The sequence below is a fragment of the Cellulosimicrobium sp. 22598 genome (assembly GCF_052044445.1).
Classification (GTDB): Bacteria; Actinomycetota; Actinomycetes; order Actinomycetales; family Cellulomonadaceae; genus Cellulosimicrobium; species Cellulosimicrobium cellulans_G.
In genome coordinates, this window is the sequence record NZ_JBQEMZ010000012.1 from 2,950 (window position 1) to 116,967 (window position 114,018).

A 114,018-nucleotide genomic window follows, 5' to 3' on the forward strand; every position below is an offset into this window, starting at 1 on the left:
CCCTCCCCCCCCCCCCCCCCCCCCCGCCCCGGTCGCCGCGCGGCGCCCCCCGCGCGGCGGCCGTTGGGCCCAGCGAGCCGAGATCGCGGTGCTCGCCGGGCCCGCGCTCGTCGTCTTCCTGACCTTCGTCATCGTCCCCGTGGTGATGGCGGCGTACTACGGGTTCTTCAAGTGGAAGGGCTTCGGCCCGCCGACGGACTTCGTCGGGCTGGAGAACTACCTCATCATCTTCCGCGACCCCGAGTTCCTCGCGGCGCTGCGGCACAACGCGTTCATCGTCGTGATGTCGCTCGTGCTGCAGGGCCCGGTCGCCGTGGTCGTGGCGCTCATGCTCAACCGGCGCATCCGCGGCCGCTCGGTGATCCGGGTGCTCGTGTTCGTGCCGTACGTGGTGTCCGAGGTGATCGTCGGGACGGGCTTCAGCCTCATGCTCGCGACCACGGGCGCCGTGAACGACCTGCTCGACAAGATCGGACTCGGGTTCCTCTCGGTCGACTGGCTCGCCGACCCCGACGTCGCGATCTGGACCCTCCTGCTCATCATCACGTGGAAGTACATCGGCTTCGCCGTGATCCTCTTCCTCGCGGGCCTGCAGGGCATCCCCGACGAGCTGGGCGAGGCCGCGGCGATCGACGGCGCGTCGTACTGGAAGACGCAGCGCTACGTCACCCTCCCGCTGCTCGGCCCGACCGTCCGCATCTGGGCGTTCCTGTCGATCATCGGCTCGCTCCAGCTCTTCGACCTCGTCTACATCATCTGGGGCCAGTACGTGGCCTCGACGGCGGGGACGTCGACCATGGCGACCTACATGGTGGCGAACGGCCGCAACGCGGGGAACTACGGGTTCGGCAGCGCGGTCGCCGTGGTGCTGTTCCTCATCTCCCTCGCGGTGGCGCTCGTCTACCAGCGGTACGTCCTGCGCCGTGACACCGCGGGCGCGATCACGGAAGGGAAGAAGTGATGGCCACCGTCACCGCCGCACCCGCGCCCGAGCGTGCCGCCGGCGTCCAGACCCCGAAGGAGCCGCGCGGCTCCGGCATCGGCCGGGGCGGCCCCCTGACCTACGTGGTGGCGTGGCTGCTCGTGGGCGTCTGCCTCGCCCCGATCGCGTACATCGTGGTGGGCGGGTTCCGCACGAACGCGCAGATCACGGCCGACCCGTCGGGCCTGCCCGACCCGTGGCAGATCGAGAACTACGTCGGGGTCCTGACGAGCTCGCTGTTCTGGCAGCAGCTCGGGAACTCGCTCGTGGCCGGGCTCCTCACGACCCTCGGGGTCGTCGTCCTCGGTCTCATGGCGAGCTACGTCATCGCGCGCTACTCGTTCGTGGGGCGCGGGGCGCTGTACGCGCTGTTCGCGGCGGGGCTCATGTTCCCCATGACCGTCGCGATCACCCCGCTGTACATCATGATCCGCTCGCTCGGGCTGATGAACTCCGTGGGCGGGCTCGTGCTCCCGCAGATCGCGTTCGCGCTCCCGACGACCGTCATCATCCTCGTCCCGTTCCTGCGCGCGATCCCGCGCGAGATCGAGGAGGCGGCGTCGATCGACGGGGCGAGCCGGCTGGGCTTCTTCTTCCGCATGGTCGTGCCGCTGTCGCTGCCGGGCGTCATCACCGTGGGGATCCTCGCGTTCGTCGCGAGCTGGAACAGCTACATGCTCCCGCTCTTCATCCTCAACGACGAGACGTCGTACACGCTCCCGCTGGGCGTGCAGGCGTTCGCGTCGCAGTACTCCGTGGACACCGCCCGTGTGCTCGCCTTCACCTCCCTGTCGATGATCCCCGCGCTCGTCTTCTTCTCGCTGTTCGAGCGGCGCATCGTCGGGGGCCTCACCGGCGCCGTGAAGGGCTGACCACCGCCCGTCCGCACCCCGCCCCGTCCCGCGCCGCGCGCGGGACGGGGCCACCACCGAAGGAGAACGGTCCCGTGACCGACGTCGTCCCTGCCGTCCCGACGGCACCCCTCGGCAGCCCGGACCCGGGCGCCGCCGCCGCGCCGACCCCACGCCCGGCACCCCCGCAGATGCCTACCGTCTCCGAGCGCGTGCGTGCGCTCCACGCGCGCATGACCCTCGACGAGAAGCTCGCCCAGCTCGTGGGCTACTGGCTCGACCAGAACGGCACCGTCGCCCCGATGCAGTCGGAGATGACGGCGGGCCAGGCGGACGGCGGCCGGCTCGCGGAGATCACGCGGCACGGCATGGGGCACTACACGCGCGTCTACGGCACGCGGCCCGTCGAGCCCGCGGAGCGCGCGGCGTGGCTGTGGGCGGAGCAGCGCCGCCTCAAGGAGGAGACCCGGCTGGGCATCCCCGCGATCGTGCACGAGGAGTGCCTCACGGGCCTCGCCGCGTGGCGGGCCGCGACGTACCCGACGCCCCTCGCGTGGGGAGCGTCGTTCGACCCGGCGCTGGTCGAGGAGATGGCGCGCGAGGTCGGGGAGTCGATGCGCGCGCTCGGCGTGCACCAGGGCCTCGCGCCCGTGCTCGACGTCGTGCGCGACCCGCGCTGGGGCCGCGTCGACGAGTGCGTGGGCGAGGACCCGTACCTCGTGGGCACCGTCGGCACGGCGTACGTGCGCGGCCTCCAGGACGCAGGCGTGCACGCGACGCTCAAGCACTTCGTCGGGTACTCGGGCTCGCGCGCCGGGCGCAACCACGCGCCGGTGAGCGCGGGACCGCGCGAGCTCGCCGACGTCTACCTCCCGCCGTTCGAGATGGCCGTGCGCGACGGCGGCGCCCGGTCGGTCATGGCGTCCTACGTCGACGTCGACGGCGTGCCGCTGCACGGCAGCTCGGAGTACCTCACCGAGATCCTGCGCGAGCGCTGGGGGTTCGACGGCGTCGTCGTCGCCGACTACTTCGGCGTCGCGTTCCTGGAGGTCATGCACCGCGTCGCGGCGGACCGCGGCGAGGCCGCCGCGCAGGCGCTCGAGGCGGGCCTCGACGTCGAGCTCCCCACGGGCGACGCCTACCTCGCCCCGCTCGCCGAGCGCGTGCGGTCCGGCGCGCTCGACGAGGCGTGGGTCGACCGCGCGGTGCTGCGTGTGCTCGACCAGAAGGAGGAGCTGGGTCTCCTGGACCCGGCCGCCTACGCCGACGAGCCGCCGACGACCGTCGACCTCGACACCCCGCGGCAGCGCGCGACCGCACGCCGCCTCGCGCAGGAGTCGCTCGTGCTGCTCGCGAACGACGGCGTGCTGCCGCTCGCGCGCCGCGACAGCGCTGACGGTGCGACGACCGCCCCGGGGCGCGTCGCCGTCGTCGGGCCGAACGCGGACTCGTCCGAGGCGCTCATGGGCTGCTACTCGTTCGTCAACCACGTGCTCGCGCACCACCCCGGCACCCCGGCGGGCATCGCGCTGCCGACGGTCCTGGAGTCGCTGCGCGACGCCCTCCCCGGCACCGACGTGACGCACGCCGTCGGCTGCACGGTGGACGGTCTCGACACCTCGGGGATCGCGGAGGCGGTCGCCGTCGCGCGGGACGCGGACGTCGCGGTCGTCGTCGTGGGCGACGAGGCCGGACTGTTCGGGCGCGGCACGGTCGGCGAGGGCAACGACGTCGAGTCGCTCGAGCTCCCGGGCGTGCAGCGGCGGCTCGTCGAGGAGGTCGTCGCGACGGGCATCCCCGTCGTGCTCGTGCTGCTCACGGGCCGCCCGTACGCGATCGGCTGGGCGTTCGGGGACCACGCGGGGACGGACGGTGCGGCGTCCGGCCACCCGGCCGCCGTCGTGCAGGGCTTCTTCCCGGGCGAGGAGGGCGGCCGCGCCGTGGCCGACGTGCTCGTGGGCGCCGTGAACCCCTCGGGCCGCCTGCCCGTGTCGCTGCCGCGTGCGGGCGGCGCGGAGCCGTTCTCCTACCTGCACCCCGTGCTCGGCGGGCCGTCGGACGTGACGTCCGCGGACCCGACGCCCGTGCGGCCGTTCGGGTTCGGGCTGTCGTACACGCAGTTCGCGTACGCGGACCTGGCCGTCGACACGAGCGTCGCCGCGGGCGGGACGTTCGCGGCCTCGGTGACCGTGACGAACGCCGGCGCCGTCGCGGGGACGGACGTCGTGCAGCTCTACGCGCGCGACGTCGTCGGGTCGGTCCCGCGGCCCGTCGCGCAGCTCCTCGGGTACGCGCGCGTCGACCTCGCCGCGGGCGAGTCGCGCCGCGTGACGTTCCGCGTCCCGACGACGCGGCTCGCGTTCTCCGACCGCCGCCTCGTGCGCGTGGTCGAGCCGGGCGACGTCGAGGTGTGGGTCGGCGCGCACGCCGGCGCGGTCGACGCCGCCCCCGGCACCGGGGACCTCGGCTCGACGACCGGGGGCGCGATCGTCAACGAGTCCGCGCCGGCCGAGCGTCGGGTCGTGCCCGGCGCGGCGACGCCGCGCGCGACGCTCGCCGTGACCGGGACCGTGCACGAGGTCACGGCCGCGGACGAGCGGCTCGTCGCCGTCGAGGTCTCCGGACCGGTCGAGGCGGGGGAGGGCGCATGACGCGCGTCCCGAACCCGATCCTGCCCGGGTGCTTCCCCGACCCGTCGGTCTGCCGCGTCGGCGACGACTTCTACCTCGTCACGTCCACGTTCGAGTACCTGCCCGGCCTGCCGGTGCTGCGCAGCCGCGACCTCGCGACGTGGGAGCACGTGGGGGACGTCGTCGACCGGTCGGGTCAGCTCGACTACGACGGCATCCGGTCGTCGGGCGGCCTGTTCGCCCCGACACTGCGTCACCACGACGGCACGTTCTGGCTCGTGTGCACGCTCGTGGACCCGGACGACGACTCCCGTGGCGGCAACTTCGTCATGACGGCGACCGACCCGGCCGGGCCGTGGTCCGACCCGGTGTGGCTGCGCGACGAGGACGGCGAGCGGGTCGCGGGGATCGACCCGTCGATCTTCTTCGACGACGACGGCCGCGTCTGGCTGCACGGCACGCGGCTCGCGCCCGAGCCGGAGTGGTTCCACCAGACCGAGGTCTGGGTGCGCGAGCTCGACCCCGCGACGTGCACGCTCGTGGGTCCCGAGCACGTCGTGTGGACGGGGGCCGTGCGCGGCGCCGTGTGGGCCGAGGGCCCGCACCTGTACAAGGTCGACGGCACCTACTACCTGCTCGCGGCCGAGGGCGGGACGGACTTCCACCACGCGGTGTCCGTCGCACGGGCGTCGTCGGTCACCGGGCCGTACGAGGGCAACAAGGCCAACCCCGTGCTCACGCACAGGCACCTCGGGCGCGGCGTGGACGTCGTCGGAGTGGGCCACGCCGACCTCGTCGAGGCGCCCGACGGCTCGTGGTGGGCCGTGCTGCTCGCCATGCGCGTCGACGGCGGCTACCACTACCCGCTCGGCCGCGAGACGTTCCTCGTCCCCGTCGTGTGGGAGGACGGCTGGCCCGTCCTCGCGCCCGGCGAGGGCCGCGTGCCAGACGCCGTCGAGGTCCCGTTCGCGAGCCCGGCGCCCCGGACGGCGGTCCAGGGCGGGGCGAGCGGCGTCGTCCGCCCCGACGACCCGCGCTGGACGGCGGTGCGCGCCCTGCCGCGCGACGTCGCGACCCCGGCGGGCGAGGGCTGGGACCTCCCCGTGCGCCCGACGACGCTCGCCGAGCCGGGCGCGCCCGCGTTCCTCGGCGTGCGCCAGCAGCACCGCGACGTCGACGTGACGGTCACCGTGCAGGTCCCGGCCGTGGCGGGGGAGCGCGCGGGCGTCGTCGTGCGCCAGTCCGAGGACGACCACGTGCGGCTCCTCGTCGACGGCGGTCCGGGGGACGAGCGGCGCGTCGTCGCGGTGCACCGGCGCGGCGGCGCGGACGCGGTGGTCGGGGAGACGACGGTGGCCGCCGCCCCCGGGGAGCCGGTCGTCGTCGGGCTGCGCGTGCGCGGGCAGGACTACGGGCTCGTCGTCGGCCCGGCGGGTGCACCCGAGCCGCTCGCGACCGTGGACGGCCGCACCCTCGACAGCGCCGCGACCGGAGGGTTCCTCGGGCTGTGGCTGGGCGTGCACGCGACGAGCGAGGGACGGCCCTCGACCTCCGTCGTCCGGGTCGAGCGGTTCGTCTACGCACCGGTCGGCTGAGGGGTCCGCTCCGCGCGCGGCGTCCCGGCGGGCGATACCGTCGGGGCATGTCGAGCGCACGGACACGGGTCGAGGAGGACCTGCTGGGACCCCTCGAGGTCCCGGCGGACGCGTACTACGGGGTCCACACCGTCCGGGCCGTGGAGAACTTCCGCATCTCGGGGACGACCGTCAGCGACGTCCCCGAGATGGTCCGCGGCATGGTGATGGTCAAGAAGGCGTCGGCGCTCGCGAACCGCGAGCTGCGCACGATCCAGCGCGACGTCGCGGACGCGATCGTCGCCGCGTGCGACGCGATCCTCGACGACGGGCGGTGCCTCGACCAGTTCCCGGTGGACGTGTTCCAGGGCGGCGCGGGCACGAGCGTCAACATGAACACCAACGAGGTCGTGGCCAACCTCGCGCTCGAGCTCTCCGGGTTCGAGAAGGGCCGCTACGACGTCATCAACCCGAACGACCACGTGAACCGCTCGCAGTCGACCAACGACGCGTACCCCACGGGGTTCCGCCTCGCCGTGCACCAGCTGGTCCGGCGGCTGCAGGACGAGGTGCTGCTGCTCGAGCGCGCGTTCGACGAGAAGGCGTCCGAGTTCGCCGACGTCCTCAAGATGGGCCGCACGCAGCTCCAGGACGCGGTGCCCATGAGCCTCGGCCAGGAGTTCGCGGGGTTCGCCGTGAACGTGGGCGAGGAGGTCCGGCGTCTCGAGGTCGCGGGCGAGCTGCTGCTCGAGGTCAACCTCGGCGCGACCGCGATCGGGACCGGGCTCAACACCCCGCCCGGATACCCCAAGGTCGCGACGCGCCGCCTCGCCGAGGTGAGCGGGCTGCCCACGGTGCCGGCCGAGAACCTCGTGGAGGCGACGTACGACAACGGCGCCTACCTCGCCGTGCACTCCGCGCTCAAGCGGCTCGCGGCCAAGCTCTCGAAGATCTGCAACGACCTCCGCCTGCTGTCGTCCGGGCCGCGCGCCGGCCTCGGGGAGATCAACCTGCCCGAGCTCCAGGCCGGGTCGTCGATCATGCCCGCCAAGGTGAACCCGGTGATCCCCGAGGTCGTCAACCAGGTGTGCTTCAAGGTCATGGGCAACGACGTGACGATCACCCACGCGGCCGAGGCCGGGCAGCTCCAGCTCAACGTCATGGAGCCCGGGCTCGCGCAGTCGATGTTCGAGTCGCTGCACCTGCTGACCAACGCGTGCGTCGCGCTGCGCACCAAGTGCGTCACGGGCATCACGGCGAACGTCGAGGTGTGCCGTCGCCACGTGCTGGACTCGATCGGGATCGTCACCTACCTCAACGAGATCATCGGGCACCGCAACGGCGACCTCGTGGGTGCCGAGGCCGCCCGGACCGGCGCCTCGGTGCGCGACGTCGTCGTGGCGCGCGGCCTGCTCACGCCGGAGGAGGTGGACGCGGTGCTCACGACCGAGAACTTCCTCCGCCCGCGCTACACCGGCCGCTACTACGCCCCCGACGAGCGCGGCCTGCCGGCCGTGGGCGAGGAGGGCGAGTCGTCGCGCGTCGTGGAATCGGACGACGCACTGGGCGCCCCGTCCGACCCGGAACCCGAAGACTGACGCCGAGGTCGACCCGTCCGGCGCCAGGTCGACCTCCTGAGGGTCGATCTCGGACGCTCGGGTCGATCTCGGGGCGGAGCGGCCTCATCCCCGGACGAGACGGGCGATCTCCGCGCCGTCCGGGCCGACGAGCACCAGCCGGCCGCCGTCCAGGGCGGCACGGGCGGCCGCGGCGACGTAGCCCGGGACGCTCTCTCCCTCGCACCACATCAGGGTCTGGAGGCCGGAGGTGGCGAGCAGCCGACCGCCGTCGTCCAGGGCCCACGCGCCCCCGCTGCCGTTGCACCCGTCGGAGCCCGACCACGTCCCGTCCTCGTGGAAGACGACGTGGGGGTCGGTGGCGGCGCGTGCGACCGGCTCCCAGCGCCCGACGACGTCCCGGACGGAGGCGGGTTCGAGGGCGTCGGGCAGCGGTGCGGGCGGCTCGAACGCCGCGCGCACGTCGTCGGTCACGTCCGGCGCCTGCGCGAGCTGCTCCGCGGCGTCGGGGATCGGCGCCGGGGCGCCGTCGACCCGCAGGCCGGCGACGACGTCGCCGTCCGCGTCGAGGAGCCGCCAGCCCTCGCCGTCGGGCTCGTACGCGACCACCGAGCGGAGCCACGGCGCCTCGGGGATCCCGCCCGTGCCGCACGCCCCGGCGGCGGCGTACGGGTCGGAGGCGACGAAGGTCCGGCCGGCCGCGTCCCAGTCGCCCTCCACGTACGCACCGCAGTCGCCCCACAGCGTGTACCGCCCGGCATCGAGCCGCAGCCACGTGTCGGGGCCCTCGCCGTCCGCCCCCGAGACCCGCCACATCCCGACGAGCCCGACCGGGTCCGGACCGACCTCGCCGTCACCCGGGCTGCCGACGGTCCCGTCGTCGGGGACGGTGCAGGCCGCGGCGAGGACGGACACCAGGAACGTCAGGACGACGGCGCGCGGCACCCGTGGGCGCCCGGGCTCGTGTCCGTCCATGCCCCGATCCTGTCTCCGGCGCCGGGTTTCTTGCAGCCGGTGCGGCATCCCCGGGCCGGCGCCGTCACGACGCCGCGAGCGCGCGCACCGTGCGCTCGATCGCGGGGCGCAGGTCGAGGCCGGGGTCGACGGTGAGGCGGTGCAGGAGCAGCCCGTCGCCGAGGGCCATGAGCGCCCGGGTCGCCGGGACGGGGTCGGCGATGCCGACGGCGGCCACGATCCGCTCGGTCCACCGCTCGAACGTGCGGCGCTGGCGTCGGAGGGGCTCACCGAGCTCGGGGTCGTCGGCGAGCTCGAGGAAGAGGGCGTAGCGCGCCCGGGTGCGCGACGCGAACGGACCGGACTGTGCCTCGGTCATGGCGCACAGACCGTCGACCAGGTCGTCGACGCTCGTGATCTGCGGCATCGCGGTCACGTCGAGGTCGGCGCGCTCCTGCTCGGCGATCCGGTCGACCACGCCGGCGAGGAGCGCGCGCCGGGTGCGGAACCAGTTCGACGTCGACCCCGGCGGGAGACCGGCCCGCTGGTCGACCCGCGCGTGGCTCAGCGCGCGCACGCCGTCCGCACCGAGCACCTCCACGGCCGCGTCGAGCGCTCGTTCCCGGGTGGCTGCGGCCATGGACTCCCTCTCTCGACCGATCTACTATGAACATAGTAGTCGCTCGCCCGAAGGAGCTCGCCATGACTACGCCTCAGCCCCGCACCACCCGCCCCGCCGACGTCCGGGCATGGTCCCCGCCGCTCCCGGAGGCGCCGGGCTTCGACCACCTCGTCGTGGAGACGCCCGGCCTGCGCACCCACGTCGCGACCGTCGGCACCGGCGACCCGGTCGTGCTGCTGCACGGCTTCCCCGAGCACTGGTGGCAGTGGCGCGACGTCGCGCCCGTCCTCGCCGCCGCGGGCTACCGCGTCCTGTGTCCCGACCTGCGCGGCGCGGGCTGGACCACGGCCGACGACGCGCACGTCGAGCGCCAGACCCGGCTCCGCGACCTGCTCGCCCTCCTCGACGCGCTCGACGTCGACCGAGCCCACCTCGTCTCGCACGACATGGGCGCGATCACGGCGATGCAGCTCTGCTACGAGCACCCCGACCGGGTCCGCGCGGCCGTCGAGCTCTCGGTGCCACCGGGCTTCATGCGTCCCAGCCCTCGACTGCTCCCCGGGTTCCGGCACCTGCCCGCCCTGGTCTGGCACCGTCGGGGCGCGTCGCTGCGGGGGATCTTCTCCAGCGCGTACGTCGCCCACCCGTTGTCGGAGGACGACGTCGACGCCCACCTCGCCCCGATGGGTCGGACGGAGGTCGACGCCGCCGTGCGTCCGCTCGTGCGGCACATGGTGCTGCCCGAGGCCACGCGCATGATGCGGGGCGTCTACCGTCGCCGTCGGCTCACGGTGCCGACCCTCTTCGTCTTCGGCCGCCGCGACCGGCCGTGGACCGAGGAGCTCATGGGACAGGTCTGCCGCGCGCCGGAGCGGCACGCGGACCGGGCCGAGCTCGCCTACGTCGACGACGCCGCGCACTTCATCACCGACGACGCGCCCGCCGCCGTGGCCGCCCTCTCGCGCGACTGGTTCGACCGCGCGGCGTGACGTCGACGCCGTCGGTCTCGCCAGATCGACCTGTGCGTCCGAGATCGACCCTCGGGAGGTCGATCTCGCGACGGGCGGGCCGATCTCGCGGTCATGAGCGGACGCGTACCGCGCGGAGGGTGATGCCTGTCGCCAGCACCAGCGCTCCCGCGGCGACGCTCGGGAGGGGGAGCGTGGCGACCAGCGCGACGCAGCCGAGCGCGCCGAGCACCTGGAGCGCGCGCGGGTACAGCCGGTGCGGGGCGGTCTGGCGCAGCGCCGAGAGGTTCGCCACGAGGTAGTAGACGAGCACCCCGAACGACGAGAACCCGATCGCGCCCCGCAGGTCCGTCGTCAGCACGAGCACCACGACGACCGCTCCGACCGCGAGCTCGGCCCGGTGCGGCACCCGGTGCACGGGGTGCACGGCCGCGAACCACCCGGGCAGGTCGCCCGTGCGCGCCATCGCGAGGCCCGTCCGGCTCACGCCGGCGAGCAGGGCGAGGAGGGCGCCGGCGCTCGCGGCGACGGCGCCGACGCTCACGACCGGGCCCGCCCACGTCCACGACCCGGCGGCGACCGCGTCGGCGAGCGGCGCCGCGGAGGCCGCGAGCCCGTCCGGGCCGAGCACCGCGAGCAGGACCACCGCGACGACCGCGTAGAGCACGACGACGGCCCCGAGCGACACGAGGACCGCGCGCGGGATCGTGCGGCGCGGGTCGCGCACCTCCTCGCCGAGGGTCGCGACGCGCGCGTACCCCGCGAACGCGAAGAACAGCAGGCCCGCGGACTGGAGGACGCCGTACCAGCCGCCGTGCGCGCCGTCGGGGTCGAGCACGGCCGACCAGCGCGGCGCGGTGCCCGCGAGGCTCGCGACGACGGCCGTCGCGATCGCGAGGAGCGCCACCGCGACGATCGCCCGGGCGAGGCGCGCCGTCCGCGTCACGCCCCGGTAGCCTACGGCCGTGAGCAGCACGACGGCCGCGGCGGCGACGGGCCGCTCCCACCCGGGAGGGGCCGCGTAGGCGGCGAGCACGAGCGCCATGGCCGCGCAGCTCGCCGTCTTCCCGACGACGAACCCCCACCCGGCGAGGTAGCCCCACCACGGGCCGAGGTGCTCGCGCCCGTACACGTACGTGCCGCCCGACGTGGGGTGCTGCGCCGCGAGCTGCGCGGACGACGTCGCGTTCGCGTACGCGACGACCGCCGCCAGCGCCAGCCCGACGAGCAGCCCCGTCCCCGCGGCGGCGGCCGCGGGGGCGAACGCGGAGAACACGCCCGCCCCCACCATGGACGCGAGCCCGACGACGACGGCGTCCGTCGTGCCGAGGCGGCGCGCGAGCGAGGGCTGGCCGGGTGCGGTGGTCACCCGGACAGCGTGCCAGGGCAAGGTGTCCGGCAGGTGTCGGAGCCGGCCCCGGGGAGTGGTCGGAGCGGCGTCCGCGAGCGGGTACAGTTCCCGCCGGTGTCCCGTTCCCGGTCGTCGTCGACCGGCCCCGTCGCACGGGGAGACGGGCTGTCCGCTACGGCGAGGACGGCGGTGCAGGGGTGGTCGCAGGGCGGGTGCGTCGCGCGCGGTGGACGGCGCGCGCGGGGTCGGGGGTCGCGCTCGTGTGCGCGGTCCTCCTCGGCGTTCCGACGGTCGCGACCGCGGACCCGGGCGACGGGCTGTCGGAGACGTCCCGCACGCGGTACGAGGTCGACGGGTCGGGCCCGGTCCGCGTGACGGTCACGACGACGATCCGCAACGAGCAGCCCGCCAGCGGGATGTACGTCTACTACTGGGACGCGTACGGGATCCCCGTGCCGGCGAGCGCGACCGACGTCACCGCCACGAGCGGCGGGACCACGCTCCCGGTCACCTTCGAGCCGACCGAGGACCCGTCGACCCGCATCGCCGGGGTGTCGTTCTCCCCGCTGAACTACGGTCGCGAGCGGACCGTCGAGTGGTCCTACACGATCCCAGGCGAGCCGATCCGCTCGGAGGGGTACACGCGCGTCGGGCCCGGCTACGCGACGTTCGCCGTGAACGCGGCCGGCGACCCGGGGCAGGTCACGGTCGAGATCGCCACGCCGACGTCGATGGACTTCGACAGCACGTGGGACGGGTTCACGCCGATCCTCGACGGGGAGACCCGCACCCACCGCGCGACCGAGAGCACGGACGACTACGGCACCTGGGCCTTCGTCTCGCTGCGCGACCCCGAGCAGGCGGACGAGACCAGCGTCGACGTCGGCGGGAACGAGCTCGTGCTGGAGAGCTTCCCGGGCGACACCGAGTGGAGCGGCTTCGTCGAGGAGCAGGTGGTGGCCGGCATGCCCGTGCTGGAGCGCGCGGTGGGCATGCCGTGGCCGGGCAGCCTGGAGCGGATCCGCGAGGACGTGTCGCCCGGCGTGCTCGGGTACGCGTGGTTCGACTCGGCCTCCTGGGAGATCGTCATCCCCGAGGACCTGGACGCGGGGCTCCTGTTCCACGAGCTCTCGCACGCGTGGCTCGCGGGGGACCGGTTCGCGGACCGGTGGGTGTACGAGGGCCTGGCCGAGGTCGTCGGGCAGCGCGTCGCCGCCGAGACCGGCGGCCCCGCGGAGCAGCGCCCCGCGCCCGCGCGCGACGCGGCGGACGCCCTGCCGCTCGCCGCGTGGCAGGAGGTCGACCTCGACGACGGCGGGGGTGCCGCCGAGGAGTACGCCTACGCCGCCGCGTGGACCGCGATGTCGGAGCTCGTCGGCGGCCTGGACGAGGACGCCCTCGGCGGGCTCGTCGCGGCGGCGTACGCGGGCGAGAGCGCCTACGACGAGCCCGGCGCCCTCGACCACCCGGGCGTGACCGACGGCCGTCGTCTCCTCGACCTCGTCGAGGTGCGCGGCGGCGTGACGGGCGCCGAGGCGACGTACCGGACGTGGGTCGCCGACGACGCCGAGGCCGCCCTGCTCGACGCGCGGGCCCCCGCCCGCGAGGCGTACGCCGTCCTCGACGAGGCGGACGGCGCGTGGTCGCCGCCCTCCGGCCTGCGCGCGGCGATGACCGACTGGGCCTTCGACGACGCCGAGGCGGCTCGCGCCGCGATCGGCACCGACGCGGCGGCGGCCGCCGGGCAGGTGCAGGAGGCCGCCCGCGCCGCGGGCCTGCCCGACCCGGCCGCCGTGCGCGAGCAGTACGAGGGCGCGGCGTCCGCCGAGGAGTACGCGGTGCTCGCGACCGTGCTGCCGCGCACGGTCGAGGTCGTGGGGTCCGTCGGCGACGCGGTCGCCGCCGCCTCGGGCGGTGGCCCGCTCGCGGACCTCGGGCGCCTGCTCCTGGACGTCGACGGCTCCGTCGCCGACGCCCGCGCCGCCCTCGACGCCGGTCGGCTGGACGACGCCGCGACCGCGGCCGACGACGCGTCGTCCCGGGCGGCCGCCGCGCCCTGGCTCGGGACCGGCAGCGTGCTCCTCGTCCTCGTGGCGCTCGCCGGCGTGGTCGTCCTGCTCGTCCGGCGCCGCGCGCGACGTCGCACGCAGCCCGAGGGCGTGCCCGCCGTCGACGGCGCCCGGCCGGACGACGGGACGCCCGCCGTCGACGGCGCCCGGCCGGACGGCGGGACGCCCGCCGCTGACGGGTCGCCCGTCGCCGACGTGACGCCTGCCGAGGGCGCGCCGACCGGGGGCGACGAGCCGACGTCGGGCGAGGAGGGGTCGCCGGGTCAGCGGCCGAGCGCGCCGTCGGAGCGCGCGACGAGCGTGCCGTCCACGTAGGCCAGGACGGGCTGGGGGCGGAACCCCGCGAAGAGCACCTCGCGGTGCTTCTCGATGTGCACGTGGTGGCGTTCGTGCGTGCCGACCCAGAACTCGTAGACCTTGACGCGCGAGACGGAGAACATCCGCACCTGGTCCACGACGCTCCATCCGTCGACCGTGATCGTCAGGCGACCCCAGAACTGGTCCCACGAGAAGACGACGAGATGGCGCTCGTGCTGTCCGACGGCGAACGTCATCTGCATGCCTGGATGCTAGCGACTCGCCGCATCGTGCCGGTGACGGGCCGAGGCGTGAGAAGTGGCCCCCCGGGTCGCGCTCCGAGGGGCCACGTCTCACGTCTCGTCCGAGGACGGTGCGGCTACGGCATGCTCGCCAGGTGGGCGTCCACCGAGGTCGCGAAGGCGTACCCGTTGCTCGCGTCCCAGTTGATCGACCAGGTCATCGCCCCACGGATGTCCGGCCAGCGCGCGGGCGGCACGAAGCTCCCGCAGCGGGTGCCCGCGGCGAGGCAGCTCAGCGCGTCGTTCACGACCGACGGGTTCACGTACCCGCCGCCCGCCGCCTGGGTGGTGGCCGGCAGGCCGAGCGCGACCTGGTCGGGCCGCAGCGCGCTCTGGAGCTGGATGCACGACAGCGCGGTGAGGAAGTTCACCGTGCCCTGCCCGTACGCCTGCATCTGGTCGCAGCCGAGCATGGTGCCCGAGTTGTAGTACTGCGTGTGGACGATCGTGAGGATGTCCTTGATGTCGAGCGCGAGCCGGAAGTAGGAGCTGCCCGTCGACTGCATGTCGATGGTCTGCGGCGCCATCGTGATGATGAGGTCCGGCCCGACGGCCGCCCGGACCTGGCGCAGCGCCTGCCCCATGTACGTCGGGTCGACCCCGTTCTCGAGGTCGATGTCGACGCCGTCGAACCCGTAGGCGTCGATGAGCCCGATCACGCTGGTCGCGAAGGCCGACGCCGCGGCCGCGCTGCCGACCGACACCGTGCCCTTCTCGCCGCCCACGGACAGGATCACGTGCTGGCCGCGGGAGTGCAGCGTCGCGACGTCGGCCTTGAGCTGGTCGTTCGTGTAGCCGCCCAGCGCGGCGGACAGGCCGGGGTCGACGCCGAACGTGACGGCGCCGGGCGTGCTCGGGACGGCGTCCGCGAACGCGACCGCGACGAGGTCGTAGGACGTCGGGACCGCCGACAGCCGCAGCGGCGTGGCCCCGTTGACGAAGTTCTGCCAGTAGCCCGTGAGCAGGTGCTTCGGCAGGGCGCCGGTCTGGCAGCCGCTCGTCGAGCCCGTCACGGTGGCGGCCGGGGACTCGCCCGTCGCGTTGTAGGCGCGGACCGTGTAGGTGTGGCTCGAGCAGGCCGCGAGGCCGGTCAGCGTCGCGCTCGTCCCGGTGACGGTCGCCCGCAGGGCCGTCCCCTCGTAGACGCGGTACCCCGTGACGCTCCCGGTCGAGGCCGTCCAGGCGAGGCCGAGCGAGGTGTCGGCGGTCGTCGCGACGCGCAGCCCGGTGGGCGCGCCGGGGACGCCGGTCCCGCACCCGGCGGTCGTGACCGTGACGCTCCCGGAGCGGGGCGACTCGCCCGCCGTGTTGTAGGCCGCGACCGAGTACGTGTGCGGGGTGCACGCGGCGAGCCCGGACACGGTGGCCGACGTGCCCGTGGCCGTCGCCACGACCGTGCTGCCCTCGTAGACGCGGTAGCCCGTCACGGTGCCGGACGACGCGCCCCACGAGAGGGCGGCCGACGTCGAGGTGACCGTCCCGGCGACGGGGGTGCCCGGCGTGCCCGGGACGACGGGCGGCGGGCCGCCCGCGCCCTGGAGCGAGACGTCGTCCGCCTGGTAGGCGCCCGTGCCGTACCAGCCGTGCAGGTAGACCTGCGTCGTGCTGCCCGCGGCGGTGAACGTGACCGTGAGGCGGGTCCAGTCGGTCGCGCTCGGGGTCCAGGTCGAGGTGCCGCCGTCGACCCCGAGGTAGACGTAGCTGCCGCGCACCCAGGCGGAGAGGGTGTACTGGGTGCCGGCGACGGTCGGCACGGACTGCGTGCAGCGCGCGTTGTCGAGACCCGAGGGGGTCCCCTGCAGCGCCCTGGTCCCCGTGCGCACGGGGGTGGAGACGACGGCCCCGGACGAACCCGAGCAGGTCCAGGGGCTGAGCGTGCCCGACTCGAAGCCCCCGTTGACCAGCACCTCCTCGGCGGAGGCGGGGGCGGCGGTCAGGGCGACGCTGGTGACGAGGGCCACGGCCAGTGCCGCGGCGGCGGTGCGAAGTCTGTTCATGTCTGCTCCGTTGCAGGTCGAATCAAACTCTCAGGGAACTTAACGATGCACTCCTTATGAACCCGCACCGGGCGGCGGTTCGTCAAGGGCGGCGCGCGGTGGGGCGCCGAGACCTGGGGGACAATGGGTGGCAGCACTGCCTGCCAAGACGAGGAGTACTCCGTGCCCCAGGGAACTGTCCGATGGTTCGACGCCGACCGAGGGTTCGGCTTCATCGACCTCGGGAACGAGGCGGAGGACCTGTTCGTCCACGCGTCCGAGATCGTCGGCGACGACGGACCGAAGCAGCTCCGCGAGGGGCAGGCCGTCGAGTTCGAGGTGGGCGAGGGCGACCGCGGCCCGCAGGCGCGCCGCGTCCGTGTCACGGGTGACCGGGCTGTCGACGCACCCCTGGGCGTGCTCGGCACCGTCGCGTGGTACGAGCCGAGCAAGGGGTACGGCTTCGTGACGCCCGACGGCGGCAGCGCCGAGATCTTCCTCCACAGCTCCGCGATCGTCGGGGGCGGCGTGGTCTCGGAGGGGCAGCGGGTCGCGTTCCTCGTCGTCGAGGGGGAGAAGGGTCCGCAGGCCGACCACCTGCTGCCGCTCGGGGCGGAGGCCGCGCGTCCGGCGTCCGACGGCGCGGACGGCACCGTGTCCTGGTACGACGACGTCAAGGGCTTCGGATTCGTCGTCCCCGACGGCGGTGGCGACGACGTCTTCGTCCACGTCAGCGCGCTCGGCCACGGCCTGTCCGAGCTCGCCGAGGGCGCGCGCGTGACGTACGACGTCGTCGCGGGGGACAAGGGGCCCAACGCCCGCAACGTGCAGCTCGTGCGCGGCTCCGGCGGCGCGCGCCCGTCCGCCGACCGCGGTCGACCCGGCCGCGTGGACCGCTCCGGTCGCCCGAGCGGGTCCGGCAGGCCGGTGCGCGGGGGCGAGGGCACCGTCGCGCGCTACGACGCGGACCGTGGCTTCGGGTTCATCACGCCCGACGCCGGGGGCGAGGACCTGTTCGTGCACGTGTCGGTCGTCCGGGGCGACGAGGTCCTGGAGGAGGGCGACCGCGTCCGGTTCGCGGTGCGCCAGAGCGACCGGGGCCCGCAGGCCGACCGCGTCGAGCTGCTGTGAGCGCGGGTGGGGTCGGTGCCCGCGCGCCGACCCCACCCCGTCCGGCGGCCGGCGTCGGGCCTGACCGGCCCGAGCGGCCTCGTCGCGCGAGAGCCGTCGCCCGTCGTCGACGATATGCCCTGGAAGACCGCGGACGCCGTCCCTAGGGTCGTCGGATGAACGCCCAGGAGATCCGCGCGGCCTATCTCGAGTTCTTCGCCTCCCGGGGGCACGCCGTGATCGAGCGAGCGCCCCTGGTGCTCCGCGACGACCCGACGACGCTGTTCACGGGCGCCGGGATGCAGCCGCTGATGCCCTACCTGCTGGGCGTGCGGGAGCACGACGCGGGGCGTCTCCTGGTCGACTCGCAGCCGTGCGTGCGGGCGCAGGACATCGACGAGGTCGGGGACCGGCGGCACACGACGTTCTTCGAGATGCTGGGCAACTGGAGCCTGGGGTCTGCCGACGTGGAGCAGCAGATCCGGTGGTTCGCCGACTTCCTCGCGCAGGTCGGCGTCGACCTCGAGCGGCTGTACGTCACGTGCTTCCGAGGGGCGCCGGAGCACGGGATCCCGCGTGACGACGCGGCGGCTCGCGCCTGGGTCACGGTGTTCGCCGAGCACGGGATCGAGGCGCCGCTCGTGGACGTGGGTTCCCGCGCGGACGGCGACCGCGACGGGACGCGCGGCGGTCGCGTCTTCTTCTACGACGCCGAGGAGAACTGGTGGAGCCGGGGAGGCGGCCTGGAGGGCACGCCGGTGGGAGACCCGTGCGGGCCCGACTCGGAGGTCTTCTACGACCTCGGCCCCGAGCACCACGACCCGGCGGCCGGTGAGCCCCATCCCGCGAGCGACGGGGGCCGGTTCGTCGAGATCGGCAACCAGGTGTTCATGCGCTACCGCCGGACCACCGAGGGCTTCGTCCCCCTCGACGACCCGAGCATCGACTTCGGGGGCGGGCTCGAGCGCATCGCCGCGGCCGCCCTGGCGACCGCCGACGTGTTCGACGTGAGCCTCCTGCGCCCGCTGGTGGACCGGCTCGAGTCGCTCAGCGGTCGCGCGTACGAGGACGACCCGCGCCCGTTCCGCGTGATCGCCGACCACGTCCGGGCCGCGACGTTCCTCGCCGCCGACGGGGTGCGCCCGAGCAACAAGGCGCACGGGTACGTCCTGCGGCGGCTCGTCCGCCGGGCGGTCGTGCACGCCCTCCACCTCGGCCTGGACGAGCGGTTCGCCGACGACCTCGTCGCCGTCGTGGCCGAGACGTACGGCGACGGCTACCCGGGCCTGGTCGCGCAGCGCGAGGAGCTGAGCACGGTCCTGCGCGACGAGGAGTCGCGCTTCCGTCGCACGGTGCACCGCGGGCTCCGGGAGCTCGAGAAGCTCGGGGGCGCGACGGTCACCGGGGACGACCTGTTCGTGCTGGCGGACACCTGGGGCTTCCCCGTCGAGCTGTCGGTCGACGAGGTCCGGCGCCGTGGCATGGCCCTCGCCCCGGACTGGCGGGAGGGCTACGCGCTGCAGCGGGAGCGCCAGCGGGCGCGCTCGCGGGCGGCCGCGACGAGCGGGGAATAGTTCGCCCTGGGTGAAGGTTGAGCCTGATGGACTCAAGTTCTGGTGATCGGGCTTGCGCGCGAGTGCACCCGGTGCCTACCTTGAGTGAAGCAGACTCAACCCGGTGTGCCCGGGCGCGCGTGCGCCGTCGGGCACCCCATCCACAACGGAGGCAGCACACATGGCACGAGCAGTCGGGATCGACCTCGGCACCACCAACTCGGTGGTGGCCGTCCTCGAGGGCGGAGAGCCCACCGTCATCGCGAACGCCGAGGGGTCGCGCACGACGCCGTCGGTGGTCGCCTTCTCCAAGACCGGCGAGGTCCTCGTCGGCGAGGTCGCCAAGCGTCAGGCGGTCACGAACGTCGACCGCACCATCAGCTCGGTGAAGCGCCACATGGGCACCGACTGGTCGGTGGAGATCGACGACAAGAAGTACACCGCGCAGGAGATCTCCGCGCGCATCCTGGGCAAGCTCAAGCGCGACGCCGAGGAGTACCTGGGCGAGCCCGTCACGGACGCGGTCGTCACCGTCCCGGCGTACTTCAACGACGCCGAGCGCCAGGCGACCAAGGACGCCGGGCAGATCGCAGGCCTCAACGTGACCCGCATCGTCAACGAGCCCACCGCGGCCGCGCTCGCGTACGGGCTGGAGAAGGGCAAGGAGGACGAGCTCATCCTCGTCTTCGACCTGGGCGGCGGCACGTTCGACGTCTCGCTCCTCGAGGTCGGCAAGGACGAGGACGACTTCTCCACGATCCAGGTCCGCGCGACCTCGGGCGACAACCGCCTGGGTGGCGACGACTGGGACAACCGCATCGTCGAGCACCTCATCAAGCAGGTGAAGAACAGCTCGGGCGTCGACCTGTCCAAGGACAAGATCGCGCTCCAGCGTCTGCGCGAGGCCGCCGAGCAGGCGAAGAAGGAGCTCTCGTCCGCGACGAGCACCACCATCTCGATGCAGTACCTCTCGATGAGCGAGAACGGCCCCATCCACCTGGACGAGAAGCTCACGCGCGCCCAGTTCCAGCAGATGACGCAGGACCTCCTCGACCGGACGAAGGCCCCGTTCCACAAGGTCATCTCCGACGCGGGCGTCTCCGTCTCCGACATCGACCACGTCGTGCTCGTGGGTGGCTCCACCCGCATGCCCGCCGTGACGGACGTCGTCAAGGAGCTCACGGGCGGCAAGGAGCCCAACAAGGGCGTCAACCCGGACGAGGTCGTCGCCGTGGGCGCGGCCCTGCAGGCCGGCGTCATCTCCGGCGACCGCAAGGACGTCCTGCTCATCGACGTCACCCCGCTGTCCCTCGGCATCGAGACCAAGGGCGGCGTGATGACCAAGCTCATCGAGCGCAACACGGCCATCCCGACCAAGCGCAGCGAGATCTTCTCGACGGCCGAGGACAACCAGCCGTCGGTGCTCATCCAGGTGTTCCAGGGCGAGCGCGAGTTCGCGCGCGACAACAAGCCGCTCGGCACGTTCGAGCTGACCGGCATCGCGCCGGCCCCGCGCGGCGTGCCGCAGATCGAGGTCACCTTCGACATCGACGCGAACGGCATCGTCCACGTCGGCGCCAAGGACCGCGGCACCGGCAAGGAGCAGAAGATGACCATCACGGGCGGCTCGGCGCTGCCCAAGGAGGACATCGACCGCATGGTCAAGGAGGCCGAGGAGCACGCGGCCGAGGACAAGAAGCGTCGCGAGGAGGCGGAGACCCGCAACCAGGCCGAGGCGTTCGTCTACTCGACCGAGAAGCTCGTCTCCGAGAACAAGGAGAAGCTCCCGGCCGACGTCGTCACCGAGGTCGAGGCCGACATCGCGTCGGTGAAGTCCGCGCTCGAGGGCGAGGACGCCGACGCCGTGAAGACCGCGCACGAGAAGCTCGTCGCGTCCTCGCAGAAGATCGGCCAGGCGCTCTACGCCTCGGCCGAGCAGGAGCAGGCCGCCGGCAACCCCGGCGCCGCGCAGGACGACGCCACCGCGGCCGCGGGTGCGACGTCCGCTCCGGACGAGGACGTCGTCGACGCCGAGATCGTGGACGACGAGGACGACAAGAAGTGACGTCCCCCGAGGACCGGGGCCCCGAGGAGCAGGCCGGGCGCGAGCCCGGTCAGGGCCCCGAGGACAAGCCGTTCCAGTTCACCGACAAGCGCAAGGTCGACCCGGAGACCGGCCGCCCGCGCGCGGGCGCCGGCTCCGCCGGTGGCTCGGCCGGGGACGACGCGGAGACGGACCCGCTCGCGGGCCTCGACTTCGAGCCGTCCGACGAGGCCGAGGTCGACGCGGCCGTCCTGGCCGCCAAGGCCGAGGCCGCGGAGCACCTCGACGCGCTCCAGCGCGAGCGGGCGAGCTTCACGAACTACCGCAACCGGTCGCTGCGCGACCAGGAGGCCGCGCGCACGAAGGGGATCGAGGACGTGCTCACCGCCCTCCTCCCGGTCCTCGACGACATCGACCGCGCGCGGCAGCACGGCGAGCTGACGGGGCCGTTCGCGGCCATCTCCGACAAGCTCGACGCGTCGCTCGAGAAGTTCGGGATCGAGCGCTACGGCGCGGTCGGGGACGAGTTCGACCCCACCGTCCACGAGGCGCTCATGCACCAGCCCGACCCCGATGCCACCGCCACCACGGTGAACCTCGTCATCGAGCCGGGCTACCGGATCGGGGACCGTGTCGTGCGCGCCGCGCGCGTCTCGGTCGTCGGCCCCCAGTAGGCGGGACCACCGGCGTCCCCCGCGTGCCCGACGGCGCGGGCGCACCTCCCGCGCGGAGGTGCGCCCCGCCGTCGGGCACGCGAGGATCACGAGCAGCAGCATCGACAGCAGGCACGACACGAAGGACCAGGACCACGACCACCGACAGGAGGGAGGCGCCGTGACCGGACAGGACTGGATGGAGAAGGACTTCTACGCCGCGCTCGGCGTCCCCAAGGACGCCGACGACGCCACGATCAAGAAGGCCTACCGCAAGCTCGCGCGCAAGTACCACCCCGACCAGAACCAGGGTGACGCGGGCGCCGAGGCGAAGTTCAAGGAGATCGGCGAGGCGTACGCCGTGCTGTCGGACGCCAAGGAGCGCGAGCAGTACGACGCGATCCGGGCGATGGCCGGCGGCGGTGCCCGCTTCTCCGCGGGCCCCGGCGGCGCCGGGGGCGCCGGGTTCGAGGACGTGTTCGGCGGCATGTTCGGCGGCGGCGGCCCGGGCGGCACCCGGGTCCGCTACTCGACCGGCGGCCAGGGCGCGGGCGGCTTCGAGGACATCCTCGGCTCGATGTTCGGTGGCGCGGGAGCGCAGCAGTTCGGCGGCGGGCCCCGCCCGCGGGCCGGGGCGGACGTGGCCGCGGCCACGACCCTCCCGTTCCGCCAGGCGGTCGAGGGGTCCACCGTCACCTTCACGGTCGACGGTCGTAACGTCACCACCCGCATCCCGCCGGGCGTGCGCGACGGCCAGAAGATCCGGCTGCGCGGCAAGGGCCGCCCGGGCATGGCCGGCGGTCCCGACGGCGACCTCGTCGTCACCGTCCACGTCACCCCGCACCCGGTGTTCTCGCTCGACGGGAACAACCTGCGGGCGACCGTCCCGGTGACGTTCGCCGAGGCCGCGCTCGGGGCGACGATCAGCGTGCCCACGCTCGACGGCGCGTCGGTCAAGGTCAAGGTCCCGGCCGGGACGCCGTCCGGTCGCACGCTGCGCGTCAAGGGCCGCGGCGTGAAGACGGCGAAGGCGACCGGCGACCTGCTCGTCACCGTGCAGGTCGCGGTGCCGCAGAAGCTCTCGAAGGCGGCGCGCGAGGCGGTCGAGACGTTCGCGGCCGAGACGGACGGCCAGGACGTGCGGGCCGACCTGGTCCGCCAGGCCGCGGAGTAGGAGGGCCGTGATGGCCCACCGGAAGACTCAGAGCTTCTCGGTCGGCGAGGACTCACCACGGGGCGTCGGACGGGCTCCGGCGAGCGACGTCGACCAGGACGCGCCCGTCCTCGTCATCTCCCAGGCTGCGACGCTCGCGGGGATGCACCCGCAGACGCTGCGCCAGTACGACCGCCTCGGCCTCGTCGTGCCGCGCCGGACCGCGGGCCGCGGCCGGCGCTACTCGCTGCGCGACGTCGCGAAGCTGCTCGAGGTACAGCGGCTCAGCCACGACGAGGGCATCAACCTCGCGGGCATCCAGCGCATCCTCGCGCTCGAGTCGCAGGTCGAGCGGCTGGAGCGCCGCATCGAGGCGCTCTCCGCGCGGGTCGAGCCCGGCGGCCGGGTGTTCGCGGCGGCGGCGAGCGGCGACGTCGTCGTGGTGCCGCGCGGGCGCAGCGTGCGCCGCGGGGTCGAGGAGGCGCTGCGCGAGACGCTCGTCGAGCACGGCGAGGCACGCGCGCTCGTCATCTGGCGGCCCCGGCCCGACGACGCGGGGTCCTGACCTCGGCCGTTCCGCCCAGGTCTCAGCTCCGGCGCGCCTCGCGCGCGACGAGCGCCGCGGCGGCCGGGACGAGCGCGGCCTCCGAGGGGTCGAGGCCGGGGTCCGCGGCGCGGGTCCGCGCGGCGGCGTCGAGGTGCCGCAGGAGCGCCGGGTCGGCCAGGTGGAGGAACGCGTCCAGCAGGACCCGTGCGCCGGGCGCGAGCTCGTCGTCCTCGTCGGCGGCGACCTCCGCGAGGACGACGGCGGTCACGGCGAGGTCGAGTCCGGGCGGTCCGAGCCGGGCGTTCGTCCAGTGCAGGACGGCGGGGCCGTCGGCGGTGAGCACGACGTGCGCCGGGTGCAGGTCGAGGTGCACGACGCACGACCGCCCGGCGGCGGGCTCGTCGAGGGCCGCGGGCGACGGCGCGGTGAGCGCGGCGTACGCGGGTCCGCCCCGCGCCGGGGGCGGGACGGCGTGCAGCGCGTCGTGCAGCGCGACGAGGGTCCGGGCCGCCGCGGCGAGCGACGTCCGGCCGCCGAGGATCGACTGCAGGAGCGTCGGGCCCCGCAGGAGCTCCATGGTGAGGTCGCCGTCCGACGCGGCGTCGACGCGCGGGGCCGGGAAGCCCGCGGCGCGCACGTGCCGCATCACCTCCGCGGTGCCGACCGAGTCGGCCCCCGAGCGCGAGCGTCGCAGGACGCGGTCGGCGCCGACCGCGTACAGGTCGGCGTCGGCGCCCGAGAACAGCGGCGCGCCGAGCGAGGGGGCCATGAGAACGACGCTACGCCTCTCCTGCCCTCCTGACGAGGGCCGCGGCATCAGCCCTGGTCAGGCATTTCCGCAAGAATGCCGTGCGCTAATTGATGGATATTTCTGCATTTCTTAGCAAGGCCTTCCTTGCTATACACCGCAGAATTCCGGGAATACCGTGGACGTGGAAGCCCGGCCCGCCACGGGTCCTCGGAGAACAGGAGATCGCGATGAGCAGCCTCACGGAGATGCCCCAGGTCGTCGAGTGTTCCATCGACGGCTGCGGCTACAACCACGACCACGGGTGCCACGCCGGCGCGGTGACCATCGCCGGTCACGCGGGCGACGCCGAGTGCGCGACCTTCATCCCGCTGGGGACCAAGGGCGGCCTCGAGAAGGTGCTCGCGCACGTCGGGGCGTGCCAGCGCACCGAGTGCGTCCACAACTCCTCGCTCGAGTGCTCGGCCCCGTCGATCCGCGTGGGCGCCGGCGCGTCCGGCGAGGACAAGGCCGACTGCCTCACCTTCACCCCGCGCTGACGCGCGACCTCGACCTCCTCGGAGGCGGCCGGTCACCCACCGGCCGCAGACGCCCCCGGACGCCCCGTCCGCGCGCTCGCCCGCGCGGCCGGGGCGTCGTCGTGCCTCAGCGCTGGAGCGCGTCGAGCAGCTGGACGGCAGCGGCGTGGGTGCGGGGGAGCGGCTCGGCCCAGACGCGCGGCGGTCGCCGCAGGATCGCCGTGACGCCCAGCGCGAGCCCCGTGCGCTCGATGTTGTGGCGGAGCACGGTGCGCAGCGCGTCGTCGTCGGCGCCGCGCTCCCCGAGCACGACGAAGAGCCCGTTGCCGAGCGAGGCCATGGGGTGGCCGTCGCCGAACGTGTGGGTGAGCGCGCGACCCATCGCCGCCGACCGCGCGAAGCGCTGCCACCCGGTCAGGTGGTCGAGCGCGACGTCCACGACGAGCAGGCCGTGCGTCGCGGCGGCGTCGACCCCGGCGCGCTGGGCGACGCCGTACGTCTCCCGGAGCCGCTGGACCAGGTACTGGGACGTCGCGAGGCCGGACTCGGGGTCCATGACCTCGGGCGTCACGGGGGTCGCCTCGTAGCCGTCGGACCACCCGACCGCGACCGCGCGGAGCAGGTCGGTCCCCGGCTCGCGGTCGTGCGCCCGGTACAGGCACACCACGTCGTCGATGGCCTCGCCGATCCCGACCCCCGCCTCGGCCCGCACCCGGCCGAGCCGTTCGGCGGCCGGCGTCCCGTCCCGCTCCTCGCACAGCGCCTCGGCGAGGGCGTCGACGGCAGGGTGGTACCAGTCGCCCGGTCGCAGCCAGACGCTCTCGGCGCTCGCGCGACGCCAGCGCTCGCGTACCGCGTCGGGAGCGGGCACGGTGTACCCGTGGAGGTGGTCCATGTCGATGAGACGGACGAGCGGCCGATCCATGACGCGAGTCGGCGAAGAAGTTTCCGGGACGCGGGGTCCGAGGTGAAATCGGGCGAACGGGGAGGACTCCGGCCGTTACCGTTCCGTCGCCGGACGCCCTCTGCCCCGAAGTTGGACGGGCGTCTACTATGGCCACCGTACGCCTCGGATCGGGGCGGTCTCCGGGGCGGGTGACATGACGCAGGCGCAGGAACGGGTGTGGAGCGAGGCCTTCAGCGACGCCGAGCTCATCTCCGCCGTGCGCGAGGGCGACACCAGCGCCTACGGCGCGCTGTACGAGCGCCACGCCGCCGCGGCCCGGACGGTCGCGCGCCAGTACGTCCGCTCGACCGCCGACGCCGACGACGTCGTCTCCGACGCGTTCGCCCGCACGCTCTCCGTCCTGCAGGGCGGGGGCGGGCCCGACGTCACCTTCCGCGCCTACCTCTTCACCGTCGTCCGACGCCTCTCCTACGACCTCGTCAACGGCGCGCGGCGCACCCAGCCGACGGACGACGAGCGCACGTTCGAGACGGCGTTCGGTCCCATGGCGTCCACCGAGGACCCGACCCTCGAGGGGTTCGAGCGCTCGACGGTCACGCGCGCCTACCAGGACCTCCCCGAGCGGTGGCGCGCCGTGCTCTGGTACACGGAGGTCGAGAACCTCTCCCCGGCCGAGATCGCGCCGATCCTGGGTCTCACCGCGAACGGCGTCTCCGCGCTCGCCTACCGCGCGCGCGAGGGGCTGCGGCAGGCGTACCTCCAGCAGCACCTGACGTCCGTGCCCGCCGAGGAGTGCCGCACGGTCAACGCGCTCCTCGGGTCGTACGTGCGCGGCGGGCTCGCCAAGCGCGAGACGGCGCGCGTGGAGTCGCACCTCGACGGCTGCGGCGAGTGCCGCGCGCTCGTGCTGGAGCTGGGCGACGTGTCGCACGGCATGCGCGCCGTCATCGCCCCCCTGGTCCTCGGCGTCGGCGCGCTCGGCCTCGTCGGGACGGCGCTCCCGACGGTCGGCGGCGCGGCCGTCGCCGGCGGTGTCGGTGCCGCCCTGCAGGGCTCGTCGAGCGGTGGCGCGGGATCGGCCGGCGGGTCCGGTGCGGCCGGCGGGTCCGGCGGTGCGGGCGCGGGCGCCGGTGGTGGCGCGGCGGGCACCGGTGCCGTCGGGGGCGCGGGAGCGGCCGCGAGCGCGGCCGGTGGTTCCGGCGCCGCGGTCGGGGCCGGCGCGGCGTCCGTCGGCGGGGCGGCAGCGGCGGCCGGAGGCGCCGCCGCGGGCAGCGGCGCGCTCGCCGCCGCGGGTGCCGGTGGGCTCGTCGCGCTCGTCACGTCCGCGCCGCTCGCCGCGGCCGCCGTCACGGTCGGCGTGCTCACGGTCGCCGGGCTCGGCGTCGCGGGCGCGCTCGGCGCGTTCTCGTCGGACCCGGCCCCCACCCCGACCTCGCAGTCCTCCCCGTCCCCGTCCGCGTCACCGACCACGGGGACCACGACGACGCCGGACCCCACCACCGACCCGACGTCGCCCACGAACATCCCGCCCGCCCCGACCGACCAGACCACCGCCGGGTCGGGCGACACGACCGGGACCGGTAGCGGGTCCACCGACGGCTCCACGCCCGTCGGGTCGACGCCGGGCACGACGACGCCGGGCGGGTCCACCGGCCCCGGCACGCCTGCGCCCACCGATCCCGGGACGGGCACGCCCGGGCCGACCGACCCGGGCACGGGAACGCCCGAGCCCGCGCCGGCGGCCCTCGAGCTGTCGCTCGCCCCGGTCACGCTCGCGGCGCGCGTCCCCGCGGACCTCGTCATCACCGCCTCGAACACCGGCGGTCGAGCGGCGGAGGAGGTCTTCGTCGACCTCACGCTCCCGGCGGGCGTGACGACCCCGGGCTCGTCGCTCGTCGCGCGCGGGACCGTCGTCGGCAGCCCCCTGTCCGCGGCCTCGCTCCCGTGCGGCAGCGCGGTGCCCCAGCCGGACGGGACGAGCCTGGTCACGTGCTCGGTCGGCATCCTCGACCCCGGAGAGAGCCAGGAGCTCGTCGTCCGCGTCGAGGCCGAGTCCGGGGGCGACTACCCGCCCTTCGCCGCGTCCGTGCGCGCCACCGGCATCCCGGCGAAGCCGTGGACCTTCCCGTCGGCGCCCGTCCGGTACTACGGGCCCGAGGTCCGCGTCGTGGCGCCGTCCGACGGACTGCGCCTGGACAACCCGGGAGAGGGAGTCCTGCGCGTCGTGGTGCGCAACAGCGGTGACCAGCCGCTCGTCGAGCCGCGCCTCGCCGTCGACCTCCCGTCCGGCGTCACCCTCGCCGGCGGGTCCGCCGGGGTCTGGACGTGCGCCACGGACGAGGGTCGGAGCGTGACGTGTGCCGCCCCCTCCGGCACGAGCCTCGCACCCGGCGCCGCGTCCACGGTCCCGCTGACGCTCGTCGCGGACCGTGACCGGGCGGTCGAGAAGGCCGTGGTCCGCCTGCGCGGGACGGCCCCGGACGCGCGAGCCGGGAGCGCGGACGCCTCGGTCGACGTGGCCCGGCCGTGGGACGGCGCGGCGTCGGGGGTCGACGGGGACGGCCTGCGCGTGCAGTGCAGCGCCCGTGGTGAGGCCGGTGCCGCATCGGTGACGGTCCCCTTCACGAATCGCACGGCCTACGGCGATCTCCGGGCAGCCCTCGTGGTCGCCGGCACCGCCCAGGACGCCGTTCCGGTCGCCCCGGGACGGAGCGTCGACCTGCGCGGCGGGACCGGGGGCTGGCTGCCCGCCGGGGACGCCCGGGTCGTCCTCTCGACCACGGTGGCGGGGCAGCAGTTCACCCACGAGATCGTCGCCGGCGAGCACCCGGCGATCGACTGCTTCGACTGGAAGCCGGTCACGGGCGCGGCGCGCGCGACGGCGGCCTGGGCGGTGCCGTCCGGTGCCGGGGTCGGGACATCCGTCGTGACGGGCACGTTCCACAACCCGTACTCGACGACCACTCTCCGCGTCGGGATGTCGACGCCGCACGGTGACGCCGCACCGGTCGACGTGGCCCCGGGCGCGGACGCGACGTTCACCGTGGACGCGAAGGCGCTGTCCGTCCCGGCCGGGACGGCGACGTTCACGGTCGAGCGCGCGGCGCCTGCGGGCCCGGCGCCGACGACGGTCGAGGCCCGCTACGCCGCCGTGACGTACGACCCGCGGTGGGCGACCTCGGCGACGGTCGACGCCGGCTGGCAGGACGGGTCGGTGAAGATCGTCGGCACGCTGACCAACGACTCGCCCGAGACGATCGACGTCGTCATGTCGGCCGCGGGCTACGGGGACTCGGCTCCCGCGCAGCAGGTCGCGCCCGGCGCGACCGTGACCCTCACCGTGGACACGCGAGCGCTCGACGTGAAGGCCGGCGCCGTCACGTTCCGCCAGTCGCGCACCGTGCTCGGCACGCCCTTCGCGGACGCGCGCCTCACCGCGCGGTACCAGGGTGCCGGCTACCAGCCTGACTGGTCGGCCACCCCGACGGTGTCCGCGCAGTGCGCCCCGGGGGCGGGCGGGGTCGTGCTCTCCGTCGGGCTGCGCAACGACTCGACCGAGGCGATGCACGTCGTCGCGCGCACGCCGTTCGGCGACCGTGACCTGGGCGACGTCGCCCCCGGGGCGAGCACGGGCGCCGACCTCGCGACGGGCGCGCTCGCGGTCAAGGCCGGCAAGGTCGAGCTCGTGCTGTCGCGCACGGTCCTCGGGGTGCCCTTCACCGAGACGCTCCCGGTGCGCTTCGACGCGGTCGACTGCGCCGTCGAGCAGCCGGCGGCGAGCCTCGTCCTCGGCGACCCGTACTACGACGCGAGGCGCGGCCACTCGTACCGCGCGGTGTCGGTGCTGCTCGACAACTCCGGGTCGAACGTCCCGGTGACGTTCCGGGTGACGGGGCACGCCAAGGGCGAGTGGACCGTCGGAGCCGGGGAGCGGCGCACCGAGAGCCTGGGCGAGGCGCCCTGGTCCGGCGCGACGTACGTCGTCCACACGCGCTCGTGGACCGAGCAGCTCAAGGTCGAGGGCTTCACCGCCGTGGCCGAGTGCGCCCCGGAGTGGCAGGCGGGCGTCTGGTACGACCACGACGCCGAGGTCTCCTACGACGGCTGGAACTACACGGCGCGCAACGGCAGCGCCTTCGTGCGACCGGACCGCGACCTGATCGGGCTCTTCTGGGAGCGCGGGGAGCGCTGCGGCGAGGGCTGACGAGCGTCGGTCGCCCCGAGCGGCGACGCGACGGGTGAGCGGGTCCGCCCTACGGCAGGACGCCTTCGAGGGCGTCGTCGACGGGCGTGTCGCCGCCGACGAGGTCGAGGACGAGCCCGGCGGACCGCGGCTCGTGGAGCACCGCGGCGAGGACGAGCGCGACGTCGTCGCGCGTCACGTCCGAGCGCTCCCCGACGGCTGCGCCGGGCTTGCGGCGCTTGCCGCGCGGCTTGTCCGTGTCCCCGACGGGCGCGAGCGCGACGAGGCCGACTCCCGGGTCGTCGGTGAGGTGGCCGGGCCGCACGATGGTCCAGGCGAGGCCGTCGCGGGCGCGCAGGTCGTCCTCGGCCGCCGCCTTGGCGCGCAGGTAGGCCCAGAACACGTCGTCGACGTCGTCGGGACGCTCGTCGGCATGCGCCGCCTCGACGCCGCGGGAGGAGACGAGGACGTAGCGCCCGACGCCCGCGCGCTCGGCGGCGTCGGCGAGCAGGGCCGCGCCCGCCCGGTCGACCGCGTCCTTGCGCGGTGCTCCGCTCCCGGGACCGGCGCCGGCCGCGAACACGACCGCGTCCACGCCCTCCAGCTCGAACGACACCGCGACGGCGTCGTCCTTCTCGAGGTCGATGAGCGCGACGTGCGCGCCCAGCTCGGTGAGGTCCGTGATCTGCGCGGCTGACCGCACGAAGGCGACGACGTCGTCGCCCCGCTCCACGAGGGTCCGGGCCAGGCGACGGCCGACCTGGCCGTGACCTCCCGCGATGACTGTGCGCATGGGCCGAACGTATCGCCGTGCGGGCGTCCGCGCCCGGTGAAGCGACGTCGTCCCGGGGCATCTGGGCAGGGACGCCGGGCGCTCCCAGGGCGGGGGTTGCGCTGCCGGGCGCGCGGTCCCCCACGTACCCCCACGTCGACCGTGGCCCGGCAGCGCGGGTCCTCAGGCGGCGTCCCCCGTGCCGCCGAGGACGACGGGGGTCTGCGGGTCGAACCGGTAGCCGAGCCCGCGGACCGTGGTGATGACGTGCTCCAGCCCGAGCTTCTCGCGCAGGCGTCGCACGTGGACGTCGATGGTGCGGCTGCCCGCGGCGACCTCGTGGTCGGCCCACACGGTCTCGAGCAGCTCGGCCCGCGTCACGACGCGGTGCGCCGTGCGGGCGAGGTACGACAGGAGCTCGAGCTCCCGGAACGTCAGGCGCGCCGACCTGCCCTCGACCGTGACCGTGCGGCCCGCGGGGTCGATGACGACGCGCGGCACGGGCGACAGGGTCGCGAGCCGCTCGCGGAACGCCGCGATGTCCTGCACGGGCGACGACGTCGTGGTCGTGGGCTCGGCGAGCGCGAGGGCCGTGTACGTCTCGGCGCTCGGCAGCCAGTCGCGGGCGAGCTCGCCGAGCGCCTCGGCGAGCTCGACGAGCTGGGCCTGCGGCTGCTCGCCCGGCGCCGCGTCGACGCCGACGTAGAGGACGAATCCCGGGTTGCGGCGCGGCGTGGCCGGGTCGGTGGCGGCCGGGCGGGCCGGCGCGAGCGCGGTGCGCGGCGCGGCGGGGTGCTGCGGACCGAGGGCCCGGGGCGCGGCGGCGCGGGACGAGGTGCGGCGGGCGGGACGGGTAGCGGTGAGCGTCATGGGTGGCTCCGGGTGCGTCGGGCCGACGGCATCGCCGGGAGACCGGCGGGTCGGCAGGGGTCGAGGGCTGAACCGAGGTGCGGGAGAGGGTTCAGGCCTGACAACAGACGCACATGACCGCGCCCGGGAGCGCGCCGGACGGCGCGCTGGCGGGACGGGTCGAGGTGCTCACGGGAGCGAGCATGGCAGTGCACCGCGCGGTACGCCAAGAGGAGCCCGGCAACTTCTCATCATGCGGACGGGCGGAGTCTCGCGTTCCGGGCGCGGGCGGTGGCGGGGCCGTCGCGACCGGGGGCTCGGTCGCGCGCGTCCGCCCAGGTGGGAGGGGTCAGACGACGCCGTAGAGGCGGTCCCCGGCGTCGCCGAGGCCCGGGACGATGTACGCCTTCTCGTTGAGGCGCTCGTCGACCGCGGCGACCACGAGCTGGACGTCCACGCGGTCGCCGACCGCGTTCTCCAGCACCTGGATCCCCTCGGGCGCCGCGAGCAGGCAGACCGCCGTGACGTCCCGCGCACCGCGCGCGAACACGTAGTCGATCGCGGCCACGAGCGTGCCGCCCGTCGCGAGCATCGGGTCCAGGAGGAACACGTGCCGACCCGTCAGGTCGTCGGGCAGGCGGTTCGCGTACGTGACCGCCTCGAGCGTCTCCTCGTCGCGCTGCATGCCGAGGAACCCGACCTCGGCCGTCGGCAGGAGGCGCGTCATGCCCTCGAGCATCCCCAGGCCCGCCCGCAGGATGGGGACGACCAGGGGACGCGGCTCCGCGAGGCGCACGCCGATCGTCGTCGTCACCGGCGTCTCGATCTCGTGCGGCTCGACCCGCACGTCGCGCGTGGCCTCGTAGGCGAGCAGCGTGACCAGCTCGTCGACGAGGAGCCGGAACGTCGGGGACGCCGTCTCCTTGTTCCGCAGGACGGTCAGCTTGTGGGCCACGAGCGGGTGGTCGGCGACGTGCAGGCGCATGGCGACAACGGTATCCGACCGCGAGCCCTCCCGTACCGCCCGGTAACCACCCGCCGTGCGCGAGTTGTCAGCGCCACACCGGTCTATAGCCTGGTGAGACGCTGACAGCTCTCCGTGCCACCGAGGTGTCAGCCTCTCGTCGCAGCACGCCGCGACGTGCCGCTGACACACCGGAGGTCCCGTGCCCGACGACGTCGCTCGCCCCGGCGACCCCGCCCACCCGGGCGCGGGGACGGCGTCGGGCACCGAAGGGCCGACGGGCACGACGGCGGTCGGCGGCACGCCGGAGCCGCGCGGGCTCGACCTGCCGTGGGCGGACGGGACGTTCCCGCCCGGGACCGTCGCGGGGCGCCGCCAGGTCTGGGACGCGCTCATGGGGCTCGCGCTGCACGAGGCGACCCACGCGCTCGCCAGCGACGACGTGCCCGTGGGGGCGCTCGTCGTCGGGCCGGACGGGCGGCTGCTGGGCGTGGGGCGCAACCGGCGCGAGGAGACCGGCGACCCGACCGCGCACGCCGAGGTGCTCGCGCTGCGGCAGGCCGCCGCGACGCACGGGGAGTGGCGGCTCGAGGGCTGCACGCTCGTCGTCACGCTCGAGCCGTGCGTCATGTGCGCCGGGGCGCTCGTCCTCGCGCGCGTCGAACGGCTCGTGCTCGGCGCGTGGGACCCCAAGGCCGGCGCGACCGGCTCCGTCTGGGACCTCGTGCGCGACCAGCGCGCCAACCACGCCGTCGAGGTGGTCGGCGGCGTCCGCGAGGACGAGTGCGCCCGCCTCCTGCGCGCCTTCTTCGCGACCCAGCGCTGACGCTGACCCCCGCCGAACACGACATGAGGGTCGTGATCGAGCGGATGACGACCCTCATGTCGTGCTCGACGCGGGCTCGTGTCGTGCTCGGCGTCAGCGGGGGAGGGCCGCGGCGAGCGTCGTGAGGGTCTCGGTGGTGCCGGCGTCGACCTTGAGCGTCGCGAGCGGGTCGCCGCGCGTCCAGCCGCGGTTGACGATCACGACCGGCTTGCCCGCCTTCGCCGCGTGCCGCACGAACCGCAGCCCGCTCATCACCGTCAGCGACGACCCCGCCACGAGCAGCGCGTCCCCCTCGTCGACCATCGCGTACGCCCGCTCCACCCGCTCGCGCGGGACGTTCTCCCCGAAGTACACGATCTCCGGCTTGAGCACCCCGCCGCAGAACTCGCACGGCGCGGGCCGGAAGTGCGACGTCTGCTCGATCACCGCGTCCGCGTCCGGCGCGATCTCCACGTCCGCGACGTCGCCGATGCTCTCGATGAACCCCGGGTTGAGCGCCGTCAGCCGGTCCGCGAGGTGCTCGCGCGAGATGACGCGCCCGCACTGGAGGCAGATCACGCGGTCGTACCGGCCGTGCAGGTCGATGACGTTCCGGCTGCCCGCGTCCTCGTGCAGCAGGTCCACGTTCTGCGTGATCAGCCCCACGAGCACGCCCGCGTCCTCCAGCCGGGCCAGCGCACGGTGGCCCGCGTTCGGCTGCGTGCGGTGCACGTGCTGCCAGCCCACGTGGTTGCGCGCCCAGTAGTGGCGCCGGAACGCCTCGTCCTGCACGAACTGCTGGTACGTCATCGGGTTGCGCGGCGGCGAGTCCGGACCGCGGTAGTCCGGGATGCCCGAGTCCGTGGACAGGCCCGCGCCCGTCAGCGCCGTCACCCGCAGCCCGCGCAGGAGCCGCACCGCGTCCTCCGCCGTCCCCAGCGGCGGCTCCGGCTCCGTGCCCGACGGCGGCGGCTGGCTCGGGCGCCACGCGAGCCGCGGCGTCAGGGTCGGGACGGTCGACCGCGGCAGGTCCGCCGACGACGTCGCCACGTGCGCGGGGGAGGTGGGGGAGGGGTCGGTCGAGCGCGGGGGAGTCGGGTCGGTGGGCACGCCTCCCACGGTACGACGGCCCGCGATGTAGAGCCGTGGTTCTTGTGTTCGACGGCGGTCTGGTCACCTTGGGTGGCGGGGTGGGTGGTGGTGCCGCGTCTACCCTCCGCCGCTCGTTCCTCGCGGCTCCCGCCAGGCCCGCCACGACGCGGCACCACCACCCACCCCGCCCGGCGTCATCTCGCCCTGGTCTTCGATCACCATTGGCGACCGCCCGCGGTGCGAGGCTTGTCCTCGCCTCGCCTCGCCTCGCCTCCGCCGAAGGCTGCCGCAGTTCTGGCCGCGCCCGTCGGTCACGCCGTCGTGCGAGACGACGAGCTGACCGTGGTGGGCGATTGACCGTCGTCGTGCACGCGCCTGGCTGCGCTGGACCCAAGCACGGCACGACTGCTCGACCAGGGGTCTACCTCACGCAACCGAGGCTCTATCTCGCGCAACCAGGGTTCTACCGCGCATCCGGGGCTCTACCTCGCGCGACCAGGGCTCTACCTCGGCGGGCGGTGTGCTGCCCGGTGGCCGTGGTGGCCACCGGGCATGGCGGTCGGGTCCGGACGGCGTCGGGTCAGGACTCGGTGGTGCTGTCCTGGGTCGTGGCGCCGTCCTGGGTTCCCGGGCGGCCACCGGGGCGCCCGGCCATGCCGCTGCCTGTCCACTCGCCTGCGACGGCGGTCGTCGAGCCTGCAGGAGTCGTCACCGTGTAGGTCTCGCCGGTCGTCACGTCGGGCGAGGAGACGACGACGTTCGCGGTGTCCTTGGTGACCGCGTACTCCGTGAGGACGGTTCCGTCGGCGGCCGTGACGGTGACGGTGTCGCCGGCGCTCGCGGACACGTCCGCCGCGATCCAGCCCTGCTCCGAGTCGGTCGACGGCACGACGACCATGCCCGCGCTGCCCGCCGCGACGAGCGAGCCGCCGCTGATCGTGAACGTGCCGTTGACGTCCAGCGCGCCGTTGCCGTCGTTCGTCGGTCCCTGGACGACGATCTCGCCGCCCGTGACGGTGAGCGACCCGTTCGAGTCGATCCCGTCGCCGCCGGCGTCGACGGTGAGGGTGCCGCCGGAGATGGTGAGCGTCGAGCCGTCGTCGGCGTCCATCCCGCCACCCATGCCGCCGCCCGCGCCTCCGGGGCCGCCCTGGGGCATCTCGGCGCCGTCGGGGAGCTCGCCGCCCTGCGGGGGCTCCGGCATCTGGCCGTCTGCCGGCATCTCCGGCGGGGTGCCGGCGGCCGCGGCGCCGTCCGCAGGTTCGGGCATCGTGCCGTCCGCGGACGATCCGGGCGCGGTCCCGTCGGGCACCGAGCCGGCCGCGGGCTCGCCACCTGTCGCGCTGTCGGGACTCGTCGCGTCGTCGGTCCCGGTCGCCGTGTCGTCGGCGGTCGAGCCGACGGTCGCGTTGAGGCCGTCGTCGCTCGCCGTCACGTCGACGTCGCCGCCCGAGATCGTGATGGCCGCGCCCTCGATCCCCTCGACGGACGTCGTGACGGCGAGGTCGCCGCCCGAGACGGTGACGTCGCCGTCGGCGTGGACGCCGTCGTCGCCGGACGACAGCTCGACCGTCCCGCCCGAGACGGACACGGAGCCGTTCGAGTGCAGCGCGTCGTCGGCGGAGTCGACCGTGACCGTCGCGTCGTCGCCGAGCACGACGCCGACGTCCCCCTTGAGGCCCTTCGCGGAGGCGTCCTCGGCGACGGCCGCGCCCGCACCGCCCGCGGCGGTCACGGACAGCGTCCCGCCGGAGACGACGACGTCGGTGACGGCCTGCACGCCGTCGTCGCCCGACGCGATGGTGATCGACCCGCCGCGCACGTCGACGAACCCGAGGGTCTCGTCGCCGTCCTCGGTCGACTTGAGCCCGTCCTTCGCGGCGGTGACGTCGAGCGTGCCGCCCGTGACGACCAGGTAGTCCTTGCCGCGGAGCCCGTCGTCGCCTGCGTCGACCGTCAGCTCGCCGCCTGCGACGACGAGGCCGTCCTTGGAGACGATGCCGTCGTTCGCGTGCGACGTCACGGTGAGCGCCCCGTCGCCGCCGATCACGAGGTCGGCCGTCGAGAACAGCGCGCCGTCGGGCTCGCCGTCGGCGTCCTGGGCGGAGTACGTCTCGGCGTCGGTGAGGCTGCTGGTGGAGCCGTCGGCGAGGATCACGGCGACCTTCTCCGCGTCCTGCACGGTCACGGCGGCGTTCGTCGTCGCGGTGATGTCCGCGCCGTCGAGGACGAGCTGGACGAGCCCGTCCTCCGCGGTGTCCACGACGACCTGCCCCTCCAGCGTGCCGCTGAGCACGTACGTGCCGGGGGCGGTGATCGTGACTGTCGAGCCGTCGACGGTCACGCCGTCGCCGTCCGCCGTGGCGGTGTCGCCGTCCAGCGCGACGGTCACCGCGGAGGACTCGTCGTACGCGAGGTCGGCGTCGTCCACCGTCACCTCGGCGTTGTCGGCGCGGGCCTCGTCGGGGGTCAGCCCGGCGACGGCGTCCGAGACGACGCTCGCGGTGGTCGTCGCGTTCGTGTCGGTCGAGGCGGTGTCGGTGGTCGCGCCGCTCCCCAGCACGGAGCAGCTCGCGAGGACGGCGGCCGCCGCGGCGGCGGCCAGGGTGGTCAGGGGTCGGCGGATGCGCATCAGAGGCTCCTGTCGTCGTGCCCGGGGGTGCGGGCGGGAGGGGTCGTGGTCCCCGCGGGCGCGGTCGCGTCGGGGGAGGGGGTGAGGTGGCGGCGGATCACGCGGCGCCACGGGCCGTCGGGAAGGTCGGGGCGCAGGAGCGCCAGACCGGTGCCGTACTTGGAGATCCGCTCGGGCCGGTGGCCGTGCCGCCACAGCAGGCGGTCGAGGTCGGACGGCGTGGAGCCGCCCTTGGTCTCGACGACCACCAGGTGCGGGACCGTCCACGTGAGCGGCGCGTGCGCGCCCGGCTGGTCGAGCTCCCACGTGAGGGCCGTGTCGACGGTGGCGCGCGCGGCGCCGTCGGCCCGGGGGAGCAGGAGCGTCGTGCGGCGGTACCGCGACACGAGGCCGGGCGCGAGCGCGTGCTCCGGCACGCCCTCGATGCCCTCGGCCGCGAGCGTCCGGCCCACGAACGTGCGGTCGGCGCCGAGCGCCGTCGGGCACCCGTCGTGCGCGACGCGCTGCTTGAGCGTCGTGCCGCGCGCGGCGCGGGTCTTGACCTCGAGGAAGCTCGCGCCCGAGTCCAGGTAGGTGCGGGTGCGGACCTTGAACCGCCGACGGCGGCGCGTCGCGGTGAGCCGGAACGACGCGAGGTCGGGGGTGTCGAAGTACACCGACTCGTACGCCGAGCTGCGCGCGCCGTCGATCTCGAGGACGCGAGCGGGGGTGGTCCGGGCGAGCGCGTCGAGCACCGTCACCGCGTCGTCGACCGGCAGGACGTACTTGCGGTCGACCCGGGTGAGCAGCGCGGCCGCGTCGACGAGCTCGTCCAGGCCGACGCCGTCGAGCGGGTAGAGGACGGCGCGGACGCGGTCGTCGGCCGTCACGGTCCGGGGGCTCACGCGCGCGCCTCGGTCCGCTCGGGCCGGGCTGCCGGGCCGGGCGTCGTGGCCCCTGCCGGGGTCGGAGGCGTCGGCGCGATCGCCTGGGCGACCGGCGCGAAGGGCGCGGCCTCGCGCGGGGCCGGGAGCACGGCGTCGGGCACGAGGAGGGGCGCGGCGGCCGCCGGGGCAGGAGCCGGCGTCGCACGACGGCCGGCGCGCGGCTCGGTGTAGCGGACGTCCACCCAGGTGGTGTCGTTGACGAGGTCGAGGCGCTGGACGCTCACCCCGCGGACCTCGGCGCCGAGCAGCTCCTCCAGGTGGCGGGTGAGCTCGGCGCGGTCGGTGAGGGCGCGGTCGACGACGACGCTCTGGCTCTGCGCGCGGCGCAGGACCCGCGGGTGGTCGACGACGGCCATCACGCCGACGACGAGCGCCGTGCCCGCGAGGGACAGCCAACCGGTCGTCGCGCCGAGGCCGCCGAGGAGGCCCAGCGCGAGAGCAGCGAAGTAGTAGGCGACCTCGGTCTGGGACAGCTCGGTCGAGCGGAGCCGGATGATCGACAGGACCCCGAAGAGCCCGAGCCCCAGCCCGGCGCCCACGCTGCTCGTCGCGAGAGTCGCCGCGACCGCGAGCACCCCCACGTTGACGCCGAGGTACGCGACCACGAGGTCGCGTCGCCGGTGACGCGGGAAGTAGAGGCCGAACGCGAGGACGGTGACCGCGACGAGGTCGACGAGGTACAGGACGGGCTGGGACACGAGGCCTCCGGGTGCCGGGGCGCTGGGCGCCGTGGTCGAGGACGTTCCCATTCCGCCGGAGGAGCCTGTGCGGTCGCTGTGGAGGGCACAGGCCGCGTGTATGAGTCCCGTTCCGCGGGGCATCGCGTCGAGGTCACGCGGGCCGCCGCGGCGCTCGCGGCCTCGTGACCGGGGTCACGGCGAGGGCACGAGCCGTGATGTTAGCCTCACCTAAGTCACCGACGAGAGGTTGTCATGTCGACCACCACCGCGCCCGCGCCGCGGCGCGCCCGCCCCCAGACCGTCCTCGAGGTCCTCGAGACCGCGTGGCTCTCCCCGCACCTCGTGCGGGTCGTGGCAGGGGGCGAGGGGTTCGCCGCGTTCACCACGAACGAGCACACCGACAAGTACGTCAAGATCATCCTCGCCAAGCCCGAGCTCGGGCTGGAGCCGCCCTACGACGTCGCGGCGCTGCGCGAGACGCTCGCGCCCGAGGACCTGCCCGTGACCCGCACATACACGGTGCGCTGGGTCGACGAGGCGGCGCAGCGCCTCGCGATCGACTTCGTCGTGCACGGCGACGAGGGCCTCGCCGGGCCGTGGGCCGCGCGCGCGAAGCCCGGCGACCGCATCGTCCTCTCCGGCCCCGGCGGCGGGTACGCGCCCGACCCCGACGCCGACTGGCACCTGCTCGCGGGCGACGACTCCGCGCTCCCCGCGATCGCCGCCGCGCTCGAGGCCATGCCGCGCGACGCCGTCGGGCACGCCGTGCTGGAGGTCGGCACCGAGGCGGACCGGCTCCCGCTCGAGGCGCCCGACGGCGTCGAGGTCACCTGGGTGCTGCGCGGCGACGCGCCCGCCGGGACGACGACGCTCCTGCCCGACGCCGTCGCCGACCTCGCGTGGCGCGAGGGCCGCGTGCACGTCTTCGCGCACGGCGAGCGCGAGGCCATGAAGGCCCTGCGCCGCGTGTTCGCCGAGCGCGGCGTCCCCCGCGCCGACCTGTCGCTCTCCGGCTACTGGGCCTACGGCCGCGCGGAGGACCGCTTCCAGGCGGAGAAGCGCGAGCCCGTCGGCCAGATCTTCGAGGACTGAGGAGTCCCATGCACCGCACCACCCTGCGCCGCGCGCTCGCGGCGACGTCCGCGCTCGCCGTCCTCGCGCTCGCCGCGTGCTCGTCCGGGGACGACTCGGGCGACGCCGCGCCGTCGGGCAGCCCGAGCGCCGACGGCGCCGCGGACGCCTTCCCCGTGACGATCCCCACCGCGTTCGGGGACGTCGAGGTCCCCGAGGAGCCGGAGCGCGTCGTCGCCCTCGGCTGGGGCGACGCCGAGACGGCGCTCGCGCTCGGCGTCCAGCCCGTCGGGGCGAGCGACTGGCTCGCGTTCGGCGGCGACGGCGTCGGCCCGTGGCTCGACGGCGCGTACGACGAGTCGCCCGAGATCATCGGGACGCTCGAACCCTCGTACGAGCAGATCGCCGTGCTCGACCCCGACGTCATCCTCGACGTGAAGTCGTCGGGCGACCCCGAGCGGTACCAGCGGCTCTCCGAGATCGCCCCGACCGTCGCGATCCCCGAGGGCGGCGAGGCGTACCTCACGCCCATGGAGGACCAGGTCGGCATGATCGCCGCCGCGCTCGGGCGCAGCGAGGCCGGCGACGAGCTGCTCGCCGAGGTCGACGACGCGTTCGCCGCCGCGCGCGACGAGCACCCCGAGTTCGCGGGCAAGACCGCCGTCATCGGGTCGTACTGGGCCGAGGGCTTCGGCGCCTACGTCTCGACGTCCAGCCGCGGCGAGTTCATGCAGGGCCTCGGGTTCGAGACCAAGCCCGAGATCGACGAGGCCGCCGGCGAGGAGTTCTCCGCGAACCTCGGTACCGAGAACGTCGACCTGCTCGACGCCGACCTCACCGTCATCCAGCCCATCGGCTTCACCGCCGCCGATGTCGAGGCCCTGCCGATCTTCCAGACCGTGCCCTCCGTCGCCGACGGTCGCTACGTCGTGTTCGACGACAAGGACCTCTCCAACGCCTTCTCGCTCGGCACGCCCACGGCCGTGATCTACGCGATCGACAACGTCACGCCGCTGTTCGCGGACGCGCTCGGCGGGTCGTGATGGTGGGCTCCCGGGCGTCAGATCGGGCGGCGTGACCGGCCGATTCGGTGTCCGGGGGTCTGACCAGGTATCCTTCCTGGGCCGGGTTTCCCGGCGAAGGTAGCGTGTCCGAGCGGCCTAAGGAGCACGCCTCGAAAGCGTGTGTGGGTGAAAGTCCACCGTGGGTTCAAATCCCACCGCTACCGCCACCCGAAGAGCCTCATCCGCGGAATTTTGCGGCTGGGGCTCTTCGTTCGTCCCGGCCTCGCGTGAACGGTGAGGACTTCCCCGCCGGAGCCGGTGAGTGTCCTCAGAGCCCGACCTGCCTCGCTGCGGCGCGCAGCGCGTCGGCGGACTGGTGCAGCGCGGTGAGCTCGGCGTCGGACAAGGGTGTCGGCAGCAGGGTCCCGGCGCCGTCGTGGCTGACCATGGTCGGGACGGAGAGGCACACGTCGTCGAGGCCTCGGTAACCGTTCAGGAGCGAGGAGACCGGCATGACGCGGTGCTCGTCGTTGGTGATCGCCTCGACGACGCGGGAGGCGGCGAGGCCGATCGCGTAGGCGGTGGCGCCCTTGCCGGCGATGATGTCGTAGGCGGAGTGGACGACGTCGTGCGCGATGGCCCGGCGCACCTCCTCGGTCAGCGGCTCCCGGCCGTCGAACGGGTCGAGGTCCAGGAGCGGCACGCCGCCGATCGTCGCGGACGACCACAGGGGCACGGCGGTGTCACCGTGCTCGCCGGCGACGTAGGCGTGCACGTTCTGCACGGCCACGCCGACGTGGTCGGCGACGAGATACCGGAACCGTGACGAGTCCAGCACCGCGCCGGAGCCGAGGACCTGCGCGCGCGGCAGTCCGGAGTACTTCAGGGCGGCGTAGGTGACGACGTCCACGGGGTTGGTGACCATGAGGTAGACGGCGTGGGGAGCTACCTCGACGAGCTGGGGCATGAGCGTGCGCGCCAGGCCGACGGTCCGGGCGGCGAGGTCGATGCGCGTCTGCCCGGGTTGCTGCTTGGCCCCCGCGGTGACGACGACGACGTCCGCGTCCGCGCAGACCGCGACGTCGTCGGAGCCCTCGACGCGCGCCATGGGCATGAACTGGATGCCGTGGGCGAGGTCGAGCGCCTGGGCGCGGACCTTGGCCGTGTCGACGTCGTACAGGACCACCTCCCGCGCCGCCCCACGGATCAGGACGGCGTACGCGAGGGTCGCGCCCACCGACCCGGCGCCCACCACCGCGACCTTCGCGGTCGTGCCCGTCGGGACCGCGCCAGCCCCTGCTCTCGTCTCGCCGGTCTGGATGTCGCTCCGCTCCTGCCTCACCGCAGTCACTCCCTCGTCGCGTGCGTCGCATGAGAAGTACGGGCCGCTTCCAGGCTAGGACGTCTCGGCGGACGGCGACGGGGGAGCGTGCGACCGGCCCCGCGCGGAGCCGGCACACGCCTGCTCCTGGACGGGCGTCCACGGGCCGCGGGTCGACCGTCCGACAGAAACGCCCACGAGCGGGCGATTTTCGTTCGGACCCTGGCGTAAACACCTCCTGTCCAGGTAAGTTGCAGGAGACCGAACAAATCCCGGGATCCCCAGCCCGGGCCGAAGAGCAACGAGGCCTTCATGAACGATCGATCGACACCCAGCGCGGCCTCCTCGGGCCGCTCGCTCGCCAAGACCTCGCCCGCACCGACCGCCCGCTCGCGCGTGGTCGCCGCCACCGCCGTCGTCGGGGCGCTCGCCCTGACCGTGGCCACCTTCGCGTCGCCCGCGGTGGCGGCGTCGCAGCCCACGGCGAAGCCGGCGGCCTCCGTCGCCGGGCCGTCGGACATCAACGGGTTCCGCAGCGTCGGCTACGTCATGGCCGACTCGCGCGTGACCCGCGACTTCCACGTGGCCGACCTCGTCCGCACCGGCGCGATCGAGGACCTCACGCACATCAACTACGCCTTCGGCAACGTCACGACCGACCTCGTGTGCGACATCGCCGACGTCCCCGGCGAGGGCGACCCCCTCAACGACTTCGTCGCGGAGGTCGCGGCCAAGGACTCCGTCGACGGCAAGGCCGACAAGCCCGGCCAGAAGCTCGCCGGCAACTTCAACCAGCTCAAGAAGCTGAAGGCCGTCAGCCCCGACACCAAGATCCTCATCTCGCTCGGCGGCTGGACCTGGTCCGACAACTTCTCCGAGGCGGCGTCCACGGCCGAGGGCCGCACCGCGCTCGTCGACTCGTGCCTCGACCTGTACATCGACGGCAACCTGCCGGTCGTCGACGGCAAGGGCGGCCCGGGCGCCGCGGCCGGCATCTTCGACGGCATCGACATCGACTGGGAGTGGCCGGTCACGGGCGGGGAGACGGCGAACGCCCGCCCCGAGGACAAGGAGAACTTCCTGCTCCTCATGGAGGAGTTCCGCACCGCGCTCGACGCGCGCGGCGCGGCGAACGGCGAGGACTACCTCCTCACGGCGTTCGCGCCGGCGGGTGGCTGGAACGCGGGCCAGGGCGGCTGGCTCGACCCGCGCCTGTTCGCCGTCGTGGACTTCCTCAACGTCCAGGGCTACGACTTCCACGGCGGCTGGGTGCCGAACCAGACGGGCCACCAGGGCAACCTGCACCCCGACGGCACGCAGAACTGGGGTCTCGGGCTCGACGGCGCGCTCGGCATGTACGTCAACGCGGGCGCCGACCCGTCGCAGGTCAACGCGGGCCTCGCGGCGTACGGCCACGGCTGGTACGGCGTCGAGGACGGCTCGCAGGGCTGGCAGCCCGCCGCGGGCTACGTCGGTACCAAGACGTACGCCGAGCTGCGGTCGTTCGACGGCGAGCAGTACTTCGACCCGGAGATCGGCGCGAGCTGGCTCTACGACGGCGACCAGTGGTGGAGCTACGACGACCCGGCGTCCGTGACGGCGAAGGCCGAGTTCGTCGCGACGCAGGGCTACGGCGGCGCGATGTGGTGGGACCTCTCGGGCGACTACCGCAACGAGCTGGGTGACGCGCTGGGCTCGACGTTCCGCGCGGCGACCCCCGGTCCCGGCGTGGCCGACGAGTGCGCGGTGCCCTGGTACGGCACGGGCGTCTACACCGGTGGCGAGGTCGTCTCGCACGAGGGCTCGGAGTACAAGGCCCAGTGGTGGACCCGTAACCAGGAGCCGGGCGCGTCCAACGTCTGGAAGAAGATCGGTCCCTGCGGCACGGCGCCCGAGGTCGAGGTCGCGGACTGCGCCCCGGCATGGTCGCGCGAGGCCGTCTACACCGGCGGGCAGACCGTGTCCCGCGCCGGGGTCAACTACACGGCCCAGTGGTGGACCCAGCGCGAGCTGCCCGGGTCCGTGACGTGGGGCTCGTGGGACCCGGTGGGTCTCTGCGCGTGATCTGACGGGTCGTCCGGGCGCGCGCATCGCCCGGACGACCACCGCACGACGACGGCGGGCCCGGTCTCAGGACCGGGCCCGCCGTCGTCGTTCGGAGACAGGCGCACCGACCAGGCCGCTACCTCGCGGGACCATGCCTCTACCTCGGCCGACCATGCCTCTACCTCGCGGACCAGCCCTCTACCTCGGGCGACCGGGCCTCTACCTCGGGCGACCGGGCCTCTACTTCGCGCGACCAGGCGTCTACCTCGTCTGGCCAGGCCTCTACCTCGCGCGGTGGGCGTCGCCCTCAGCGCTGCGCGCGGGCGTCGCGGCGCAGGTAGTTCCAGGCGAGGATGCAGCAGACGATGCCGTTGATCAGGCCCACCACCACGTCGGCTGGGCCGTGAGCGCCGCGGTAGAGGCGGGACAGGCCCACCGCGAGCGGCACGAGGCAGCACAAGATCGTGACGACGACGCGCAGGACGGGGTGGGCGATGCGCTGCGCGAGCAGGGCGAGGGTCAGGTAGAACGCCGCGGACGCGCCGGTGTGGCCGGAGGGGAAGCTCGACGTGGGCGGCGCCTCGTCGAGCCGCGAGACGTCGGGGCGCTCGCGCCCGACGACGATCGACGACGTGAGGAAGATCAGCGCCTGGAGCGCGACGGCGAGCGCGGGCACGACGGCGAACCACCACTGCCGCGTGCGCCACCAGACGAGCGCGATGGTGAGCACCGTCCCGCCGATGATGAACTCGGTGGTCCCGATCAGCGAGAACAGGTCGGTCACGGTGTCCCAGAAGGGCGTGCGCCGCTGCTCGAGCCACCGGTTCACCCCGACCTCGCCGGGCAGGTCGCCCAGCGGACCGGTCACGAGGAAACCGGTCGCGACGATGAGGACCCACAGGACCGCGCCGGGGAGGAAGGCCCGGAGCCCGACGTCGCGCAGCACCTCCTTCGCGGTGGGTCGGGTCGTGTCGAGCTCGTAGCGGTGCACGAAGGGATGCATCAGACCTCGTTCCTGGGAGCGGAGCCGGAAGAGCGGGCGGACCGGGCGGACGTCCACCCGTGGTAGCCGACGGCGGACGCCCCCGCGACGGCGCCGCCGAAGAGGATGCCGCCGACGACGTCGGACGGGTAGTGCGCGCCGAGCAGCACGCGGTCGGCCGCGGTGACGAGCGCCAGCGCGGTCGCACCGCCGACGACGGCGACGCGGCCACGACGGCCGAGCAGCGGCCAGACGAGCACCGTGAGGCTCACCCCGACGGCGGCTGCGTTCATCGCGTGCCCGGAGGGGAAGCTGGACCCGGGCACGACGGTCACCGCGTCCTCGACGACGGGACGCGCGCGATCGACGAGCTCCTTCGCGCCGAGCCCGAGCGCCCACGCGCCCCAGATCGTCCCGGCCGCCCAGGCTGCCCGCGTCCCGAGGCCGTGGCGTCGCCACGCCCAGAGGCACACGCCCATCGCGGCGAGGTTCATCCACCGCGCGGCGAGCACCTCCTGCCCCACGAGCAGGGTGCGCTCGAACGCGGGCCGCTCGCCGGTGAACCCGGTCGCCGCGGCGACGGCGGCGCGGTCGGCCCCGACGACGAGCCCCGACTCCGCGCGCACGAGCCACGCGAGCACGAGCACCGGGACGGAGGCCGCGATCCCGTACGCCGCGGCTCTCCCCAGCGCGCGCCTCCTGGCACGCCCGAGCGAGCGGCGCAGGGCAGGGTCGGCGGGCACCCCCGGACGGTAGCCGGGGCTACGGCCGTACGCCCGTGGAGAGGGGGGCGGTCCGTACCGACGGCCCGATCGTCGGCGGGGCTATTGCCGCACGCCCGTGGAGAGGGGTGTCAGCCCGAGCGGCTCAGGCGGGCAGGGCCGCGACCGCCTCGATCTCGACGAGAGCACCGGGCCGGCCGATCCCCACCCGGAGGACCGTCACCGCCGCGGGGTGCGGACCCCAGACCTCGCCGACGGCGGCGAAGCCCGCCATGAGGTCGGCCTCGGGGTCGAGGTAGACGGCGAGCCGCGCGACGTCCTGCGGCCCCGCGCCCGCTTCCGCCAGCACGGCGAGGACGTTGCGCAGCGCCTGCGCGGTCTGGGCCGCGATGCCGCCCTCGACGATCGCGCCCTCGGCGTCGGTCCCGTTCTGGCCGCCGACGTAGAGCGTGCGGCCGGTCTCGACGATCGTGCCCTGGGAGAAGGCCGGGTTGCGGTGCAGCCCGGCTGGGTTGAGGTGCGTGACGCTCGGCGTGGTCATGGTCGTCCCTCCTGCGGTCTGGTCCTGAGGCGACCGACGCTACGCGCGGCCACCCACAGGCCCGCGGCGGGCAAGGAGCCCGGCCCTCGCCTCCACCCAGGACCACGCCGGGCAAGGAGCCCGATCCGCCCCCACCCAGGACCACGACCCGCCCCCACCCAGGACCACGACCCGCCCACGATGAAACCCGGGGCACGGCCCCGACGGGCCGTCCCGCCGTCGGCTGTGTAGGAAGGAGGGGTGAAGCAGTCAGCAGGGCTCGTGCTCTACCGGTTCCGTGACGACGTCGTCGAGGTGCTCCTCGGGCACATGGGCGGACCGCTGTGGGCGCGCAAGGACGCGGGCGGCTGGACGATCCCCAAGGGCGAGGTGGAGCCCGGCGAGGACGGTCACGCCGCGGCGCTGCGCGAGTTCGCGGAGGAGCTCGGCGTCCCGGCCCCGGCGGCGGAGTCGCCCGACCTCGACCTCGGCACCGTGCGTCAGCGTGCGGGGAAGCTCGTCGCGGCGTGGGCACGCGAGGCGGACCTCGACGTCGCGGCGATCTCCAGCAACACGTTCGCGCTGGAGTGGCCGCCGCGCTCCGGGCGGATGCAGGAGTTCCCCGAGCTCGACCGGGCCGGCTGGTTCCCGCTCGCACGGGCTCGCGGCCTCGTCGTCGCGGGCCAGGTCCCGCTGCTCGACCGCCTCGAGGAGCGGCTGGCGGACGCTCACGACCCTGCCGTCGAGCCGTAGGCTCCGGGCGTGGCGCTGTATCACTACGGGCTCTCGAAGCCGCCGCGCGACCAGCGACGACGCCGCTGGTGGGCCGTCGCGGTGCTGGTGCTGTGCGCTCTGGTCGGCCCCTTCGTCGTGGCGGGCGCGGTCCAGGCCTGGCTCGCGGGCGACGTCGCCGAGGCCCTGATGCTGACCCTGGTCTCGATCCTCTGCCTCAATGGGGTCGGGAGCGCGGTCTGGGGGTTCGTCGACTCGTTCCGCGGCGAGCGCCCGCCGGACGGCGGTCCGGGTCAGCCCAGCAGGTAGGGCGCCGCGGCGAAACCGGCGACGAGGCCGACGAGCACGACGGCGGCGGCGGACAGGTGCGAGTGCCGCGCGCGGCTCGCGGTGCGGCGGGCTGCCTCGGTCACGGTGGTCATGGCGGTCCTCTCGTCGGGGTGGTTCCAGGGAGAGAGACCGCGCGCGACGCGATCCATGACGCGGTTCCGGCCGACCTCGGCGCGATCTGCGTCACACCGCGGCGACCGGAACGCGCCGACCCTGGTGCAGCATCGTGCACCAGGGTCGGGTGGTTCGCTCGGGCAAGCGCGTGCGGCGGGGTCTTGCGTGCCCGACGAGGGCGTCAGGCGCGCAAGATCAGCGCGTCGCCCTGACCGCCGCCACCGCACAGCGCCGCCGCGCCGACGCCGCCGCCACGGCGCTTCAGCGCGAGCGCGAGGTGCAGCGCGAGGCGGGCGCCGGATGCGCCGACGGGGTGGCCGAGCGCGATGGCGCCGCCGTCGGCGTTGACGACGTCCGCGTCGATGCCGAGGTCGGCGACCGACTGCAGCGCGACCGCGGCGAACGCCTCGTTGATCTCCACGAGGTCGAGGTCCGCCGCGGCGACGCCCTCGCGCTGCACGGCCGCCTCGATGGCGCGCGCGGGCTGGGAGTGCAGCGAGTTGTCGGGCCCGGCGACCTGGCCGGCGGCCCCGATCTCGGCGAGCCAGGGCAGCCCGTTGCGCTTCGCGAAGGCGCGGCTCGCGACGACGACCGCCGCCGCGCCGTCGGACAGCGGCGAGCTCGACCCGGCGGTGATGGTCCCGTCCTGCACGAAGGCCGGGCGCAGCCGCTCCAGGGCCTCGAGCGTCGTGTCGGCGCGCACGCCCTCGTCGTGCTCGACGACGACCGGCTCGCCCCGCCGCTGCGGCACCTCGACGGGGGCGATCTCCTCGGCGAGCCGCCCGGCGTCGCGCGCCACGGCGGCCCGCTGGTGCGAGCGCAGCGCGAACGCGTCCTGCTCGGGGCGGCCGATGCCGCGCGTCGCGCAGCCGCGGTCGGTGAGCTCGCCCATGACCTCGCCGCTGAACGGGTCGTTGAGGCCGTCGTGCGTGAGGGAGTCGGCCATCGTCACGTCCCCGAACGCGAACCCGGCGCGCGACCCGACGACGAGGTGCGGGGCGTTCGTCATGGACTCCTGGCCGCCCGCGACGACGACGCTCGCCTCGCCCGTGCGGACCAGCCGGGCCGCGTCGATGATCGCGGTGAGGCCCGAGAGGCACAGCTTGTTGATCGTCACGGTGGGCACGTCCCAGCCGAGGCCCGCGAGGATCGCGGCCTGGCGCGCGGGGCCCTGCTTGGCGCCCGCCTGCACGACCTGCCCGACGATCACCGTGTCGACCTGTTCGGGCGCGACGCCCGCGGCCGCGAGCGCGCCCCGGATCGCGTGCGCGCCGAGCTCGGCGGCCGAGAGCGAGGCGAGCGCACCGCGGAAGCGCGCGAACGGGGTGCGCGCGCCGTGCAGGAGGACCGGGGTGACCTCGTCCTCGGGGGTGACGGCGGCGACGTCGGGCAGGGGGCTGACGGCGGTGCTCATGGGACTCCGATCCGGGGAGGGCGAGGAGACGGGGCGAACAGGAAGGAGCCCCGGCGCCGCGAGGAGGGGCGAGCGGCGCCGGGGAGCAGGGGGAGGGCGTGCGCCCTCGGGACCGTCAGACGAACGCGGAGACGCCCGTGATGTCGCGCCCGACGATGAGCGCCTGGACTGACTCGGTGCCCTCGTACGTGTGCAGGGCCTCGATGTCGGCGAAGTGCCGCGCGACGCGGTTCTGGAGCAGGATCCCGTTGCCGCCGAGGAGGTCGCGCGCGCTCGCCGCGACCTCACGGGCCCCGCGCGTGCACGTGTACTTGGCGAGCGACGCCTGCGGGCCGGTGAGCGTCCCCGCCTCGTCGAGGCGCGTCATCTGCGCGACGAGGAGCTGGAGCTGCGTGATCGTCGAGAGCATCTTGGTGAGGCGCTCCTGGACCATCTGGTTCGCGGCGAGCGGGCGCCCGAACTGGACGCGCTGCGTCGCGTACGCGACCGCGGCCTCGTAGCAGGCCACCGCGTGCCCGACGGCGGCCCACGCCACCCCGAGGCGTGTCGCGAAGAGCACGCGCGAGGTGTCCTTGAACGACCGCGCGCCCGGCAGGGCGTTCTCGGCGGGGACGAACACGTCGTCGAGCACGACGTGCGCCTGCCAGATCGCGCGGAGCGACACCTTGCCGGTGATGGTCGTGCCCGTGTAGCCGGGGGTGTCCTGCGGCACGACGAACCCGTGGACCTGGTTGTCGGCTCCGTCCTCGGCGTCGCCGACCAGCCGCGCCCACACGACCGTGATGTGCCCCGACGACCCGTTGCCGATCCACTTCTTCTCGCCGTTCAGCACGTAGCCCTCGACGCCGTCGCGCGTCTCCTTGCGCGCCGTCGTCTCGAGCGAGACGGAGTCCGAGCCGTGGGTGGGCTCGGTGAGCGCGAACGCGCCGAGGATCTCCCCGCGCGCCATGGGCTCGGCGTACCTCGCCCGCTGCTCGCCGGAGCCGAGCATCTGGATGCTGCGCAGCGCGAGACCGCCCTGGACGCCGCAGATCGTCGCGACGGAGCCGTCGCCGCGCGACATCTCCATCGCGGCGAGGCCCGCGCCGAGCAGGCTCACGCGCGGGCGGCCCTCGACGTCGACGCCGTCGCGCAGGAGGTCGAGCTCGCCCATGCGCTTGACGAGGTCGAACGGGACCTCGGCGCGCTCCCAGTAGTCGTCGATAACCGGGAGCACCTCGTCCTGGACGAACTGCCGGACGCGCTGCTGGTGGGCGCGGTCCTCCTCGGTCGCGTCGGCGAACGCGCCGGCGTAGTCGAGGTCGAGCGGGGTCGCGAGGTCGTAGGTGGGCTCGGTGACTCCGGGCATGATCGGGGTGGTGGGCATCGGTGCTCCCCTGGGAGGGCGGCTGGGGTCGGTCGTGCGCGACCGGCTCCGGCGCGGGTTCCCGGGTGCGGGCCCGGCGTCGGCGGCGGTCTCTCCCATAGTGCAGCGATACCCGGTATCAGTCAATCTGAGACGGCGTATCGCACCGGATCCACGGCGCCGTGCGATCTCGCGACCTCCGTCCTACCGTCGAGAGATGGCACTCGACCTGTTCGTGACGATGCACGTGCGCGACCACGACCCCGCGCGCGACTGGTACGTGCGCCTGCTCGGGTCGGACCCGACGTTCGTCGCGACGCCCACCGAGTCCGTGTGGGAGCTCGCCGAGCACCGGTGGCTCGTCGTCGAGCAGGTGCCCGAGCACGCCGGCCACGGCGTCGTCACGGTGTTCCGCGACGACGTCGACGCGTTCCTCGCCGCGGCGTCGGGCCGGGGCATCGAGCCGGACCGCCGCGAGACCTACGACGGCGGGGTCGTGAAGACCGTGTTCCGCGACCCCGACGGCAACGAGATCGGGCTCAGCGGCGCGCTCCCGTCGTCGTAGGGTGCGCGCGTGACGACGACGGCCGACCGGGTGACCTGGGACGACGACGCCTCCGCGGGCGCGTGGATCGCGCCGCGCCTCGGGGAGTTCGGCCCGCGCGTCGACGGCACGGTCCCGCGCGGCTACGCGGCGTACGCGTGCGTCCCGCACCCGGGCTGGGACGACGACGTCACGCTCGCGACGCGGACCGACGCCCTGGCCGCGGCGCTCGCACCCTTCACGGGCGACCAGGCGGTGCACCTCGCCCTGTGGACGGGCCACGCGTTCCTCTACGACCACGGCACCGACCCGCGCGCGAGCTCGGGCGTCGCGCCGCTCGTCGGGTGGCCCGAGGACGAGCCGCGGCCGACCCCCGAGGAGATCGAGCGCGCGGTCGCCGAGGCGTGGGAGCACCTCGCGCCGACGCTCGTCGAGCGCCCGGCCGCGCCGATGCTCCTGCTCCCGCACCGCGAGTACCACCTGTGGACGGGCACCCTCGCCGACGTCGGCGCGTTCCGCGACCACGAGCAGCCGCCCAACCTGTGGTGGCCCGAGGACCGGTCGTGGTTCGTCGGGACCGAGATCGACGCCGCCGCGACCTACGTGGGCGGGAGCGACGCGCTCGTCGAGGCGCTGTGCACGGACCCGGCGCTGCGCGCGAGCCGCGCCGCGCCGTCGGACCGGATGCTGTTCGAGGACTGACCCGCGGCTGCCCCGGCCGCAGGCACCCGGGTCAGGCGGGCGCGCCTGCCGCCTCGGCCTCGGCCGTCGCGCGCCGGTTGACGCGCCACCACACGAAGAACCCGACGAGCGTGAACGCGCCGTAGAACACGTACATGAACGCGGACGCGTAGAACCCGGCCGAGACGAGCAGCGGCACGCCCACGACGTCCACCGCGACCCAGATCAGCCAGAACTCGACCCAACCCTTGGCCATGCCGTACGTCGCGAGCAGCGAGCCCATGAAGATCCACGCGTCGGCCCAGACGGGCTCGTACGACTCGAGCGCCCGGAACAGGGGCGTGAGCAGCGCCGTCCCGCCGACGAGCGCGACGAGGAGGAACGCGCGCTGGCGCCACGACGCCCAGCGCGGCACGACGGCGACGCCGTGGCTGTCGGCGTCGGTCTCGCCGAGCCGGGCCTGGGTCCGGCGCCACTGCACCCACCCGTACACCGACACGACGACGAACATGACCTGCCGCCCGGCCTGGCCGAGCAGGTTGACGGGGTTGGGCGTCGCGAAGACCGCGCCGAGGAACACCGTGAGCAGCAGCAGGTTGCCGACGATGCCCACCGGCCACGCCCACACCTTGCGCCGCATGCCGCCCAGCGCCGACGCCAGGCCGAACCCGTTGCCCACGATCTCGCGCCACAGCAGGTGCTGGTCGCCGATCGTCAGCTGCGCGTCGAACAGCGCGTGGATCAGGTCCATCGGATGTCCTCGTCCTCCCGGGCACGCGTGCTCCGGGGTGAGGGGGCGGCGGGGCCGGACCACGAGGGCCCGACGACGTCGCTCACCACGGCGAGGCCGCGCCCCGTCGCGCGGGCTCGCGAGAGCCCGGCCGAGGAAGGCCGCGCCGCACGTGCTTCCTCCCATCCGGACTGTCACCGTCGGTCCTGGAGTTCCACCAGGTCAACCGCGCGTGGGCGCGGGTCGCGGACTGTCACCGCCGGCTCGGAATTGCACCGACCCCGGAGCACGTTCGTGCGTACTGCGTTCTGCAACCGCTGATGCTACCGGCGCATTCCCCGACGCCGCGCCGACCGGTCACTCGATACGCGACATCGGCACATCCGACCGAGGTCGGCAGTCGCGATGACCGAACTCGGCAGAAGCTGCCGATCTCAGCCGGTCACGCGAGCGCGTCGCGGACGGCGCGCGCGACGTCGTCCGCGACGCCCTGCGCGTCCGCGTCGGCGTCCACCACGGTCACGACGACGCGGCGCGCCGTGGGCGTGCCGTCCCCGCTGCGCTCCTGGGCGGCGCCGTCGGGCGCGGCGTACCGGCCGACGGCGGCGCGGCGCAGGTCCGCGAACGCCTCCTCGAGCTGGGGGCGCAGGTCCTGGTCGGGGGAGCGCAGCCACCGGCGCAGGAGCGCGTTGTGGACGGCGACGACCGACGCGGCGAACGCGATGGACGCGGTCGACCGGCGCTCGTCCGGCGGGAGCGCGTCGCGCAGGTACGCGGTGAAGGCGCGCTCGTAGCGGTGCGTCGTGACGAGCTCGCGGTCGCGCAGCGCCGGCACCTGCTGGAGGAGCTGCCACCGCGCGAGCGACGTCTCCCGCTGCCCGACGTGGTGGTCGAACACGAGCCGCGCCGCGCGGCAGACCTCGACGTACGGGTCGACGGCGGGGTCCGGCGTGAGCCGGCCCTCCGCGTCGGGCACGGGCCGCGTCGCGGCGAGCATGACGACGACCTCGTCGAGCAGGAGCTCGTGGTCCGCGAAGACCACGTCCTCCTTGGAGCCGTAGCGGCGGAAGAAGGTGGCGCGGCTGACCTGGGCGGCGTCGGCGATCTCCTCGACGGTCGTCTGCTCGTACCCCTTGCGGGTGAAGAGCTCGATCGCTGCGTCGACGGCCTGGGCGTGGGTGCGGCTGCGGACGTCGGTCATGCACCGGACGGTACACCGGTCCCGCTCGCGCGCCCCTTCCGGCCGAGCGCCGACGCTCCCTGCGGTCGTCCCCCGGGCCCGAAGGCCCGCACTCGGCCGTGGCGACCCCGTGCGGCCGCCGGCTGGACGTTGGCCGGGCGCGTGCCGTGGGCAGCGGCGCCCGTGGTTCGACGGTAGACCTCCGAAGCGCCCGCGTCGATGGGCGGAGGGGCTGAAAACGGTGGCCGTCCACAGGCTGCGTGGCCGTCCACAATCCCGGTGCCCTGCCCGGCGTCGGATGACACCATGGCGCCCATGCTCGTGACCCTCGCCGCGACGGCGTCCCCGGGGACGCTCGACGACGCCACCGACCTCGGGTTCCTGCTCCACAAGCACCCGGACCGCGCCCAGGTGTTCGACCTGCCCGTGGGCCGCGCGCACGTGTTCTACCCCGAGGCGACGGCGGCGCGGTGCGAGGTCGCGCTGCTGCTCGAGGTCGACCCGGTCGGGATCGTGCGGAACAAGCGCTTCGGTGGCGGCGACGCCTTCGCCCTCGCGCAGTACGTCAACGACCGGCCCTACGCCGCGTCGTCGATGGTCGCGGTCGCGCTCGGCAAGGTGTTCGCGACGGCGATGGCGGGCCGGTGCGACGCCCGGCCCGGGCTGCCCGACGTCCAGCTCCCGCTGGACGTGCACGTCCCCGCGCTGCCGTGCCGGGGCGGGGCCGACCTCGCGCGGCGGCTGTTCGAGCCGCTGGGCTGGCGCGTCACCGCGACCGCGGAGCCGCTCGACCCGGCCGTCCCGGCGTGGGGCGCCTCGCGGTACGTCGACCTGCGCCTGCGCGGCACGCGACGGCTCGCCGACGCGCTCGCGCAGCTCTACGTGCTGCTGCCCGTGCTCGACGACGCGAAGCACTACTGGGTGTCCACGGACGAGGTGGACAAGCTCGTGCGCGCGGGCGGCGGCTGGCTCGCCGACCACCCCGAGCGCGCGCGGATCCTGCGCCGCTACCTCGCGCACCAGCGCCGCTACGTCGAGGACGCGACGGCGCGCCTCGCCGCGCTCGACGGCGCCGCGCCCGCGGACGTGGCCGAGCCCGACGGCGAGGTCTCGCCCGACGGCGCGACGTCACCCGGGGCGGACGTGCCGGAGCCGCCGCTCGCCCGGCAGCGCGCGGACGCGGTGCTCGGGGTGCTGCACGAGGTCGGCGCGAGGACCGTCGTCGACCTCGGCTGCGGCGAGGGCATGCTCCTGCGCCGGCTCGCCGCCGACCGGACGTTCACGCGCGTCCTCGGCACCGACGTCTCCGCGCGCGAGCTCGAGCGCGCGGCCGCCCGGCTGCGCCTGCACGACGCGAGCGACGCCGAGCGCGAGCGCGTGCGCCTGCTCCAGTCGTCCCTCACGTACACCGACGACCGGCTCACGGGGTTCGACGCCGCGGTCCTCATGGAGGTCGTCGAGCACGTGGACCCGTCGCGCCTCGACGCGCTGGCGCACGCGGTGCTGGGGCACGCGCGGCCGCGCACCGTCGTCGTGACGACGCCCAACGCGGAGTACAACGTGCACTACCCGAACCTGCTCGACGGGCCGGGCGGGAGCCGGGTGCGGCACCCCGACCACCGGTTCGAGTGGACGCGCGCCGAGCTGCGCGCGTGGGCGGGCGCCGCCGCGGAGCGGTACGGGTACGCGGTCGAGCACCGCGACGTCGGACCGCTCGCGCCGGACGTCGGGGCGCCCACGCAGCTGGTGGTCCTCACGCTCGTGCCGGAGGGGGCCGTCGTGCACGACGTGCCGACCGCGGCAGGAGCCGACACGCGCGAGGGGGAGGAGGCCCGATGAGCGAGCGGACGACATCGCGGACGAGCGAGCCCGCGGCCGAGAACACGACGGAGCACGCGGCCGAGAGCGCGGGACCGACGCGCGACCTGCGCGTCCCCGCGTCGAGCCTCGTGGTGCTCGTCGGCGTCTCCGGCTCGGGGAAGTCGACGTTCGCGCGCGAGCACTTCGGCCCGTACGAGACGGTGTCGTCGGACGTGTGCCGCGGCCTCGTGTCGAACGACGAGAACGACCAGGCGGCCACGAAGGCCGCCTTCGAGGTGCTCGAGACCATCGTGTCGAAGCGGCTCGAGGCGAACCTGCTCACCGTCGTCGACGCGACGAACGTGCAGCGCGAGGCCCGCAAGACCCTCGTCGCCCTCGCGCGCGCCCACGACGTGCTGCCCGTCGCGATCGTCCTCGACGTGCCCGAGAAGGTCGCGATCGAGCGCAACGCGGCACGTGCGGACCGCGGGTTCGGCGCGCACGTCGTGACGCGGCAGCGCGCGGCGCTGCGGTCGTCGCTCAAGAGCCTGCAGCGCGAGGGGTTCCGCACCGTGCACGTGCTGCGCGGGGAGGAGGAGGTCGCGGCCGCGCGGGTCGTGCGCACGCCGCTGCTCACCGACCGTCGCGACGAGCACGGCCCGTTCGACGCGATCGGCGACGTGCACGGCTGTCTCGACGAGCTCGTGGCGCTCCTCGGCGAGCTGGGGTACGCCGTCGTGCGCGACGACGCGGGCCGGCCCGTCGACGCCGCGCACCCCGCGGGCCGTCGCGCGATCTTCCTCGGGGACCTCGTCGACCGCGGCCCCGACTCCCCGGGCGTGCTGCGCCTCGCGATGGGCATGGTCCGGGCGGGCCACGCGCTCGGGGTGCCGGGCAACCACGAGCACAAGCTCGTGCGCGCGCTCGGCGGGCGCGACGTCAAGGTCTCCCACGGCCTCGAGACGACGCTCGCGCAGCTCGCCGAGGAGCCCGAGGAGTTCCGGCGCGAGGTCGCGGAGTTCTGCCGCGACCTCGTCTCCCACCTCGTGCTCGACGACGGGCGCCTCGTGGTCGCGCACGCGGGACTCAAGGAGTCCTACCAGGGCCGGGCGTCCGGGCGGGTGCGGAGCTTCGCGCTCTACGGCGACACCACGGGCGAGACCGACGAGTTCGGCCTGCCCGTGCGCTACCCGTGGGCGGACGACTACCGCGGCCACGCCATGGTCCTGTACGGGCACACGCCGACGCCCGAGGCCGAGTGGGTCAACAACACGATGTGCCTCGACACGGGGTGCGTGTTCGGGGGGAGGCTGTCCGCGCTGCGCTACCCGGAGAAGGAGGTCGTGCAGGTGCCGGCCGCGCGCGAGTACTACGCGCCGGCGCGCCCGTTCCTGCCGGAGCGCTCGGACGGCGCGCCGGTGCGCGGGCCCGACCTGCTCTCCGTCGCCGACGTGCTCGGGCGGCGCGCCGTCGAGACCGCGACGCACGGGCGCGTGACCGTCGGCGAGGAGCAGGCGGCGGGGGCGCTGGAGGTCATGAGCCGGTTCGCCGTCGACCCGCGGCTGCTGCTGTACCTGCCGCCGACCATGAGCCCGGTCGCGACCTCGACCCTGCCCGGCCTGCTCGAGCACCCCGAGGGCGCGTTCGCCGCGTACGCGCGCGACGGCGTCGACCGGGTCGTGTGCGAGGAGAAGCACATGGGGTCGCGCGCGGTGCTGCTCGTCGCGCGCGACTCGGGGACGGCGGACGGGTCGCGCGTCGTCGCGGAGCGGTTCGGGATCGACGCGCCCGGCGCGGTGCACACCCGCACCGGGCGGTCGTTCTTCGACGAGCCGACGACGGCGCTGCTGCTCGGGCGCGTCGCCGCGGCCCTCGACGCGGCCGGGACGTGGGACGCTCTCGGCGCAGACTGGGTGCTGCTCGACGCCGAGGTGCTGCCGTGGTCGCTCAAGGCCGACCAGCTCCTGCGCGACCAGTACGCGAGCGTCGGGGCGGCCGCACGGGCGGTCATGCCCGCGGCCCTGGCGGCCCTCGCCGCGGCGGAGGCGCGGGGCGTCGACGTGGGCGACCTCCGGCGTCGGACCGCGCGGCGGTCGACCGACGCCGAGCTGTTCGTCGAGGCGTACCGGCGCTACCGCTGGGACACGGGCGCGGCCGTGGACGGCGACGCCGCGCCCGACCCGCTGCGCGGCGTGCAGGTCGCGCCGTTCCAGGTGCTCGCGAGCGGGACGTCCGCGCGAGCCGGGTCCGCGGAGTCGCCCGGCACGACGTACGCCGAGCGAGACCACCTGTGGCACCTCGACGTCGCGGACCGGCTCGTCGCGGCGGACCCGGCGCTGTTCCGCACGACGCGGCGCGTCGTCGTCGACCTCGCCGACGACGCGTCGCGCACCGAGGGGACGGCCTGGTGGGAGGAGCTCACGGCGGCCGGCGGCGAGGGCATGGTGGTCAAGCCGGTCGCCAACCTCGTGCGGCGCCGGGGCGCTCCCGGGAAGGGCGGCGGGCTCGTGCAGCCGGGGCTCAAGGTCCGCGGCCGGGAGTACCTGCGCATCATCTACGGCCCCGAGTACACCGAGGAGCGCAACCTCGAACGGCTGCGCGAGCGGTCGCTCGGTCGCAAGCGGTCCCTCGCGCTGCGGGAGTACGCGCTCGGCCTCGAGGCGCTGGACCGGGTGGCGCGCGGCGAGCCGACCTGGCGCGTCCACGAGCCGGTGTTCGCGGTGCTGGCGCTGGAGTCGGAGCCCGTCGACCCGCGACTGTGACGGCGACGACGGCGGGAGGCGTGCGGGGCGTCAGCCGCCCATGAAGGCGTTCATCGCGAGGACGGAGAAGAGGACCGCGGCGCCGAGCACCGCGACCGCGACGAGCCAGCCGTTCGCCCGCTCGACCGGCGGGACGGCCGGGCGCTGCGCGGGGTCGGCCTCGCGCCGTCGGGCACCGCGACGCGCCGTGAAGCGCAGGCCGCGCGCGGCCGCACGGGCGGAGGACTGCTGGGGGGACGGCTCGGGGAGCTGCTCGCGGGACGCAGCGTCCCGGGCTGGAGTCGGGGTCGTCACGGGCGGAGCACCTCCGGAGGTCTCCGGCGCCGCTGCCCGACGCCGTGCCGCCAGTCTTCCCGTCGACCCGTCCCTGGCGCGTCGCCCGTCCGGTGGATCCTGCGGTCCACCGGGGTGCGACCTCCGGATGACCCGCCTACTCGGAGAACCGCTCCGAGGCGCCGTCCGGCGGGTCCAGGTGCGCGGGGAGCGCCTGGATGTCGTCGAGATCGAGGGGCGCGTGGTCGGGGAGGGACGGGATGCTCCCCGGAGGCACTCGTGCCGGCAGGGACTGGATACCGTCGAGGTCCGGGGGCACGGGGGCGCGGTCGGGCAGGGAGCGGACGGGACCGATGCCGTCGGGCACCGGCGCGGGCAGCGCCACGATGTCGTCGAGGTCCGGCCGAGCGAGAGGCTGGGGAGAAGGACCCTTGTCGGGGTCGAAGGGTGCGCAGACCTCGAGCTCGAACGGGGATGCAAAGCCGACGCGAAGGATCGACGGGAGCGCCCACCCGTCCGAGGGGCCGGTCGGTGCGCTCGAGGACTCCTGCTGGGCGGCGTTGTGGCGAAGGGTCGTCGAGAGGTGGTCGACGACGAGCGCCGCGGCGCTCAGGCGGGGTGCGAGCTCCTCAGCCCACGACGTGCGGAAGGCGTCGCCGTCCGGACCCGACCAGGACGTGGCGCGCACGGCCGTGTCGAGCACGTGGCGGGCGTCCTCGAGCAGTCCGCGGGCGTCTGTCGCGCGCGCGGCGAGGTTGCGCAGCTCGGCGGGACTGCTTCCCCAGAATCCTGACATCGGGCGTCCTTCGTCGTGTCCTCGAGCGAGCGTGGTCGCCGTCGACGCTAGCCGGACCGGCGAGCACGCACGATGGGGAGACCTCCCCCCGTGCCTGAGCCCACCGAGGTCCGGGACCGGTCCGGAGTCGGCTCGCACACGGCTCGGACCTCAGCGCGGCGCGTTCTCCTGGTAGCGGGGTCGGCCGCCGCGTGCGGCGCGCTGGAGGTAGCGGACCTCGCGCAGCGCGACGGCGGCGGCGACGAGGAGCGGGAACCACGCCCAGACGCGGCCGCGCAGCACGAGGACGAGGCACACGAGCGCGACGGCGATCCCGCCGAAGACCGTCCCCACGCTCGCCCAGCGCACGCCCGTGCGCACCTCGTCGGCACGCTGCCACCAGCGCCGCAGGCGCTCGCCGAGGCCGGGTCGCGGGGTCGGGGCCGTGCTCACGGGCGGGCCTCGCGGGCGAGCGCCACGCCCTCGATGCTGCGCACGGCCATGCGCAGCGCGTCGGCCCGCGTCGCCTCGCCCTCGTCGTGCATCGCCCACGCGTTGAAGAGCATCCACCAGAGCGTGCGGACGAGCCACGCGACGCTGAGCTGGTCGTCGAACACGCCGTCCGCCTGGCCGCGGCGCAGGAGGTCGCGCACCGGCTCCTCCACCGCGTCGGACTCCGCCCAGAACTCGGGCTCGCCGCCGGACAGCTCGTTGAACAGCACCATGTACCAGGGGCCGAGGTCGAAGTACTCGAACGCGAGGCGGCGCAGCGCGGACGCGGGGGCGCCGTCGTCGAGGCGGGCCGCGGTGATCGCGGCGCGCGTGCGCTCGACGGCCTCGGTCCCGATCGCCTCGACGAGGTCGGCCCGCTCGGGGAAGTAGCGGTGCAGCGTCGTGCGCCCCACCTGCGCGGCCTGGGCGACGTCGCCGAGCGACGCGGACTTGTCCGTGCTGAGCACGGCGACCGCGGCGTCGAGGATCGCGCGCCGCGTGCGCGCGCGGGTGCCGCTCTCCGCGGGCGCGCCGTCGCGCGCCGCTGCGAGGGCCGGCGCGGTGGTGGCGTCCCGCGCGCTGGTTCGTGCCGTCACGCGGCCCACGATAGCCCTCCGCGCAGTGGAACACCTCTTGCCACTAGTGGAACAGGAATGTTCCACTAGTGGGCACGCCCGTTCCGCTGCTGTGTTTCGCCCGCGTCAACCACAGTTGACACGAGAGAGGATGTCAACCATGGTTGACGCCATGCCCACGACTGACGCCACCGGCTCGCCGACCACGACGCCCGCCACGCCCGACACGCCCACCGGCCCGTTCCTCCCGCGGCTCAAGGTGCTCGGGGAGTTCGTCCGACCGCACCGCCGCACGCTCCTGCTCGGCCTCGTCCTGGGGCTGGGCACCACCGCCGCGGCGCTCGCGACGCCGATGGTCACCAAGTGGGTGCTCGACACCCTCGGGACGGGAGAGTCGCTGACCCCGGCCGTCCTCACGCTCGTCGGGCTGCTCGTCGTGGGCCTCGTGCTCGGGCTGTGGCAGTGGATCCTGCTCGGCACGCTCGCCGAGCGGGTCGTGCTCGACGCGCGGTCGTCCATGGTCCGGCGCTACTTCCGCGCGCGGATCGGTGCGCTCACCGGGCGCCCGACCGGCGAGCTCGTCACGCGCGTCACGTCCGACACCGTGCTGCTGCGGGAGGCCGCGTCGTCGAGCATCGTCAACCTCGTCAACTTCGCCGTGTCCCTCGTCGGGACGATCGTCCTCATGGGCGTGCTCGACATCGTGCTGCTCGGCACGACGCTCGGCGCGATCGTCGTCATCGCGGTGCTCGTCGGCGCGCTCATGCCGCGGATCGCGAAGGCGCAGGAGAAGGCGCAGGAGTCGCTCGGCAGCCTCGGCGGCACGCTCGAGGGCGGCCTCCGCGCGATCCGCACCATCAAGGCCAGCCGCGCCGAGGGGCGCCAGATCGAGCGGGTGCTCGACGACGCGCAGGCGTCCGCGCGGCACAGCGTCCGGGCCGTGCGGACCGAGGCGGTCGCGTGGACCATCGCGGGCGGCGGGATCCAGCTCGCGATCATCGTCATCCTCGCGCTCGGCGCGTGGCGCGTCGACGAGGGGCTGCTCGCGGTGTCGAGCCTCGTCGCGTTCCTCCTCTACGCGTTCCAGATCGTCGAGCCCGTCACCGGCCTCACCATGAACGTCACGCAGCTCCAGGCCGGCATCGCCGCCGCGGGACGCATCAGCGAGGTCCAGTCGATCGAGCCGGAGGAGGACGACGACGTCGCTCGGCCGGCCCGGGCGGGCGCCGCGGCGCTGGACCCGGCCGCTGCGGAGGCGACTCGGGAGGCCGTGGCGGGCGCGACGTCGGGCACGGACGGGACCGCTGCCGGGACGCCGCGCCTCTCCCTGCGGGGCGTCACGGCGCGCTACCTGCCCGGCGGCGAGCCCGTCGTCCGCGACCTCGACCTCGACGTGCCCCACCGGGGGCAGGTCGCGATCGTCGGGCCGTCGGGCGCGGGCAAGACCACGACGTTCTCCCTGCTGCTGCGGTTCCTCCAGCCCGAGTCCGGGCAGATCCTCCTCGACGGCGTGCCCTACGACGACCTCACGTTCGACGACGTCCGGCGCCGCTTCGCGTACGTCGAGCAGGAGACGCCCGTCGTGCCGGGGACGATCCGCGAGAACCTCCTCCTCTCCGACCCCGGTGCGACCGACGAGGCCATGTGGGCCGCGCTCGCGAAGGTCCGGCTCGAGGCCAAGGTGCGCTCGCTCGCCGAGGGCCTCGACACGTCCCTCGTCGGGACGACCGTCTCGGGCGGCGAGCGGCAGCGCGTCGCCCTCGCGCGCGCCGTCCTGCACGCGCCCGACGTCCTGTTGCTCGACGAGGCGACGGCGCAGGTCGACGGGCTCACCGAGGCCGCCGTGCACGCCGTCATCGAGGACCTCGCGCGCGACCGCGCCGTCGTGACGATCGCGCACCGCCTGTCGACCGTGATCGACGCCGACCTCATCCTCGTCATGGAGGACGGACGCGTCCGCGCCCGCGGGACGCACGCCGAGCTCCTCGCGACCGACGAGCTCTACCGCGAGCTCGTCGCCGCCTTGCGCATCGCGACCGAGGAGGCCGCCACGTCGAGATAGCGGGTGCGATGAGTTCCGGGTGCGCGCGCGGTCGGAGGTGGCGTCAGGTGTGGACGACGGCGGTCGCGGCTCGTGCCGACCGCGGAGGGTGAGGGCGGCATGGGGAACGTGACGTGCGACGTGGCGGTGTCGGTGGACGGGTTCTCGTCCCGGCCTGACCAGACGGTGGAGCACCCGTTCGGAGAGGGCGTGGACCTGCATCGGTGGATGTTCGAGACGGCTGACGAGAACCGTGCGGAGCTCGACGCGATCCTCGCCGCCGGTGCGTACGTCATGGGCCGCAACATGTTCACCCCGGGCCGCGGCGAGTGGGACCTCGACTGGCGCGGGTGGTGGGGTCCGGAGCCGCCGTACCACGGGCCCGTGTTCGTGCTCACGCACCACCCGCGCGAACCGCTCGTCATGGAGGGCGGGACGACGTTCTTCTTCGTGACCGACGGCATCGAGTCCGCCGTCGCGCAGGCGCGGGAGGCCGCGGGCGACCGGGACGTCTCCGTCGCCGGCGGCGCCGCGACCATCAACCAGGCGCTCTCGGCCGGGCTCCTCGACGAGCTCCGGCTGCACGTCGTGCCGCAGGTCCTCGGGCACGGGGACCGCGTGCTCGACGGCGTCCCGCCCCTCGCGCTCGAGACCGTCGCCGTGCGCGCCGCGTCGCTCGTCACGCACGTCACGTACCGGGTGCTGGGGCCGCTCGGCTGACGGCCCGTGTCGGGGTCGCGGTGCCTCAGTCGAGCACGGCGAGCAGGAGCGGCGCCGCGACGACGAGCACGACGACCGCCCCGACGACGAGGACGCGCCGCCACGGCCCGGCGCCCTCCGCCGCGCGGCGGGTCCGGGTGCGGTCGGTCCACGCCGCGCCGTCGTACCAGCGCTCGCTGCCCGACCCCGGTGCGTCCGGGTACCACCCCGCCGGTGCCTTGCGCATGTCGCCTCCTCGCGTCACGGACCGTGAGCCCCTCCGTACGGACCTGTGTCACAGCAGCCCCACCTCTTTCACGCAGCAGAGGCCGGCGAGGTTCCCTCCGGCCGCGAACCACCGTCACCGCGGCGCCGTGGTCGACGGCGGTGGCTCGCCTCCGGGCGGGATCGGAACGGTCAGAGACCGGCGACCTGGGCCGCTCCGTCGGTCGCGATCTGCTCGAAGACGCGCTGGTCGGCGGCGAACTGCGTGCCGGGGATCGGCCGGTGGACGACGATCTCCGTGATCCCCGCCTCCGCGTACCCGCGCGCGGTCTCGACGAACGCGTCGACCGACGCGAGCGCGGGGTCAGGCGTGAAGCCGGTGAGCAGGATCCGCTCGACCGACGCCGCGTCGCGACCGGCGTCGGCGCACGCGGCCTCCAGCCGCTCCACCTGGTCGCGGACCGCCGCGCGGGACTGCGCCGGGGTCGCGTCGTCGCCCAGGCGGCCGTCGCCCGTCGTCACCCACGCCTGGCCGTAGCGCGCGGCGAGCCGCAGGCCGCGCGGGCCGGTCGCGGCGATGGCGAACGGCACGCGCGGGGACTGCACCGGACCGGGGATGGTCCGTGCCTCGTGCGCGCGGTAGTGGCCCTCGTCGTGCGTGACGGCGGGCTCGGTGAGCAGCCGGTCCAGCAGGACCGTGAAGTCGCGCAGACGGTCCGCCCGCTCGCGCGCGGACCACGGCTCTCCGCCGAGCACCGCCGCGTCGAAGCCGGTCGTGCCCGCACCGAGACCGACCGTGATCCGGCCGCCCGACAGGTCGTCCAGCGTCATGACATCCTTCGCGAACGTCACCGGCTCACGGAAGTTCGGCGACGACACGAGCGTGCCCAGGCGTACCCGCTCCGTCGCGCCCGCCGCGGCGGCGAGCGTCGGGACGGCGCCGAACCACGGCCCGTCGCGGAAGGTCCGCCACGACAGGTGGTCGTACGTGTAGGCGGCGTGGAACCCGAGGTCGTCGGCCTCGCGCCACACGTCGCGGCCCTCACTCCACGGGTAGATCGGCAGGATCACGGTGCTCACGCGCATGGTCGCCAGCCTAGGGTGGGGGCGTGATCCAGCACACCGTCGCCTTCCGCCTCGTCCACCCCGCCGGCAGCGCCGAGGAGGCCGAGTTCCTCGGCACCGCGCGCCGCACGCTCACCGCGATCCCGGGGGTGCGGGACTTCACGGTCTCGCGCCAGGTGAGCGCCAAGAGCCCGCTGACGTTCCAGTTCTCCATGGTGTTCGACGACGACGCCGCGTACGCCGCGTACGACGCCCACCCGGACCACCGCGGGTTCGTCGCCGACCGCTGGGTGCCCGAGGTCGCGGAGTTCCAGGAGCTCGACCTCGTCCCGCTCGCCGACTGACTGCATCGCCGCCCGGTGCCTTCGCCGAGGTAGAACATCGCGTCGCGAGGTAGAGCTCGGCGCGTTCTACCTCGCGACCGGACGTTCTACCTCGCGGGACGGGGGCTCCTGCGGGCGGGGGCAGTCGCCCGGTGTGGCAGGGTGACGGCATGACCCAGATCGACCTGCGCATCTTCACCGAGCCCCAGCAGGGCGCCTCCTACGACGACCTCCTCGCGGTCGCGAAGGCCACCGAGGACCTCGGGTTCGACGCCTTCTTCCGCTCCGACCACTACCTCGTCATGGGCGACGGCGACGGGCTGCCCGGCCCGACCGACGCGTGGACGACGCTCGCCGGCCTGGCCCGCGAGACGAGCCGCATCCGGCTCGGCACGCTCGTGTCGTCGGCGACGTTCCGCCACCCGGGCGTGCTGGCGATCCAGGTCGCGCAGGTCGACCAGATGTCGGGCGGTCGCGTGGAGCTCGGGCTCGGCGCGGGCTGGTTCGCGCGCGAGCACGAGGCGTACGGCATCCCGTTCCCGGAGAAGCGGTTCGGGATCCTCGAGGAGCAGCTCGCGGTGATCACCGGGCTGTGGGAGACGCCGGTCGGGGAGACGTTCTCGTTCAGCGGCGAGCACTACGCGCTCACGGACTCCCCGGCCCTGCCGAAGCCCGCGCAGGAGCGCGTCCCGGTGATCGTCGGCGGCCACGGTCCCCGGCGCACCCCGGCGCTCGCGGCGCGGTACGCGAGCGAGTTCAACGCGGCGTTCCCCGACCCGGGCGTCCTGCCCGACCGGTTCGAGAACGTGCGCGCCGCGTGCCTCGACGCCGACCGTGACCCCGACTCGCTCGTGTACTCGGCGGCGTTCGTCGTCGCGGTGGGCAGGGACGAGGCGGAGTTCCGCCGTCGGGCCGACGCGATCGGGCGCGAGCCCGACGAGGTGCGCCGCAACGGCCTGGCCGGGACGGTCTCCGAGGTCGCGGACAAGATCGCCGCCGCGGCCGAGCAGGGCGCGACGCGCTTCTACCTCCAGGTGCTCGACCTGCACGACCTCGACCACCTCGACCTCATCGCGTCCGAGGTCGTGCCGCAGCTGCCCTGACCGTCCGTGCCCGCGTCGCGACGGTCAGGCTCGTCGCGACGCGGGCATCGTCGACCGCGACCGCGACCGCGGCCGGTGCCGTCCGCCCGCCGCACGCGTCCATCCGTCGGACGCCCGGCGCGCCGGCGCCGTGAATTCTCCGTTTCCGCCCGTGAACGACTCGTTTCCGGCTCGTGCGGGTCGCCGCCGGGTGAGCGCTCACCCGGTCGCGGACGACGGCGTCCGACCGGGTCGGGAACGGCACCGCACCAACGATCCGGCCCACCTCGACGACGTGGCGCCGCCCGCGGCCCGGCCCGTTCACATCTGACCTGGGGCGGAAGAGAGGCCGTCGCGTCACCCCGCACGACCCGTGACAAGCCCGCCCGGCACCGCTACGTTCGGCGCAGACGACGAGGTGGCCCGCTGGTGCGGGCCACCTCGACCCGTCTCGGCCCGCGCTTGACCGGCTCGGCCGCACCGCACGTCCCGCACGGCACCGCACCGCACGTCCCGCACGGCACCGCACCACGGCACGACACGCACCACGTCACGACGCCGACGACGTCGCCGCACCCGGGCTCTCGACGACCCGGCGGGTCCGCCCGCCGTCGTCCGCCGTCGGCCCGACCGCGCCCCCCGGAGGATTCCCGGGGCCCCGTCGAGAGCCGGAGGTCTGCGATGCCCGTCTCCGAGTTCGACCGCCTGGTCGTCACCCCGCGCCGTACGCAGCACGTGCGGCCCGCGACGTTCGGCCCGAGCGCCGACGTCGACCGCCCGACCGGCCCGCCGCGCGACGAGAACTCCGCCGCGCGCTCGCCGTCGCTCGTCATGATCATGCTGCTGGCGACGCTCGGCGTCGTCGCGTACGCGGTGTTCCTGCTCAACCCGGCCAACCGCGGCGACGCGCTGCCGTACGTCATGGTCATCACGGCCGAGTCGGTGCTCGTCGCCCAGGCGCTGCTGGCGATGTGGACCGTCCTGTCGAGCGGGCACGACCCGCGCGGGTTCTCGTTCCACCACGCGAAGGACCGCCTGTTCGACGTCCCCGAGATCATCCGCGACGGCGCCGAGGACGACCCGACGCGCTGGAACCTGTACCTCCACGACCGTCCCGTCACGGTCGACGTCCTCATCACGACCTACGGCGAGGACCTCGACACCATCGCGCGCACGGTGCGCGCTGCCCTCGCGGTCCGCGGCACCCACCGCACGTGGGTGCTCGACGACGGCCGGTCCGACGACGTCCGCGACCTCGCCGCCCAGCTCGGGGCGCGCTACGTGCGACGGCTGTCGAGCAACGGCGCGAAGGCCGGCAACGTCAACCACGCGCTCGCCATCGCCAAGGGCGACTTCTTCGTCATCCTCGACGCCGACTTCGTCGCCAGGCCGGAGCTCCTCGTGGAGGCCGTGCCGTTCTTCGTCAAGGACGACGTCGCGTTCGTCCAGACGCCGCAGACCTACGGCAACCTCGACAACCTCATCTCGCGCGGCGCCGGGTACATGCAGGCCGTCTTCTACCGGTTCGTGCAGCCTGGCCGCAACCGCTTCAACGCCGCGTTCTGCGTCGGGACCAACGTGATCTTCCGCCGCGCCGCGATCGACGACATCGGCGGCATGCACACCGACTCCAAGTCCGAGGACGTGTGGACGTCGCTCATGCTCCACGAGCGCGGGTGGCGCACGATCTACATCCCCACGACGCTCGCGGTCGGCGACACCCCGGAGACCGTCGAGGCGTACACCAAGCAGCAGCTGCGCTGGGCGACCGGCGGGTTCGAGATCCTGCTCCAGCACAACCCGCTCAGCCCGCGCCGCACCCTCACGCTCGACCAGCGGCTCCAGTACACCGTCACCGCGACGCACTACCTCGCGGGCATCGCGCCGCTCGTGCTGCTGCTCGTGCCGCCGCTGCAGATCTACCTCGACCTCACGCCCATGAACCTCACCATCTCGTGGGGCACGTGGCTGCTCTACTACGCGGGCTTCTACGTGCTCCAGATCGCCATCGCGTTCTTCACGCTCGGGTCGTTCCGGTGGGAGGTGCTCATGCTCGCGTCCGTGTCGTTCCCCATCTACACCACGGCCCTGTGGAACGCGCTGACCGGCAAGGAGCAGGCGTGGCACGTGACCGGCAGCAAGGGGAAGGTCACGTCGCCGTTCAACTACATGATCCCGCAGGTGCTGTTCTTCGCGTTCCTGCTCGTGACGTCGGTGGTCGGGGCCTGGAAGGAGTGGGGCGACCCGATGCCGAGCCTCGCGCTCGCCTGGAACGTCACCAACACGCTGATCCTCGGCGCGTTCGTCGTGACGGCCCTCCGAGAGTCGCGGTCGACGCGCCTGGCGGCTCGGGACGGAGGGCGTTTGGTCCGGCCGCGGGACGGAGCGGCCGCGGCCGTCGTCGACGAGGCGTTGTCGGCGCGGCTCGGCGTGGAGGTGACGGTCGGCGTCGGGACGCGGGCCGGGAGGCGGCGGGCGCGCCGTGGCGGGGACTCGTCGTCCGGACCTGTCGGAGGTGTCGCATGACCTGGTCGAACCGCTTCCGCCTCGTGGGCGGGCTGCTCGTGGTGGTGCTCGTGTGCGCGGCGCTCACGCTCGTCATGAACCGGCGCCTCGGGCAGGCGACGAGCACCACGGCGACCATCCGGGCCGAGGTGCTCGACGTCGGCAGCGACTACGCGGGGACCGTCACCGCGGCGGAGGTCGCCGAGGGGGACGAGGTCGCCGCGGGCGACCCGCTGTTCACCGTGAGCAGCCTGACGCTCCAGCACGACATCGCGCTCGGGCTCGTCAGCGCCGACACGTCCGCGTACCAGGTGGCGCCCGACGGGACGATCACGCTGGTCGCGCCCTACGACGCCGTGGTCACCGACGTCACGACCCGCGAGGGCGGGTTCGTCCAGGCCGGCGAGGTGATCGCGTCGCTCGAGCGCGAAGGGTCGCTGTTCGTCGACGCCCGGCTGACGCTCGACCCGAGCGACTTCGCGCGCGTCCGCCAGGGCGCGGAGGTCACGGTCGTGCTGCCGAACCAGGTGGAGGTCGCGGGCGAGGTCGCGTCGGTCGCGGTGCAGAACACCGCCAACCAGGCGGAGGCCACGATCGAGGTCACGAGCGACGCGCTCGTGCGCGGCGCGGAGCACGGACTCGTCGCGTCGGGCACGCCCGTCACGGCGAGCATCGAGCTGCACGACGACGGCCCGCTCGCCGGGGTCGACGAGTCGTTCGGCGCGTTCCTCCGCAAGGTGGGGCTGTGACGCCCCGCCGGGGTCGACCCGTCCGCCACGAGATCGACCTCCCGAAGGTCGATCTCGGGCGCTCGGGCCGATCTCGCGGACGGGCCGTCGTGGTGGTGCTCGCATCGGCAGCGCTCGTCACCGGGTGCGGGCTGTTCGAGACGGACGTGTCGCCCGGGGCGACGGGACCGCCCGGGGCGGGCTCCGCCGTCGGGCACCCCGCCGCGGACCTGACCGGGACCGTCCCCGACGTCGACCCGTCGATCCTGCCGCAGGAGTCGGTCGCTCCGATGCCCACCGCCCGGCTCGCGGACGGCCTGGTCCCGCCGACCAACCGCTGGTTCTCCGGGCTGGTGTTCGGCGACGAGCCGCTGCCGGTGTTCCCCGTGCCGCTCGCGTTCGGCGTGACCGACGGCGGGTTCGCGTTCGGCCTGCCCGACGTCGAGGTCACCGAGCAGTCGATCCTCGGCCCGTTCGTGCCGCGGGTCGGCGTGGACGTCGGGGCGGAGTCGGTCGAGGTCACCGCCTACGACACCGCGTCCGTCACGGTCGACCTGCTCGACGCAGGCTCCGTCCTGGGGACGGTGGCCCTCGTCGAGGGGTCGCCCGTCCTGCGGTACACCGCGGCGACGGACCAGACGGCGGCGCTCACCGTCGCGTTCGACGCGGCGGACGGGCTCGTCACGACCGAGGCGGGCGGACGCGAGTACGTGCTGGTCGGGGCGGAGGGCGCGCTGTCCGACGACGGTCGTTCGCTCGACCTCGCCGCGGGCGACTCCGTCGCGTGGTTCCCCGTGCCGGACGGCGCCCCGGACGGTGCCGTCGCGACGCTCGCCGAGGCGGCCGCGCACCCCGTCACGGGCACGACCCTCGCGTACGGCGTGGCCGACGACGCCGCCACCACGGCGATCACCTACGAGACCGGGAGTGACGAGCCCGGGCCGGGGACCGTCGTCGTGCGGCTGCCGCACCAGCGCGAGAGCGACGGCGCGTCGTGCGGCCTGGGCACCTACGCGACCGTGCTCGGGACGGTCGACGTGTGCACGGCGAGCACGCTCGCCTGGTCTAGTCCCGCCGTCGAACCCGCCGGGGCGCTCGACCTCTCCGGGCTGGGCGAGAACGAGACGACGGAGCTCGCCGACCAGGTGCGGGCCGACGCCGCGGCGCTCGAGGCGGGGTCTCTCGAGGTGCCGTCGGACACGTACTTCGGGGGCAAGGCGCTCGCGCGCGACGCGAACCTGCTCGCCCTCGCCGAACAGCTCGGGCTCGACGACGTCGCGGCGCCGCTGCGCGACGACCTCTCGGCCGCGCTGCGCGAGTGGGCCGAGCCCTCCGGCTGCGCGGAGCGCGACGCGCGCTGCTTCGTCTACGACCCCGAGGTGCGCAGCGTCGTCGGGCGGACGCCGTCGTTCGGGTCGGACGAGCTCAACGACCACCACTTCCACTACGGGTACTTCCTCTACGCCGCGGGCGTCGTCGCAGCCGACGACCCGGCGCTCGCCGCGGACCTCGCGCCCGTGCTCGACCTGCTCGCCGCGGACGTCGCGTCCGGCGCGGGCGACGAGGACTTCCCGGCGCTGCGCGTGTTCGACGCGTACGCCGGCCACTCGTGGGCGTCGGGGTACGCGCCCTTCGCGGACGGGAACAACCAGGAGTCCGCGTCCGAGGCCGTGTCCGCGTGGAACGGGCTGGCGCTGTGGGCGCAGGCGTCGGGGGACGCGACGCTCGAGGCGCAGGCGCGCTGGCTGCTGTCCGCCGAGGCGGCGTCGGCGCGCGCGTACTGGACCGACGTCGACCGCGACGACCCTGCGCTCGACGGGTTCGGGCACACCGTGACGTCGCTCGTGTGGGGCGGCAAGCGCGACTGGGCCACGTGGTTCAGCGCCGAGCCGAGCGCGATGCTCGGCATCCTCGTGCTGCCGACGCAGCCCGTCGCGGGCTACCTCGCGGGCGACCCGGAGCGCATCCGGGCGAACCTCGACGAGGCGCTCGCGGGCCCCCGCGACGACCCCGCGTCGTGGGACGTGCTGTTCGGCGACCAGCTCCTGATGTACGCGGCGCTCGCCGGCCCGGACGACGCCGCGGCCGCACTGGAGGTCGCCCGCACCCTCCCGGCGGAACGCATCGACGACGGCACCACCCGCAGCTACCTCCTGGCATGGCTCCAGGTGCACGCGGCCGCGTAGCACCGCCGCCGAACCCGGGGTCGTTCCTCACCGGACCGCCCGCGTGAGGAGCAACCCCGGGTTCGGCGGGCACTACCCTGCTCCGGGGGTCTTCACACGAACTTCACGGACGGGAGAGACATGAGCGCCATCGGGTGGCGGTTGCACGGGAACGGGAAGACGGTCGCGCCGGGGGACGTCGTCGACCCGGACGAGCGGCTGACCTGGCCGCGGACCATCGGGATCGGCATGCAGCACGTCGTCGCCATGTTCGGCGCGACGTTCCTCGTGCCGCTGCTCACCGGGTTCTCGCCCGCGACGACGCTGTTCTTCTCCGCGATCGGCACCGTCGGGTTCCTGCTCATCACGCGCAACCGGCTGCCGAGCTACCTCGGGTCGAGCTTCGCGTTCATCGCCCCGATCGGTGCCGCGACGATGTCGCAGGGCCAGTCCGTCGCCGTCGGCGGCATCCTCGTCACCGGCCTCGTGCTCGCCGCGGTCGGCCTGCTCGTGCACGTCGCGGGCGCGCGATGGATCGACGTCGTCATGCCGCCGATCGTCACGGGCACGATCGTCGCGCTCATCGGCCTCAATCTCGCCCCGGCCGCGTGGGACAACTTCGAGAAGGCGCCGGTCACGGCGCTCGTCACGCTCGGGTCGATCATCCTGGTGAGCGTCCTGTTCAAGGGCATCCTCGGGCGCCTGTCGATCCTGGTCGGGGTCGTGGTCGGCTACGTCGCGGCGCTGCTCCAGGGCGAGGTCGACTTCACCGACATGCGCAAGGCTGACTGGATCGGGTTCCCCGAGTTCGTCACGCCCACGTTCGACGTCGCCGTGCTCGGCCTGTTCGTGCCCGTCGTGCTCGTGCTCATCGCGGAGAACGTCGGGCACGTGAAGTCGGTCGCGGCGATGACCGGCAAGAACCTCGACGACCTCACCGGCCGCGCCCTCTTCGCGGACGGCCTCGCGACGACGTTCGCGGGCATCGGCGGCGGGTCCGGCACGACCACGTACGCCGAGAACATCGGCGTCATGGCGGCGACGCGCGTCTACTCGACCGCGGCGTACTGGGTCGCGGCGGCGACCGCCCTGGTGCTCTCGCTCTCGCCGAAGTTCGGTGAGCTCATCGCGACCATCCCCGCCGGGGTCCTGGGCGGTGCGGCGACGATGCTCTACGGCATGATCGGCATCCTCGGCGCGCGCATCTGGGTGCAGAACAAGGTCGACTTCTCCAACCCGGTCAACCTCACGACCGCCGCCGTGCCGCTCGTCGTCGGCATCGCGAACTTCACGTGGGTCGTCGGCGACCTGACGTTCGAGGGCATCGCGCTCGGCACCGCGGCGGCGCTCGTGATCTACCACCTCATGCGGACCATCGCGCGGTGGCGCGGCACGACCCAGGAGCCCGCCAGCCCGGCGTCGGCCCCTGGCGGCGACGAGCCGATCGTCCACGACGCGGTCGAGGACGCCCGCTGACGGACCCCGCCCGATGCCGAACCCGGGATCTCTCCCCAGCCGAAGCCTTCGCTGGGGAGCGGGCCCGGGTTCGGCGTCCTCACGTCACGCGGCACGACGGCGTCCCGTCGACAGGAGCGCGCGGCGGACCGTGGTTGCGACGCGGCCCGGCACGTGGGTGTCGGCGGAGGTGAATCGAAGCATCGCCGCGACGTCGCCGGTCACGAGGTCGTTGTGACGTTCCCGGTCGGCGAACGCGGCGCTCGGGGTGTCGTGGAACTCCGCGCCGTCGGCCTCGGCGACGACCCAGCGGCCGTCGTCGAGCAGCCAGCCCAGGTCGCCGCGCCGTTCCCGTCCGCTCGACCCGACCAGCGGGACCTGGAGCGTGTCCGGCGGGACGCCGCCGTCGACGCAGTCGAGCCGTACCCAGGTCTCCAACGGTGACTCCGCGCGACAGTCCGCGAGCTCCCACCACGAGTGCGTCCGCGCGACACCCCGCCGACCACGGGCGTGGTCGTGCGCGCGGTCGAGACCTTCGGGCGTCACCAGCCCGAGGTGGAGAGCCGAGTCCATGACCGCCACGGCCCAGGGGCGGTCGAGCTCGGGCACCGCCTGGGCCAGCGCCCACTCGGGGGCGGCCACGTACCGGTCGCCGACCCGCACGACGGTCATGCCGTCGTCGAACATGCGCAGCCGGATGCCGTCGCGCGACTCGAGGGAGCGGGCACCCGGCAACGTCGCCTGGGGGACGACGCGCGCGGGCAGTCCCGCGACGCCGAGCAGCGCGAGCGCGCACGGCCCGACGGCGATCGCCTCGGGGCCGAAGGCGAGCAGCGCCGCCCAGGCAGCACGGCGGCGTCGGGAGTCGGGCGGACGCGCCTGCCAGGGTGTCGCGTCGAGGTCGTACACGCCGGCGGTGATCCGTGACCAGGACCCCGAGCGCACGAGGCGGGTCAGGACGTTCCGACCGACCCCGGCCTCGACGCACTGCCTCGTGCAGACGAGCGACTCCTGCTGGGCGGCGACGGCACGCAGGGCTTCCGGTACGGGAGAACGGGGCGGCATGGGTCGCATCCCAGCGCACCTGACGTCGTCGGAGGGGCTCGCCGGACGCCCCCTGTGGACGGGACCCCCGAACCGAGGGGCTGTGGAACCCGTCGAGTCAGTCCCCGCCTCGCGCGTGAGCGCCGACCCCTGGATCGCTCCTCACACGCGCGCGTCGATAGGGAGAAGTCCAGGGTTCGGCGCCAACCCGGGATCTCTCCCCAGGAGGTGCCGCGCGTGAGGAGCGATCCCGGGGTCGGCACCGGGGCGGCGGGTCAGAGGTGGAGGCCCAGGACCAGGCCCTCGTCGACGTCGAGGCGGGTGAAGCCGAGGTGCTCGTAGAAGCCGATCGCGGAGACGTTGTCCTCCGCGACGCCGAGGTGGACTCCCGGGGCCCCGGCGGCGCGGAGGGCGTCGAACAGGGCCGCCATCAGCCGACGGCCGTTGCCGCCGCCCTGCGCGGCGGGGAGCAGGTCGACGTGGAGGTGCGCGGGGTAGTCGGGGAGCACCGAGGGGTCGGTGAGGTGCGGGCGGTGGATCTGACGGACCAGCGCCTCGTCGCGGGAGCCCTCCGGGAAGCTGCCGAGCGGGTAGCGCTCGCGCAGCGGGGGCCACCATTCCCGCTCGGACCGCGCCTCGAACGCGGCGGTGTCGCGCGCCCCCAGCACGTAGCCCGCGGCCACGCCGTCGGCCTCGACGACGAACGCGAGCGACGGCTCGAGGGCGAGGTACGCCCCGAGGTAGACCTCGCCGAGCAGCCGCGGGTCGGTGTACAGCGCGGTCGCGTCCGCGCCGGACGCGCCGGTCCGGAGGCAGATCTCGTAGAGGCGGTCGATCTCGTCGGGGTCGGTGGTCCGGGCGGGCCGGAGGGGCAGGGTGCTCATGGGTACCGTTCGGCGGTCGTGAGGCTCGGCGGGCGCCGGGCGAGGAACGTGCTCAGCCCTCCGCGGGCGGCACGGGCAGCGGCTGCGGGGTGATCTCCTCGATCGCGACGCACCCGGCGCGGCTCTCGAGCGGGACGTCGCCGGACAGGCCGACGAGCTCGGGGTCCACGACGTCCTCGAAGTCGGCACCCACGTAGAGGTCGACGGTGGCGTCCTCGCGCGCGTCGAGCACGAGGCCGGGGTTGTCGTAGTGGGCGGCGAGCGTGTACGCCTGCGCGAGGCCGGCGGCTCCGAAGTGGATCTGCGTCCGCGCCATGACGTCCGACTTCTCGTCGCCGTCCAGGTCCGGCGCGTTGCCCGTGGAGAGCACCGTGAAGCCGCGCGACGTGAGGAGGTCCTGGTTCAGGCGCCCGAGCGGGGCGTCCTTGCCGGACGCGTTGTAGACGTTGACCTGGATGTCGCCGGTCGCCACCGGGAGGGTGCCCTCGGGGAGGCAGGGGACCTCGACGTGCGCCAGGTCGTCGACCGCCTCGGGTGACGACAGCGGCCGGTCGAACGGGGCGTCGATCGCGCCCGTGTACACGGCCAGCGCACCGAGCCCGACGACGGCGAGCGCGGCGATGAGGAGCCCGAACACGACGGCCTGGCGCTCGTGCATGCGTCGGCGACGCTCGGCGCGCGCGGTGTCGGGGCGGGTGGTCACGCCAGAAACCTACCGGACCCCGCGCTCATCGCACGGTCAGGACGCGGGCGTGCAGGATGGCGCGCTGCTGGAGCGCGGCCCGCACGGCGCGGTGCAGCCCGTCCTCGAGGTAGAGGATGCCCTCGTACTCGACGACGTGGGCGAAGAGGTCGCCGAAGAACGTCGAGTCCTCGGCGAGGAGCGCGTCGAGGTCGAGCGTGCGCTTGGTGGTGACGAGCTCGTCGAGGCGCACCTGACGCGGGGGCACCTCGGCCCAGTCGCGGGCGGTCACCCGGCCGTGGTCCGGGTAGGGGCGCCCGTCGCCGACGGCCTTGAAGATCATGCGGCACATCCTAGAGGCCCGACGGCGGCCCGTGCCCAGGTCGTCGGGGTGTCGGTCACGCGGTCGTCACGATCTCCCCACGAGGAGCACCCGCGTCCTTCGCGTCAGCGGGCGTCGGGGCGGACCCGGAGCGGGCGCGCGCGGCCCATCCGGCGTCCGAGGTGGAGCTGGACGAACAGCGTCGCGATGCCGGCGACGAGCAGCCCGGCGACGTTCACGAGGAGCTGGACGCCCGCGCCGAGCGCCTCGTCCCACGCCCCGACCGCGAGGGTCAGGCCGATCGTCCCGACGGCGGGCACCGTCGTGATGGAGATGAAGACGCCGACGAGCGCGGCCGACTTGGCCGTGGTGAGCGAGAGCACACCCGCGACGCCCGCGAGGAGCGCGATGACGAAGGACCACGCGTCGGGCGACACGATGAACTCCGTCTGCGCCCCGGTCGTCGCCTGCTCGAACGTGATGAGGCCCGCCGCGTAGGCGAGGCTCCACACCGCCCAGGCGACCGCGGCGCACCCTGCGAACCCGCCGAGGAGCGTCGCCAGCGCCGACCCGGCGATCCCGCGCCGCCGTCGCACGACCGCGTAGCAGATCGCCGCGATGGGGGCGAACTCCGGCCCGACGACCATGGCCCCGATGATGAGGATGGGCTGGTCCAGCAGGCGCCCGACCCCCGCGATGAGGGTCGCGAGCAGCAGGAACACGAAGAACGTGGCGGAGGGCCGGGAGTCCTCGCGCGACGCGTCCGCGAGCTGCGCCCACAGCACCCCGTCGGCGGGATGACCGGGGGCCGCCCGCTCGGCCGCGACCGCGGCGTCCGACACGACCGTCACGGGCTCCGTGACGACGATGCTCCCCTCGGCCGGGACGCCCGCGTGCCGGAGCGTCCGCATGACGTTGTTCGCGTTCTCCCGCGCCATCTCGAACCAGAGGACGTCCCCGCGCCCCTCGAGCGCCGCGCCGGGCACGACCGCCAGGTCGCACACGGTGGGGTCGGCGTCGAGGACGGGACGCAGACGTTCGGCGAGGTCGTGCCCCGCGGTGACCCGCACAGTCAGCATGGCGCCATCGTGCCAGGCGGGCGCGGGCCGTCGGCGCGGCGCCCCGTCAAGGTTCCGGCAGAGGGCGTCAAGGTTCCGTCAGAGCCCCGTCCGGAGCCCTCCGGCCGGGCGTAGAACGGCAGTGCGCCCGGGTTCCGGGCGCCGGCACGGCGCCCGCCACGAGCGCCGGCCGACCGTCGTCGAGAAGGCGTTCCCACCATGGCCGACCTGGCCTTCCTCCTCCTCACCGTCGCGTTCTTCGCGACGGTCGCGCTCGTCGCGCGTCGTCACGGCTCCTCGGGAGGCACCCGGTGATGATCCTCGACTGGATCGCGCTCGGCGCCGTCGTCGCCGTGCTGGGCTACCTCTTCGTCGCGCTGCTCCGCAGCGACCGGGCCCGGTGAGCGCCGTGCCGACGACGGTCGACGCCGCGGTCGTGTGGGCGGCCGTCGGTCAGGTCGCGCTCCTCGTCGCGGCGCTCGCGGCGGTGCACGCGCCGCTCGGTGCGTACATGGCGCGCGTGTACACCTCGTCGCGCCACCTGCGGATGGAGCGCGCGGGCTACCGGCTGGCGCGCGTGGACCCCGACGCGGAGCAGCGGTGGAGCACCTACCTCTTCTCCGTGCTGGGCTTCTCGCTCGCCTCGGTCCTGTTCCTCTACGGGCTCGGCCGGCTCCAGGACCACCTGCCGATGAACCTCGGGTTCACGGGGCTGGACCCGGCGGGCGCGTGGAACACCGCGGTCTCGTTCGTGACGAACACGAACTGGCAGTGGTACTCCGGCGAGGCGGCCGCGGGCCATCTCCTGCAGATGGCCGGCCTTGCCGTGCAGAACTTCGTCTCGGCCGCCGTCGGGATGTCGGTCGCGATCGCGCTCGTGCGCGGGTTCGCCCGCTCGGGGACCGACGCGCGGGTCGGCAACTTCTGGACCGACTTCACCCGCTCCGTCGTGCGGATCCTGCTGCCGATCGCGTTCGTCGCCGCGGTCGTGCTCGTGGCGAACGGCGTCGTCCAGAACCTCAGCCCGCACACCGCGGTCGAGACGCTCGCCGGCGGCACGCAGCACGTCCTCGGCGGTCCGGTCGCGTCCCAGGAGGCCATCAAGGAGCTGGGGACCAACGGCGGCGGGTTCTTCAACGCGAACTCGGCGCACCCGCTGGAGAACCCGAACCCGTTCACCAACGTCTTCGAGATCTTCCTCATCCTGCTGATCCCGTTCACGCTCCCGCGCACGTTCGGCCTCATGGTGGGCGACCGCCGTCAGGGCTGGGCCGTCCTCGGCGCGATGGCCGGGCTGTTCGCCGTCGCGCTCGCGCTGACCACGTGGGCGGAGCTCGCCGGGCCGGGTGCCGCCCCGCACGCCGCGGGCGCCGCGCTCGAGGGCAAGGAGACCCGGTTCGGCCTCGCCGCGAGCGCCCTCTTCGCGACCGCGACGACCGGCACGTCGACGGGCGCGGTCAACGCGATGCACGACTCGCTCACCGCACCGGGGGGCGGCGTGGTCCTCTTCAACATGCTCCTCGGCGAGATCGCCCCCGGCGGCGTGGGCGCGGGGCTGTACGGGATGCTCGTGCTCGCCGTCGTCGCGGTGTTCGTCGCGGGCCTCATGGTGGGCCGCACGCCCGAGTACCTGGGCAAGAAGATCGGCCGCCAGGAGATCACGCTCGTGGCGCTCTACGTCCTGACGACCCCGGCGGTCGTGCTCGTCGGCACGGCGCTCTCCGTGGTCCTGCCCGACGGCCTCGCCGGTCAGCAGGAGGGCGGCCCGCACGGGCTCACCGAGGTGCTGTACGCCTTCGCGTCGGCCGGGAACAACAACGGCTCCGCGTTCGCCGGGCTGTCGGCCGGGACGCCGTACTACAACACGCTCCTCGGGCTCGCGATGCTCGTCGGCCGATTCGTCCCCATCGCGCTCGTCCTCGCCCTCGCGGGGCGCCTCGCCTCGCAGCGCTCGGTGCCGCCGTCGGCCGGCACGCTGCCGACCCACCAGCCGCTGTTCGTCGGCCTGCTCGGCACGGTCGCGCTGGTGGTCGTCGGCCTCACCTTCGTCCCCGTCCTGTCCCTCGGTCCTGTCGTGGAGTCCCTGTCATGAGCACCCCGCTCGCTTCCGTCCCTCAGCTGCCCGGCACCCCGGCGTCCCCCGCGGGGGCGCCCGACGGCGGCGCGCACCACGACGACCACCGCGGCGGGCGTCGCGCGCCGCGGGCGCTGTCCCTCGCGCAGGTGGGCGCGGCGCTGCCGGCCGCGGTGCGCAAGCTCGACCCGCGCGTGCTGTACCGGTCGCCGGTCCTGTTCGTCGTGGAGATCGGTGCCGTCGCGACGACGGTCCTCGCGGCGCTGGACCCGGACCTGTTCTCGGTCCTCGTCGCGGTGTGGCTGTGGGCGACGGTCCTGTTCGCGACGCTCGCCGAGTCGGTCGCGGAGTCGCGCGGCAAGGCGCAGGCGTCGAGCCTGCGCGCGACGCAGCGCAGCACCACGGCGCGCCGTGTGGACGCGCCGACCGACACGCTCACCGCGGGGTCCAGCCTGCACCTGCTGCCGACGGTCGACGTGCCGTCGTCCAGCCTGCGGGTGGGTGACGTCGTCGTGGTCGTCGCGGGGGAGACGATCCCGGGCGACGGCGACGTGATCGAGGGCGTCGCGTCGGTCGACGAGTCGGCCATCACGGGGGAGTCCGCGCCGGTGATCCGCGAGTCGGGCGGGGACCGCTCGGCGGTCACGGGCGGGACGGTCGTGCTGTCCGACCGCATCGTCGTGCGGATCACGGCACCGGCCGGCCAGACGTTCGTCGACCGGATGATCGCGCTCGTCGAGGGCAGCGAGCGTCAGCGCACCCCGAACGAGATCGCGCTCAACGTGCTGCTCACCTCGCTGACGATCGTGTTCGTCCTCGCCGTCGCGACGCTCCAGCCGTTCGCGGTGTACTCGGGGGCACGGCAGTCGCTCGTGGTGCTGGTCGCGCTCCTCGTGTGCCTCATCCCGACGACGATCGGCGCGCTGCTGTCCGCGATCGGCATCGCGGGCATGGACCGCCTGGTCCGGCGCAACGTGCTCGCGATGTCGGGCCGCGCGGTCGAGGCGGCGGGCGACGTCGACGTGCTGCTGCTCGACAAGACCGGCACGATCACGCACGGCAACCGGTTCGCGACCGAGGTGCTGCCGGTGGGCCACGTGAGCGCGGCGGAGCTCGCCGACGCGGCGCGCCTGGCCTCGCTGTCCGACGAGACCCCGGAGGGGCGCAGCATCGTCGACCTCGTGACGTCGATGGACGGGCGTCCCGCGGCGGACCTGGTCCGGGAGACCGCGGGCGCGGAGTTCATCCCGTTCACGGCCCAGACCCGGATGTCGGGCGTGGACCTGCCCTCGCCCGACGGCGGCGTGCGGCGCGTGCGCAAGGGCGCCGGCTCGGCGGTGCAGCGGTGGGTGCACTCGACGGGCGGGAGCGTGACGGGTCCGGAGACGGACGAGCTCGCGGCCCACGTGGAGACGGTCAGCGGGCAGGGCGGGACGCCGCTCGTGGTCGCCGAGCAGGTGGCCGACGGCCCGGCGCGCGTGCTCGGCGTCGTCCGGCTCAAGGACGTCGTCAAGGACGGGCTGCGCGAGCGGTTCGACCAGCTCCGCGCGATGGGCATCCGGAGCGTCATGGTGACGGGCGACAACGCGATCACGGCGCGGGCCATCGCCGCCGAGGCGGGCGTGGACGACGTCCTCGCCGAGGCGACGCCGGAGGACAAGCTCGCCCTCATCCGGCGCGAGCAGGAGGGCGGTCGCCTCGTCGCGATGGCCGGCGACGGCACGAACGACGCGCCCGCGCTGGCCCAGTCCGACGTCGGCGTCGCGATGAACACGGGGACGACCGCCGCCAAGGAGGCGGGCAACATGGTCGACCTCGACTCGAACCCGACGAAGCTCCTGGAGATCGTCGAGATCGGCAAGCAGCTCCTCATCACGCGCGGCGCGCTCACCACGTTCTCCGTCGCGAACGACGTCGCGAAGTACTTCGCGATCCTGCCCGCGATGTTCCTGGGCGCGTTCCCCGCGCTCGAGGTGCTCAACGTCATGCGCCTGTCCAGCCCGCAGTCCGCGATCCTCTCCGCGGTGATCTTCAACGCCCTGATCATCGTGGTCCTCGTCCCGCTCGCGCTGCGCGGGGTGCGGTACCGCCCGGCGTCCGCGTCGGCGCTGCTCCGGCGCAACCTGCTGATCTACGGGCTCGGCGGCCTCGTGGCGCCGTTCGTCGGGATCAAGCTCGTCGACCTCCTCGTCTCCCTCCTCCCGGGCTTCTGATCCCGGTGCCGAAAGGAACTCCCGTGCCCAGCTCCTCGCAGGTCCCGTCCGGAGGCCGCCCGTCGACCGCCGGCGGCGCCGTCTCCTTCGTCCGGCAGTCGTGGGCGGGGCTGCGCGTCCTGCTCCTCATGACGCTCCTGCTCGGCGGGCTCTACCCGCTCGCGGTGACGGGCGTCGGCCAGGCCGCCTTCGGGTGGCAGGCCGACGGCTCGCTCGTCCGCGCCGACGGCACCCGGGCCTCGTCGGTCGACGACGCCGGGGCGGACGGCGCCCCGGTCGTCGGGTCCGTGCTCGTCGGCCAGGCGTTCGGCGAGCCGGGGACCGCGCCCGAGTGGTTCCACGGCCGCCCGTCGGCGGCCGGGGAGGGCTACGACACCCTCGCGTCCGCGGGGTCGAACCTGGGGCCGAACAACCCCGAGCTCGTCGCCGCGATCGAGGAGCGCCGGGCGGCCGTCGCCGCGGAGGACGGCGTCGACCCGGCGACGGTCCCGCCGGACGCCCTGACGGCGTCGGCCTCGGGCCTCGACCCGCACGTGTCGCCCGCGTACGCGTACCAGCAGGTCGACCGCGTCGCGGCCGCGCGCGGGCTCGACCCGGCGGCGGTGCGCGCGCTCGTCGACGACGCCGCGGCCGGGCGCGTGGCCGGCGTGCTGGGCGACCCGCGCGTGAACGTGCTCGCGCTCAACCTCGCCCTCGAGGAACTCGCGCCCGCCGGCTCGGACGCGCCCTGACGTGCGACGTGATGGACTGCGCACATGAGTGCCGACACGCCTGACGGGCGGCGCCGGGGGAGGCTGACGGTATACCTCGGCGCCGCGCCGGGCGTCGGCAAGACGTTCGCGATGCTCGACGAGGCGCACCGTCGCCGGTCCCGCGGGACCGACGTCGTGGTGGGCCTCGTCGAGACGCACGGGCGCCCGGCCACGGCGGCGAAGATCGGCGACCTCGAGGTGGTCCCGCGCCGCGCCGTCGGGCACCGGGGCGTCGAGCTCACCGAGCTCGACGTCGACGCCGTCGTCGCACGCGACCCGGACGTCGCGCTCGTCGACGAGCTCGCCCACACGAACGCGCCGGGCTCGCGCCACGCCAAGCGGTGGCAGGACGTGCACGACCTGCTGGCGGCCGGGATCGACGTCGTGACGACGGTGAACGTGCAGCACCTGGAGTCGCTCACGGAGGACGTCGAGGCGATCACGGGGGTGCGGCAGCGCGAGACCGTCCCCGACCACGTGGTGCGCGAGGCCGACCAGATCCAGCTCGTCGACCTCTCGCCCCAGGCGCTGCGGCGGCGGCTCGCGCACGGGAACGTGTACCGGGCCGAGCAGATCGACGCGTCGCTGTCCTCGTACTTCCGCGAGGGCAACCTCACGGCGCTGCGCGAGCTCGCGCTCCTGTGGCTCGCGGACCGCGTCGACGACGCCCTCACGCGGTACCGCGCCGACCACGCGATCTCCGGGACGTGGCCGGCGCGCGAGCGCGTCGTCGTGGCCGTGACCGGCGGGCCCGAGAGCGCGACGCTGCTGCGTCGCGGCGCCCGCATCGCCGAGCGCGCGGCGGGGTCCGAGCTCCTCGCCGTGCACGTGCTCGCGACCGACGGCCTGCCCACGGCCTCGCCCGCGGCGATCGCCGCCGACCGCGCCCTCGTCGAGTCCCTCGGCGGGACGTTCCACACCGTCGTGGGGGAGGACGTCGCGTCGGCCGTCGTCGACTTCGCGCACGGCGCGAACGCGACGATGGTGGTCGTCGGCGTCTCGCGGCGCTCGCGGTGGCGCGAGGCGTTCCTCGGGTCCACGAGCGCGGAGATCGCCCGGCTCTCGGGCTCGCTCGACGTGCACCTCGTGACGCACGAGCGGGCCCGGTCGGGACGGGTCGCGCGGCGCGGCTGGAGCCCGTTGTCCGCCCGGCGGCGCGTCGCGGGGTTCGTCCTCGCCGTCGCCGGCCCGGCGGGACTCACGGCCCTGCTCGACGCCGCCCGGGGAGCGGTCGGGCTGTCGACGCAGGTCATGCTCTTCCTGGCGCTGTCGGTCGGCGTCGCGCTCGTCGGCGGCATGTGGCCCGCGCTGGCCTGCGCCGTCGTCTCGTTCCTGTGCCTCAACTGGTTCTTCACGCCGCCCACGGGGCTGCTCACCGTGGCCGACCCGGAGAACCTGCTCGCCCTGCTCGTGTTCGTGCTCGTCGCGGCCGCGGTCGCGTCGGTGGTCGACCTCTCGGCCCGGCGCACGGTGCAGGCCTACCGGGCGCGGGCGGAGGCGTCGACCCTCGCCGCGCTGTCCCGCTCGGTCCTGTCCGGGGAGGATACGGCCGAGGCCGTCGTCGGTCGGCTGGCCCAGACCTTCCAGCTCCGGCGGGTCGCGATCGAGGAGCGGTCGCGCGCGGACGGGCGCGGGCGCGAGTGGTCGACCATCGCGGTCGCGGACCGCGCCGCCGACACCGGGGGGCCGGCCGGGAGCGGGTCCCGACGACGCCCCGGGGGCGATGACGAGACCCGGACCGTGGTGAGCGTCGACGACGACCTCCGGCTCGTGCTCGACGGCCGTCCGCTGCCCGCGGGCGACCGCCAGGTGCTCGAGGCGTTCGGCGCGCAGGCGGGCATCGTGCTGGAGTACCGCCGGCTGCGCGAGGAGGCGGCTCGAGCCGCCGTCCTGGCCGAGGCGGACGCGACCCGCACGGCGCTGCTCGCCGCCGTCTCGCACGACCTGCGCACCCCGCTCGCCGCGATCCGCGCCGCGGTCGACGGGCTGCGCTCGCCCGAGGCGGTCCTGGAGCCGCAGGACCGGACGGCGCTCGTCGAGACCGCGGCGTCCGAGACCGGGCGGCTCGAACAGCTCATCGACAACCTGCTCGACCTCTCGCGCCTGCAGACGGGCTCCGTCGCCCCGGTCCTGCGCGACGTCTCGCTCGAGGAGATCGTGCCGGTCGCGGTCGAGCCGCACGGCCCGCGCGTCGTGCTCGACGTGCCCGAGGACCTGCCGCTGGTGCGCACCGACCCCGGCCTGCTCGAGCGCGTCGTCGCGAACGTCGTCGCCAACGCGGTGCGGTTCGCGCCCCCGGGCGAGCCCGTCCGCGTCCGGGCGTCCGCCTCGGGCGGGATCGTCGAGGTGCGGGTCGTCGACCTCGGGCCGGGGGTGCTCGACGAGGCCAAGGAACGGATGTTCGAGTCCTTCCAGCGGCTCGGTGACGCCGCCGGCCACGGCGTCGGGCTCGGGCTCGCCGTCGCGCGCGGGTTCTCCCGCGCCGTCGGGGCGACCCTCGTCCCCGAGGACACCCCGGGCGGAGGCCTCACCATGGTCCTGACCGTCCCCGTCGCGCCGCGCGACGCGGCACGCCCCGAGCGGGAGGAGAGCGCGTGAGCGACGACCCGGCGACCCACCACGTCCTCGTCGTCGACGACGACCCCGGCCTGCTGCGCGCCATCGCCATCACGCTGCGCACGCACGGCTGGCGGGTGAGCACCGCCACGTCGGGCGGGGCGGGCATCGACCTCGTCGCGACGGACACGCCCGACGTCATCCTCCTCGACCTCGGTCTGCCCGACCTCAGCGGCTTCGACGTCATCCGCGCGGTGCGCGCGTGGAGCACCGTGCCGATCGTCGTGCTCTCCGCCCGCCACCTCGGCGACGACAAGGTCGACGCGCTCGACGCCGGCGCCGACGACTACGTCACCAAGCCGTTCGCGATGCCCGAGCTCATGGCGCGGCTGCGGGCCGCCGTGCGGCGGTCGGCGGGCACCGCCCGGGACGGGTCCGCCGTCGTCGAGGCGGGCGACCTGCACATCGACCTCGCCCGCCGCCGCGTCCTGCGCGGCGGCGTCGAGGTGCGGCTGAGCCCCACCGAGTGGGCCCTGCTCGAGATCCTCGTCGCGCAGCGCGGGCGGGTCGTCGAGCGCGAGCACCTCCTGCGCGAGGTGTGGGGGCCGACCGCGACGCGCGACACCCACTACCTGCGGGTCTACCTCGCGCAGCTCCGCCGCAAGATCGAGGACGACCCGGCGGCCCCGCGCCACCTCATCACGAGCCCCGGCATCGGCTACCGGTTCGAGGAGTGACCCGCCGCGTCGTCGACGAGGCGCGCCAGCTCGCGCACGACGGCGCCCGGCAGCGCGGGCGGGAACAGCAGCGCCCGCTGCAGCTCGCCCGCGCGCCAGCCGTCGCACGCGAGCGCGGCGAGCACGAGCGACGACGGCGCGCCCTCCTCGCGCCACGCGCGCAGCACGAGCGCGTGCACCTCGTGCTGCCCCTCCGGGACGTCGTCGCGCGCGACGCCGCCGAGCGCGTACAGGCGCAGGAGCGCCGCGGCCTTGCGCGAGTCGTCCAGCGCCGCGACGGACGCGGCCACCGCCGCGCGCGACGGGTCGAGGCGCAGCGGGGACAGGTCGTCGAACCCGGACTGCAGCACCTCGAGCGCGACGTCGTCGACCAGCGTCTCCGCGTCGCCGAACATCGCCAGCAGCGTGGACTCGCTGCGGTCGCAGCGGCGCGCGACCGCGGCGAGCGTGAGGTTCTCGACGCCCTCCTCGAGCGCGACCCGCAGGACGGCGTCCACGAGCGGGCGCTCGTCGTCGCGGAACGGGTCCTCGTCGAGGTCCACGTCGCGGAAGACGACGGCGCTCGCGGGCGGACGCACGTCCGCGTACCGGGAGAGGTCGCCGAGCAGGTCCTCCCACTCGGCCTCGGTGAGCGCGTACGCGTCCTGGTAGAGGCCGAGCCACGTCCCCTCGAGCGCGAGCGCCGCGACCCACGTGCGCGGGTCGGGGACGCCGGAGCCGCCGCCCGGCGCCGGGCTCGGCTCCTGGGTGGGGATCGCGGCGACCCACTCGTGCAGGGTGGCCCTGGCCGAGCGCGTCGCGTCGCTCTGGTCGGGCGTGGACATGACCGTCACCTCCGTGGTCGGGCACAGTGGACCGAGCCTATCCGGAGGCCCCCACGGCGACGCGAGGTAGAGCCCTGGTTAGCCGAGGTAGAGGCGTGGTCAGGGCACGGGCCGACCAGGCCTCTACCTCGCGCTACCAGGCCTCTACCTCGGCGTCACGGGCGGGGGACGTCGCGGCGGCGGAAGCCCGCGAGGCCCAGCGCGACGAGCGCGACGGCGAGGAGCGTGAGCCAGACGAACGGCCACGGCTCGACGTCGGCGCCCGGGAGCTGCGGGACGTGCCAGAACGGGGAGACGCCGCTGGCCCACGACGGCAGGTCGAGCAGGGCGCCGAACATCGTCACGACGAACGAGTACGCGAGGAGCGCCCAGGCGAGCGACGCGAGGCCCGGCCGCCAGCCGAACGCGGCGACGGCGACGCCCGTGACGACCGCGATCGCCGGGAGGTAGGCGAACGACGCGGCGAGGTAGTCGCCGAGCCCGAAGGCGTCCTCGCCGACGCTCAGCGCACCGAGCGACAGCCCGACGGCGCTGACGAGGAGCAGCACCGACGTCCCGACCAGGGTCACGACGAGCTGGGCCCCGAGCCACCGGACGCGCCCGACCCCGGTCGCGAGCACGGGCTCGAGGCGTCCCGCCGTCTCCTCGCCGCGGGCCCGCTGGGCCGACGCGACGGCGAACCCGCCCGCGCCGAGCCCGAGGAACAGCGCCATGACGGCGACGAACCCGCCCACGAGGTCGGTGGCGTCGCCCAGCATCTGCGCGATCTCGGGGTTGTCGGCGACCATGTCGCCCACCGAGTCGACGAACGTCCCGCACGCGAGCGCGGTGACGCCGACCCCGATGCTCCACGCGAGCACGGACGCGCGCTGCTGGCGCCAGGCGAGCGCGAGCGGGCTCGCGAGCCACCCGGCGGCGTCGGGCCGGCCCGGACGCGGCGGGACGAGGCCCGCGCCGAGGTCGCGCCGCGCGGCGAGCGCCGCGCCCAGGGCGAGGAGCAGCACCACGAGGACGGCCGACAGGCCGAGCGGCCACCAGCGCAGGTCGACGAACGCGCGGATCTGCTGCGCCCAGCCGATGGGGGAGAGCCACGAGACCCAGCTCCCGTGCTCCTCCTGGACGTCGCCGACCGCGCGCAGCAGGAACGCGACGCCGAGCACGGCGAGCGCGAGGCCGCTCGCGGCGCGCGCGTGCTCGGTCACCTGGCTCGTCACGACCGCGACGGCGGCGAACACGAGCCCCGTGACGCCCACCGCGGCGCCGAGCGCGAACGAGTCGACGGCCTCGAGCCCGGTCGCGACGAGGACGGCCCCCGTCGCGAGCGCGATGGCGGCGTTCGCGACGAGCGCGGCGACGAACGCGGCGGTCGCGGGGGCGTGCCGCCCGACGACCCCGGCCCGGACGAGCTCCGCCCGCCCGGTCTCCTCCTCGGCGCGCGTGTGCCGCACGACGAGGGAGATGCTCATGATCGCGACGGCGACCATGACGGTGAGCGCCATCTCGTTCGCGATCATCGCGCCGAGCGTGTAGTCCTCGATCCCGTACTGGGGTCCGGACAGCATGATCCCCGCGGGGCTGGACACGAGCGCCGCGCGCGCCTGGCGGTCGGCCGCGGTGGGGTAGAGCGTGTCCAGCGCGACGGCCGCGTACCCGAACAGGAGCGCGATCGACGCGGTCCACACGGGGATGCGGACGCGGTCGCGCCGCAGGACGAAGCGCAGCAGCGTGGTCCAGCCGGTGGCCGCGCGGCCCCGCCGGTGGGGCTCGGGGGCGACGGCGGTGGCGCGTCGCCCCCGCGGTGGTGCCGCCGTGCGGGCGGTCCCGGGGGCGCTCACAGCGCGCCCGCCCCGTCGAGCACGGCGAGCTCGTCGCCGTAGTGGCGCAGGAACAGCTCCTCGAGCGACGGCGGGTTGACCGTCACGGACCGCAGCCCGAGGTCGGTGAGCGTGCGCAGGACGGCCTCGACGTGGTCGTTGTCGACGTCGAACCGTGCCCGCGTCCCGTCCGCGCCGGGCTCGACGACGAGGTCGTGCACGCCGTCGTGGGTGTCGAGCGCGGACGGGTCGCGCTCGGTCACGGCGGTGACCGACGAGCGCGTGAGGTGGCGGAGCTCGGCGAGCGTCCCCGACTGCACCGTGCGCCCGGAGCGGATGATCGTCACGGTGTCGCAGAGCTTCTCGACCTCGGCCAGGATGTGGCTCGAGAGCAGGACGGAGCGGCCCTCGGCCGTCACCTCGCGCACGCACTGCGTGAACACGGACTCCATGAGGGGGTCGAGGCCCGACGTCGGCTCGTCGAGGACGAGCAGCTCGACGTCGGACGCGAACGCCGCGACGAGCGCCACCTTCTGCCGGTTCCCCTTGGAGTACGTGCGCGCCTTCTTCGACGGGTCCAGCTCGAAGCGCTCGAGCAGCAGCTTCTTGCGCTGCGGGTCGACGCTCCCGCGCAGCCGGGTGAGCAGGTCGATCGCCTCGCCGCCGGTGAGGTTGGGCCACAGGCTCACGTCGCCCGGCACGTAGGCGAGGCGCTTGTGGAGGTCGACGGCGTCGTGCCAGGGGTCTCCGCCGAGCAGCCGCGTGCTGCCGGAGTCGGGCCGCAGCAGCCCGAGCAGCACGCGGATGGTGGTCGACTTGCCCGCGCCGTTCGGTCCGAGGAACCCGGCGACCTCGCCCGCGCGGACGGTGAGGTCGAGGCCGTCGAGCGCCTGCACGTGGCCGAAGGCCTTGCGCAGGTCGTGCACCTCGACGGCAGGGGTCGTGCTCGTCATCGCGTCTCCTCCTGGTGGGTGGTGTGCTGCAGGTAGGCGTCGAGCAGGGTCGTCTCGACGAAGAGTCCTTCGGTGAAGACCTCGAGCGCGGGGAGCATCACGCGCTCGACGTACTCGCGCAGGTCCGCCTCGGGGTCGCGCGGCTCGGCCCGCTCGCGCAGCGCGCCGTCGACGAGCAGGGACCCGAGCGAGACGGAGACGAGGTAGCGCGCGCGGGCCGCCTCGTCGCGGCTCGGGCGGATGACGCCCGCGGCGACGCCCGACTCCATGTACTCGAGCGTGACCTGCGTGAGGTGCTCGACGAACGACCGCGCGAGGTCCCCGCCCGCCTGGAGGCTGCGCAGCGTGTACTCGAACACGGGCGCGTAGTCCTCGATCCCGGCGAGCTGCGCGAACAGTCCCATCGGGCCCGCCGCGGGGTCCTGCGGCGAGATGGCGTCGGTCTTGGCGGCGCGCACCGCGTCGAACACGTAGTCGTCGCACGCGCGGCGCAGCCCGTCCTTGGAGCCGAAGTGGTGCACGACGAGCGCGGCGCTCACGCCCGCGTCGGCGGCGATAGTGCGCAGCGGCGCGCCGAACCCGTCGCGCGCGAAGCGCGAGACGGCGGCGTCCCGGATGCGGGCGCGGGTCGTGAGGTCGTCGGTGCCCGACGGCGCGGGGCGGCCGCGGCCGGTCGGCGAGGGCTGGTCTGAACGCACGTTCAATAGACTAAACACTCGTTCAACGAGTGTCCACCCGCGAGGGAGCGCTCTGTCGCGACCTGGCCCTTGACGCCGACGACGGCGCCGGGTTGAGTGGAGTTCACGACGCGATGGGAGCGCTTCCATCCGTCGTTTCCGCACCCCCGTGTCGATCGAAGGAGATCCGCATGAGACGTCGTGCCGTCCTGTCCGCCGTCGCCGCTCTCGCGCTCGCGAGCCCGCTGCTCGCCGCCGCCGGGAGCGCCGGCGCCGCCCCCGTCCCGACCCCCGCCGCACCCCGGGCGACGGCCGCCCCCGCGGCGGACGACGTCGTCGGGCCGGGGACCCGCCTCTACGTGGACCCGTTCTCCACGACCCTCCAGGCCGCCGCCGCGCTCACGGGCCAGGCCCGCGCCGACGCCCAGCTCCTCGGGTCCTTCCCGTCGGCCTCGTGGTTCACGGGCGGCACGCCCGACGAGGTGCGCGACGACGTCGCGTCCGTCGTCCGGGCGGCCGCGACCGACGGGTCGGTGCCGACCGTCGTCGTCTACAACCTGCCGTTCCGGGACTGCGCGCAGTACTCCGCGGGCGGCGCCGCCGACACGGCCGCCTACACGGCCTGGGTGGACGCCGTCGCCGAGGGGATCGGCGACGACCCGGCGATCGTGATCCTCGAGCCGGACGGGCTCGGGATCATCCCCTGGTACACCGACATCAACGGCAACCCCGAGTGGTGCCGGCCGGCCGAGCTCGACCCGGAGACCGCCGCGGCCGACCGGTTCGTCCAGCTCAACCACGCCGTCGACGCGCTCACGGCGCTCCCGGCCACCTCGGTCTACCTCGACGGGACGCACAGCGGGTGGCTCGGGGTCGGCGACATCACCGACCGCCTCATCAAGGCGGGCGTCGAGCGCGCCGACGGCGTGTTCGTCAACGCGTCGAACTACGTCGAGACCGAGCGCCTCGTGAAGTACGGGACGTGGATCAGCGACTGCGTCAACCTGTCGGTGAACAGCTGGTGGGAGCCCGCGTGGTGCGCGAGCCAGTACTACCCGGCGAACCCCGACGACGTCGAGACCTGGGGCCTCACCGACGCCGCGTACGCCCAGGCCTACGCGGACACGGGCGTCGCGCGCGACCCGGCGGCGCAGAAGCACGTCGTCGTCGACACGAGCCGCAACGGCCAGGGGCCGTGGACCGCGCCGTCCGGCGTCTACGCCGACCCCGAGGTGTGGTGCAACCCGCCCGACCGCGGGCTCGGCGAGCGACCGACGACGGACACCGGGGACCCGTTCGTCGACGCGTACCTGTGGATCAAGGTGCCCGGCGAGTCCGACGGCAAGTGCTACCGCGGCACCGGCGGCCCGCTCGACCCCGCACGCGGCATCGAGGACCCGGCGGCGGGGCAGTGGTTCGTCGAGCAGGCCGCTGAGCTCCTCGCGCTCGCCTCGCCCGCCGTCGAGCGCCCGACCTGCGAGGTCGCGTACACCGTCCACGGGACGTGGCAGGGCAAGAAGGGCAGCGGCTTCATCGCCCAGGTCGAGCTCCGCAACACCGGCGCGTCGCCGCTCGACGGCTGGGAGCTGCGCTGGACGCCCGACGGGGACCAGCGGCTCACCGACGTGTGGGGCGCGCAGGCGGGCCGCGACGGCGCCGCCCTCACCGCGCACAGCCTGTCGTGGAACGCGCGCGTGCGACCGGGCGCGACCGCGACGTTCGGCTTCGTCGCGTCGGGCGCGCCGGGCGCCGGCCCGCAGCTCGTGACCCTCGGAGGGCGCCCGTGCCACGTCGTCTGACCCGTGGCCGCGGCTCCCCGCACGACGTGCGTCGTGGAGATCACGGGCACTGGGGACGAGAGACCCCTGCCGTTCCGGGCCAGACACCCGTAGGCTGGGGGTAGCCGTCGGCGGCACCGCCGGCGCCACGTCCCGGCGCGTCGGACCGTCGGGACGTCGAGAGGCCCGTCGCACTCGTGCGACGGGCCTTTTCGGTCCCGGCGGCCGGACATGGTGCGACGGACGACGACGAAGGGCCCGCCGCGAGTGCGGCGGGCCCTTCGGTCTGCGGAGGATGGGGGATTCGAACCCCCGAGGGCTGTTAACCCAACACGCTTTCCAAGCGTGCGCCATAGGCCACTAGGCGAATCCTCCTGGTGCGACGGCCGACGCGCACACGGCGCACCGACGGCAGCGCAACGAGGATACCGGACCGCGGCGTCCGGGCCGAATCGCCCCCGCGCCCGACCGGGTTTCGGGTGGGGCGCCGACCTGGGCTAGGGTGGGCGCAGACCCCTCGTGCGGCATCATCTCGCCGAACTCCCCCAGGGCCGGAAGGCAGCAAGGGTAGGTGAGCTCTGGTGGGTGTGCGAGGGGTCCTTCGCGTCCCGGGGCCGCGGCGGACCCGAGCGGTCGAGGTGCAGCCTCGGCCCCGGCGTGGTTCTCTGCCCGTGTGACCGGGGAACCGCAGCCTCCGTCGTCGACGGGGCGCCTGGTGCGCCTGGTCGTCCCGGCGCTCCTGGTCGGCGTGCTCTGCGCCCTGACCCTTCTCGCGCTCTCGGCGCTCGCCACGTGGATCCAGGACCTCGTGTGGGACCGGCTGCCCGCGGCGTGGGGCCTCGCGACGACGGAGACCTGGTGGACGGTCGTCGTGCTCACCGTCACGGGCCTGCTGGTCGGCGCGACGATCCGGTGGGCACCGGGGCACGCGGGGGTCGACCCCGCGACGACGGACCTCGTGACCGCTCCGCTCCCGCTGCGTGCCCTGCCCGGCCTCGCCCTCACGCTCGTCCTCGGCCTCGCGGGCGGCGTCAGCCTGGGGCCGGAGAACCCGATCATCGCGATCAACGTCGCCCTCACGGCCTGGCTCCTGTGCCGCCCCCGGCTGGGCGTGCCGGTGCAGGGTGCCGTGGGCCTGGCGATGGCCGCGACGATCGGGGCGATGTTCGCGACGCCGGTCGCGGCCGCGCTCGTCCTGACGGAGACGCTCGCCGAGCGGGGCGACGCGCCGGGACCCCTGTTCGACCGGCTCTTCGCCCCGCTCGTGGCCGCCGGGGCCGGGGCCGTGACGATGCTCGCGTTCGACGCGCCGACGTTCGCGATCGACCTCCCCGACCATCCCGGGCTGCACGTCGGCGACGCGCTGAGCGCCGCGGTCGTGGCCCTCGTCGCCGCACTGCTCGCGCTCCTGGCCGTCCTCGCCCTCCCGTGGGTCCACCGCGCGTTCCACGCGCTGCGGCACCCCGTCCTCGCCCTCGGTGCCGCCGGTCTCCTGCTCGGGCTCCTCGGGGTCCTCGGAGGGCCGCTCACGCTCTTCAAGGGGCTGGCGCAGATGAAGGAGCTGTCCGAGGAGGCCGACACGCTCGCCTGGTCGGCGATCCTCGTCCTCGCCCTCGTCAAGCTCGTCGCCCTCGTCGTCGCCGCGGGCGCCGGCTTCCGGGGCGGTCGGATCTTCCCGACGGTGTTCGTCGGCGTGGCGGTCGGGCTCGCGGCATCGTCGCTCGTCCCGGCCGTGCCCGCGGCGGTCGCGGTGTCGGCGGCCGTCCTCGGGGCCGTGCTCGTCGTGAGCCGGGACGGGTGGCTCGCGCTCTTCATGGCGGCCGTGACCGTGGGCGACGTGCGGCTCATCCCGGTGCTGTGCGTCGCGATCCTGCCGGTCTGGCTGGTCGCGCGGGTGATGCCGCCGATGCGCGTGGACCCTCCCGCGGACGGAGCGCCCGAGTTCGCCGCCCTGGCCCGGACGTGAGCGGCGGTGTGGCGCAGATCTCCTCGTTCGGTCGTCGCACGGCCCTCATGACCTGGCCAGGTGCCCGCTTCGCCCCGGTCTGAGGCCGGCGATTCCCGGCATGCGACCATTTCTCCGTCCACATCATGGACAATCTGGCCCGGGGATTGGCGTCCGGGGTGCCACCGTGCTCATGATGTCGGCATGACCCGGAACCACGTCGTCACCACGACCCCGCGCGCAGCGTCCTGCGCCGGCACGTCGTGCTGTCGTGGCGTGCGCACCGGGCGAATGTGCGGCTGCTGACGCCGTCGTGACCCGCAGGGAGACCTGCGCCGCACCCGCCGCGTCGTCCTGACGACGACGCCCCCGCTCGCCGCGTGGCTGATGGCCCGCCGGAAGCACCCCGAACCCCACCGCCTCGCAGGGCCGTCCCTGCACCACCGGCCGCGCCGGTCGCCACCCGTGACCGTCGTCGCCGCCACCGGAAGGAACCCCCATGTCGTTCTCGACCACCCGCAAGCGTCTGACCTGGACCGCGATCGCCGCCACGGCCGCCCTCACCCTCACGGCCTGCGGCGGTGGCGACGACACCGCGGGCGGCGCCGCGAGCGGCGACGCCGCGGACCCGATCCGCGTCGGCGTCGTCGGCGCGTCCGACGACAAATGGGCGGTGTTCCAGGAGCATGCCGAGGCCGAGGGCATCGAGATCGAGCTCGTCGACCTCCAGGACTACACGCAGGCGAACCCGGCGCTGTCCCAGGGCGAGCTCGACGTCAACCAGTTCCAGCACCTCCAGTTCCTCGCGGGGTACAACGTGGACGCGGGCGACGACCTGCAGCCGATCGGCGCGACCGCCGTCTACCCGCTCGGCCTGTACTCGTCGAAGCACACGTCGCTCGAGGAGATCCCCGACGGCGGCCAGGTCGCCGTGCCGAACGACCCGACCAACCTCGCCCGTGCGCTCCTCGTGCTCCAGGAGGCCGGCCTGGTCGAGCTCGAGGACGGCGGGAGCTCCATCTCCACCGAGGCCGACGTGCTGCCCAGCTCCAAGGTGACGGTCACGCCCGTCGACGCCGCGCAGACGCCGATCCAGCTCCAGTCGGTCGACGCGTCGATCATCAACAACGACTTCGTCGAGGACGCGGGCCTCAAGCCCGAGGACGCGCTCTTCCAGGACGACCCCGACTCCGACGCCGCCAAGCCCTACATCAACGTGTGGGTCGCGCGGGCCGAGGACAAGGACGACGAGACGCTGCTCAAGCTCGCCGAGATCTCGCACTCGCCGGAGGTCGTCGAGGCGGAGAAGAAGGCGTCGGGCGGCACCGCCGTCATCAAGGAGAACACGCCCGCCGAGCTCCAGGAGATCCTCGCGGGCATCGAGGAAGACATCCGCAACTCCTGACGTCCCCGCGAGGGCGGGCGCGCGCGTCGCGCCCGCCCTCGCGCGCCGTCGTGCCCGGGGGAGGACGATGGCAGGCGAGCGGCACACCCCGACAGGCGGCCCCGACGACGCACCTGGTGATCCCAGGCGACCCGGGCGGCCCCGGCCCGGAGGCCCGGCCTCCGACGAGAGGAACCCGACGTGACCGACGTCCCCCGCGACGAGGGCGGTGACGAGCAGCCCGCGATCGAGCTGCGCCACGTGAGCAAGACGTTCGGCGAGGGCGACGGCGCCGTGCACGCCGTCGACGACGTCTCGCTGCGCATCCGCCGCGGTGAGATCTTCGGCGTCATCGGCTACTCGGGCGCCGGCAAGTCGACGCTCGTGCGGCTCGTCAACGCGCTCGAGACCGTGACGAGCGGCGAGGTCGTCGTCGACGGCCAGGTGATCACCGGGCTGCCCGAGCGCCGCGTGCGCGAGGTGCGCTCGCGCATCGGCATGGTGTTCCAGCAGTTCAACCTGCTGTCGTCGCGGACGGTCGCCGGGAACGTGGCCTACCCGCTCAAGGTGGCCGGCTGGCCGCGCGAGAAGCGGGCCGCGCGCGTCGCGGAGCTGCTCGCGTTCGTCGGCCTCGCCGACAAGGCGAAGGCGTACCCGCGCCAGCTCTCGGGCGGGCAGAAGCAGCGCGTCGGCATCGCGCGCGCTCTCGCCGCGCAGCCGACGATCCTCCTCGCCGACGAGGCGACCTCCGCGCTCGACCCCGAGACGACGCGCGAGGTGCTCGCGCTCCTGCGGCGCGTCAACGCCGAGCTCGGCATCACCATCGTCGTCATCACGCACGAGATGGAGGTCGTGCGCTCGACGTGCCACCGCGTCGCCGTGATGGAGCACGGGCGGGTCGTCGAGACGGGTGACGTGTACGACGTCTTCTCCGCGCCGAGCGCCGACGCCGCGCAGCGGTTCGTCGGCACCGCGCTCCACGACCGCCCGTCGCGCGAGACGCTCGCGCGGCTGCGCGAGCGGCACCCCGGGCGGCTCGTGACGGTCGGCGTGCGGGAGGGCGCGAGCACGGGGACGGACCTGTTCCGCCTCCTGCGTGAGCACGACGTCGACGGGTCCGTGGTGTACGGCGGCATCTCCGAGGTCGGGGAGCGCCCGTTCGGGTCGCTCACCGTCGAGCTCGACGCGCCGGAGGACCGCATCGCGCCGTTCCTCGTCGCGCTGGCCGAGCGGGCCGACGTCGTGGACCTGGGGACCGCGGACCGGCCGCTCGACGACCCGCGCGTCGCGCGGCTCGACGCCGACCCGGGCGGCGGGGACGCCCCCGAGGACGCCGGCGGCGACCTGGGCGACCCGTACGGGACCGGCCGCGAGACCCTCTTCCGCCACGGCAACCTCGGAGGCCGCTGATGAACCGCGACTGGTCCCAGCTCTGGCCGATCCTCTGGGAGTCCTTCGGGCAGACGCTCCAGATGGTGTCCGTCGCGCTGCTCACGGGCGGGCTGGCGGGCCTCGCCCTCGGCATCGCGCTCTACGTGACGCGGCGGGGCAACCTGCTCGACAACCGCTGGGTGTTCGGCGTGCTCAACGTGCTCGTCAACATCGTGCGGCCCATCCCGTTCATCATCTTCGTCACGCTGCTCGGGCCGGTGACGCTCCAGGTGGTCGGGACGACGCTCGGCACCGAGGCGTTCATCTTCCCGCTGTCCGTCATGACGGCGTTCGGCACGAGCCGCATCGTCGAGCAGAACCTCGTGGGCATCGACCCGGGCGTCATCGAGGCGGCGCGCGCGATGGGCGCGTCGTCGTGGCGCATCATCACGACCGTGCTCGTCCCCGAGGCGCTCGCGCCGCTTATCCTCGGGTACACGTTCCTCTTCATCGCCGTGCTGGACATGTCCGCGATCGCGGGGATCATCGGCGGCGGCGGGCTCGGCAACTTCGCGATCGTCTACGGCTACCAGCGCTACAACTGGGGCGTCGTGGTCGTGACGGTCCTCGTCATCATCGCGATCGTCCAGGTCGCGCAGCTCCTCGGCAACTGGCTCGCCCGCAAGGCGCTCCACCGCTGACCGCCCCGCGAGATCGGCCCGTGCGTCCCCAGATCGACCTCCCGAGGGTCGATCTTGGACGTACGGGTCGATCTCGTGGCGCTCGGCGTCGACGACGGCGGAGCGGCCTCGTGCCTGTGGGACGCGGCGTCTAGAGTGACGGGGGTGAGCACCGCCCTGTACCGCCGCTACCGGCCCGAGACCTTCGCCGAGGTGATCGGTCAGGACCACGTGACCGCGCCGCTCATGCAGGCGCTGCGCAGCGGCCGGGTGAACCACGCCTACCTCTTCTCCGGCCCGCGCGGCTGCGGCAAGACGACGAGCGCGCGCATCCTCGCGCGCACGCTCAACTGCGCGCGGAACACCCCGGACGACCCGCTCGACACGCCCTGCGGCGAGTGCCCGTCGTGCGTCGAGCTCGCGCGCGGCGGCCCGGGCAGCCTCGACGTCGTCGAGATCGACGCGGCGTCGCACAACGGCGTCGACGACGCCCGCGAGCTGCGCGAGCGCGCCGCGTTCGCCCCGGCGCGCGACCGGTACAAGATCTTCATCCTCGACGAGGCGCACATGGTGACGCCGCAGGGCTTCAACGCCCTGCTCAAGCTCGTCGAGGAGCCGCCCGAGCACGTGAAGTTCGTCTTCGCGACGACGGAGCCGGACAAGGTCATCGGCACCATCCGCTCGCGCACGCACCACTACCCCTTCCGCCTCGTCCCGCCGGACGTGCTCGGGCCCTACCTCGAGGAGCTGTGCGCCGCGGAGGGCGTGACGATCGGCGGCGGCGTCGTCCCGCTCGTCACGCGCGCCGGGGGCGGCTCCGTCCGCGACTCGCTGTCCGTCATGGACCAGCTCATCGCGGGCGCCCAGGACGGCGCCGTGGAGTACGAGCGCGCCGTCGCGCTCCTGGGCTTCACGCACGCGACGCTGCTCGACGACGTCGTGGACGCCCTCGCCGCGCGCGACGGCGCGAGCATCTTCCGCGTCGTGGACCACGTCATCGCGACCGGGCACGAGCCCCGGCGCTTCGTCGAGGACGTCCTCGAACGCCTGCGCGACCTCATCGTCATCGCCGTCTCCGGCGACGAGGCGCAGGCCGTGCTGCGCGACCAGCCCGCCGACCAGCTCGCACGCATGCGCGCTCAGGCGCAGAACCTCGGCGTCGCCGAGCTCTCGCGCGCGGCCGACCTCGTCAACGCGGCGCTCACGGAGATGACGGGCGCCACCTCGCCGCGACTCCACCTGGAGCTCCTCATGGCGAGGCTGCTCCTTCCCGGGGCCGACGACGGCGCAGCCGGGTTCGCGGCGCGCCTCGACCGGCTCGAGCGCGGCGGCCTGGGCGCCGTCGCCGCCGTGCCGGCGGCCGTCTCGCCGGGGGCGGGGACGCCTGCCGGCGCCGGAGCCGCCGTGCCCGACGGCGGCGGCCAGGCCCCCGCCGCGACCGCACCGGCGTCCGGTCTCACCGGTGCCGCCGCCGTGCGCGCCGCCCTCCGCCCCACCCGGACCACCCCGTCCGCCCCCGCTGTGCAGCGGTCGGCCGGTGCCGCCGCGCCGACCGACGCGCGGCCTGCACCCGAGCCGGCCGAGCCCCCCGCCGCCGCGGCCGTCCCGGCAGGGACCGTCGAGGACGAGCGGGCCTCGGCGCCCGGCGCCCCGTCGGCACCGGACACCCCGTCCGTACCGAGCGAGGGCGTCGTTCCGTCGGGCACGACCGAGCCCGCGCGCACGGACGCCGCGCCGCCCGCCGTGCCCACGTCGTCGTCGACCGCGGAGACCGGCGGCGGACCGGCGCAGGCGGTGCCGCCGGTCGAGCAGACCGGTACCGCGCGTCGGACCGGCCCGATCGAGCCGACCGGTCCGGCGGAGCAGGACCACGCGGACGCCGATGCAGCGACGCACGAAGACGCCGTGTCGCCGACGCGCGAGGAGGCGGCGCCGCCCGCGCGTGCCGAGGCGGCCCCCGCAGGGCTGGCAGCAGGCCGTCCGGCGCAGCCGACGGCGAGCGCCCCGTCCGGTGCCGCGAGCCCGGCGTTCACGACCGAGGAGCTCCGGCGGCGCTGGCCCGAGGTGCTGGAGAACCTGCGGGCGAACCCCGTCACGTGGTCGCTGGTCGGCCCGAACGCGCAGGTCGCGGAGCTCGCGCAGGGCGTCCTCTTCCTCGCCTTCCCGTCGCCGGGCCTCGCACGCACCTTCTCCTCCTCGCGGCACATCCACGCGGTGCAGGACGTCGTCTACCAGACCCTCGGGCTCCAGGTGCGCGTCGAGGCGCGGCTCGACGAGGGCGGGGCGGCCGGTGCCGGGCGCCCCTCGGCACAGGGCCCTGCGGCCCCCGCCCCCGCGGGCCCCGGCCAGGGCCCGGCAGCGCCCGGCCTCGGCAGGACCGGTCCGGAGCCCGGCTCCGGAGGGGGCGGTGCGTCCGTGCCCCTCGCGACGGTCGGCGCGCCGGGCGGGACCGTGGCGTCCGGCACGGCCACCTCCCCGACCGCGCTCGCGACGGGCGCGTCCGCACCGCGCGGCGCCGTCGCGTTGCAGGAGCGACCGGTCGAGACGGGCGTCGCCGGCGGCGACGCGGACCACCGTCCGGTGGTCGACGCCGCGGACGAGGCCTGGCTCGCCGGAGCCTCGTCGCCGTCGCCGTCGCCCGAACCTCGGATCGACACGGCGGACGAGGCGTGGCTCGCGGGGGCGCCCGCCGAGCCTCCGGCCGACCTCGACGACGGACCCGAGCCGGAGCCTGTTCTCGACCACGCCCCGGAGACGCGCGTGGTGCCCGCTGCGCAGGCTCCGGCCGCCCCGGCACCGGTCTCGCCCGTGAGCCCTGCGCCAGCCTCCCCGGCGCAGCCGCTGCGCGGGGTCTCTGCCGCGCGCGCGGCGATCGCGGCGGCCACGACGGCCCGCGTCTCCCGACCTGCCGAGGCGTCGGCTCGGCGGGACGCGCCGTCGACGGTCGATCCGATGGACGACCTGCCCTCCGCGGACGACCCCGACATCGTCTCGACCGGTCTGGTCGGGACGGCGCTCGTCGTGAGCCTGCTCGACGGCAAGATCATCGAGGAGATCCAGGACCAGGGCGTCTGACCGTGAGCCGGGGCGGCCTCCACCACGTCGAGCTCTGGGTGCCGGACCTCGCCCGGGCGGAGCGCTCCTGGGGCTGGCTGCTCCCCGAGCTCGGGTACGCGCTGCACCAGCGATGGGAGCACGGCCGGTCCTGGCGACTCGGCGGGACGTACGTCGTCGTCGAGCAGAGCCCGGTGCTCGCGTCCGGGGAGCACGACCGGCTGCGGCCGGGCCTCAACCACCTCGCCTTCCGCGGCGGCTCGCGCGCTGACGTGGACGAGCTGGTCCTGCGGGCCGGCGACCACGGGTGGTCGTTGCTGTTCGGCGACCGCCACCCGTTCGCCGGCGGAGACGACCACTACGCCGCCTATCTCGAGGACGTCGACGGGTTCGAGGTCGAGATCGTCGCGTCCTGACCGACCCGGCCGTCCTGCCTCGACCGGGCAGGCCGGTCGTGTGGGCCGCGCCCCGTAGGCTGGGGGCGTGTACGAAGGCGCTGTCCAGGACCTGATCGACGAGCTCGGCCGGCTTCCCGGCGTCGGGCCCAAGAGCGCGCAGCGCATCGCGTTCCACCTGCTCGCGGCCGACGCGGTCGACGTGCGCCGGCTCGCCGACGCGCTCACCGAGGTGAAGGCGCGCGTGCGCTTCTGCGAGACGTGCGGGAACGTCGCGGAGTCCGAGCAGTGCCGCATCTGCGCGGACCCGCGCCGGTCGCCCGAGGTGATCTGCGTCGTCGAGGAGCCCAAGGACGTGGTCGCGATCGAGCGCACGCGCGAGTTCCGCGGTCGGTACCACGTGCTCGGCGGCGCCATCAACCCGATCGAGAACGTCGGTCCGGGCGACCTGCGGATCGCCGAGCTCATGGCGCGCCTCGCCGACGGCCAGGTGACCGAGGTGATCCTCGCGACCGACCCGAACGTCGAGGGCGAGGCCACGGCCACGTACCTCGCGCGCATGCTCGGCCCCATGGGCCTGCGCGTGACCCGCCTCGCGTCCGGGCTGCCGGTCGGGGGAGACTTGGAGTACGCGGACGAGGTGACGCTCGGCCGGGCGTTCGAGGGCCGACGTCTCGTCGGCGGCTGACGAGAGGTGACGAGCATGGGGGAGATCGAGAACGACCCCGACCTGCGGGAGATCGCCGAGGGCATGGCCGCGCAGGCGCGCGCGTTCCTGACGACCGCGACGCAGGTCGCGTCGGGGGCCGCACCCGGGGCCGTGCTGCCCCTGCTGCTGCTCGCCCTGTCGGACGCGCTCGCCGCGGGCGCACGGCTCGGGGCGATGGGCGACGTCGTCCCGGTCGAGCGCTTCGAGCCCGACGCCGGCCGCGACACCGACGTGGACCCGCTGCGGACGGCGCTCTCCCAGCTCTTCGACGGGTTCGACGACTACGCCGAGATCACGGACCCGCTCGTGGGCGCCGAGGTCGGGGCCGCGTCCCTCTCGGGCGACCTCGCGTGCGTCGCGGAGTGCCTCGCGAAGGGCCTCCAGCACTACGACGGCGGCCGCGAGCTCGAGGGCCTGTGGTGGTGGCAGTTCTCCTACGTCTCGCTCTGGGGGGAGCGCGCCGCGAGCGCGCTGCGCGTGCTGCAGCTCGCGCTCGCGCACCTGCGCCTCGACGTCGAGGACGACGTCGCGGCCGAGGCGGAGTACGACGCCCTCCAGTCCTGACGCACGTCGCGGTTCGATGCCCGTCCGGCGGACCGGATGCGCACGACCGGGACGCAGGACCACCGCGACCGAAGCGCTGTGGTACCACTAGGGAGTGCTGCCCGCCTTCTCCCTCCCGGTCTCCGGCGGGCTCGAGATCGACGGCGTGACCGTCCTCCTGCTCGTCCTCGCCGCCCTGACGGCGGGGTGGATCGACGCCGTCGTCGGCGGCGGGGGTCTGGTCCAGCTCCCCGCGCTGCTCCTCGTGCCCGGCATCAGCCCGGTCCAGGCGCTCGCGACGAACAAGCTCGCGAGCATCATGGGCACCTCGGTGAGCGCGGCGACGTACTACCGGCGGGTGGGCCCCGACCTGCGGACGGCCGGTCCGATGGCGCTCGCGGCGCTGGTCGGCGCGATCGGCGGCGCCGCCCTCGCGTCGCGCATCCCGGCGGAGCTGTTCGAGCCGATCATCCTCGTGGTGCTCGTCGGGGTCGCGGCCTACACGATCGCGAAGCCGAAGCTGGGGCACACGACGAACCTGCGCTGGGAGGGCAACGGCCACCGCTGGGCCGCAGCCGGGATCGGCCTCGTCATCGGCACGTACGACGGCCTCCTCGGCCCGGGCACCGGGACGTTCTTCGTCATCGCGCTCGTGAGCATCCTCGGGTACGCGTTCCTGCCCGCGTCGGCGCTCGCGAAGATCGCGAACTTCGCGACGAACGCGGGCGCGCTGATCTTCTTCGTCCCGTACGGCGCGGTGCTGTGGGGCCTGGGCCTGCTCATGGGCGCGGCGAACCTGCTCGGTGCGTACGTCGGGGCGCGCATGGCCGTGGCCAAGGGCAGCGCGTTCGTCCGCGTGGTGTTCGTGGTCGTGGTGGGAGCGCTCATCCTCAAGCTCGGCGCCGACGTCGTCACCGACCTGGGCTCCTGACACCACGCTGACCAGCGCGGAGACCGGTCTGGTGTCACGTGGTGTCGAAATGTTGCCACGAGGGGTTGTCATGACACCACTGGTGGTGCCATGATGGCGTCATGGACCTCACCCCGTATGTCGACGACCTCCAGAACCGCCTCGCCGCCGCCGCGGACGCCGCGGGGGACGATGGCCGCCGGCTCGCCGAGCGGCTGACCGCTCCTCTCGACGCGGCCGTGCGGCTCGTCCTGCTCGACGCGCTCTCGGCCGCGGCGGGAGAGATCTCCGCGGAGCTCGCGCCCGGGTCGGTCGACGTGCGGCTGCGGGGCGGCGCCCCGGAGTTCGTGGTCGCCGCCCCGGCCCCCGCGGCCCCGCCCAGCGCTCCCGGTGAGCCGGCGTACGGCGTCGCTCCGGCGTCCGCGCCGACCCCCGCCGTGGCGCCGGTCGATGCCGAGTCCGGCGCCACGACCCGCACGACCCTGCGTCTGCCCGACCACCTCAAGACGCAGGCCGAGACCGCCGCCGCCCGCGACGGCGTCTCCGTCAACACGTGGCTCGTGCGCGCGGTCGCCGCGGCGCTCGAGCAGTCCACCGGGCGCCCGGCCGCGCAGGCCCGCCCGCAGCCGCGCGGCTCCGCCCGCGTCACCGGCTGGGTGCGCTGACCGCTCCGGTCCGCACGCCCGCCCCTCCCACCATCCGCTGACACCACACCGACACCACCGTTGGAGCTCCGTCATGCCCACTTTCCCCGCCTCCCAGCCCGTCCCGGTCGTCGTGGACGTGCCCTTCGCCAACCTGCACGTCGTCGCCGGCGACCGTGACGACGTCGTCGTGACGGTCCTGCCGACGGACCCCTCGAAGTCCGGCAGCGTCCGCGCGGCCCAGGACGTCCGGGTCGACCGCGACGGTGACGCCGTCACGATCCTGTACCCCGGCTCGTGGAAGCAGTTCGTCCTGCCGTTCGCGGCCGGGACCGCCGACATCACCGTCGAGCTCCCGGCCGGATCCGACCTCCGCGGCAAGGCGGGCACCCTCTACACCGAGGGCTCGCTCGGGGACGTCGACATGACGCTCTCCGTCGCCGACGTCCGGCTCGAGGACGTCGACCGGCTGGCCCTCAAGGCCTCGGCGGGGTCCGTCGTCGTCGGCCGCGTCGCCGGCGCCGCGGACGTCAAGGTCAGCGCCGGCTCGGTGCGCATCAGCGAGATCGCCGGCGACGGGACCATCAAGGCCAGCAACGGCACGACGACGGTCGGCGCCGTGACGGGCACGCTCGCCGTGCAGGGCGCGCACGGCGAGATCGCCGTGGCCCGGGTGCTCGGCACGCTCACCGCCAAGTCCGCCCACGGCGGCATCCGGGTCGACCGCCTGGAGTCCGGCAGCGTCACGCTCAGCACGTCGTTCGGCTCGATCGACGTGGGCGTGCCGGAGGGCACGGCCGCGTTCCTCGACGCGAGCTCCGAGCACGGCAGCGTCCGCAACCACCTCACCCCGACCGAGGGGCCCGTCGAGAACGAGGCCACCGCGGAGATCCACGCGAGCACCGGCTTCGGCGACGTCGTCGTCCGCCGGCCCTGAACCCCACCTGAGAGAGACGGAGACCTGGACATGTCAGTCGACCAGACGCTCGAGCCCGCTGTTCGGGTCCGAGGCATCGAGAAGTCGTTCGGCGACCTGCACGTGCTGCGTGGGGTCGACCTGGACGTGGCACGCGGGAGCATCTTCGCGCTCCTGGGGTCCAACGGGGCGGGCAAGACCACGCTCGTCCGCATCCTGTCGACGCTCCTCACGCCCGACGCGGGCGCTGCGAGCGTCCACGGGCACGACGTCGTCGAGCAGCCCGGGCAGGTCCGGGAGTCGATCTCGCTGACCGGGCAGTTCGCCGCGGTCGACGAGGTCCTCACCGGGCGCGAGAACCTCGTGCTCGTCGCGCGCCTGCGCCACCTGAAGAACCCCGGTCAGGTGGCGGACGACCTCCTCGCCCGCTTCTCGCTCACGGGCGCGGGCTCGCGCCGGGCCGGGACCTACTCGGGCGGGATGCGCCGTCGCCTCGACATCGCGATGAGCCTGATCGGCGACCCGCCCGTCATCTTCCTCGACGAGCCGACGACCGGCCTGGACCCCCAGGCGCGCATCGAGGTCTGGGCCACGGTGCGCGAGCTCGCCCAGGGCGGCACGACCGTGCTGCTCACCACGCAGTACCTCGACGAGGCCGAGCAGCTCGCGGACCGGATCGCGATCTTGCACCGCGGCACCATCATCCAGAACGGCACCCTGGCCGAGCTCAAGGCGCTCCTGCCGCCCGCGCAGGTCGAGTACGTCGAGAAGCAGCCGTCCCTGGAGGACGTGTTCCTCACCCTCGTCGGCGCGACCGGCGAGGACCCCACGACCCCGACGACCGCCGAGGGCGCCCAGCCCGCCGGAGAGGAGCTCCGATGACCACGCACGTCCTGGCCGACACCCGTGTCCTGACCGGCCGCTCGCTGCGCCACATCCTGCGCAGCCCGGACACGATCATCACGACCGCCGTCACCCCGATCGCGCTCATGCTGCTCTTCGTCTACGTCCTCGGCGGCGCGATCGACACCGGCGCCGCCGGGTCGTACATCGACTACATGCTGCCCGGCATCCTGCTCATCACCGTCGCCTCGGGCGTCGCGTACACGTCGTACCGGCTGTTCCTCGACCTGCAGGGCGGCATCTTCGAGCGCTTCCAGTCGATGCCCGTCGCGCGGTCCAGCGTCCTGTGGGCGCACGTGCTCACGTCGCTCGTGGCGAACCTCGTCTCGGTGACGATCGTCGTCGGCGTCGCGCTCCTCATGGGGTTCCGCACCGACGCGTCGGTGGGCGCGTGGCTCGCCGTGCTGGGCATCCTCGTGCTGTTCACGCTCGCCCTGACGTGGCTCGCGGTGGTCGCCGGGCTCTCGGCCAAGACGGTCGACGGCGCCTCGGCGTTCAGCTACCCGCTGATCTTCCTGCCGTTCATCAGCTCCGCGTTCGTCCCCACGGACACGATGCCGGGCCCGGTCGCGTGGTTCGCGGAGAACCAGCCGGTCACCGCGATCGTCGACACGCTGCGCGCGCTGTTCGGCGGGCAGCCGGTCGGCTCCGACATCTGGGTCGCGCTCGCGTGGCTCGTCGGGATCCTCGTCGTCGCCTACGCGTGGGCCGTCGCGATCTACCGGCGCAAGATGCGCTGACCCGAGGGACGCGAACGGTCCCGGCACGGGTGGAGGCGTGCCGTCCGCACCAGGGGCGTGGCGCGGACGGCGTCCCGTGCCGGGACCGTCTGCCGGTGAGGGGCCGTGGTACGGCCCCTCACCTGTCTGTGCGACGCCCGCTACGCGGAGCGCTCCGGCCGGCCGGCCGGGATCACGTCCGGGCCGCCCGTCGCCTGGTCGGCCTCCGCCACGGCGCCGATGTCGTCCCCGTGCACCGGAGCGCCCGGCAGGTCGACGTGCGGCGCGTCGGGCGGGGGCGGGGTGACGCTCCCCGCCAGCAGGTCGGGGCGGTCGGCGACGGTCGTGATCCCGCTCGAGACCTTGTAGCCCTTCTTGCGCATCGCTCGCGCCCGCTCGCCGGCGGACCGCAGGCGCGGGTTCACGTACTCGTCGATGCCGAAGTTGATGAGCGACAGGGCCATGCCGAGCAGCGCGATGCACAGGCCGGCGGGGACGTACCACCACCAGTAGTCGGGGAAGGCGCCGTTCTGCTGGGCCCAGAAGAGGATCGTGCCCCAGTTGAGGTTCGTGATGGGGATGACCCCGATGAAGGCGAGGGTCGTCAGGCCGAGGACCGCCGCGGTCACCGTGCCGACGAAGCTCGACGCGATGATCGCGGTGAGGTTCGGCAGCATCTCGACGGCGATGATGCGGTGGATCGGCTCGCCGTTCGCCCGCGCCGCCTGGATGAAGTCCCGGTTGCGGAGCGACAGGGTCTGCGCCCGCAGGACGCGCGCGCCCCAGGCCCAGCCCGTGATCGCGAGCACCGTGGAGACGAGGAGGAGGCTCGGGTTCTCCTGCTGCGACGCCACGATGATCATGAGCGGCAGGCCCGGGAGCACGAGGAACACGTTCGTGAGCGCCGAGAGGGACTCGCTGCGCCAGCCCGCGATGTACCCGGCGGTCACCCCGACGATCACCGCGACGAGCGTCGCGATGATGCCGGAGACGAACCCGACGACCAGCACGCCCCGCGTGCCGTAGATGATCTGGCTGAGGACGTCCTCGCCCATGTGCGTCGTGCCGAGCAGGTGCTGCGCGGACGGCGGCTGCTTGAGCGCGGTGAAGTCCTTCTCGAGCGGGCCGTACGGCGCGAGGAGGTCGCCGAAGATCGCCACGAGCGTGAACACGCCGAGGATGATGAGGCCGGTGAGCGACTTGCCGTTGCGGAACATCGCGAACGACGCGCCGGCACGGCTCGCGAGGCCGCGTCCGGGGGAGCCGCCCGAGGCGGCCGGCGGGGTCGCGGGCGCGGTGGCCTCGCTCGTCGCGGTCGTGGTGGTGGACGTCATGGCTCAGGCCTCCGTCTGACGCGTGCGCGGGTCGAGGGCGGCGTAGGCGACGTCCGCCAGGATGTTCGCGACGAGGACCGAGAGCGTGATGACGAGGAAGAGGCCCTGCATCAGCGGGTAGTCCTTCGCGTTGGTGGCGTCGAGCAGCAGCTTGCCCACCCCGGGGTAGGAGAAGACGAGCTCCATGACGAGCGTGCCGCCCACGATGAAGCCGAGGGACAGGGCGAAGCTCGAGAGCTGCGGCAGCACCGCGTTGCGCGACGCGTAGCGCGTGAGCACCTTGCGCGGCGGGAGGCCCTTGGCCTGCGCGACCGTCACGTAGTCCTCGTCGAGGACGGTGATCATCATGTTCCGCATCCCGAGCACCCAGCCGCCGAGCGACGCCACGACGATGGTCAGCGCGGGCAGCGTGCCGTGCTGGATCACGTCCCAGGCGAACTCCCACGACCACTCGGGCGACGCGCCCTTGCTGTAGGCGTGCGAGGCGGGGAACCAGCCGAGCATGCTCGAGAACACCGCGATGGCGATGAGGCCCATCCAGAAGTACGGGACCGTCGAGAAGAACGTCGAGATCGGCACGATCGCGTCGGCCTTGCTCCCGCGGCGCCAGCCGATGACCGCGCCGAGACCGCTGCCGAGGAAGAAGCTGAGGATCGTGGCGATGCCCACGAGCCCGAGCGTCCACGGCAGGGCGGCGGCGATCACGTCGCCGACCGGGGCGAGGCCCTTGGAGAACGACCGGCCGAGGTCGCCACGGAGCATGAGGCCCCAGTAGTCGACGTACTGCTGGAAGAGCGACCGGCCGTCGTCGAGCCCGAAGAGGGTGCGCAGCGACTCGGCCGCCTCCGGGCTGATCTTCCCCTGGTTCTTCGCGAGGTACGCGGAGACCGGGTCGCCCTTCATCATGCGGGGCAGGAAGAAGTTGATCGTGATCGCCGCCCAGGCGGTGAACAGGTAGAAGGCGGTGCGGCGGGCGAAGAATCGCAACGGGATCAGCTCCTCGACGATGCGGGGCCGGTGCCGGAGAAGTGGACCTCCGGGTTGGGCGAGGCATCGCGTAGCGCGCGGGTGTAGGGGTGCTGGGGCTCGAGGATCACGTCGTCGGCGGGGCCGTGCTCCACGACCTTGCCGTGGTGCAGGACCATGATCTCGTCGCTGAAGTGGCGCGCGGTCGCCAGGTCGTGCGTGATGTAGAGGACCCCGAGGTTCGCCTCGCGCTGGAGCTCGGCGAGGAGGTTGAGGACGCCGAGGCGGATCGACACGTCGAGCATCGAGACCGGCTCGTCCGCGATGAGCAGCGACGGGCGCGACGCGAGGGCGCGCGCGATCGCGACGCGCTGGCGCTGACCGCCGGACAGCTCGTGCGGGCGGCGGTCCACGACGCCGCCGTCGAGGTGGACGCGGTCGAGGAGTCGGTGCACCTCCGCGTCGACCTCGTCCTTCGGGACCACGTGGTCGAGGCGCAGCGGGCGCTCGAGGTGGTGGCGGATCGTGTGGTACGGGTTGAGCGACGCGAACGGGTCCTGGAAGACCATGCGGATCTGCTGCCGGTAGCGGCGCAGCGCCCGTCCCCGGCGGGGGATGGGGGCGCCGTCGAGCAGGATCTCGCCGGACGTGGCGCGCTCGAGCTGCGTGAGGATCTTCGCGATCGTCGACTTGCCGCTGCCGCTCTGCCCGACGAGCGCGACGGTGCGCCCCGAGGTGAGCGTGAAGCTGACGTCGTCGAGCGCCAACAGGTCGCCCGAACCCCGGACCTTGTACTTCTTGGTGACGTGCGAGAACTCGAGGGTGGTCATCAGGCCTGGCCTCCTGCGAAGGTCGTGGCCGTGCTCGCGGCTGTGGTCGCGGGCTCCGACCGGCCGCGCACGAACCCGCCCCGCTCGCCGGTGAGGCTCGGGAACGAGCCGAGGAGCGTGCGCGTGTACTCGTGCTGGGCGTGGTGGTAGATGTTCGCCGCGGTGTCGAGCTCGACGATCCGTCCCTGGCGCATGACCGCGATCCGGTCGGAGATCTCGAGCAGCAGCGGGAGGTCGTGCGTGATGAAGATGACCGAGAAGCCGAACTGCTTCCGCAGGTCCGAGATCTGCTGGAGGATCTCGCGCTGCACGAGGACGTCGAGGGCCGTCGTCGGCTCGTCCATGATCATGAGCTGGGGCTTGAGCGCCAGGGCCATGGCGATCATGACGCGCTGGCGCATGCCGCCGGAGAGCTCGTGCGGGTAGGAGCGCAGTCGGTCGCGTCCGACGCCGACGAGGTCGAGGAGCTGGGCGCTCTCCTCGGTCCGCTCGGCCTTGCTCATGCGGGGGCGGTGCGTCTCGAACACGTCGCCGAGCTGCTTGCCGATGGTCGCGACGGGGTTGAGCGCGTTCATCGCCCCCTGGAACACCATCGACGCCTTGTCCCAGCGGAACCGGCGCATCGCGTCGTCGTCGAGCGCGTTGAGGTCGACGTCCTCGCCCGACTCGTCGTGGAAGATCGCCGATCCCGAGGGGATCACGGCCGGCGGCTTGAGCAGCCGCTGGATGCCGTACGCGAGCGACGTCTTGCCGCAGCCGGACTCGCCGGCGAGGCCGAGGATCTCCCCGCGGTGCAGCGTGAGGGAGACGTCGCTGACGGCCTCGACCGGCGGGTCGACGTCGTAGACCACGCTGAAGCTCGAGACGGTCAGCAGGGGTTCGGTGTTCACTCGTCCTACCTGTTTCTGTGCGGGGGGCTGGGCCGCACCGAGGCCCGCGCGGCGTGCGCCGCGCGGGCCTCGGTGACCTTACTCGGCCGGCTTGAGCTGGGTGAGGATGAGCACCGCGGTCGGCTGCGTCGGGTCCGCGTTGATGTACGGGTCGTCGTCGCTCGGCCAGCCGACGTAGTTGCGCGTGTTGAACTCCGTGATGAACGGGCGCGTGCCGATCGGCATGACCGGGACCTGGTCCACGAAGATCTTCTGCGCCTCGGCGATGGCCGTCGCGCGGTCCTCGTCCGTCGTCGCCGCGAGGTACGCGTCGAGGGCGGCCGTGGCCTCCGGGCTGTCGAAGCGGCCGAAGTTGTAGTCCGCGGCCTCACCGACCGGCTTGAGCCAGCGGGCGTCCATCGTGTCGCTGTAGATGTCGTACGGCGTCGCGCCGGTCTCGGTCCAGTGCAGGATCGCGTCGAAGTCGCCGGTGCCCTTGGCGGCCCACCACGAGTCCGAGTCGGGCGTGTCGACCGTGGCCTCGACGCCGATCGCCTTGACCGACTCCGCGATGAGGCTGATGCCGGTGACGTAGTCGTTCCAGCCCTGCGGGACGCTGAGCTGGAAGGTGACGGGCTCGCCGTCGGGGTCGATCAGGGTGTCGCCCTCGAACGTGTACCCGGCGTCGGTGAGGACCTTCTTGGCGCCCTCGACGTCGACCTCGTACTCCTCGCCCGCGAACTCGTCCGAGATGAACGGGTCGCCGGCCGGGGTCGGCAGTCCCGTGACGGAGGTGAGCAGCGGGACGCCGCCCTCGCGGGCGATCTGCTGGTGCTGCTCGCGGTCGATGACCATGTTCACGGCCTGGCGGAACGCGACGTCGTCGAACGGCTTCTTGGTCGTGTTGACGAACATCGCGTCGATGCCGAGGCCGGCGGGGGCCCAGTACACGTTGTGCTCCGGGTCCTTGTCCACGAACGCCGACTGCACGTTCGGGAGGAACGCCTGCGCCCAGTCCGCGTCGCCGTTGGCGAGCGCCGTCGTCAGGGCGCTGTTGTCGCTGTAGGAGACGTAGTACAGCGTCGGGACCGCGAGCTCGCCGCCCCAGTAGTCGTCGCGCGCGTCGAGCTGGACGCTCTCCGTGCTGAAGCTCGTCAGCGTGTAGGGGCCGGTGCCGACGGGGTCGGGGTTCGTCTCCGTCGTCGGGTCGGCGACGCCCTCCCACACGTGCTTCGGGACGACGAACCGGTGCAGCACCTTGTCCTGCTTGGCGAACATCGGCGTGCCGAACGTGACGGTGACCTTGTCGCCGTCCACGGCGACGTCCGTGATGTCGAGCGCCGCGGTGTTGAGCTCGGGCGTGTCGACGAGGATCTGGTACGAGTACGCGATGTCGTCGGCCGTGAGGTCCTTGCCGTCGCTCCACTTCACGCCCTCGCGGGTCGTGAGCGTCACCGACGTGTAGTCCTCCGACCACGTGATCTCGGACGCGAGCCAGGGGCGGATCTCGTCCGACGGGTTGACGACGTTGACGATGCCGACGGGCTCGTAGATCGCGTTGACGTAGCCGAGCTTGAGCGCGGACGAGTCGCCGATCCACGGGTTGTTCGACTCGGTCGCGATCGCTCCGTCCGGCTTGGCGATGGTGAGGGCGGCGCCCTCGCCGGAGCTGGTCGTGCTGTCGTCGTCGTTGCCGCCGGACGACGAGCAGCCGGTCAGCACGAGTGCTGTCGCGATGCCGAGGGCGATCGCGGAGGCCTTCAACCTCATGAATCTCTCTCCTTCGAGGGAACTTCGTCCCCGGCGCGGTGCCGGGGCGGTCGAGCATGCGTGAGTACTGCGTGAGAACTGCGTGGGGCGCTGGGTCGCCCGGGGTGGACCGCGGTCCGGCTACTCCTGTTCCGTGGTGCTCTCCTGCACCCGGACCGCGGTGTCCAGGCGGAGGTCGTGGACGGAACGCCCCACCCGGAGCCGGTAGGTCCCGGCCGGGAGGTGCCAGCGTCCGCTGTCGGTGTCCCACACCTCGAGCTGACGGCGGGGGACGGTCACGGTGACGTCGGCGGAGGCCCCCGCGGCGACGTCGACGACGGCGAACCCGCCGAGCCAGCGGACCGGACGGTCGCGCTCGGCGACCGGGGCCGACGCGGGCGCGACCGGGGGTTCGACGTAGACCTGGACGACCTCGCGGCCGTCGCGGGGCCCGGTGTTGGTGACGCGGACCGTGAGGGTCGCGTCGCCGTCGGGCGTGCGGGCGGGGAGATGGTCAGGCTCGCCGGACGCGTCGTACGACCACGTCGTCCAGCCCAGCCCGTGCCCGAAGGGTGCGGCAGGGACGGCGCCCGAGCGCTCCCACGCGCGGTAGCCGACGTGGACGCCGTCGGCGTACTCGACGACCCCCTGGTCGGGGACCGCGTGCGGGACGGGGACGTCGGCCTCGTCGGCCGGGAGCGTCCAGGGGAGGCGGCCCGCCGGCTCGACGACGCCCGCGAGGACGTCCGCGATCGAGTGCCCGGCCTCCTGGCCCGGGAACCACACCCACAGCACGGTGCGCGCGCGGTCGAGCCAGGGGAGGAGCACAGGGGCGCCCGCGTTCACGACGACGACCGCGTCCGGGTCGGCGTCGAGGACCCGCTCGACGAGCTCGTCCTGACGGCCGGGCAGCGCGAGGGAGGTGCGGTCCCAGCCCTCGGACTCGACCTCCTCGTTCGTCCCGACGACGACGACGGTCAGGTCGGCCGCGCGGGCCGCCTCGACGGCGTCGGCGATCTCCTGCTCGACGCTCGGCGCCGGGACGCGGTGGCGGAGCTCCGCGCGGACGAGGTTCCCGTACCCCTGGGCGCGCGTGACGAGGAGCGACGCCGTGATCCGCACGCGGCGCGGCGCGTCGACGTGCACGGTCGTGGGGACGCCCGCCGGGTTGTTGATCGAGGAGTCGAGGATGACCTCGACCCCCGAGCGGCGGTCGTCCTCCGCGACGACGACCCCGTCGATCTCGATGGTGTGACCCGGGACCGTGCCGACCTCGAGCACGTGGTCCCCGGGCTCGTCGAGCAGGACGTCGACGTCGAGCACGACGGTGTCGACCTCGGCGGGCAGGTCGCGCAGGAACCCGTCCCAGCGGGGCAGGACGGACTTGCGGAGCGTCGCGCCCTCGGCGTCGAGCCAGGTCATCGCGACGGCGGCGCCGTCGGCGCTGCGGCCCTCCACGTCGAGCCGCGGGGCGAACCGGCGCGCGTCGCCGCCGCGGGCGACGGTGAGCGTGGCGTCGGGCCAGCGCGCGGCCAGGCCCTCGGCGGGCGTGACGACGTGCGCGGGGTTCACGGTCGAGCTGCCGCCGCCGAGCACGTGCGGGCGCACCGCGTTGGGGCCGACGAGCGCGATCGACCGCGGTGCCGGACGGTCCCACACGGGGTTCGCGATGTCGGAGCGCAGGACGACCGTGCCGGCGGCGGCGGTGCGGCGCACGAGCGCGCGCAGGTCGCCGTCGTGCGTGACGGGTCGGGCGGGCTCGTCGAGCGCGCCGACCCGGCGCGCGAGCAGGAGGATGCGCGCGACCTTGTCGTCGATCTCGCTCTCGGGGACGCGGCCCTCCTCGACCGCGCGGACGAGGGCGTCCTCCCACGGGCCGCCCGGGCCGGGCATGACGACGTCGAGGCCGCCGTTCGCGGAGAGCTCGGTCGTGTGCGTCGCGACCCAGTCGGAGACCACGGCGCCGTCGAACCCGAGCTCGTCCTTGAGGACGTCGGTGAGCAGGTGCCGGTGCCCGGTCATGGGACCCGACTCCACGCCGTCGTCCACCTGGTTGTACGCCGCCATGACGGACCACGCGCCCGCCGCGACCGCGTCCTCGAACGGCGCGAGGTAGACCTCGCGCAGGACGCGGGGGTCGACGTGCGACACGTACGACGTGCGCTCGGTCTCGGAGTCGTTGGCGACGTAGTGCTTGACGCACGCGGCGACACCCTGGTCCTGGAGGCCGCGCACGACGCCGGTGCCGATCTGCGCGGTGAGGTACGGGTCCTCGGAGTAGCACTCGAAGTGCCGGCCGCCGACGGGCGTGCGCTGGATGTTGACCTGGGGCGCGAGGACGACGTCGACGCCGTGCGTGCGTGCCTCACGGGCGAACGCCTGCCCGGTCTCGTGCGCGACCGCCCGGTCCCACGTCGCGCCGATCGCGCTGGGGGACGGGAAGAGGATCGAGGTCTCGCCCTCGACCTCGCTCGTGCCGCGGACCCCGACGGGGCCGTCGGACATGACGACGGGGCGCAGCCCGAGCTCGTCCAGGGCGTGCAGGCGCCACATGGACCGGCCGGTGAGGAGGCGGACCTTCTCGCGGAGGGGCAGCCCTTGCGCACGGGTGCGCAGGGTGGCGAGCTCCGCGGGGTCGCGCTCTCCCGCGAGGGACTGCGATGTCACGTACGTGCTCCTCGTCGTCGAGTCGTCTGTCGAGCGGAGAACTTACCGTGCAGTCAGTAAGTTGGCAAGAATCTGCGTTTCCCCAGGTCAGATCGATATCTCACCGTGACCTTTGCCGAGAACGGGGCTCGGAGGCGCTGCCGCGTGCGTAGGATCACCCCGGACGGCGACGGACCGAGGGCGTGCTCGGTGCCGGGGCGCCGACGTCGGCGCCGACCGTGGCGCACCGGGCACCACGACGAGGAAGTGACGAGGCGATGACCACGAGCAGGCGGCGCCCCCGCGTGCGGGAGGAGACCCTCCGGCGCCGCGAGGAGATCCTCAAGGCCGCCATGGCGACCTTCGGGAGCAAGGGCTACCACAACGGCCCCCTGGCGGAGATCGCCGAGCAGGTCGACATGACCCACGCCGGGATCCTCCACCACTTCGGGTCCAAGGACCATCTCCTCCTCGAGGTGCTGCGCTACCGCGACGAGAGCGACGTCGCCGGCCTCGACGGGCAGCACATCCCGGGCGGCATCGACATGTTCCGCCACCTGGTCCGCACGGCGTTCCTCAACGCGCAGCGCGCCGGGATCGTGCAGACGTACGCCGTGCTCTCCGCGGAGTCCGTGACCGACGACCACCCCGCGCGCGCCTTCTTCGAGGGCCGGTACCGCACGCTGCGCACCGAGGCCGTGGAGGCGTTCGAGGCGCTGTGCGCGGAGCGGGGCGTCGCGGTCCCCGCGAGCGTCCGGCACGCGTCGGCGTCGATCCTCGCCGTCATGGACGGCCTCCAGGTCCAGTGGCTCCTCGACCCCACGCAGGTCGAGCTCGGCGAGGCGAGCGAGTTCGCCATCGAGGCGATCGTCTCCGCGGTGCTCGACCCGCGCCCGTCCCCGCTCGGGGCCGTCCCGGTGCCGACGACGGAGAGCGGCGCCGCGGACGCCGTGGACGTCGACCTCCCCGTGGAGGCGGCGACCGCCTGACGGCGGCCGGCGTCGCGCTCCGGGCGGTCCCGCGGCCGCGGTCCTTCGGTCCCGGAGGGTCGCGGACCACAGGCCCTGGTCGGCCGCGGCGGGCGACGGCGAGG

General features: G+C 74.3%; 98 protein-coding genes, 2 tRNA genes, 1 other RNA gene and 1 riboswitch. Of the genes, 56 read left to right on the plus strand and 45 right to left on the minus strand.

From position 1 onward, the window contains the following. The 5 genes from ACTJIY_RS13915 to aspA all read left to right on the plus strand — a co-directional run. A partial coding sequence (locus ACTJIY_RS13915; RefSeq protein ID WP_440697245.1) for a carbohydrate ABC transporter permease occupies positions 1-961 on the plus strand: 961 nt, incomplete at its 5' end. Continuing rightward, positions 961-1,854: a carbohydrate ABC transporter permease gene (locus ACTJIY_RS13920; protein ID WP_253054128.1), complete on the plus strand. Its 894-nt coding sequence runs from the start codon at positions 961-963 to the stop codon at positions 1,852-1,854. The genes ACTJIY_RS13915 and ACTJIY_RS13920, both read left to right, overlap by 1 nt. A gap of 170 nt (positions 1,855-2,024) precedes the next feature. Further along, positions 2,025-4,484 carry a glycoside hydrolase family 3 N-terminal domain-containing protein gene (locus ACTJIY_RS13925; RefSeq protein ID WP_440674892.1) on the plus strand — a complete coding sequence of 820 codons (2,460 nt, stop codon included), beginning with the start codon at positions 2,025-2,027 and terminating at the stop codon, positions 4,482-4,484. Further along, positions 4,481-6,058: a glycoside hydrolase family 43 protein gene (locus ACTJIY_RS13930; RefSeq protein WP_353708297.1), complete on the plus strand. Its 1,578-nt coding sequence runs from the start codon at positions 4,481-4,483 to the stop codon at positions 6,056-6,058. The genes ACTJIY_RS13925 and ACTJIY_RS13930 overlap by 4 nt, the downstream gene beginning before the upstream one ends. Before the next feature lie 47 nt (positions 6,059-6,105). After that, positions 6,106-7,635 carry an aspartate ammonia-lyase gene (aspA, locus tag ACTJIY_RS13935; RefSeq protein ID WP_440674827.1) on the plus strand — a complete coding sequence of 510 codons (1,530 nt, stop codon included), beginning with the start codon at positions 6,106-6,108 and terminating at the stop codon, positions 7,633-7,635. Between the two features lie 84 nt (positions 7,636-7,719). Here aspA and ACTJIY_RS13940 read toward each other — a convergent pair whose 3' ends face one another. Both ACTJIY_RS13940 and ACTJIY_RS13945 read right to left on the minus strand, forming a co-directional pair. Further along, entirely contained in the window at positions 7,720-8,589 is an 870-nt protein-coding gene (locus ACTJIY_RS13940) for an META domain-containing protein (protein WP_440674825.1), read from the minus strand. A 64-nt stretch (positions 8,590-8,653) separates the two neighbouring features. Then, complete coding sequence (locus tag ACTJIY_RS13945; RefSeq protein ID WP_253054120.1) at positions 8,654-9,208, minus strand: TetR/AcrR family transcriptional regulator; 555 nt, start codon at positions 9,206-9,208, stop codon at positions 8,654-8,656. Positions 9,209-9,270: 62 nt separating this feature from the next. Between ACTJIY_RS13945 and ACTJIY_RS13950 the strand changes: the two genes are divergently transcribed. Beyond that, positions 9,271-10,179, plus strand: a complete 909-nt coding sequence (locus ACTJIY_RS13950; RefSeq protein ID WP_440674823.1) for an alpha/beta fold hydrolase — start codon at positions 9,271-9,273, stop codon at positions 10,177-10,179. Positions 10,180-10,270: 91 nt separating this feature from the next. On the opposite strand, the gene ACTJIY_RS13955 is transcribed toward ACTJIY_RS13950, so the two are convergent. Beyond that, positions 10,271-11,449: an APC family permease gene (locus ACTJIY_RS13955; RefSeq protein ID WP_440674890.1), complete on the minus strand. Its 1,179-nt coding sequence runs from the start codon at positions 11,447-11,449 to the stop codon at positions 10,271-10,273. Positions 11,450-11,706: 257 nt separating this feature from the next. Between ACTJIY_RS13955 and ACTJIY_RS13960 the strand changes: the two genes are divergently transcribed. Further along, positions 11,707-13,893, plus strand: coding sequence for a hypothetical protein (locus ACTJIY_RS13960; protein ID WP_440674821.1), 2,187 nt, complete (start codon positions 11,707-11,709; stop codon positions 13,891-13,893). On the opposite strand, the gene ACTJIY_RS13965 is transcribed toward ACTJIY_RS13960, so the two are convergent. Both ACTJIY_RS13965 and ACTJIY_RS13970 read right to left on the minus strand, forming a co-directional pair. Continuing rightward, a complete protein-coding gene (locus ACTJIY_RS13965) occupies positions 13,842-14,138 on the minus strand; it encodes a hypothetical protein (protein ID WP_253054114.1) in 297 nt (98 codons plus the stop codon). The genes ACTJIY_RS13960 and ACTJIY_RS13965 overlap by 52 nt on opposite strands. 116 nt (positions 14,139-14,254) lie before the next feature. Beyond that, the gene (locus ACTJIY_RS13970) at positions 14,255-16,174 is read right to left on the minus strand and encodes a fibronectin type III domain-containing protein (RefSeq protein WP_440674819.1); all 1,920 of its coding nucleotides are present in this window, start codon (positions 16,172-16,174) and stop codon (positions 14,255-14,257) included. Positions 16,175-16,336: 162 nt separating this feature from the next. Here ACTJIY_RS13970 and ACTJIY_RS13975 point away from each other — a divergent pair, with 162 nt between their 5' ends. From ACTJIY_RS13975 to ACTJIY_RS14000, 6 genes are all read left to right on the plus strand, one after another. Further along, positions 16,337-17,284 (plus strand): cold-shock protein, encoded by a 948-nt coding sequence (locus ACTJIY_RS13975; protein WP_440674818.1) that lies wholly within the window; start codon positions 16,337-16,339, stop codon positions 17,282-17,284. A 155-nt stretch (positions 17,285-17,439) separates the two neighbouring features. Continuing rightward, entirely contained in the window at positions 17,440-18,837 is a 1,398-nt protein-coding gene (locus ACTJIY_RS13980) for an alanine--tRNA ligase-related protein (protein ID WP_440674816.1), read from the plus strand. A gap of 160 nt (positions 18,838-18,997) precedes the next feature. Next, a complete protein-coding gene (gene dnaK / locus ACTJIY_RS13985) occupies positions 18,998-20,881 on the plus strand; it encodes a molecular chaperone DnaK (RefSeq protein ID WP_237840560.1) in 1,884 nt (627 codons plus the stop codon). Beyond that, positions 20,878-21,534 (plus strand): nucleotide exchange factor GrpE, encoded by a 657-nt coding sequence (grpE, locus tag ACTJIY_RS13990; protein ID WP_440674814.1) that lies wholly within the window; start codon positions 20,878-20,880, stop codon positions 21,532-21,534. The genes dnaK and grpE overlap by 4 nt, the downstream gene beginning before the upstream one ends. A gap of 160 nt (positions 21,535-21,694) precedes the next feature. Then, the gene (locus ACTJIY_RS13995) at positions 21,695-22,687 is read left to right on the plus strand and encodes a DnaJ C-terminal domain-containing protein (RefSeq protein ID WP_253054106.1); all 993 of its coding nucleotides are present in this window, start codon (positions 21,695-21,697) and stop codon (positions 22,685-22,687) included. A 142-nt stretch (positions 22,688-22,829) separates the two neighbouring features. Continuing rightward, complete coding sequence (locus tag ACTJIY_RS14000) at positions 22,830-23,231, plus strand: heat shock protein transcriptional repressor HspR (RefSeq protein WP_440674888.1); 402 nt, start codon at positions 22,830-22,832, stop codon at positions 23,229-23,231. A gap of 22 nt (positions 23,232-23,253) precedes the next feature. Here ACTJIY_RS14000 and ACTJIY_RS14005 read toward each other — a convergent pair whose 3' ends face one another. Next, positions 23,254-23,982, minus strand: a complete 729-nt coding sequence (locus ACTJIY_RS14005) for a phosphotransferase family protein (protein WP_253054104.1) — start codon at positions 23,980-23,982, stop codon at positions 23,254-23,256. A 209-nt stretch (positions 23,983-24,191) separates the two neighbouring features. Between ACTJIY_RS14005 and ACTJIY_RS14010 the strand changes: the two genes are divergently transcribed. After that, positions 24,192-24,500 carry a DUF1540 domain-containing protein gene (locus ACTJIY_RS14010; RefSeq protein WP_047234443.1) on the plus strand — a complete coding sequence of 103 codons (309 nt, stop codon included), beginning with the start codon at positions 24,192-24,194 and terminating at the stop codon, positions 24,498-24,500. Positions 24,501-24,606: 106 nt separating this feature from the next. Here ACTJIY_RS14010 and ACTJIY_RS14015 read toward each other — a convergent pair whose 3' ends face one another. Beyond that, entirely contained in the window at positions 24,607-25,404 is a 798-nt protein-coding gene (locus ACTJIY_RS14015; RefSeq protein ID WP_253054102.1) for a hypothetical protein, read from the minus strand. A gap of 175 nt (positions 25,405-25,579) precedes the next feature. Between ACTJIY_RS14015 and ACTJIY_RS14020 the strand changes: the two genes are divergently transcribed. Next, a complete protein-coding gene (locus tag ACTJIY_RS14020; RefSeq protein WP_440674812.1) occupies positions 25,580-29,590 on the plus strand; it encodes a sigma-70 family RNA polymerase sigma factor in 4,011 nt (1,336 codons plus the stop codon). Between the two features lie 49 nt (positions 29,591-29,639). Here the strand turns inward: ACTJIY_RS14020 and ACTJIY_RS14025 are convergent, their stop codons facing one another. From ACTJIY_RS14025 to upp, 3 genes are all read right to left on the minus strand, one after another. Then, positions 29,640-30,362 (minus strand): NAD(P)-binding oxidoreductase, encoded by a 723-nt coding sequence (locus ACTJIY_RS14025; RefSeq protein WP_440674810.1) that lies wholly within the window; start codon positions 30,360-30,362, stop codon positions 29,640-29,642. Between the two features lie 162 nt (positions 30,363-30,524). Further along, on the minus strand, positions 30,525-31,211 hold the full coding sequence (locus tag ACTJIY_RS14030) for a winged helix-turn-helix domain-containing protein (RefSeq protein WP_440674809.1): 687 nt from the start codon (positions 31,209-31,211) through the stop codon (positions 30,525-30,527). Positions 31,212-31,539: 328 nt separating this feature from the next. Continuing rightward, the gene (gene upp / locus ACTJIY_RS14035) at positions 31,540-32,175 is read right to left on the minus strand and encodes a uracil phosphoribosyltransferase (protein WP_253054094.1); all 636 of its coding nucleotides are present in this window, start codon (positions 32,173-32,175) and stop codon (positions 31,540-31,542) included. A gap of 373 nt (positions 32,176-32,548) precedes the next feature. Here upp and ACTJIY_RS14040 point away from each other — a divergent pair, with 373 nt between their 5' ends. After that, the gene (locus tag ACTJIY_RS14040) at positions 32,549-32,980 is read left to right on the plus strand and encodes a nucleoside deaminase (RefSeq protein ID WP_440674886.1); all 432 of its coding nucleotides are present in this window, start codon (positions 32,549-32,551) and stop codon (positions 32,978-32,980) included. Positions 32,981-33,073: 93 nt separating this feature from the next. On the opposite strand, the gene ACTJIY_RS14045 is transcribed toward ACTJIY_RS14040, so the two are convergent. From ACTJIY_RS14045 to ACTJIY_RS14060, 4 genes are all read right to left on the minus strand, one after another. Then, on the minus strand, positions 33,074-33,898 hold the full coding sequence (locus ACTJIY_RS14045) for an NAD-dependent protein deacetylase (RefSeq protein ID WP_440674885.1): 825 nt from the start codon (positions 33,896-33,898) through the stop codon (positions 33,074-33,076). A 733-nt stretch (positions 33,899-34,631) separates the two neighbouring features. Beyond that, positions 34,632-36,683, minus strand: coding sequence for a carbohydrate-binding domain-containing protein (locus ACTJIY_RS14050; RefSeq protein ID WP_440674707.1), 2,052 nt, complete (start codon positions 36,681-36,683; stop codon positions 34,632-34,634). Further along, positions 36,683-37,567: a polyphosphate polymerase domain-containing protein gene (locus ACTJIY_RS14055; RefSeq protein ID WP_440674706.1), complete on the minus strand. Its 885-nt coding sequence runs from the start codon at positions 37,565-37,567 to the stop codon at positions 36,683-36,685. The genes ACTJIY_RS14050 and ACTJIY_RS14055 overlap by 1 nt, the downstream gene beginning before the upstream one ends. Continuing rightward, positions 37,564-38,307 carry a DUF4956 domain-containing protein gene (locus ACTJIY_RS14060; protein ID WP_440674705.1) on the minus strand — a complete coding sequence of 248 codons (744 nt, stop codon included), beginning with the start codon at positions 38,305-38,307 and terminating at the stop codon, positions 37,564-37,566. The genes ACTJIY_RS14055 and ACTJIY_RS14060 overlap by 4 nt, the downstream gene beginning before the upstream one ends. Positions 38,308-38,541: 234 nt before the next feature. On the opposite strand from ACTJIY_RS14060, the gene ACTJIY_RS14065 reads away from it, so the two are divergent. The 3 genes from ACTJIY_RS14065 (at position 38,542) to ACTJIY_RS14075 (ending at position 40,591) form a co-directional block, all read left to right on the plus strand. Further along, on the plus strand, positions 38,542-39,381 hold the full coding sequence (locus ACTJIY_RS14065; RefSeq protein ID WP_440674704.1) for a siderophore-interacting protein: 840 nt from the start codon (positions 38,542-38,544) through the stop codon (positions 39,379-39,381). Positions 39,382-39,389: 8 nt separating this feature from the next. Then, on the plus strand, positions 39,390-40,403 hold the full coding sequence (locus ACTJIY_RS14070; RefSeq protein WP_440674702.1) for an iron-siderophore ABC transporter substrate-binding protein: 1,014 nt from the start codon (positions 39,390-39,392) through the stop codon (positions 40,401-40,403). A 98-nt stretch (positions 40,404-40,501) separates the two neighbouring features. Then, positions 40,502-40,591: transfer RNA gene (locus ACTJIY_RS14075), tRNA-Ser, on the plus strand. A gap of 101 nt (positions 40,592-40,692) precedes the next feature. Here ACTJIY_RS14075 and ACTJIY_RS14080 read toward each other — a convergent pair. Beyond that, positions 40,693-41,706 (minus strand): L-lactate dehydrogenase, encoded by a 1,014-nt coding sequence (locus ACTJIY_RS14080; RefSeq protein WP_440674701.1) that lies wholly within the window; start codon positions 41,704-41,706, stop codon positions 40,693-40,695. 291 nt (positions 41,707-41,997) lie between these two features. Here ACTJIY_RS14080 and ACTJIY_RS14085 point away from each other — a divergent pair, with 291 nt between their 5' ends. Next, positions 41,998-43,749, plus strand: coding sequence for a glycosyl hydrolase family 18 protein (locus tag ACTJIY_RS14085; RefSeq protein WP_440674700.1), 1,752 nt, complete (start codon positions 41,998-42,000; stop codon positions 43,747-43,749). A gap of 289 nt (positions 43,750-44,038) precedes the next feature. Here the strand turns inward: ACTJIY_RS14085 and ACTJIY_RS14090 are convergent, their stop codons facing one another. The 3 genes from ACTJIY_RS14090 to ACTJIY_RS14100 all read right to left on the minus strand — a co-directional run bounded on the left by ACTJIY_RS14090 (position 44,039) and on the right by ACTJIY_RS14100 (position 45,976). Beyond that, entirely contained in the window at positions 44,039-44,734 is a 696-nt protein-coding gene (locus tag ACTJIY_RS14090; protein ID WP_440674699.1) for a phosphatase PAP2 family protein, read from the minus strand. Next, positions 44,734-45,456, minus strand: coding sequence for a phosphatase PAP2 family protein (locus ACTJIY_RS14095; protein ID WP_440674698.1), 723 nt, complete (start codon positions 45,454-45,456; stop codon positions 44,734-44,736). Before ACTJIY_RS14095 ends, ACTJIY_RS14090 begins: the two co-directional genes overlap by 1 nt. Before the next feature lie 124 nt (positions 45,457-45,580). After that, positions 45,581-45,976 carry a RidA family protein gene (locus ACTJIY_RS14100; protein WP_087470003.1) on the minus strand — a complete coding sequence of 132 codons (396 nt, stop codon included), beginning with the start codon at positions 45,974-45,976 and terminating at the stop codon, positions 45,581-45,583. 240 nt (positions 45,977-46,216) lie between these two features. On the opposite strand from ACTJIY_RS14100, the gene ACTJIY_RS14105 reads away from it, so the two are divergent. Next, a complete protein-coding gene (locus tag ACTJIY_RS14105) occupies positions 46,217-46,708 on the plus strand; it encodes an NUDIX domain-containing protein (protein ID WP_440674697.1) in 492 nt (163 codons plus the stop codon). A gap of 9 nt (positions 46,709-46,717) precedes the next feature. After that, positions 46,718-46,996, plus strand: coding sequence for a hypothetical protein (locus ACTJIY_RS14110; protein WP_440674696.1), 279 nt, complete (start codon positions 46,718-46,720; stop codon positions 46,994-46,996). Here ACTJIY_RS14110 and ACTJIY_RS14115 read toward each other — a convergent pair. The 3 genes from ACTJIY_RS14115 to ACTJIY_RS14125 form a co-directional block, all read right to left on the minus strand. Next, positions 46,981-47,109 carry a hypothetical protein gene (locus ACTJIY_RS14115; protein ID WP_290445535.1) on the minus strand — a complete coding sequence of 43 codons (129 nt, stop codon included), beginning with the start codon at positions 47,107-47,109 and terminating at the stop codon, positions 46,981-46,983. The two genes, ACTJIY_RS14110 and ACTJIY_RS14115, sit on opposite strands and share 16 nt — an antisense overlap. A gap of 203 nt (positions 47,110-47,312) precedes the next feature. After that, positions 47,313-48,545, minus strand: a complete 1,233-nt coding sequence (locus ACTJIY_RS14120) for an acetyl-CoA C-acyltransferase (protein WP_440674695.1) — start codon at positions 48,543-48,545, stop codon at positions 47,313-47,315. A 115-nt stretch (positions 48,546-48,660) separates the two neighbouring features. Then, positions 48,661-49,911: an acyl-CoA dehydrogenase family protein gene (locus ACTJIY_RS14125; RefSeq protein WP_440674694.1), complete on the minus strand. Its 1,251-nt coding sequence runs from the start codon at positions 49,909-49,911 to the stop codon at positions 48,661-48,663. Positions 49,912-50,107: 196 nt separating this feature from the next. On the opposite strand from ACTJIY_RS14125, the gene ACTJIY_RS14130 reads away from it, so the two are divergent. After that, positions 50,108-50,455, plus strand: a complete 348-nt coding sequence (locus tag ACTJIY_RS14130) for a VOC family protein (protein WP_253054060.1) — start codon at positions 50,108-50,110, stop codon at positions 50,453-50,455. A 9-nt stretch (positions 50,456-50,464) separates the two neighbouring features. Further along, positions 50,465-51,136, plus strand: coding sequence for a hypothetical protein (locus tag ACTJIY_RS14135; protein WP_440674693.1), 672 nt, complete (start codon positions 50,465-50,467; stop codon positions 51,134-51,136). Between the two features lie 31 nt (positions 51,137-51,167). Here the strand turns inward: ACTJIY_RS14135 and pnuC are convergent, their stop codons facing one another. Together pnuC and ACTJIY_RS14145 are read right to left on the minus strand one after the other, a co-directional pair. After that, complete coding sequence (gene pnuC / locus ACTJIY_RS14140) at positions 51,168-51,866, minus strand: nicotinamide riboside transporter PnuC (RefSeq protein ID WP_353708326.1); 699 nt, start codon at positions 51,864-51,866, stop codon at positions 51,168-51,170. A gap of 148 nt (positions 51,867-52,014) precedes the next feature. Further along, positions 52,015-52,138, minus strand: a riboswitch (FMN riboswitch). 149 nt (positions 52,139-52,287) lie between these two features. Then, positions 52,288-53,046, minus strand: coding sequence for a TetR/AcrR family transcriptional regulator (locus ACTJIY_RS14145; protein ID WP_253054054.1), 759 nt, complete (start codon positions 53,044-53,046; stop codon positions 52,288-52,290). Between the two features lie 294 nt (positions 53,047-53,340). Here ACTJIY_RS14145 and ACTJIY_RS14150 point away from each other — a divergent pair, with 294 nt between their 5' ends. Continuing rightward, positions 53,341-54,864, plus strand: a complete 1,524-nt coding sequence (locus ACTJIY_RS14150; protein ID WP_440674692.1) for a 3' terminal RNA ribose 2'-O-methyltransferase Hen1 — start codon at positions 53,341-53,343, stop codon at positions 54,862-54,864. Further along, positions 54,861-57,587 carry a polynucleotide kinase-phosphatase gene (locus tag ACTJIY_RS14155; RefSeq protein WP_440674691.1) on the plus strand — a complete coding sequence of 909 codons (2,727 nt, stop codon included), beginning with the start codon at positions 54,861-54,863 and terminating at the stop codon, positions 57,585-57,587. Before ACTJIY_RS14150 ends, ACTJIY_RS14155 begins: the two co-directional genes overlap by 4 nt. 30 nt (positions 57,588-57,617) lie before the next feature. Here the strand turns inward: ACTJIY_RS14155 and ACTJIY_RS14160 are convergent, their stop codons facing one another. The 4 genes from ACTJIY_RS14160 to ACTJIY_RS14175 all read right to left on the minus strand — a co-directional run bounded on the left by ACTJIY_RS14160 (position 57,618) and on the right by ACTJIY_RS14175 (position 59,723). Then, positions 57,618-57,881, minus strand: a complete 264-nt coding sequence (locus ACTJIY_RS14160) for a hypothetical protein (RefSeq protein ID WP_440674690.1) — start codon at positions 57,879-57,881, stop codon at positions 57,618-57,620. A 136-nt stretch (positions 57,882-58,017) separates the two neighbouring features. Then, complete coding sequence (locus tag ACTJIY_RS14165) at positions 58,018-58,656, minus strand: WXG100 family type VII secretion target (RefSeq protein ID WP_440674689.1); 639 nt, start codon at positions 58,654-58,656, stop codon at positions 58,018-58,020. Positions 58,657-58,806: 150 nt separating this feature from the next. Further along, on the minus strand, positions 58,807-59,088 hold the full coding sequence (locus ACTJIY_RS14170) for a hypothetical protein (protein WP_353708331.1): 282 nt from the start codon (positions 59,086-59,088) through the stop codon (positions 58,807-58,809). Beyond that, positions 59,085-59,723 (minus strand): TetR/AcrR family transcriptional regulator, encoded by a 639-nt coding sequence (locus tag ACTJIY_RS14175; RefSeq protein WP_353708332.1) that lies wholly within the window; start codon positions 59,721-59,723, stop codon positions 59,085-59,087. Before ACTJIY_RS14175 ends, ACTJIY_RS14170 begins: the two co-directional genes overlap by 4 nt. 151 nt (positions 59,724-59,874) lie before the next feature. Between ACTJIY_RS14175 and ACTJIY_RS14180 the strand changes: the two genes are divergently transcribed. Then, on the plus strand, positions 59,875-61,764 hold the full coding sequence (locus ACTJIY_RS14180) for an ABC transporter ATP-binding protein (protein ID WP_440674688.1): 1,890 nt from the start codon (positions 59,875-59,877) through the stop codon (positions 61,762-61,764). A 99-nt stretch (positions 61,765-61,863) separates the two neighbouring features. Beyond that, complete coding sequence (locus tag ACTJIY_RS14185) at positions 61,864-62,463, plus strand: dihydrofolate reductase family protein (RefSeq protein WP_253054040.1); 600 nt, start codon at positions 61,864-61,866, stop codon at positions 62,461-62,463. Between the two features lie 25 nt (positions 62,464-62,488). Here ACTJIY_RS14185 and ACTJIY_RS14190 read toward each other — a convergent pair whose 3' ends face one another. Together ACTJIY_RS14190 and ACTJIY_RS14195 are read right to left on the minus strand one after the other, a co-directional pair. Next, positions 62,489-62,689, minus strand: a complete 201-nt coding sequence (locus ACTJIY_RS14190) for a DUF2510 domain-containing protein (RefSeq protein WP_440674687.1) — start codon at positions 62,687-62,689, stop codon at positions 62,489-62,491. A 170-nt stretch (positions 62,690-62,859) separates the two neighbouring features. Next, entirely contained in the window at positions 62,860-63,753 is an 894-nt protein-coding gene (locus tag ACTJIY_RS14195) for an LLM class flavin-dependent oxidoreductase (RefSeq protein WP_439157669.1), read from the minus strand. Positions 63,754-63,776: 23 nt separating this feature from the next. Here ACTJIY_RS14195 and ACTJIY_RS14200 point away from each other — a divergent pair, with 23 nt between their 5' ends. The 6 genes from ACTJIY_RS14200 to ACTJIY_RS14225 all read left to right on the plus strand — a co-directional run bounded on the left by ACTJIY_RS14200 (position 63,777) and on the right by ACTJIY_RS14225 (position 72,011). Further along, positions 63,777-64,076: a Dabb family protein gene (locus ACTJIY_RS14200; RefSeq protein ID WP_253054032.1), complete on the plus strand. Its 300-nt coding sequence runs from the start codon at positions 63,777-63,779 to the stop codon at positions 64,074-64,076. Positions 64,077-64,234: 158 nt separating this feature from the next. Then, entirely contained in the window at positions 64,235-65,158 is a 924-nt protein-coding gene (locus tag ACTJIY_RS14205; RefSeq protein WP_440674710.1) for an LLM class F420-dependent oxidoreductase, read from the plus strand. Between the two features lie 660 nt (positions 65,159-65,818). Next, positions 65,819-67,663 (plus strand): glycosyltransferase family 2 protein, encoded by a 1,845-nt coding sequence (locus ACTJIY_RS14210; protein WP_440674686.1) that lies wholly within the window; start codon positions 65,819-65,821, stop codon positions 67,661-67,663. Next, positions 67,660-68,391 (plus strand): HlyD family secretion protein, encoded by a 732-nt coding sequence (locus ACTJIY_RS14215; protein WP_353708338.1) that lies wholly within the window; start codon positions 67,660-67,662, stop codon positions 68,389-68,391. Before ACTJIY_RS14210 ends, ACTJIY_RS14215 begins: the two co-directional genes overlap by 4 nt. 89 nt (positions 68,392-68,480) lie before the next feature. Beyond that, the gene (locus ACTJIY_RS14220; RefSeq protein ID WP_440674685.1) at positions 68,481-70,556 is read left to right on the plus strand and encodes a glycosyl hydrolase; all 2,076 of its coding nucleotides are present in this window, start codon (positions 68,481-68,483) and stop codon (positions 70,554-70,556) included. 120 nt (positions 70,557-70,676) lie between these two features. Beyond that, positions 70,677-72,011: a uracil-xanthine permease family protein gene (locus tag ACTJIY_RS14225; RefSeq protein WP_253054023.1), complete on the plus strand. Its 1,335-nt coding sequence runs from the start codon at positions 70,677-70,679 to the stop codon at positions 72,009-72,011. A gap of 84 nt (positions 72,012-72,095) precedes the next feature. On the opposite strand, the gene ACTJIY_RS14230 is transcribed toward ACTJIY_RS14225, so the two are convergent. From ACTJIY_RS14230 to ACTJIY_RS14250, 5 genes are all read right to left on the minus strand, one after another. Next, entirely contained in the window at positions 72,096-73,055 is a 960-nt protein-coding gene (locus tag ACTJIY_RS14230) for a type IV toxin-antitoxin system AbiEi family antitoxin domain-containing protein (protein ID WP_440674684.1), read from the minus strand. Positions 73,056-73,309: 254 nt separating this feature from the next. Beyond that, a complete protein-coding gene (locus ACTJIY_RS14235; RefSeq protein ID WP_440674683.1) occupies positions 73,310-73,918 on the minus strand; it encodes a GNAT family N-acetyltransferase in 609 nt (202 codons plus the stop codon). 52 nt (positions 73,919-73,970) lie between these two features. Beyond that, positions 73,971-74,621, minus strand: coding sequence for a LytR C-terminal domain-containing protein (locus ACTJIY_RS14240; RefSeq protein WP_253054017.1), 651 nt, complete (start codon positions 74,619-74,621; stop codon positions 73,971-73,973). Positions 74,622-74,646: 25 nt separating this feature from the next. After that, positions 74,647-74,943 (minus strand): type II toxin-antitoxin system VapB family antitoxin, encoded by a 297-nt coding sequence (locus ACTJIY_RS14245; protein ID WP_353708341.1) that lies wholly within the window; start codon positions 74,941-74,943, stop codon positions 74,647-74,649. 104 nt (positions 74,944-75,047) lie between these two features. Beyond that, positions 75,048-76,001, minus strand: coding sequence for a DUF389 domain-containing protein (locus ACTJIY_RS14250; RefSeq protein WP_440674682.1), 954 nt, complete (start codon positions 75,999-76,001; stop codon positions 75,048-75,050). Positions 76,002-76,294: 293 nt separating this feature from the next. Here ACTJIY_RS14250 and ACTJIY_RS14255 point away from each other — a divergent pair, with 293 nt between their 5' ends. Genes ACTJIY_RS14255 through ACTJIY_RS14280 form a run of 6 tightly spaced genes read left to right on the plus strand, consistent with a single transcriptional unit; the run spans position 76,295 to position 84,312 of the window. Further along, positions 76,295-76,384 carry a potassium-transporting ATPase subunit F gene (locus ACTJIY_RS14255; protein WP_253054013.1) on the plus strand — a complete coding sequence of 30 codons (90 nt, stop codon included), beginning with the start codon at positions 76,295-76,297 and terminating at the stop codon, positions 76,382-76,384. 5 nt (positions 76,385-76,389) lie between these two features. Beyond that, positions 76,390-78,072 carry a potassium-transporting ATPase subunit KdpA gene (kdpA, locus tag ACTJIY_RS14260; protein ID WP_440674709.1) on the plus strand — a complete coding sequence of 561 codons (1,683 nt, stop codon included), beginning with the start codon at positions 76,390-76,392 and terminating at the stop codon, positions 78,070-78,072. Next, on the plus strand, positions 78,069-80,267 hold the full coding sequence (kdpB, locus tag ACTJIY_RS14265) for a potassium-transporting ATPase subunit KdpB (RefSeq protein ID WP_440674681.1): 2,199 nt from the start codon (positions 78,069-78,071) through the stop codon (positions 80,265-80,267). The genes kdpA and kdpB overlap by 4 nt, the downstream gene beginning before the upstream one ends. Positions 80,268-80,290: 23 nt before the next feature. Beyond that, positions 80,291-80,998 carry a potassium-transporting ATPase subunit KdpC gene (kdpC, locus tag ACTJIY_RS14270; protein ID WP_440674680.1) on the plus strand — a complete coding sequence of 236 codons (708 nt, stop codon included), beginning with the start codon at positions 80,291-80,293 and terminating at the stop codon, positions 80,996-80,998. A 24-nt stretch (positions 80,999-81,022) separates the two neighbouring features. Next, entirely contained in the window at positions 81,023-83,617 is a 2,595-nt protein-coding gene (locus ACTJIY_RS14275; RefSeq protein ID WP_440674679.1) for a DUF4118 domain-containing protein, read from the plus strand. Further along, positions 83,614-84,312, plus strand: a complete 699-nt coding sequence (locus tag ACTJIY_RS14280; protein WP_440674678.1) for a response regulator — start codon at positions 83,614-83,616, stop codon at positions 84,310-84,312. The genes ACTJIY_RS14275 and ACTJIY_RS14280 overlap by 4 nt, the downstream gene beginning before the upstream one ends. Here ACTJIY_RS14280 and ACTJIY_RS14285 read toward each other — a convergent pair. From ACTJIY_RS14285 to ACTJIY_RS14300, 4 genes are all read right to left on the minus strand, one after another. Then, entirely contained in the window at positions 84,294-85,136 is an 843-nt protein-coding gene (locus ACTJIY_RS14285) for a hypothetical protein (protein ID WP_440674677.1), read from the minus strand. The two genes, ACTJIY_RS14280 and ACTJIY_RS14285, sit on opposite strands and share 19 nt — an antisense overlap. 155 nt (positions 85,137-85,291) lie before the next feature. Continuing rightward, positions 85,292-86,971 (minus strand): ABC transporter permease, encoded by a 1,680-nt coding sequence (locus tag ACTJIY_RS14290; protein ID WP_440674676.1) that lies wholly within the window; start codon positions 86,969-86,971, stop codon positions 85,292-85,294. Beyond that, on the minus strand, positions 86,968-87,903 hold the full coding sequence (locus tag ACTJIY_RS14295; protein ID WP_440674675.1) for an ABC transporter ATP-binding protein: 936 nt from the start codon (positions 87,901-87,903) through the stop codon (positions 86,968-86,970). Before ACTJIY_RS14295 ends, ACTJIY_RS14290 begins: the two co-directional genes overlap by 4 nt. After that, the gene (locus ACTJIY_RS14300) at positions 87,900-88,601 is read right to left on the minus strand and encodes a TetR/AcrR family transcriptional regulator (RefSeq protein WP_253053999.1); all 702 of its coding nucleotides are present in this window, start codon (positions 88,599-88,601) and stop codon (positions 87,900-87,902) included. Before ACTJIY_RS14300 ends, ACTJIY_RS14295 begins: the two co-directional genes overlap by 4 nt. A 170-nt stretch (positions 88,602-88,771) precedes the next feature. On the opposite strand from ACTJIY_RS14300, the gene ACTJIY_RS14305 reads away from it, so the two are divergent. After that, positions 88,772-90,379, plus strand: a complete 1,608-nt coding sequence (locus tag ACTJIY_RS14305; RefSeq protein ID WP_253053997.1) for a glycoside hydrolase family 6 protein — start codon at positions 88,772-88,774, stop codon at positions 90,377-90,379. 268 nt (positions 90,380-90,647) lie between these two features. Here ACTJIY_RS14305 and ACTJIY_RS14310 read toward each other — a convergent pair. Continuing rightward, positions 90,648-90,733 (minus strand) — tRNA-Ser (locus tag ACTJIY_RS14310). Between the two features lie 133 nt (positions 90,734-90,866). On the opposite strand from ACTJIY_RS14310, the gene ffs reads away from it, so the two are divergent. The 14 genes from ffs to ACTJIY_RS14380 all read left to right on the plus strand — a co-directional run bounded on the left by ffs (position 90,867) and on the right by ACTJIY_RS14380 (position 104,552). Beyond that, positions 90,867-90,963: signal recognition particle sRNA small type (ffs, locus tag ACTJIY_RS14315), an RNA gene on the plus strand. Between the two features lie 68 nt (positions 90,964-91,031). After that, complete coding sequence (locus ACTJIY_RS14320) at positions 91,032-92,324, plus strand: ion channel protein (RefSeq protein ID WP_353708350.1); 1,293 nt, start codon at positions 91,032-91,034, stop codon at positions 92,322-92,324. Between the two features lie 478 nt (positions 92,325-92,802). Next, positions 92,803-93,708, plus strand: a complete 906-nt coding sequence (locus ACTJIY_RS14325; RefSeq protein ID WP_440674674.1) for a MetQ/NlpA family ABC transporter substrate-binding protein — start codon at positions 92,803-92,805, stop codon at positions 93,706-93,708. A 180-nt stretch (positions 93,709-93,888) separates the two neighbouring features. Continuing rightward, positions 93,889-95,097, plus strand: coding sequence for a methionine ABC transporter ATP-binding protein (locus ACTJIY_RS14330; RefSeq protein WP_440674673.1), 1,209 nt, complete (start codon positions 93,889-93,891; stop codon positions 95,095-95,097). Continuing rightward, the gene (locus tag ACTJIY_RS14335) at positions 95,097-95,759 is read left to right on the plus strand and encodes a methionine ABC transporter permease (protein ID WP_253053991.1); all 663 of its coding nucleotides are present in this window, start codon (positions 95,097-95,099) and stop codon (positions 95,757-95,759) included. Before ACTJIY_RS14330 ends, ACTJIY_RS14335 begins: the two co-directional genes overlap by 1 nt. 144 nt (positions 95,760-95,903) lie before the next feature. Next, entirely contained in the window at positions 95,904-98,813 is a 2,910-nt protein-coding gene (locus tag ACTJIY_RS14340; protein ID WP_440674672.1) for a DNA polymerase III subunit gamma and tau, read from the plus strand. Positions 98,814-98,815: 2 nt separating this feature from the next. Then, positions 98,816-99,208, plus strand: coding sequence for a VOC family protein (locus ACTJIY_RS14345; protein ID WP_353708353.1), 393 nt, complete (start codon positions 98,816-98,818; stop codon positions 99,206-99,208). 67 nt (positions 99,209-99,275) lie between these two features. Then, a complete protein-coding gene (gene recR, locus ACTJIY_RS14350; protein WP_253053985.1) occupies positions 99,276-99,875 on the plus strand; it encodes a recombination mediator RecR in 600 nt (199 codons plus the stop codon). 15 nt (positions 99,876-99,890) lie between these two features. Continuing rightward, positions 99,891-100,460, plus strand: a complete 570-nt coding sequence (locus ACTJIY_RS14355) for a DUF5063 domain-containing protein (protein WP_053371787.1) — start codon at positions 99,891-99,893, stop codon at positions 100,458-100,460. A 94-nt stretch (positions 100,461-100,554) separates the two neighbouring features. Further along, positions 100,555-101,370 carry a TSUP family transporter gene (locus ACTJIY_RS14360; protein ID WP_440674671.1) on the plus strand — a complete coding sequence of 272 codons (816 nt, stop codon included), beginning with the start codon at positions 100,555-100,557 and terminating at the stop codon, positions 101,368-101,370. Between the two features lie 101 nt (positions 101,371-101,471). Continuing rightward, positions 101,472-102,014 carry a histidine kinase gene (locus tag ACTJIY_RS14365; RefSeq protein WP_440674670.1) on the plus strand — a complete coding sequence of 181 codons (543 nt, stop codon included), beginning with the start codon at positions 101,472-101,474 and terminating at the stop codon, positions 102,012-102,014. A 73-nt stretch (positions 102,015-102,087) separates the two neighbouring features. Then, positions 102,088-102,930 carry a DUF4097 family beta strand repeat-containing protein gene (locus ACTJIY_RS14370; RefSeq protein WP_253053979.1) on the plus strand — a complete coding sequence of 281 codons (843 nt, stop codon included), beginning with the start codon at positions 102,088-102,090 and terminating at the stop codon, positions 102,928-102,930. A 30-nt stretch (positions 102,931-102,960) separates the two neighbouring features. Further along, the gene (locus ACTJIY_RS14375) at positions 102,961-103,791 is read left to right on the plus strand and encodes an ABC transporter ATP-binding protein (RefSeq protein ID WP_440674669.1); all 831 of its coding nucleotides are present in this window, start codon (positions 102,961-102,963) and stop codon (positions 103,789-103,791) included. Then, positions 103,788-104,552 carry an ABC transporter permease gene (locus tag ACTJIY_RS14380; RefSeq protein WP_253053974.1) on the plus strand — a complete coding sequence of 255 codons (765 nt, stop codon included), beginning with the start codon at positions 103,788-103,790 and terminating at the stop codon, positions 104,550-104,552. The genes ACTJIY_RS14375 and ACTJIY_RS14380 overlap by 4 nt, the downstream gene beginning before the upstream one ends. 140 nt (positions 104,553-104,692) lie before the next feature. Here ACTJIY_RS14380 and ACTJIY_RS14385 read toward each other — a convergent pair whose 3' ends face one another. From ACTJIY_RS14385 to ACTJIY_RS14410, 6 genes are all read right to left on the minus strand, one after another. Then, positions 104,693-105,865 (minus strand): ABC transporter permease, encoded by a 1,173-nt coding sequence (locus ACTJIY_RS14385; RefSeq protein ID WP_440674668.1) that lies wholly within the window; start codon positions 105,863-105,865, stop codon positions 104,693-104,695. A gap of 3 nt (positions 105,866-105,868) precedes the next feature. Continuing rightward, the gene (locus ACTJIY_RS14390; RefSeq protein ID WP_353708357.1) at positions 105,869-106,852 is read right to left on the minus strand and encodes an ABC transporter permease; all 984 of its coding nucleotides are present in this window, start codon (positions 106,850-106,852) and stop codon (positions 105,869-105,871) included. Positions 106,853-106,857: 5 nt separating this feature from the next. Next, positions 106,858-107,661 carry an ABC transporter ATP-binding protein gene (locus tag ACTJIY_RS14395; RefSeq protein WP_353708358.1) on the minus strand — a complete coding sequence of 268 codons (804 nt, stop codon included), beginning with the start codon at positions 107,659-107,661 and terminating at the stop codon, positions 106,858-106,860. Beyond that, positions 107,661-108,551, minus strand: a complete 891-nt coding sequence (locus ACTJIY_RS14400; RefSeq protein ID WP_440674667.1) for an ABC transporter ATP-binding protein — start codon at positions 108,549-108,551, stop codon at positions 107,661-107,663. The genes ACTJIY_RS14395 and ACTJIY_RS14400 overlap by 1 nt, the downstream gene beginning before the upstream one ends. Positions 108,552-108,629: 78 nt before the next feature. Further along, on the minus strand, positions 108,630-110,300 hold the full coding sequence (locus ACTJIY_RS14405) for an ABC transporter substrate-binding protein (protein WP_440674666.1): 1,671 nt from the start codon (positions 110,298-110,300) through the stop codon (positions 108,630-108,632). A gap of 120 nt (positions 110,301-110,420) precedes the next feature. After that, positions 110,421-112,946 (minus strand): beta-glucosidase family protein, encoded by a 2,526-nt coding sequence (locus ACTJIY_RS14410; protein WP_440674665.1) that lies wholly within the window; start codon positions 112,944-112,946, stop codon positions 110,421-110,423. Positions 112,947-113,203: 257 nt separating this feature from the next. Here ACTJIY_RS14410 and ACTJIY_RS14415 point away from each other — a divergent pair, with 257 nt between their 5' ends. Further along, positions 113,204-113,914: a TetR/AcrR family transcriptional regulator gene (locus tag ACTJIY_RS14415; RefSeq protein WP_440674664.1), complete on the plus strand. Its 711-nt coding sequence runs from the start codon at positions 113,204-113,206 to the stop codon at positions 113,912-113,914. Positions 113,915-114,018 lie beyond the last annotated feature (104 nt).

What these genes read in the sequence shown, in the direction of transcription:
- ACTJIY_RS13920 (WP_253054128.1), top strand. Translation starts at nt 961, where the DNA reads ATGGCCACCGTCACCGCCGCACCCGCGCCCGAGCGTGCCGCCGGCGTC.
- ACTJIY_RS13925 (WP_440674892.1), top strand. Translation starts at nt 2,025, where the DNA reads ATGCCTACCGTCTCCGAGCGCGTGCGTGCGCTCCACGCGCGCATGACC.
- ACTJIY_RS13930 (WP_353708297.1), top strand. Translation starts at nt 4,481, where the DNA reads ATGACGCGCGTCCCGAACCCGATCCTGCCCGGGTGCTTCCCCGACCCG.
- aspA (WP_440674827.1), top strand. Translation starts at nt 6,106, where the DNA reads ATGTCGAGCGCACGGACACGGGTCGAGGAGGACCTGCTGGGACCCCTC.
- ACTJIY_RS13940 (WP_440674825.1), bottom strand. Translation starts at nt 8,589, where the DNA reads ATGGACGGACACGAGCCCGGGCGCCCACGGGTGCCGCGCGCCGTCGTC.
- ACTJIY_RS13945 (WP_253054120.1), bottom strand. Translation starts at nt 9,208, where the DNA reads ATGGCCGCAGCCACCCGGGAACGAGCGCTCGACGCGGCCGTGGAGGTG.
- ACTJIY_RS13950 (WP_440674823.1), top strand. Translation starts at nt 9,271, where the DNA reads ATGACTACGCCTCAGCCCCGCACCACCCGCCCCGCCGACGTCCGGGCA.
- ACTJIY_RS13955 (WP_440674890.1), bottom strand. Translation starts at nt 11,449, where the DNA reads ATGGTGGGGGCGGGCGTGTTCTCCGCGTTCGCCCCCGCGGCCGCCGCC.
- ACTJIY_RS13965 (WP_253054114.1), bottom strand. Translation starts at nt 14,138, where the DNA reads ATGCAGATGACGTTCGCCGTCGGACAGCACGAGCGCCATCTCGTCGTC.
- ACTJIY_RS13970 (WP_440674819.1), bottom strand. Translation starts at nt 16,174, where the DNA reads ATGAACAGACTTCGCACCGCCGCCGCGGCACTGGCCGTGGCCCTCGTC.
- ACTJIY_RS13980 (WP_440674816.1), top strand. Translation starts at nt 17,440, where the DNA reads ATGAACGCCCAGGAGATCCGCGCGGCCTATCTCGAGTTCTTCGCCTCC.
- dnaK (WP_237840560.1), top strand. Translation starts at nt 18,998, where the DNA reads ATGGCACGAGCAGTCGGGATCGACCTCGGCACCACCAACTCGGTGGTG.
- ACTJIY_RS14000 (WP_440674888.1), top strand. Translation starts at nt 22,830, where the DNA reads ATGCACCCGCAGACGCTGCGCCAGTACGACCGCCTCGGCCTCGTCGTG.
- ACTJIY_RS14005 (WP_253054104.1), bottom strand. Translation starts at nt 23,982, where the DNA reads ATGGCCCCCTCGCTCGGCGCGCCGCTGTTCTCGGGCGCCGACGCCGAC.
- ACTJIY_RS14010 (WP_047234443.1), top strand. Translation starts at nt 24,192, where the DNA reads ATGAGCAGCCTCACGGAGATGCCCCAGGTCGTCGAGTGTTCCATCGAC.
- ACTJIY_RS14015 (WP_253054102.1), bottom strand. Translation starts at nt 25,404, where the DNA reads ATGGATCGGCCGCTCGTCCGTCTCATCGACATGGACCACCTCCACGGG.
- ACTJIY_RS14020 (WP_440674812.1), top strand. Translation starts at nt 25,580, where the DNA reads ATGACGCAGGCGCAGGAACGGGTGTGGAGCGAGGCCTTCAGCGACGCC.
- ACTJIY_RS14025 (WP_440674810.1), bottom strand. Translation starts at nt 30,362, where the DNA reads ATGCGCACAGTCATCGCGGGAGGTCACGGCCAGGTCGGCCGTCGCCTG.
- ACTJIY_RS14030 (WP_440674809.1), bottom strand. Translation starts at nt 31,211, where the DNA reads ATGACGCTCACCGCTACCCGTCCCGCCCGCCGCACCTCGTCCCGCGCC.
- upp (WP_253054094.1), bottom strand. Translation starts at nt 32,175, where the DNA reads ATGCGCCTGCACGTCGCCGACCACCCGCTCGTGGCCCACAAGCTGACC.
- ACTJIY_RS14040 (WP_440674886.1), top strand. Translation starts at nt 32,549, where the DNA reads ATGGGGCTCGCGCTGCACGAGGCGACCCACGCGCTCGCCAGCGACGAC.
- ACTJIY_RS14050 (WP_440674707.1), bottom strand. Translation starts at nt 36,683, where the DNA reads ATGCGCATCCGCCGACCCCTGACCACCCTGGCCGCCGCCGCGGCGGCC.
- ACTJIY_RS14065 (WP_440674704.1), top strand. Translation starts at nt 38,542, where the DNA reads ATGTCGACCACCACCGCGCCCGCGCCGCGGCGCGCCCGCCCCCAGACC.
- ACTJIY_RS14070 (WP_440674702.1), top strand. Translation starts at nt 39,390, where the DNA reads ATGCACCGCACCACCCTGCGCCGCGCGCTCGCGGCGACGTCCGCGCTC.
- ACTJIY_RS14085 (WP_440674700.1), top strand. Translation starts at nt 41,998, where the DNA reads ATGAACGATCGATCGACACCCAGCGCGGCCTCCTCGGGCCGCTCGCTC.
- ACTJIY_RS14090 (WP_440674699.1), bottom strand. Translation starts at nt 44,734, where the DNA reads ATGCATCCCTTCGTGCACCGCTACGAGCTCGACACGACCCGACCCACC.
- ACTJIY_RS14100 (WP_087470003.1), bottom strand. Translation starts at nt 45,976, where the DNA reads ATGACCACGCCGAGCGTCACGCACCTCAACCCAGCCGGGCTGCACCGC.
- ACTJIY_RS14115 (WP_290445535.1), bottom strand. Translation starts at nt 47,109, where the DNA reads ATGACCACCGTGACCGAGGCAGCCCGCCGCACCGCGAGCCGCGCGCGG.
- ACTJIY_RS14120 (WP_440674695.1), bottom strand. Translation starts at nt 48,545, where the DNA reads ATGAGCACCGCCGTCAGCCCCCTGCCCGACGTCGCCGCCGTCACCCCC.
- ACTJIY_RS14125 (WP_440674694.1), bottom strand. Translation starts at nt 49,911, where the DNA reads ATGCCCACCACCCCGATCATGCCCGGAGTCACCGAGCCCACCTACGAC.
- ACTJIY_RS14130 (WP_253054060.1), top strand. Translation starts at nt 50,108, where the DNA reads ATGGCACTCGACCTGTTCGTGACGATGCACGTGCGCGACCACGACCCC.
- pnuC (WP_353708326.1), bottom strand. Translation starts at nt 51,866, where the DNA reads ATGGACCTGATCCACGCGCTGTTCGACGCGCAGCTGACGATCGGCGAC.
- ACTJIY_RS14145 (WP_253054054.1), bottom strand. Translation starts at nt 53,046, where the DNA reads ATGACCGACGTCCGCAGCCGCACCCACGCCCAGGCCGTCGACGCAGCG.
- ACTJIY_RS14150 (WP_440674692.1), top strand. Translation starts at nt 53,341, where the DNA reads ATGCTCGTGACCCTCGCCGCGACGGCGTCCCCGGGGACGCTCGACGAC.
- ACTJIY_RS14155 (WP_440674691.1), top strand. Translation starts at nt 54,861, where the DNA reads ATGAGCGAGCGGACGACATCGCGGACGAGCGAGCCCGCGGCCGAGAAC.
- ACTJIY_RS14165 (WP_440674689.1), bottom strand. Translation starts at nt 58,656, where the DNA reads ATGTCAGGATTCTGGGGAAGCAGTCCCGCCGAGCTGCGCAACCTCGCC.
- ACTJIY_RS14180 (WP_440674688.1), top strand. Translation starts at nt 59,875, where the DNA reads ATGCCCACGACTGACGCCACCGGCTCGCCGACCACGACGCCCGCCACG.
- ACTJIY_RS14185 (WP_253054040.1), top strand. Translation starts at nt 61,864, where the DNA reads ATGGGGAACGTGACGTGCGACGTGGCGGTGTCGGTGGACGGGTTCTCG.
- ACTJIY_RS14190 (WP_440674687.1), bottom strand. Translation starts at nt 62,689, where the DNA reads ATGCGCAAGGCACCGGCGGGGTGGTACCCGGACGCACCGGGGTCGGGC.
- ACTJIY_RS14195 (WP_439157669.1), bottom strand. Translation starts at nt 63,753, where the DNA reads ATGCGCGTGAGCACCGTGATCCTGCCGATCTACCCGTGGAGTGAGGGC.
- ACTJIY_RS14210 (WP_440674686.1), top strand. Translation starts at nt 65,819, where the DNA reads ATGCCCGTCTCCGAGTTCGACCGCCTGGTCGTCACCCCGCGCCGTACG.
- ACTJIY_RS14215 (WP_353708338.1), top strand. Translation starts at nt 67,660, where the DNA reads ATGACCTGGTCGAACCGCTTCCGCCTCGTGGGCGGGCTGCTCGTGGTG.
- ACTJIY_RS14225 (WP_253054023.1), top strand. Translation starts at nt 70,677, where the DNA reads ATGAGCGCCATCGGGTGGCGGTTGCACGGGAACGGGAAGACGGTCGCG.
- ACTJIY_RS14230 (WP_440674684.1), bottom strand. Translation starts at nt 73,055, where the DNA reads ATGCCGCCCCGTTCTCCCGTACCGGAAGCCCTGCGTGCCGTCGCCGCC.
- ACTJIY_RS14235 (WP_440674683.1), bottom strand. Translation starts at nt 73,918, where the DNA reads ATGAGCACCCTGCCCCTCCGGCCCGCCCGGACCACCGACCCCGACGAG.
- ACTJIY_RS14245 (WP_353708341.1), bottom strand. Translation starts at nt 74,943, where the DNA reads ATGATCTTCAAGGCCGTCGGCGACGGGCGCCCCTACCCGGACCACGGC.
- ACTJIY_RS14250 (WP_440674682.1), bottom strand. Translation starts at nt 76,001, where the DNA reads ATGCTGACTGTGCGGGTCACCGCGGGGCACGACCTCGCCGAACGTCTG.
- ACTJIY_RS14255 (WP_253054013.1), top strand. Translation starts at nt 76,295, where the DNA reads ATGATCCTCGACTGGATCGCGCTCGGCGCCGTCGTCGCCGTGCTGGGC.
- kdpB (WP_440674681.1), top strand. Translation starts at nt 78,069, where the DNA reads ATGAGCACCCCGCTCGCTTCCGTCCCTCAGCTGCCCGGCACCCCGGCG.
- ACTJIY_RS14275 (WP_440674679.1), top strand. Translation starts at nt 81,023, where the DNA reads ATGAGTGCCGACACGCCTGACGGGCGGCGCCGGGGGAGGCTGACGGTA.
- ACTJIY_RS14285 (WP_440674677.1), bottom strand. Translation starts at nt 85,136, where the DNA reads ATGTCCACGCCCGACCAGAGCGACGCGACGCGCTCGGCCAGGGCCACC.
- ACTJIY_RS14295 (WP_440674675.1), bottom strand. Translation starts at nt 87,903, where the DNA reads ATGACGAGCACGACCCCTGCCGTCGAGGTGCACGACCTGCGCAAGGCC.
- ACTJIY_RS14305 (WP_253053997.1), top strand. Translation starts at nt 88,772, where the DNA reads ATGAGACGTCGTGCCGTCCTGTCCGCCGTCGCCGCTCTCGCGCTCGCG.
- ACTJIY_RS14325 (WP_440674674.1), top strand. Translation starts at nt 92,803, where the DNA reads ATGTCGTTCTCGACCACCCGCAAGCGTCTGACCTGGACCGCGATCGCC.
- ACTJIY_RS14335 (WP_253053991.1), top strand. Translation starts at nt 95,097, where the DNA reads ATGAACCGCGACTGGTCCCAGCTCTGGCCGATCCTCTGGGAGTCCTTC.
- ACTJIY_RS14355 (WP_053371787.1), top strand. Translation starts at nt 99,891, where the DNA reads ATGGGGGAGATCGAGAACGACCCCGACCTGCGGGAGATCGCCGAGGGC.
- ACTJIY_RS14365 (WP_440674670.1), top strand. Translation starts at nt 101,472, where the DNA reads ATGGACCTCACCCCGTATGTCGACGACCTCCAGAACCGCCTCGCCGCC.
- ACTJIY_RS14370 (WP_253053979.1), top strand. Translation starts at nt 102,088, where the DNA reads ATGCCCACTTTCCCCGCCTCCCAGCCCGTCCCGGTCGTCGTGGACGTG.
- ACTJIY_RS14375 (WP_440674669.1), top strand. Translation starts at nt 102,961, where the DNA reads ATGTCAGTCGACCAGACGCTCGAGCCCGCTGTTCGGGTCCGAGGCATC.
- ACTJIY_RS14380 (WP_253053974.1), top strand. Translation starts at nt 103,788, where the DNA reads ATGACCACGCACGTCCTGGCCGACACCCGTGTCCTGACCGGCCGCTCG.
- ACTJIY_RS14385 (WP_440674668.1), bottom strand. Translation starts at nt 105,865, where the DNA reads ATGACGTCCACCACCACGACCGCGACGAGCGAGGCCACCGCGCCCGCG.
- ACTJIY_RS14395 (WP_353708358.1), bottom strand. Translation starts at nt 107,661, where the DNA reads ATGACCACCCTCGAGTTCTCGCACGTCACCAAGAAGTACAAGGTCCGG.
- ACTJIY_RS14405 (WP_440674666.1), bottom strand. Translation starts at nt 110,300, where the DNA reads ATGAGGTTGAAGGCCTCCGCGATCGCCCTCGGCATCGCGACAGCACTC.
- ACTJIY_RS14415 (WP_440674664.1), top strand. Translation starts at nt 113,204, where the DNA reads ATGACCACGAGCAGGCGGCGCCCCCGCGTGCGGGAGGAGACCCTCCGG.